Here is a 108729-nt window from a genome sequence, read left to right on the forward strand (position 1 = left end):
GTTGCAATAAATTTATAAATAGAATTATTAATCTCTTTAAATTGTTTTCCTTTTATTGATGGATATGAACCACTTAATTGAAGATTATGGTTTGGAATAATATCATTACTCATTAAGTCGTTATTTGTTTTTGCATTTCCTATAGTTATGTATGAAAAAAACATAAATATTAAACTGAATACTTTAAACTTCATGCTGCTTTCCAAAAGATAGTATGGCCTGCTGTTACTTTGGCAGTTAGTGATTTGCTAACGTTGCTACCCGTGTTGTATTCAAAATTACCAGTCGTCCAGTTTGTATTATCTTTAAAAACTTTTGCAGGAATTTCATAGAAAATACCACTATATTTAACTCGTCCTTTAGGATATTCCTTCAATGAGCCGACTAGGAATTCATCATATATCGCTTTAGAGATTGTGATTTTCTTATATTCTCTAAACTTAGCATGTGGCTTATTTGTATTATCTTTATATTTATACGGACTTTCTAATCCCCACGCTAAGAAATCTGTTCCATCCCAATGTGTTGCACCATCTGTAGGATCCTCCTCTCCTAGACAAACTTTTAAAACACCCTTGCGAGCAAGTCCATATTTAGGGTCTTCTGCTTTTCCATTGTTTGGCTTATCTGGTAAGGGTGTCTTTGTTCCTGTGGGCATAGTGGAATAGCCCGACATTAATAATGAATGTAGATCCCTTTTCACTTGTTTTGCGTAATTGTTAGCAGTGAAAGCAATATATATACATTCTATGGTTGCTGTTCCTGATTCGTGTGAAACAACCCTTGAACATTCTTGGAATTTTTTATGAGTAATATTTGCATATTGAGGGGAGATAAAATCGCTATCTGATTTCTTTCCATTACAACCATATACATTTTCAAGATCACCTGTCCCATTGGAAATTCTTCCTTCATATAACCCAGTATCTATATTGTAGTAATAACCATTCAAAAGCTCATTTTTGCTCTCAGTTAAATTGTTATTGAAATTTTTTTGAGAGCTAATAGATTGAAACAGAGGGGGATATGAACCTAAACTAGAACTGCGTCTATCTCCAACAACATGAAATTGTTTAGGCAAAATTTTAGCACCACAAGTAAGCTGATCACCGACATAAGCAACGGCTTTGCCATCAAGAATAATATGATCATGACTTTTAATAATCTTTGACCAACATTTACATTTAGGGCAGAAATGCCCATCACCAGCCACTAAGAATAAATTTCCCATTTGGGATATTCTTGATTGAGTTGCAGGGATGATACCACCATGATTTGTCACCGAGTTATGAATTGCAAAACCTACGGCCACGATTGTCTCCTAAGAAATTAGTCATGACTAAGAAAACCTTGAGGAATTTCTCGATCAGCATATAAACGATACTCAAAAACAGATTGTAGGCTTTCGATGATTTCATCACCATTTTCTAAACGACTACCAACAAGTGCAATGTCATATCCTTCAATTGACCCTACTTCGCCAGCACCCGATATAATTTTAGAGGTTGTCCCGTCCTCATAAATAGCTTCATCACCAACGACAGCAAGAAGATGTCCCTGTGCTTTTATTTTTTGGTTAATCGTCGCTCTGACTAAACCACCATTTTTTGTTTTAGAACCATGTGTCGCAAAAAAGAACTTTTTATGTTTTTGCTTATTCATAAACTCTTGTTCAGCAGCAATACGTTCTTGAATCTCCTCTATAGATAAATTGAACACCTCATCTTGAGATAAAAAATTTTTTGGACTCACTTATATACCCTCATTCTTATTTAATTGAATCATTAACATTAAATACATTATTATTTTTTATTTAGCTAACGAAATTAAATATGACCTTTATAGTTGGCATATAATATCAATAAATAGCAAAAAATAAGTTTATATATTTATATTTTCATTATAAAAAGAAAAGTACAGTATTAACTTTTTATTTCATAAGCAATAAAAAAGCGCATCTTTCGATACGCTTTTAGCAGAATTTCTTTTATTTAATCAAGCATTAAAGATCAAATAATTTACCTGGATTCATAATCCCTTTCGGATCGAATGCCAACTTCAATGCTTTCATATATTCAATTTCTTCAGGCGAACGTGAATACTCTAAATATGGCTTCTTGGTCATGCCCACACCGTGCTCGGCAGAGATTGAACCATCATATTTTTTCACGGTATCAAATACATATTTATTCACTACCTGACACTTCGCAAAGAACTCATCTTTGGTCAAGTTTTCAGGTTTTAGAATATTTAAGTGCAAGTTACCATCACCGATATGACCAAACCAGCAGATTTCAAAGTCAGGATAGTTATCTTGAACAATTGTATCAATCTCACGAATAAATGCAGGTACGTGGGTAATTAATACTGAAATGTCATTTTTGTATGGAATAAACGGCGCGATTGATTCAGAAATATCTTCGCGTAAACGCCATAAGCTTTCGACCTGATCAAGGCTCTGGCTCATAACGCCATCAAGTACCCAACCTTGCTCCATACAATGCTCAAAGATTTCCATTGCCTTGTCGACAATCGGCTCATAAGGCGCTTCAAACTCAAGCAATACGTAGAATGGGCATTGTGTCTCAAATGGACGTTGTACATGACCGCGGTCGAGTACCTTTTGCATTGCAAGTTCACCAAAGAACTCAAATGCTGTTAAGTCGATATCTTTCTGGAAAGCATGTAATACAGGCATTACTGCATCAAAATCAGGCACACCGAGAACCAGTACCTGTAAGTTCTGTGGCTGACGCTCAAGCTTGATTTCAGCTTCAGTGACTAAACCCAATGTGCCTTCGCCACCGATAAATAAATGCTGAAGCGAATAACCCGTCGCATTCTTAATCATGCCTTTGTTTAAACGCAGCACATCACCTTTACCTGTAACGACTGTCAAGCCAAGTACCCAGTTACGGGTCATGCCGTATTTAATAACTTTAATACCGCCCGCATTGGTCCCGATATTACCGCCAATCTGGCTTGAGCCCGCTGATGCAAAGTCCACTGGATAGTACATGCCTTGTTCTTCGGCATAATTCTGTAATTGCTCAGTCACCACACCTGCTTGTACTCGTACCATACGATCCGCTGGGTAGAATTCAAGAATCTGGTTCATCTTGTCAAAGCTAATTACGATCTCGCCATTGGTTGCGACCGCGCCTGCTGAAAGGCCTGTACGACCGCCTGATGGAGTAATTGCAACATTAAACTGGTTGGCAAGTTTGACAATGGCCTGCACTTGTTCAGTGCTTGAAGGGAAAACGATGACTGATGGGTTCGGATCAAAATGTTTAGTGTGATCACGTCCCCAATTTTCCAAACTGTCGGCATCGGTTTTAATACGGTTTTCACCCACAATTGCCGTTAATTGGGTCAATAACTCAGGTGTTAAAGCGACTGAAGCATTCATCGTTTACAGGCCTAGCAAGAAGTAAAGATAGAGCGTCTGGATAACAATATAATATTTTTCAATATTTTAAATTGTAGTATCCAACATATAGAAACTCGGCAGAACAGCGCAAACCTGATGGTTTCAGGTTTGACTATCAGATACCTGCATTTTACATAGAAGCAGGCATGGGATAAAGCGTAGGTTAAAGATACTGTAATAACAAAATGTGTTTAACCAATAAAATTCAGTCTTAACTGAAAAATTATCATCAATTCTGATGCGGTAATTTTAAACGAAATATTTATATCTCAAAGCTGTATGCTATAGTACTGCAACTAAATTTTGGCCTTTGTAGCGGAGCCGTAATGAGCCAACATCTATCACTACCTAAAGACAAAATCCGTTTCCTTCTGTTAGAAGGTGTGCATCAAAATGCCATCGATACCTTAAATGCAGCGGGTTATACCAACATCGATTACCACAAAACTGCGCTTGAAGGCGAAGCTTTGAAAGAAGCGGTTAAAGACGCTCACTTCATTGGTATTCGTTCCCGTACACAATTGACTGAAGAAATCTTTGCAGCCGCGAATAAACTGATCGCGGTTGGCTGTTTCTGTATTGGTACAAACCAAGTCGATTTAAAAGCGGCAATGTCTCGTGGTATCCCAGTTTTCAATGCACCGTATTCAAATACGCGTTCGGTTGCAGAATTGGTTCTTGCTGAAACGATTCTGTTGCTTCGTCGTGTACCTGAAAAATCGAAAGATACACATGCGGGCGGTTGGAATAAAGCTGCGGTGGGTTCGTTTGAAACTCGTGGTAAGACTTTGGGTATCGTCGGTTACGGCTCGATCGGTTCACAACTTTCTGTATTGGCAGAAAGCTTAGGCATGAAAGTCATCTACTTTGATGCTGTGACTAAATTACCATTAGGTAATGCACGTCAAGTTGGCTCTTTAGATGAACTTTTAGAAACTGCGGATGTGGTGACTTTACACGTTCCAGATGTTCCATCTACGCGTAACTTCTTCAAGAAAGAACAGTTCGCGAAAATGAAAAAAGGCTCAATCTTCTTGAACGCAGCACGTGGTACATGTGTTGTGATCGAAGACTTGGCTGATGCAATCAAATCAGGCCACATCGCTGGTGCAGCGGTTGACGTATTCCCGAAAGAACCAAAAGCAAATGGCGAAGAATTCCTGTCTCCACTCCGTGGCTTAGACAATGTGATCTTAACTCCGCACGTGGGTGGTTCAACGATGGAAGCGCAAGCAAACATCGGTTTAGAAGTTGCTGAAAAATTCGTTGCTTATTCAGACAAAGGTATGACCCTTTCTGCGGTGAACTTCCCAGAAATCGCATTACCACTTTCTGATGGTCAGCACCGTTTGCTGCACATCCACAAAAACGTTCCGGGTGTGTTATCGAAAATCAATACATTGTTCGCTGAACAAGGCATCAACATCTCTGGTCAGTCGTTAATGACAAAAGGTGATATCGGTTACTTGGTGATGGATGTTGACGCATCTGCATCTCAAGAAGCGCTTGATACTTTGAACCACGTTGAAGGCACCATCCGCGTTCGGGTATTGTTCTAAGCAATATTTAGAATAATGTCGAAAAAGCCACAGTTGATGCTGTGGCTTTTTTATGGGCGTTTGACTTATTATGTGAATATTATACCAACTGTTAAATAATAAAATGTCGACCCCAATGCTGAAAACACCACTACATGCTTTATTGCTGTTGATGATTGCCATGTTGTGTGTGCAAGGCAGTGGTTCTTTAGCCAAAGTCCTGTTTCAAAGCTTTCCTGTACTAACCGTCTCTGCCATGCGCCTGTTTTTTGGTGCAATCATTCTGGCCATTATTTTTAAGATCTGGACCATTAATTTCAAAGTGGTTCGCTGGAAAGCCATTCTGACTTATGGCGTCGCCCTTGCAGGGATGAATGCCTTGTTCTACTTATCGCTTGAACGCTTACCTCTAGGTTTAGCTGTTGCCTTTGAATTTATCGGTCCCTTAAGTGTGGCGCTCTATCATGCCCGCCAAAAATACGATTTTATTTGGGTCGGCTGTGCCATTTTAGGTCTGGTCTTATTGTTTCCATTACAGCAAGCGCAACAAGGTCTGGACCTCGTCGGGGTATTCTTTGCTGTGAGTGCGGGTGCGTGTTGGGCTCTGTATATTATTGCGGGGCAAAAACCGTCAGGCATCTCGGGTAATCACACCGTCTGCTTAGGCATGTCAATTGGTATGCTCTGCTTACTGCCTTTTGCTCTCTTTTCAGGGGCAATCGATCGGGTCTTTGAACTGCCAAATTTATATTATTTTATTGGGCTTGCGATTTTAGCAAGTGCCTTACCCTTTACCTTAGAAATGATCGCCTTGCGCAGTTTAACTCCTCTTAGCTTTGGTACATTGATGAGTCTGGAACCCGCAGTGGCTGCACTCTCAGGCTTTATCTTTCTGGGTGAAATGTTACTTTGGAATCAGTGGCTTGCCTTGGGTACAATTATCATTGCTTCGATTGGCTGTACCTTTACCACGCAACAAGCTCGACAACAAAAAGAGGTGAAATAGAAAATGTTATTCCATCTCAAAAATGGCAGTAGCGAGCGTCTCGGATATCTCCCATGAAAAATCTTCAGTTAGTCGCTGTGTTGTATATGGTTTTGTCCATGTTGTCTTATCAAATCAGTGCTTCATTCGCCAAGCAATTGATTGCCACACTCGATCCACTCACAGTGACGATTTTAAGACTGTGTTTTGCCACCATTCTGGTGGCAGTCATGTTTCGTTCATGGAAAATCATTTCCAAATTAAAGGAACTCAAATGGCGTGATTTACTGTGTTATAGCGCTGCCTTGTGCTGTATGAATATTCTGTTCTATACCTCTTTAGGCAAGCTTCCTCAAGGAATTGCTGTAGGTCTGGAATTTATTGGCCCGCTTGGTTTGGCACTGCTCTCGATTAAACAGCGCAGTGACTATATTTGGGTCGCATTTGCGATTTTAGGTATTGCTTTAATGGTGCCGTGGCATGATGCCAATGCGCAACATTTTTCCTATATCGGTGCGGCCTGTGCATTGAGTGCAGGTTTCTTCTGGGCACTGTATATTTATTATGGACATCGTGTGGTACAGCAAAATATCGGCATGCATGCGCTGACCATTGCGATTGGTTTATCCGCCATGACCTTACTGCCTTTTGGTCTATGGAATAATGCCCCTGTACTTCTGGACACGCAATATTGGGGCAAAGCACTGGTTATTGCACTGCTAGCAACTGCGATACCTTATGCACTGGATTTAATGGCACTGAAACGTCTCAGCAAACTCAGTTATGGGACGCTTTCCAGTCTTGCGCCTGCACTTGCAGCTTTAGCAGGTCTGGTATTGTTACATGAGCGAATTAGCCTGATTCAATGGGTAGCTTTGGCTTGTATTATGGTCGCGTCGATTGGTGTCACGTTGCGCGGAGGGAAGACATAATTTTTTAAGGAAAGGCATTAGGAACTGGAGATTGATATGGAAATTGATGAAGAGCTCACCCTTAAAAAAATACAAATCTTCCTCGCTTTTATGCGTTGTGGAAATCTTTCCAAAACAGCAACTGAAATGCAGCTCAGCAATGTCAGTGTTCATAAAGCCTTACACTCATTGGAAAGTGCCCTACGTTGTCCACTTTTTAAAAATGAAGGTCGTAATTTAATTCCATTAAAGAGCGCTTATGTATTTGAAGAACGTGCGCAAAAAATCGTACAGGACATTTTTATTACGGTAAATAAAACCAGAGAAGCTGCGGGCTTTGCAGCCAAAGTTCTACATTTAGGTTCTCTTTATTCTTTAACCGTAAAGACGATTCCCAATGTGATTAGCGGACTCAAATTAAGACGTAGTGAACTCGATATTCAATTACTTCTTAGTTCCAATCAAGATCTGGTGAAAAAGCTTAAAACGACGGAACTTGATGCCATTATTGTGGCACTTAATGAAACAACACAAGATGATGACTTTGAAATTTTGCCGATGTTCTGTGATGATATTTATTTAGCGGTAAATAAAGACTCTAAATATGCTGTTTTTGATGAAATTGATCTCAGTCTACTCAAAGAAGAGACCTTTTTGACTTTAACTCAAGGCTTTGCCACCCATAATGACAGTGATTTCATTTTTAAAAAAGCTGGTTTTTCGCCTAAAGTCGCCTTACAGCTCAATGATATTTTTACTTTGATCAGTATGGTTAGCTCAGGTGTTGGTTTTGCACTTTTGCCTGGTCGTATTTCTGCGGTATATGAAAGCTCGGTTAAGCTCATTCCTTTAAAACAGCAATACCATCTGCAACAGGAAATTGGGCTGGTATTTCTAAAAAGTAAGGAACGTGATCCCAATTTACTGGCATTAATTGCAGAGTGCCGTATGTTTGCTTCTCATGTGCAGAAATGAATGATAAGCAACTTATAACAAATGAATAAGTTGCAAATATTCATGATTTATCAGTTATCCAAAAATTGCATTTACCGTCAGAAAAAATACAGACGGGCCAAGTAAACAGCCTAGACCTGTATAAAAGGTTGCCACCAATGCACCATAAGGAACTAACCGGACATCTGTACCTGCCAATCCTGCGGCTGTGCCACTGGTTGTACCAGCCAGACCACCAAAGACCATGGCCGAGCGTGGACTTTTTAGATACATGAATTTTGCAAGGAGTGGTGTACCGACCATAAAGAACACCGATTTGATCAGGCCAATTGCAATAGAAAGCGCAATCACATCGGAACTTGCACCAATGGCTGTTCCTGTAATTGGACCCACAATATAAGTCATAGCGCCTGCCCCAATCGTGGTCATGGAAATCGGATCTCGATATCCCATAACCCATGCAACCATTGCACCAATTACAAAAGGAACAATACAGCCAAGCGTGAGAGCAATCAGGCCAATTTTTCCTGCTTTTTTGACTTCTTTAACATCCACTTCAAATGCAGTCGATGCAATTGCCAGATCACGGATCATTGCACCGCCCAACAGTGCAAAGCCAGAGAAAATAGCAATATCAGAAATCCCTTTTGTACCTTGTGTATAGACCCCAGCAAAATAAGCCACCACAAGCCCTAAAGTAATGGCGATTGCCGAGCTTTGCAGTTTTCCTTTGGTCAAATATTTTGACAGCAGATGAGATACAAACATCATCAAACCTGTGACCGCAAGTGCAGTCACCAAAGCATTTTTTGTAAATACCGTAATTAACTCGTCCATTGTTTAAGTCCTTTTGTTATTCATTATCGTGAGGATTATTTATGCTGCTTTTTCAGTGCCTTCTATTGTCCATTCATAGGTTTCATAATCACCACTTAAGCGATTTAAATAACGAATAACCAGCACCGTCCCAATCAGAGAAGCAATAGAAACGATCAGCCCCAACATACCGCCAGATAACGCTGCAACCACATTTTGCCCTGCAGACATCGCCACCACGATTGGAATATACATACCAGACCAATATAAGATTCCAAACTGTGTCACCTGTGGTAAATAACCTTTTTTTGCTAATAATTCTTTAGCGAGAATCAAAAGAATCATAGAGATGGCGACACCACCCACATTGGCTTTTACCCCGATAAGGACACCTAAGGTATTGCCAAGATAATCACCGAGTAAATGACAAATCGCTAAAATTGCTGTTCCATATATAATCATTGTAAATCCCTCATATCCTTGGATTACTTACATTTTTTAAATCATATTCCCATAGAAATCTGATTTTCCTGTTCTTTTTGCATTGCCATTCGAATGCTATCTATGCGCGTTCCCTGAAATGACAATACGGTTCCTTCTTTAAATGTTCGACGTGCAAGTGTCGTCAGTACCGTTCCTGGTAAAGCTTCAATCTGTAATCTGACACCTCGTTCCCATGCCGCCTGAATAGTGCTTTCCCAATCTACAGTGCGACTCATATTAAAAGCCAAGTCATCACCAATCTGTTCTGGCCTGCCAAGTGTACGCGCCGTTGTACCACTTAAATAACGTATTTTAGGCTGCTTTAAAGTCACTCCCTCCATAGACGCTGCAAGCTGCTCAGCTTGCTGACTTAATAATTCACAGTGCGATGGCACCGATACATCTAATTTTTTTGCCACTACGCCTTGTTGCTTCGCCAAAACTGCAACTTGGTTCATGGCTTCAAAGCGACCTGAAATAACGATCTGGTTATGTGCATTAATATTGGCGACAAAAACCTGTGGCGTTATTTCATAAACTTGTTTCACCCACTTCTCAACAGATGTGCGATCTGTACCTATTAATGCGGTCATGCCATATCCCGAAGGATAGGCGTTTTGCATAAGTTCACCACGATAGGCAACCAAACGAACAGCATCTTCATAGGCTAAAACGCCTGCTACAACTGCAGCTGACCAAGCACCAATCGATAGACCCGCGACATAATCAGGCATTAATTTTTCAGCAGTTAATAGGGCTGAACTCACCACACCTGAAATCAGTAAACATAGCTGTACTGAACGTGTCGATTGCAATGCAGCCGAGCTGTCCAACAACAAGACATCTTCTTTAAGTGCATCCGATGCACGCTCAAGGTATTCTTTAACCAGAGCCGTTTGTGGCAGGTCGTGCAGCATATTGCTTCTTTGCACTCCCTGTCCTGGATACACCCAAATCGAAGCCATGATACCTACTCCCTAATTCCATGGGTTTTCTACTAAAACAGCACCATCAGGACGCTTCAATAAAACTTTTCCATGATTCCCAGCCCAGTCTTTTAACGCCAGACCACCTTTTGGCAGTTGTAGCTGTATATCTACATTCAGCCCTGCTTGCTTAAAATTTTCGAGTAACGCAATTGCCTGCTTTTTGGCAAAAGGCTGTTCGGCTCGAATCAACAAATCGATATCGCTGTGCTGAGTGACGGTTTCAATGCCTGTTGCCAGTTCAAAACCGAAACTTCCTGTATATCCCCAATACCCTGAAAAACTTTTCATGATGTTGGAAATGCTCTGTAGACGTCCTGCCAAGTGTTTAAAGTGACTGGTATTTACTTGAGTCAGTACTTCGGGTTTAAGCTGTCTAGTAATGGCAGATCGTGGCATTTGCGTTGCATATCTTTGATGACGAAATTGCCCTCTTACACCCACCGCCACCTGATCTACAGAGGTCATTGCCCGTCGAACGACAACGGGATCGCCTCGTAGCAAAACATCTTTCACCCAAAGCGGAGCATCATCAGCCAAACAACTGACCGTCATGCCCCACAGTAAATCATGGGCTTCCAGCTCAAGTTTCATGACCATTGCTCACGCAATAATTCACGGACTTTTTTAGACATCTGACGATTTTGTCCGTGAAGTCTTTGTTCCAGCCCTCTGGACGGCTCAGCATGAATCTCTTTAAACGCTTGTTCTACAGCCAGCTTTGCCAATGAAAGATCATTCACTGTTGGTTGCTCTGGATTCTCAACCGATAAAAGTTGAGACAACAAACCAAGCGTTGCATAGCTCTCAATGTCATAGGCCATTGGAGGAATGCTTGATGCCAATTGCTCTAACTCATCAACCGACCGCAAAGTAACGCGTGCAGCAGATTCCTTACCCATTGCATGCACCATAACACCTGAATCTTTTAAGGCAATAATACGATTGGCTTGGTATCCATGTGCCAAGAAAGCACCCGACATTGACTTTCCAACCAATAAACTGACAATAGGATGCCCTGCTAATCTGGCTCTGGCATAGCGATCTACTGCACCTGCTAATGCTTGATGGATACCCAGCAATTCTTCACGGCGTCCATAAGCCTGACTAGGCACATCCACCAGACATAAAATGCCGCGTTTCATTTCAGTATTTGCATCGGCTTGAATCACGTCATCGACCGCTTTTGCCAAACTCCAACCTTCCAGCAATCCAACTTCACCTTGTCTTGCACGCGGGAACAGATTATTACTATCTGGAACAACAGCAATTACCCGTAGTGCTTGTTGACCGATCTGACCATCCGCAACCAAAACAGAAGCTGGAAAGCCTTCAACTACCTTAAAACCTTGCGTAAAAGCCTTAAACCAATCTGCACCTCGAGTAGATGCTTTTAATGTATCAACGGCGATATTCATGCTTGCTCTCCTTGATACAAAGCCTGAACCTGTGCTGGAGTAATTTGCTCGGCAGTATCGACTTGTTGTAGCTGCGCTAAATAGAATGCGTAATTTGAACTGCGATGTTGATGAGGCAAACCTTGTTGCAAATAATCAATCACTTGTTGACGGATTATATTGCGGTCATCATCCACATAAGCATCGGCCAAACCACTGGCGAAGCGCTGATTACCACCTGTAATACTCCAAATAAATGGACGATCTTTGGCGTTATATTCTTGTATGCCTGCTTCCTGCTCAATCACTTGTGGGCCATTCAGCCCCAATCTACCTTCTTGCGTCATCACAATATAACTGCATAATCCAGCAGCAATTGACATACCACCAAAGCACCCGACACTCCCAGCAACCACAGCAATCACTGGTTGATACTGACGTAAATTCACAATTGCGGCCTGAATTTCAGCAATTGCAGCCAAACCCAGATTTGCCTCTTGTAAACGAACGCCACCCGTCTCTAACAGTAAAATTGCAGCAGTAGGAATACCCTTAAGATTATCTTCAACCGCAAGCTCTAAAGCGCCCGCAATTTTGGCACCACCGACTTCACCCAAGCTTCCACCTTGGAATAAACCTTCAATTGAAATTAAAACCACTGGCTGTTCTTGAATAGAACCTTTTGCAATCACCACGCCATCATCGGCTTGCGGGACAATATTCTGCCGAATCAACCAAGGTGACATGATGCGTGCAAATGGATCAAGCAACTCTCGGAATGTGTCCTCATCTAACAATGCTTTGGCACGTTCCCTTGCGCTGAGTTCAATAAAATCCTGTTTATTTAACAAGCTCTCGATATCAGTCATGCGCAATCTCCTCTAATGCTTGTTCCAGACGTAAGCGAACCACGCCGGGGGTTGCACCAAAGTCATGAATATCAATTTTGACCGCTGGCGGTGTCTGTGCAGTAAAAATTCGTTCAAATAGATTGTGCCAACGTGCCGCACTACCATCTACCGAAGTGACGACATGAATAGAAGCTTTCCCTTTCTCGCCAGGTTCCATCAGAATTTCTAAATCACCCGAGCCCACACATCCTACTAACGCTTTTTTTACAGGTGGCTCTGTCGCCACAAACTCAAAATGAAGAGTTTCCATCATCAAAATCCCTCTTTATTTTTTAAAGTTGACTGCTCAACACGATCTATAAACAAGGTTGCTGCCAACAAATCTGCAGCACCGCCGGCAGAAGCTTTCATACGAAGCAGATCAATCTCTAAAAGATGCAAAGCACGTCGACCTTCCAAGCTGGAGCTTCCGCCCAAATCCAGTACTTGCTGTGCCCCTTCCTGCATACGCTTTAAACCCGATATTCCCGAGCGATAAAGCACGCAGGTATCGGTCAGGTCAGTCATCATGGCAAGCAAGGCATCTAGACGAGCGAACGCTTCTTTCATAGGTTTACTGCGACTTTGATAAAGCTGCTTTAAACCAAAATTCACAATCGTTGGAAAACCTTGTTGAGCCTGTTCTTTGGCGCCTAAGATGCCTAATTTCTTTTGTACCTGCTGACCATGACTTAAAGCCTGCTCAGGAATAAAACGATCTTCAAGCTGGGCAATCTGACCTGCTAACTGACATAGCTCAACAGCCGATAAATATTGTTGATTGGTACGTGCCAATGCTGCCGCCGTCACCATTAAACCCAAGGCCCAAATTGCACCGCGATGCGTATTGACGCCACCTGTTGCCAACATCATGACTTTTTCACCTTGGCGACCAATTTCACCAATGTCTTCACGCAAAGCTAAACAAACTTTTCCGTGATGCACTGCGGCTTGAGCCATCGTCTCGAACATCGGCTTTAAGCTTTTTGCAGAGCGCTCCATTAATTCCAAAGTCAGGTCATCATGGGCACCACTGCCACGGCGATCAACCAAGGCTGGTTTTGGTGTCAGATTCACTTCATCAATCAGAGCATCTACCGCCATCTCTGCCAGAAGCTGACTATCGCTGAGTGTTTGATATTGAACTTGTGCCATCATTACCAACTCCTGAATTTTGCAGGGGGTTGATATAGACCATCTGACCATGTCACCAAGTCGGCAATATTTTTCGCAGCTAACAGCTCACGTGTTGCATCGGTGCGGCGAATACCTAAATCTTCAGGGAATACCACTAGACCTTCACGCCTTAAACGCGCTGTCGTTTTAGGGTCTTGGCTTAAACCAATACTAGTCACGCCTGCCACCGCAGCAATCATGGCTTGACGTTCTTCTTGGCTACTTGCTTTATATAGATAAGCAATGCCTTCTTCAGTCAGTAAATGGGTGACATCATCGCCATAAATCATGATCGGTGCTAAAGGTAGACCTGCCGTTTTAGCCACATCAATCGCATCAAGACGCTCTACAAAAGTCGGCTTACCGCCCTCTTGGAAAGTTTCCACCATTTGAACAACCAACTTTTTACCACGTGCCAAATAGGTTTCTGTTTCATTGGTACCTTGCAAACGCATATCAAGCCATGCTGGCGTATCGTGACGACGTCCACGCGGATCATGCCCCATGTTTGGTGCACCACCGAAACCCGCCAAACGCCCTTTGGTAACAGTCGAAGAATGGCCCATGCTATCAACCTGCAACGTTGCACCGATAAATAAATCAACCGCGTATTGACCTGCCAGCTGACACATCATGCGGTTGGAACGTAATGCACCATCACGGCCTGTAAAGAAAACATCGGGACGAGCTGCAACATATTTTTCCATACCGAGTTCGGTACCAAAACAATGCACGCTTTCAACCCAACCTGTTTCAATCGCTGGAATTAGGGTTGGATGTGGGTTCAGAGTCCAGTTTCGGCAGATTTTTCCTTTTAAACCTAAAGACTCACCATAGGTTGGCAAAATCAGTTCAATCGCCGCAGTGTTAAAACCAATACCATGGTTTAAGGATTGCACATTATGCTTTTCATAAATTCCGCGAATTGCCATCATCGCCATGAGCACATGCACAGGCTTGATATGTTTCGGGTCACGAGTAAATAACGGTTCGATATAAAAAGGCTGGTCTGCCACAACCACATAATCCACCCAAGAAGCAGGAATATCGACGCGGGGTAACTCTGAGACGTCGTCAACCAGTTCATTCACCTGAACAATCACAATACCGTCGCTAAAGGCTGCTGGTTCAATCAGCGCAGGAGAATCTTCAGTACTTGGGCCAGTATAGATATTGCCATGACGGTCTGCCATAAAGCCCGCCGACAGCACCACATTTGGAATTAGATCGACCACCAAACGCGAATACAGTTCGATATAGGTATGAATCGCACCGACTTCCAATAAACCATCTTCAATGAGCTGGCTAATGCGCAAACTCTGTGGGCCAGCAAAAGAAAAGTCCAGTTTTCGAGCAATGCCTTTTTCAAATAGATCGAGATGTTCAGAACGACCAACGCTTGGCATGATCATATGCAGATCATGCAAAACATCTGGATTGGTTTGTGCTAAAGAACGCGAGAGAAAATCTGCCTGTTTTTGATTATTGCCTTCGAGTACAACTCTGTCGCCTGGTATAATCAATGTTTCCAAGACTTTAATAATGTCTTGAGTTGGAATGACCACACCATCGGTATATTGGTTTGCCATATCCAGCTTTAGCTGTTTAGCATGACGCCGCTTTGTCCATAACCGTTCTTTATTCTGAACTGAGCCTTCCATGTGTGCTTACCTATAGATCACAGTTTTATTCTGAATCTATAAAAGCGCTTTATGAAATTTTGATCAATCAACCTACAGTGCTGGTTATTAACCTGAGGTTAATGGTTGTTCAGCAATCGCTGTAATTACAGGATTAAGCCATTATTTATTAAAATATTTATGATGTTCCACTCAGAATCTGATATCCCAATCGGCAAATCAAGATACTCACCAGTATCAAGAATAAAATACGGATAAAGCCACTACCGTATTTTAGAGCCAAACGGACACCCAATAACGAGCCTGCAATATTGGCAACCGCCATCATCATTCCCAAGGCAAAAAGCACATGACCTGTCGGAATAAAGAAGCTGAGTGCTGCCAGATTGGTCATGAAGTTGCCGATCTTTGATAATGCCGAAGCATGTAAGAAATCGACCTGTAAAAAGCGAATGAAAAAGAAAATAAAGAAACTGCCCGTACCTGGACCAAAAATACCATCATAGAAACCAATCGCTAGACTACCCATCGCAGCCAGCACCAGTAACTTTGGCGTGATTTTTTGATCGACGTGCACTTGCCCGAATTGCTTTTTCATAAAGGTGTAAATCGCAATCACGATCAGCATGACCAAAACAATCGGCCTTAGGATATGGGTTGGCACCAAAGATACACAGGCCGCCCCAATGAATGAGCTGATAAAGGCAAATAGTGCAATCACACCGAGTAATGACCATTGCAATTTGACACGACGTACAAATGAAAAAGCCGCAGAACCAGTTCCGCAAATGGAGGCCAGTTTATTGGTTCCAAATAAGGTCGCAGGTGCTGTTTGTGGTAAGGCTCCCATCAATGCAGGAATCTGAATCAAACCGCCACCACCTACGGCAGCATCAATGGTTCCTGCACAAAAAGCAAAGAACACTAAGGTTAGAATCAGTTCCCATTCCATTGACGATACTCTTATAAATTTAACAAGCGTTTTGGTACTAGACGTTTTTTATCGGTGATTTCAGCCAAGCCTAAGCAGCGCTCTCCATCGAACACCAACACTTCAGCTGCGGCTTCATGATCGATATTACTTTCCTGACCATTGCCGAAATACTTTTCACGCCCTTCAGGCAATTGCACCCGAGGAAAATGCTCAACTGGTGAATAGACTGACAGTAATAATGCATCCCGCTCTTCCAAAGAAAGGCTTTCGAGATATTCAATGGTGTAACTTGGATTAATCTCAAAGTGCCCTGTTTGAGTACGATGCAATTTAGTTAAATGCCCACCACAACCCAAAGCCTCACCAATATCTTCACCTAATACACGGATATAAGTGCCTTTTGAGCAAGTCACATCCAATGTCAAACTATCTTCAGTAAAGCCAAGCAAAGTTAAGTTATAAATGGTGACTGGGCGTGCCTCACGCTCAATTTCGACCCCTTTACGCGCCAACTCATAGAGTGGACGACCATCACGTTTCAAGGCGGAATACATCGGTGGCACTTGCTGAATATCACCACGAAATTGTGCCAGAACTTGCTCAATATCTGCTTCTGTTAAAGCGGGCACTTCTCTCTGCTGGAGAATTTCGCCTTCAACATCACCTGTCGCTGTGGTTTGTCCTAATTTGACCGTGGTTTGATAACGTTTGGTTGAATCCAATAAATAATGCGAAAACTTGGTCGCTTCACCCAAACAAATTGGCAATAGCCCTGTTGCCAATGGATCGAGCGCACCTGTATGTCCCGCTTTTTGCGCATTAAAAAGTCGACGCACTTTTTGCAGCGCAGTATTAGAACTTAAACCTAAAGGCTTATTTAATAGGAAAACACCGCTCAAATGACGATAAGAACTTTTTTTCATAAAAGAAAAGTCAAAGCATAAAGGCCTATTTTAGCAAAACTCGGCCTAGGATTTAAAAAAGGATTGGCTTTTAGCCGCAAACAGACATAAAAAAATGCGCCAAAGGCGCATTTTTTTGCTTTACAACAAAGTTAAAATTAACCTTGTTTACGAGCTGGTAACTTTTCACGAATACGTGCAGCTTTACCAGACAACTCGCGTAGGTAGTAAAGTTTAGCACGACGAACGTCACCACGACGTTTCACTTCGATTTTAGCAACGATTGGAGAGTGAGTTTGGAAAACACGCTCAACACCAACACCGCTAGAGATTTTACGAACTGTGAAAGCAGAGTTCAAACCACGATTTTTCTTCGCGATTACAACACCTTCAAATGCTTGAAGACGTTCACGTTCACCCTCTTTTACTTTAACTTGAACGATAACTGTATCGCCCGGTGCAAAAGCAGGGATGTCTGATTTTAACTGTGCATTTTCAACAGCTTGAACTAAAGGATGTTTACCACTCATGTGGAATCTCCAATATGTGCGGGAGAGAAGAGGTCTCTGACACCGCTGGGAATAGAGGCTAAAGCGCATATCTCCCGTTTAACTTTCCCTTTAGAGCAAAATTGCCTTAAAGAGCCTATTTTTAACTTAAACCAAGTTTAAGTAAAACTCGAAGCAACGCTTCTCGTTGGGTGCGAAGACAAACTGATACCAGTTTAACCTTTCGAATTTTTTAGCCATTTAATTTGCTGTTTGCTCAACTCTACTTTTTCCACCAATTCTGGTCGACGGTCTAAAGTACGTTGATAACGCTGCAAAAAACGCCATTTCTCAATATTGGCATGATGTCCTGATTTAAGTACCTCAGGCACATCTAACCCTTCGAAACAATCAGGCTTTGTATATTGCGGACAATCCAATAAACCATCCACAAAAGAATCTTGTATCGCAGATTGCTCATCAGACATGACATTTGGCAATCGACGAATAATACTGTCGAGCAATACCATGGCAGGAAGTTCACCACCCGATAATACGTAATCCCCAATTGACCATTCTTGATCAACATAATGCTGGATTAAACGCTCATCGACCCCTTCATAACGCCCACACAATACAATCAAACCATCATAATCAACGAATTGTTGTACTGCCTGTTCATTTAAGGTTTTGCCTTGCGGTGACATATACACCACTGGCGCATGGACACAGCCTACTTGCATTGCAAGTTGTTTAGCATGGGTAATTGCTTGTGCCAAAGGCTCAGCCATCATCACCATACCAGGACCACCACCGAACGGACGTTCATCCACTCGTTTATAGTTGCCCTCAGCAAAATCTCGTGGGTTAATGCAAGTCACTTGCACGATGTCACGCTTTGCTGCACGCCCGCTAATCCCGTGCGCTGTAATCGCTTCAAACATTTCAGGAAACAATGTGATGACTGCAAAAAACACCGCAGACTCCTTTATTTTCCTGCTGCGCTACTTTCCCCGAAAGGATTAGTAGTCTACGCCCCAATTGACGTAAATACGACCAGCTTCAAGATCAACGCGTTGTACCACATCTTTATGCCAAGGAATCATTCTCTCTTCAGCATCAATGCTATCAGGCGTCGCTTTTACGACCATGACATCATTGGCACCTGTTTCAAACAGTTCATAGATTTGACCGAGATTGACTTCTTGTTCTTCATCATCAAGACCTAACACCGTTAGACCTTTAAGATCAGACCAGTAATACTCGTCTACATCTGCTTTTGGAAGCTGAGATTTGGCAATCCAGATATTCGCGCCAACCAGATTTTCTGCACCAGTACGATCATTCACGTCCTTTAATGCAACAACCAAGCCTTTGCCATGTGGTTTCCAACGTTTTACATCAATAGTTTGCCAACCTGCCTTGGTCTCAATGTACCAAGGAAGGTAGTCAAACATATTGCTCATAGGTTCTGTATTAGAGTAAACCCAGAGCCACCCATTCAATCCATAAGCTGAACGTAACTGTCCAATCTGAATACGATCTTCTGGCACATTCTGTGTCGATGTCATGGGCTACCTACTACAATTATGCAGTAGTTGCAGCTTTTTTAGCTTGAGCAGCTAAAGAAGCAACGCGATCTGAAGGTTGAGCACCTTGAGCAACCCAGTGAGCAAAACGGTCAGCATCTAAACGAACTTTTTCAGCTTTACCTTGTGCAGTTGGGTTAAAGAAACCAATACGCTCGATGAAACGACCATCACGTGCATTGCGGCTATCAGTTACAATGATTTGATAGAATGGACGTTTTTTTGCACCACCGCGCGCTAAACGAATAACAACCATGAGAACAACCTTATAATTTTTACGGATTATCCCTGCGCCGACCATCGGCAACACTTCAAACCCCTTTCATAGAGGGCGATATTCTACGTTATATTTGCCTTGAAAGAAAGATTAAATTTTGGGTTATCCACAGCTCTGAATTTAATTTATAAAATCTGCTGAGTTACCAGTCTTCTGTCTCATTACCGCAGCTTGATGCTGTCATGTTTGCAGCCGTTTTAGTCTTACATTTAAGACCTGTGCTGGTTAATAACAAGGAATAATTCCTCGGACTTTGACTCACGGCTTTTAATGACCATGCCTGAGTATTGACCGTTAATGTTAACGTGAATTTTTGGTTAGCACTCGTTGCTGTCAAAGGTAGAAGCAAGGTGGTGTTGGTTGCGCTAGGTACGGTGTAGTAAGCACCTTGATTCGTCGCGGTTCCTTTCAGCACAAAACCATCATAACTAAAATTGCGTGCCCGATGTTTTTCCAAGAGCTCTGCAACTTTAAGCATTTCTTGTTGTGCTGTAGATAAGTCTGCACGGCGGATATAGGTGTCATAACTTGGAATCGAAATCGCAGCAATAATTGCCACGATTGCCACCGTAATCATCAGCTCAATTAGAGTAAAACCTGTACAAGGTTTCCTCGTTGCACAAGCACAAATGCTCGGTTGGAAGTGGTAAGAAACACGAGGTCTTACCACTTCCGAAGCCACACATCGACATAACTGCATTTTATTCATTACGTTCATACCAAGTGAGTGGCACTAATTGACGACGCATGGTATTCATTGGAAGTTTACTATTCCCAATTTTATCTTTTGCATTTGGATTCAGTAGCTGACGTGTCAGACCATTTTTGTCACTTAAACCAATTCCAGCACCTACCATCGAATCCACAATCCCATGCCCTGCGCCAAAGCTCATAGTCACGTCTTTGATATCTTTTTCACAGACACCAAACGGTAAGCAGAAGCGCTGAACTGTAGTCGCACCATTGGCCTGAATTTTACAACCATTGCCTATAGTGGTATTTGGATTATAGACACTGGCATAAAGGCTCTTATTCATCACCACCATCTCGCTTAAAACCTTACTACCTGTTTGATTGGTGAGACTCACTTCATTACCTTGTGCATCAAGCTCTTTTCCAACCACAGTATTGGCCTGTGCATACCAACCATTAGGCAACATCGCTTTGACTTGTACTAGATTTTTCCCTTTCAAATCACTCGCAGTCAGCATCGCTTTAAGATCAGTTGGTAAGAGTTTAGGCGTGCTATTCCCCGTAGCTGTGAAATTTCTACGTACAACATCCTGATCAAAGAGGTTGTAAATTGTACTGCTTGAGCTTTTATCACTAAATGGAAGACTACGATTTCCCGACGCAATACTCACCACTGCAAGCGGTTGTTCATAACCATACACACTAAAGTTTGGAGCTTCATAGAAACGGCTTGTACTATCTTTAAACAGCACAGTATAAGCACCACAACTCCCTGCTTTTGTAGCAAAGTCTTTGCTTAGATCAATCCGCCATATCTGGCCACCCAGGTCACCAAAATAAAGATGGTCTGCCATACCGTCCCCATCACGATCTACCGCATTGATACGACTTACCACACTAAACAGATCTTTCGCTTTCAATCCATAACTTGTGCTATCTGGGTTACATGAGGTGCTTTGGCTATCTCCTCCGGCATACCAGATCAAATCGCCATTATCGGCATCAAACATATAGACCATACGCCCCTTGGTCGCATCCGTAATTGTAGGTACTGCTTTTTCATATTCCATGTCATAGCCACCACCTACCAACATCACACGTTTTGCAGCACCTTTATACATAATGGTGGTGATCGTCGGTTTAGACCAACTTTGTCCCATGGATGCCAAGGCAGTATTGATGGTGGTTTTATAGCTTCCGTTCGCTTGTAGACTGATAATACGGTTGTTATCAGGATCAATGTGAAATTTGAGTTTTGGTTGGCTGATATCACTCAAATCCAATGCATAGTAACTACGTCCACCCATGCGTAAACCGCCATAGGCAATTTGCTTACCTTTCGCGAGAACTTTACCATCTTTTTTAATTTCACCGACCGTTGCAACCACTTCACTACTGGTACTACCACTACTCATCGCTTTCATACCATATGCATATTCACTATAGGTTGTCCAAGCACCATCGATACCATAGGCCATATTTGCTTTCACACCAGACGGCTTATCCAAGAACGCTTTGCTCTGTTGCGAATTTTCTAGCATCTCATTAGGTACAAAAGCAAAAGTTTCCTCGCCAGTTTTGGCATCGACCACATGTAATAAACCTTGGGTTGTACCAAACAACATATAATCTTTGCGCTCTTTAATACTGTTATCCGCATTAAAAGTCGCTTCCTGAGTCAATTTAATCGGTGTCGAGTGCAGATTCATTCCCACCTGCCAGTTTGTACGATTTGCTTCAGTCAAATCAGCAGTTGTTGCAGCATTACCCACGTTGTAGCCCAATAAATTCATCAGTAAATAGCCTTTAGCATCTGTCTGAGTAGTCGTTCCAGAGCCACATTTCACATCTAGATATTTATTATCAATCGTTTTTAAACCACCCACTTCTGTAAATTGATAAGTTGTCGTATTTGCAATTTGTTGGCAATCACGGTTTATCAATACTTTACGCTCGGTAATAATCGGTTTAGTTGGATCCGAGTTATTCGTTTTATTCTTTAAATTTTTAAGTTTGGCGAGCACACCACCTTTATTCCAGTCTTGTACATCATAACTCGTTGACGCTGCGTCCCAGGCATCTTTGAGTTTATTCACCGAATTATCGCTTTCTACATAATATTTTTTAAAGTTACCTATCCAACTGGCTTTCTCAGTCGGTTCAAACATGCTTTTATAGACTTCATTCGTCATACGATAAGGTGTCAGTGGATCTTCTGGAAGCGTTTGCAAACCAATTGGGTCGCCATCTGTCACACCTAAGTCATCATGAAAATCCTTGATACTTTGTGCAATATTTTGGCTATTCGCAGCGTTATACCAACCACCACCACCTATTACTCCCCAGCGTGCCATATTTTTAATATCTTCTGGATTTCTTGGTAATAAACGGTCTAACAGACTAGTAATCCCTGTGGTTAAACCACTGCCGATCAAACTATTCGGCAATAAACCATCTAAAAGTGCACCCGTAGCACCCAATAAATCTCGTACTGCTTTCGGTACAATACCTGTTAACAGTTGATCTTGTGCCACATTGGTACTTGAGATTTGAGTTAGACCTTTGGTATCAGTACTATTTTCCTGCCCAGCAATATACGCTGGCAGTTGTAAAAATGAGCGATCCAAACCGATCACCGCGGTTTTAATTGGGTTGGCTTTTAATGCCCGAATATCGCGTGCATAAGCACCAATACACTGCCATGTTGCAAAATCAGTATTGTCATTTGAGTTCTTATTATTACCTAGCGTGGTCGACTTCAAATCTGTTGAATTACATCTAAAACTCCAACTATCATTCAAACGGCCATCTTTATATTGGACATTTAAGCTCTGATTATTATCCAATGAACGAGCCATCAAGCGTTCCATCGCAACTTTAGTCGCATCAGATTGACTGCCTTGAGGTTGCAATAAGGAGTCTGTCAAAGTTGGTGCAATCGTTGGCACCCCACCTGCGATCACCATTAAACCATTCGCATCACATTGTGGGGCTGTCGATGGAGGCTGATAAAAGTTGCCATTACTTTTAATCAGTGGGTTAATGCTACTGTTATTTTTTTGGCTGTCTTTAAAACCGCTATATTTGGCATCAACATCGGCACGATATTCATAAAAAATCTCTTGCCTCCCGACTTGTAAAATACCCAACAGATTCAATAGGTTCCCATCGACTTTTTTATAACCAGTGGTATTTACACCCAACAAACCTGCATATTTCCAATCAGCACAGGTCATGCCATCGGCTTTCCAAGCATTACACTCATAATCAGTCCATAGCAGTGATATACCCCCAAGCCCTAACAAAGCATTACGTTTAGCATATTGTCTTGCACCTGTCCCCTTGGTGGTGTTCCCCAATAGGTAGGCACCTGTTTCTGCATAGGTACTCGCCATTGGATTATTACCACCAAGCCCGAGCATGGTAAGCACATCATTTAAGGCATTATTGGTATTTTCCAGATTCAATAATTCACTAACTGCATCAAGTGGGTTACTTAAAATTTTCCCTAGTGTTGCAACTACATCATTGAGTAAACCACTCACCAACTTCGGTACAATCAAAAGTAGACTTTGTAAATTAAATTCACCTTTTGAATCCATATTTGCGCTAGCAATATAGTCAATCATATGTTGACGATGCGTCTGGGTTTTCCCGTTATAGAGATAAGTATCACTAAGTAATTTAGGTTCAAATACAATTGCACCAGCACGATCATTCACGGTTTGGTTATAAGGTGAGACCGATAAGCCGACCATAGTACTATCTGGGATTTGGTCGATATTAGGTAGACCACCCTCACCTTTTTTACCTTTCAGAACATCAGTGAGTGCCATTCGGACACGCGAATTCTTGTCATAGCAACGATAAATCCCTACGGTAGAGGAATTGGTAATTGATTTAAGTAAACTAATATCAATCAGCGGATCACAAGTGTCACGGATATATTGTTCAGCAGATAAACCCGTTTTCACCCCCAATAAGCCATTGAGTAAGTTATCTAATAACTTAACCGTTGCATCCGTAGTCACCACTGTACAAGATTGACGAGGGAAAGGATAAGCTGTACTTGGTTGTTCCGTTTTAATCTCTGCAATTGAATCGAGAATTCCTTGACCTTGACCATTGCCAAGCAAACCTTTCAAGATCGCTTTGTTGACGAGATCGGTCGCCTCTTTAGTCACATCGATTAGATCGGTCTGACCCGCAACTTTAATCCCCAAATTCAAGCCATTTTTACCTAGTACATCGGTAACACCCTGATCGATACACAATGGGTAATCCTTCACTAAATCTAAAAGACCAGCGCCCCCCATACTCCGAGATTGATCAACCATCAACATTAAACGCTTTTTATTCCCTGCTGCTGGCTGATAAATTTCGATATCGCTTGCAGATGCAACCGAAGAAAGTACAAAGAAACTGGACAATACCGTGCAGCTAAACAATAAACCTTTGATTTTTCTTCTTGGTTGATGCTCATTTCGGGTAATTTTTCTTATCTTATTATTCATGGCATTTCTCCCTTATGAACTCGAAGGTTCAAAGTCAGACAAGAAACGATATTCTGCGACTTGTATGTTATATATCGGTTTTTCTGTATTTTGTTTTAAACAAGTGGCAACATCGTTGGCGCCGTTATTGTCGATACTCTTGGTTAAACAACCTTTTTTAATATCATTATCTGCGGTAAATAAAGCATCAGAAGTAAGTAAACCCTGCATGACCGATACAACATAAACTCTTAAGCGAATATTGTTTTCAGTTTTAGCGCCAAGTACTTCCGTGCCACGAGAAAGATCAGCAAAAGGTGCTGTGGCAGAGGCCTCTCTTTTGATATAAACCTGAGTAACGACCTGTTTTCGACCACTTGACTGGGATGCTGTATCATTTGCTGCATTATTTGGATCAGCTTTACACGCACCGCCATTGGTTGCTATGGGTTCAAATGTTGAACTATTTAAACGATAACCTGCTTTGCCAAGCGCAAATGGATCTGTGCCTGAGAAACAAAAGACCAGTTCCGCATTTTTGTTATTTTCATTTTTAAAGAACCCGACAACACCATTGGCAGAGGCCAAATTCTGCTGAGTATTTGGATCTTGAAAATACATCAATGCTGTATCCGCATTTTGTGCCAATAATATTTGCATTTGATGGTTACTCACCAATTTAAGCGAGCTAATACTTTGCCGAATCGCCAGTGTGCCGACGATCGTAATCATCAGTACAATCATCAGCACTACAACCAACGTAGAACCGCGTTGAGTATCCATCATGTCCCAGCCCCCCCATTTGTACAGGTTGTGGTTTTACTACTATCACAACCTTCTGAAACCCAGCCCATTGCGTTTCTTAAAGAAATGGTTTGATCAACCGCTTGCCGTAAATAATTATCCTGAGAAGCTGGTGTAAGATTTACTTTGCTGCCAAGCACCTGAAATGGTTCTGTATTTCTTTGTTTAATCACAGACTGGTTGCCCGTCTTATCATCTGAACGGACCAACACACCAATTTGAATCGCATGAACATAAGGTCGAAAGGTCTGCACGACCCCATCAATATTTTTTTTAGTTGCAGTCAGTGCCATATAATTTTTAACGTCGGTATAAGCCAACGTACTATTTGCACTGTTTAAATCACCGTCCATGTAACCTAATCTGATCTGAAAAAAATCTACATTGGGTAAAATGACCTGACTTGTTCCCCATGCTAATTTCAAACGATCAGTTGGTGTCTTGCTATCAAGCGTCGCCTGTGTATATTGTGCAGCTTGACAGCGTAAAGATTGCCGCGTATCGGTTGATGTCGAACCAACATAATAACGCTGTATGACAAAGGTCCCATTCGCAACATCTGCACCAGAACAATCAAGACCACCTTGTGGTGCCTGATAACGAATAAGCAATTGATCGTTGGTTAAACCCGTTACATTGGCATTACCAAAACTAGTGACTTGGTTATTGGCAAAACAAGCTGCACAATTAAGGTCTATTTTTTCACCCACATTATTCGAGCTGAGTAAAATACCCGCATAAGCTGTTTGGTCATTAATCGCGGGAACTGGAGAGCTTAAGTTTGCTTTGCGAATATCATCAACAATAAAGTTCAACCCCAAACTCGCATTATCTTGAATATGCGCCATCGCTTTTTGCAGCTTATAACTGGTAATACCCGTAATAAAAAGCTGAATAGCAGCTGCCACAATCAGCAAACCCAATGTCAGTGAAATCATTAGCTCAATCAGCGTAAATCCAGCCTGAGCCTTACCATGTTTTAGATTTAAGAGGCCTGTTTTCATTTCAATATGCCTCCAAGAACAAACAATGTGATCCTGAAACATAAGCACCATCTTTAATACATGCTGAGATGCCTTGATCACCTGCTAAATTGGTCTGATCCCAAGCGACATAAATACATTGCCGGTTATTTCCTGTTGGACATTGATCGACAGCAATATTCATCCCATTATTTTTTGCTTCCAGTGCGGCATTCTGTAAATCTTGTAAGGCAATTTTTTCAGGTTTATCTGCTACAGTTGAAACATCAGTTTTAGGGACTTCAACCGCTTTCACCTTATATTTTCCAGCACGAGTGGCTTGCGGATTCGCTCGCATACGTTCTGCAAGATCACGTGCGATGGTTGTGGCCAAGACCTGTTTATTCGCCTCGAAGCTGGAATCGATTGCCCTTAACTGCAGAGCCGCAAAACCCAATACGCTGATTGCCAATAAAACCAGAGCAACCATTACTTCTACCAGCCCAACACCTTGTTGTTTTTGAATATTCATGTGCAGGCTCCTTCTTTGATTGTCGTATCTCCAATCACTCCAACCCGAATACAATAAGAAAGATTTTGTCTCTGTAAAATAAAGTCTTTTTGTGCTGCAAGGCTACCATTTCGTCTAAAGCTCAGACTGGTCGAGGAACTATTTGAATTGGTCACACCATTATCTAAACGTGCAATAAATATCCGCTGCGTTTCCACTTTTGGAATTGCAAGTGCAGTTGCACAATCATCTTCTGATAAAGACGCGAGACAGACTCCTGTACTTTGTCTCAACAAAACAGCCTGACTACGAGCTTCTGAAATTTTCATAACAAGTTCACGTGCTGAAGACTCAAGCTTTTGTTTGCTATACATCATCGCAAATGAAGGTGCCGCCATCACAGCGATAATCGCAACAATAGCGATCGTTACAATGAGCTCAACCAGAGTGAATCCTGAGCGAAGATGAACAAAGCTATGCTTTGTCTGAGCGCAAGATGGAGAACAATGTTCGAAGTTGGAAGGACGATGAGTTGCGCTTAACCCTACCGCAAATCGAGCAACCATGCTTCGAGCAGAAGACTGAACAAAATAAAGTTTTGTCCTAAGAAGTATAACTTCACAAGAATATGGAGCGCTTGGCTCTGCAGAGTGTGCTTGTTGCATATAGTCCTCCATATGCACAAATCTTTTTGTTTTAACGAGCATTTCAATTATTCTTAATAAGTTTTGATTCTACGTATTATTTTCACTTTACCTTGACAGGTATCTCATTCTTAAATCAGTAAAATCAAATCGTTATATTAATGAAATGAACGTTATTTTCGTGATTGTTTTCATGTTTAATACCAATTTCCATCTAAAATGCACTTAAATCCACCTTTAAGAGATAAAAGGTAGGTAACAGCAGACAAATGATAAATAAGTCACATTCATTAATTATTATTGTTAAAGATGTTAAATAATACATATGGATGAGTATAAAAAAAGCAAACATTCAGAATGTTTGCTTTTTAAAGTGTTCATAAAGGTGTTAAAGAGTTAGCGACCGTCCCAGTTACTGGTTGCTGATGGAACACATGCCGTACCACTATTTTTATCACTTCCTTTGGTCCAGCAGCGCTGCCCGCGATGGTTTAAAACCAGATGTCCATCCCCTATCTGTGCACCAGTTGGAGTGGCAGTCAATGTCCACGTGCCTGCAGTAACATTGGATAATGCCAAAGTATATAACGCTGCCCCACCCGAAGTTGGCAGTGTACCCGTGTGCCCAACATCAGCAATTGTGATCGGTGTACTACCATCGGATTTTAAAAAAGTAAAATTTGCTATTCTGTAGCGTTGCAACCGTCCAGCAAGTTCGATCATATCTGCCTGCGCATCAACACGCTTGGTTCTCCGTACATATTCTTGATATGAAGGGTAAGCAATCCCAGCTAAAATCCCAATAATCGCCACGACTATCATTAACTCAATTAGTGTAAAACCCCGGTTTTGCTTTACCATGTTGATTCAACTCCAGATCCTGAACAGTCCAAGGCAATCGTGGTATCCTGTCTTTTACAGCGTAAACCATTACTGTTCAGAACAAAACTCCAGTTTTTTGCATCAGCAGCTTGTGCTCGAATAATCCAACTTTGTCCATTAACGCCACTCGCGAAGAGCGTTTTTGTCGAATCATCACCATCTTGCACAGTAATTGTATATTTGATTGCTGTGCCTGTCGCGCCAGCAGGTAACACCACTTGATTCGTCGCTGGAGAAGCATTGGCTATGGTCGAAAAGTTAATATAATTAAAATTACGGCTTTTGTGCTTTTCCAGCTCTGTTGCTAAGCGCTGTATTTCTTGCTGCGCTTGAGAAGCCTGAGCACGGCGGGCATAGACCTGATAACTTGGTATCGCTATTGCCGCCAAAATAGCGACAATAACCACCACAATCATCAGTTCAACTAAAGTAAAACCCCTCAGTGGAGTGAATCTATTCTTTAACATGACTCATTCCTATCTTGAACGTTCATACCAACGCTGAGGGATCAGACACATTTTACTACTGCCTGCCGAGATAACGCCATTATTCGTCATCGCTCCACGGTTACCGGTTGAAACACAGTAATTTTTATTGTTTTTCCCATCTCCTGGCCCAGGCCCACCGTTTCCACCCCCACCACCGCATTCTTGTTTGGTCGGATCACAATCAGCAGTATCATCCACAACCGCAGTATATTGAATGCCTGCACCTAATGAACAGCCATCACCTGTACTACAAGCAATACCTGAACCTGATGCCACAGTCTTGTCACATTGACCATATGGCATACAGAACTGATTTAAGAAACTTTCACCTTTGACACCAGCGCCACAGTCTCCCGATAAACCAGGCTTACTTCCATCAAACGTCGAGACAAACAGGCGATTATTTATAGCAATGGGTGTGGCAAAAACTTTAGCACTTTGTAGTTTGTTGGATTGAAAACGATAAAACCATCCTTTCTTCGCATAAGGCGCAACCAATGTTGTATTGTCATTTCGATTGCTTGCTTTAACTTCGCCTAAATTGCCATTGTCTAAATCTGCTGTCGTCACTGTCATCGTTGTATAACTATAACCAGAATTATATAAATTACGGGCAGCTACATCTTTATCATAAACATTATAAACAGCATCATAATCATAACTGGTAGTGCCAACCGTATAATCCTTCAAAGGTGTACTTCTGTTTCCGCTACCAATTGAAACGACTGCAAAAGTCGTTCCTGCATAATCATAAATTGAAAAAGCTGGCATTTCATAGAAGCGAGGACTTGTACCTGTAGTTCCAGAAGCTTTATGTAAGTTCAACAATAAACGTGGTGCCTTTGCAAAACTTGTAACTGAACTGGCTTTATTATCTAAATCGATACGGAATAATTGTCCACCTAAATCACCAAAATAGAGGTGATCAGCTAAACCGTCACCATCACGATCTTCGGTGCGAATTTCACTGACTACACTATATTTCAGATCATCTGATTTTAAACCAATTACCCCAGTTGTTGTATTGGTAGCATTGGCACTCGCCCACCACAACGGCGTACCATCATCAGCATCAAACATATAGACACCACCACCAATCTGATTGGTTTGATTATATGTATCACTTTCATAACCGCCATTATTGGCATTACCATCGGTGCCACCAGCATCGTATCCTCCGCCTACAAACATTACACGTTTACGCTTGCCGGCCCAGTTTACCCAGGCAATAGTCGGTTTTGACCAACTCTGCCCCATTTTTGCCAGTTCAGAATATGCCTTACCTGTTGGATTAGTATTGTTATAGACTTTTCCTTCTGCAGGAGAAATCTGGAACTTTAATTTAGGATCATCTATATTTTGCAGATCTAAAGCATAGTAACTTCGACCGCCCATACGTAAGCCACCATACACAATTTGTTTACCTTTCTGGTTGATTCCTTTACCAGAACCAACAGTTAGGTTACCAGAACCATCTATCACATACTCGGTATAGGCAGTCCAAGGCCCATCAATCCCATAATAAAGATTTGCCATGCCGCCGGTTGTCGTATCATATTTTTGGAAAGCTTGTTTTTGTTTCTCAATCATTTCATTCGGGACGAAAGAGAATTTTTCTTCACCTGTTTTAGCATCTACGACATGCAATAAACCCTGTGTCGTACCAAATAGCACATAATCTTCACGATTTTCTGAGCCTACAACACCCTTGGTATAAGTCACCTTGCCTTTATTGGTTACCAGCAGTGGGGATGAATGCATGACTGCACCAATCTGGCGTAACTCAGGTGCAGAGCTAAGTGAGGTGGCTGTAATTGTATTCGGATTTGCCGCATCAACCCCATAACCTAAAAGTAACATCAGATAACCACGATTTGCATCATTTCGATAAGTGGTATCAGTTAAATCACCACTCGTCACACGTCGTAAACTTGAACCAGTAACAAATGTTGCAGAAGTGCCTGTTCCACTTGCAATACGATTGGTTAATAATTTACGGCTTTCTGTCGCCTCCCCTGCAGCAATTTTTAATTTTAGTTGAGACCAGGCTCCTCCTCTAAGCGCAAACTTGGTACTTCCTGAGGTATTTTCATCCGCATCTTTAATTGCTTGTTCAGTACTTACCGCCTTAGACCACAAGTCATAGTTATCGACGATTCGTCCGGTAGTATCCGTAATTTTATTACCGCTTTTATCTTTTAAAACGCCACTAATAACATTGTATTTTTTCAGGTTTCCAGCCCAAAGTTGATAAGGTTTATCCGGTGTGGGTTGAAACTGGGGGAAATAAGCCTGTTTTTGTAACACAGCAGGATTCAAACTATCTTTAGGAATAGTAGGTGAACCCGTCGTGACTGCAGGAATATCTGTGCCGAGCTCGCCCAAGAATGCATTTACACTATCGACAACGTCTTGAGAACTATTACCAGAATACCAGCCACCTTCGCCAATAATCCCCCAATAAGCTGCTCTCTTTACATTGGTATTAATGGTTCCTAAAGCATCAATATTTTGCTGTTGAGTTTTGGCTTTGTCGTAAGATGAAATACCATTAAAGTCACTACCAAATCCAACAACTGCAGTTTTAAACTTTAATCCAGCAGGATTCTTAGCAGGATCAAGTAAAGAGGCTGAAAGCTTATTTAAACAATCATAACTAGTATTATCACAAGTAAAACTCTGCCCATTTAAACCTAAGGCGCCTTGCATAAGAGGCAAAGAATCAGAATCCTGCGAAGGTTCACCATCAGTTAAAACATATACGCCTTGGCCACTACATTTTTTTATGTCATCGGTCTGAGTTAATGAAGCAGGCATTTGGTATAGGGTTTTATCAGTATTTTTTGTATCGCTTGCAGAATAAGCAAATCCGGAGTTGCTGTTGGTAATATTGATGATACCTGTATAGTCATAACAGGTTTGATTTTGATAGCTACTGCTATTCAACGAAACGCCAGTCTCCGAGCATTGTGTACGGCTACTGATTGAACTTCCTGAAGGTAAACTCAAAGACGTACTCCAAGAGTTCCATGAAGTACATTTTGAATAATCTGAATTATAAGTCTTGCAATCTCTTACATACAAAGTCCATGGGTAAGAGCTTCTTGAACGATATTCATAAGACTGATAATACGGCATATCAGAAACCGTTCTTTGCCTTGCCTGCGTCGTTCTACCCATTAAATAGGCAACGGTTTCTGCATAAGAACGGGCTGTAGGTGTATTGGTCCACGTATCAAATCCAGCAATAGTATCAATTAATACCTGTCTTTGAGTTTTCGATCCAACCAGCGCGCCTAACTTTCTAGCTGGAACTAATACAGCACCTGAGTTTTGATAATTTTTATTACTGTCTACCGCTCCAAGCGTAGATAGCCCCAATACTTTGTCATCAGTAATACGTGTTATTCCCTTTCCACTATTGCCATAAAGTAAATCCATCATCCCATCTTTTAAGCGAGTAATCCGATCATAATATTTTGTACCATTACTCCCCAAACACCAGGATCTGACATATTTAGGTCCACCAGAAATCGGTTGCTCTGTGGCCTGACTACGACCTCGATCCGAAACTCCGCTCGGCAAATCACATCCATAGCCACTAGTGGTACTATTATATCGGCTCATACTTCCCGAAATATCTAGCATAAACATCAAGGAAATCTCACCCGACTTGGCTTCCTGATAGATGTCAATATCACTGGCTTGAGTAACACTGGTACTCACCACTCCTGTAAACAACCCTGCAATACTCATGGCGAGTAATTTTTGACGATAAAATGTGGTTTTACGATTCTGTTTCATATTTTTATTCATCTCGTTTTACTCCCCCATTTAAGAGAAATTCTGAGTTATGTTGTATTCACTTACTTGCGTTGTGAAAGGCACATTTAAACTGGTTAGACATTCCGTAACGTTTTTCAAAGGATTATCTTTTACCGCCACAGCATTCTCATCAATTACAGGCGCAGTCGTCCCATCTGGAATAGTGAGCTCACTCATATGTTCCTGTAAGCATGTATTAATCTCTGAACGGTCAACATTGGTTAAACTGGGCATAAGCGAAACAGCAAAAACTTTGACTATTTTTGCATCTTCAATTTGTCCTGTTTTGTGATCCACGCCTTTTGGACGACCATAAAAAGGAATATTCTGAGTTACTGTTGAAAACTTTACTGCAACCTGAGTCATGACTGTTTTACGGCCACTAGTAAACCAGTTCCCACTCGTATTGGCCGCATCACAATAGCCATCTGATCCCAAACTGTTATTGGTAGGCTTCTTCGCTCCATCTTCCCAAATCATCAAACTGGCACGATTCAAATCAAAGAAACTGGTTTGATCACCACGGAAACAAAATACAAGCTCTTTATTCTTATCATTTGCACCGCTGATATAACCAAACATCCCATTGGCACCCAAACTTTGAATCAGCTGATCCGCTTCTTCAATATTAAAAAAAGTGGCATCCGAGTTCTGCATGACTAGCTGCGAGACTTGGCTATTGGTTGCAATATTCAGTCCCACCATACTTTGCCGGATCGCAAGTGTTCCGATCACGGTTATGGCCAATAAAAAGATCAACACAACAATCAAGGTTGCGCCAGTTTGATGCTGCCTCATTGTCCACGCTCCCCAATAACGTTACGTAAAGCAATCGTTTGCGCTACGACCTGTCTTATATACTTAGGACTACCTGCTTTCGGTTTTTTAACTATGACCTCTTGGTCCAACACCCTAAAAACCTGGTCATCATTAATACTGTTTTCTTTATTAACCGCTTGAGCCGAGCGCGCCAATATACCGATTTGTACCGCCACAATACGAGGACGCGGAGAAGGCAAAGCCATATAATCTTTAAAGGTAATATAGCGACGGCTAGCTCCTGGTGCAGTTACACTATCATCTTGAATGTTGAGTAAAACTCTAAAATGATCAACGCGTTTCATGATGATTTCACCTGCATCCCCATAGCCTGTAACCGCCATGGCAGGTAATGGATCTGTAGCGTTTACTGCTTTAGCTGGCTCAACCGGATAGCGTCCAGCATCACAAGCCAATGCCAATGGCTGGTTAGGTTCATTTTCGTTTTTATTATTATCAGCTCTTAAAAAATAACGCTGAACGATAACTTGTTGTCCAAACTCTCCCCCTTTAGCAGGTTGAGTCACAGGGAAATTGAGTGCGTTCCCTTCACAATCGTATCCCCCACTCCAGATTGTTCCTGCCGAATTGAGCACATATTGCGGTACATACTGGATCACCAATTGATCACTTAAAATATCGCTGCCAGATAGCTGAACATTAGAAGGTGCTATAGCACTTCCAGACAGAAATTTAGCAGCGACATTACTGCCGGTAACTTGCCAGAAAATATTACTTAATGGCGTATCTTGAGCATCCTTCTGGGCATTTGTTGAGGAAGTTAGGACGATTCCGCCATAAGCAGTCTGGTCATTAATCACTGCTTTAAAATTGTTTAGATTTGCCAAACGGATATCTTGCGTTAAATAGTTCAAACCAAAGTTGGCATTATCCTGTATGTCTGCCACCCCCTGCTGCATCGATAAACTTTTTTGTCCCGCTAAAAATAACAGGATGGCAGCAGCAGTGATAATCAAGCCCAATGTTAAAGAGAGCATTAATTCGATTAATGTGAAACCTGCTTGTTTTATCATTTTAATAGGTCTCCATAATCACACAGGTGGAAACCGGGTTATATGCATTACCATTGGTACAGTCCCCGCTCCCTGTGCCATCAGTCGCACTTGAGTCCCCCCAAGCCACATAAATACATTGGCGATTATTGGTATTTTGACAGTTCATAATATTCATGGTCATACCTAAAGAAGCGGCTCTAGTAGCGACCTGCGCAATGTCAAAATCCGCCAATTCTTTATCTGTACAGATGTTTGCTCCTACACAGTTTTTAGTTGATGTTTTTTGCTTATCCGGTGTTGAAAGCTCAGTTTTGTACACACTAAATGAATTACGATTTACCCTGATCCGCTCAGCTAAATCTCGGGCGAGCGTTATCGCCTGTACACGGGAAGTACTTTCAGCACTGGCTTCTAATGAACGATACTGCAATGTCACAAAACCCAAAACTCCAATAGCAAGTACTAATAGAGCAACCAAGATTTCAACAAGACCAACACCACGTTGATGCTTTAAGCCTTTCATTAACATGCCCCATCTGTTGTTTGTTGAATGGTTCCCATACGTGAAATACTGACTGTTTTCGATTTATCGCCAGAGCTTTTATTGCAGATTTCAATACTGGTATCACTATTTACAGGAATACATTTTGCAGGTGTATTTCCATCTAAAGCACAGACCCCGCCCGTTAAATTAAAATAGATAGAAGTCGTAGAACCGGACTTTAAAACTGCTTTACCTACTGGCATCCAATTAAGTTGAGACTCTGTATTTGCCCTTGGTGCGTATGTAGAGTTTGATTTTAATAAAACTTCTACCTCTCTTCTTTCTTGTACGGCTTTTGCTCTTGCCTGATTTAAGGTCAGGATTAGTTCTTGTGTACTTTTATTAAAGTTCTGGGCAAGCATGATATTGTTAAATGCTGGCACCGCCATCATCGCAATCACAGCCAGCACCGCAACCGTCACCATCAATTCAATTAAGGTGAATCCCCGAGTTTTCCCCATTTCCCCAGCACCCAATTTTTAAAAATTCACTACTCTATCTTAAATTTTATTTTTACATAACCAATACAAAGCAGATAAGCACTAAAAAAAAACGGATGGAGTGTCATCCATCCGTTTCCAGTTCACATTTTTCTAATAAAATTAGGCTTGTATCACCTGTATACGCAACTCTTTTGGTAGACTAAAAGTGATATTTTCCTCTCGTCCTTGTAATTCTTTGGGTGGTGTTGCACCCCAATCTTGTAAACGCTGAATCACTTGTTTAATGAGAATTTCAGGTGCTGATGCACCCGCAGTGACACCAATTTTACTCTCAGCTTTAAACCAATCTTTTTCGAGCTGATCTGCATTATCGACAAGGTAGGCCGACTTACCCATACGCTCAGCTAATTCACGCAACCGGTTTGAGTTTGATGAATTCGGTGAACCCACCACCAAAACCACATCACACTGCTCAGCTAAGTCACGCACCGCATCTTGGCGGTTTTGTGTTGCGTAGCAAATATCATCTTTACGTGGACCTTGAATCATTGGGAATTTGGCTCTCAAAGCATCAATTACTTTGGCCGTATCATCAATAGAAAGCGTTGTTTGGGTAACAAAAGCTACTTTATCAGGATGGTTCACCATCAATGCATCGACATCGTCTTCGTCTTCAACTAGATAAATTGCCCCACCTTTGGTTTTATCATACTGTCCCATGGTGCCTTCAACTTCTGGGTGACCTTCATGTCCAATCAGAATGGCTTCGGTTCCTTCACGGGCATACTTGGTCACTTCAATATGCACTTTGGTCACCAACGGACAAGTTGCATCAAATACTTTTAAACCACGACGATCTGCTTCTTGCTGTACTGCCTTTGATACGCCATGCGCACTAAAAATCACAATGGAATCATCAGGGACTTGATCCAGTTCATCCACAAAAACAGCACCACGCTGGCGTAAGTCATCCACCACAAATTTGTTATGTACCACTTCATGGCGTACATAAATAGGTGGGTTAAAACATTCCAGTGCCCGATTGACGATTGCTATAGCACGGTCAACACCAGCACAAAAGCCTCGTGGATTGGCCAACACGATTTCCATAACATCCTCTCTCATCAACTGAATTTTTACACCAAACTATTTCGTTTAATGGCACGCTACACTACAATAGCCAAGATATTTTATCATATTCAGGAAAAATATCATGTCGGGTCTCTTGTTTGTCGTTTCTGCAGCCTCAGGAACAGGCAAAACATCTTTGGTCAAAGCCCTACTCGATCGAGTCAGCAACCTCCACGTTTCTGTCTCACATACTACACGTGGTCAACGTCCTGGTGAACTTGATGGTGTTCACTATCATTTTACCAATAAAGAAACCTTTTTAGCACAAGTTGAAGAAGGTGGTTTCATCGAGTACGCAGAAGTATTCGGAAACTATTACGGTACTTCACAAGCTAAAGTAAAAGAACAACTGCAGCAAGGTCATGATGTTTTACTTGAAATTGACTGGCAAGGTGCTGAACAGGTACGTCGACTATTTCCTGAATCAAAACAAATTTTTATCCTTCCACCAACACAATATGATTTAAGACAGCGCCTTTCAAATCGAGGCACGGATTCTGTTGATGTGATTGAACATCGCCTAGGATGTGCCGTTGAAGATATGCGTCATTTTGCCAGTTTTGACTACGTTATTATTAATGATGATTTCAATAAAGCGGTACATGATTTAGAAGCGATCATCACTGCAAACCGTTTGGTCACCTTGCAACAAAGCAATCGTCATCAACAATTAATTGAAAACTTAATTACCCTTAATCGCGAATAACTTGAGTCTTGTATAAAAGCCTTTTATAATACTCAGTCTTTCAAATGTAATGTTCAAACGAGACAACTTATGGCACGTGTAACCGTTGAAGATTGTTTAGACCACGTAGATAACCGCTTTGAGTTAGTACTGGTAGCGAGTAAACGTGCACGTCAATTAGCACGTCAAGGTATGGAACCAACTGTAGAATGGGATAATGATAAACCAACGGTTGTTGCATTACGCGAAATTGCGGTTGGTCATGTGACTAAAGAAATTTTAAAACAGCGCGATCAAGACTACCAAACATCAAATCTTGATATGGTACTGTCTACAAATTCATTAAACTTAGAAGGTTTCACTTTCTAAATCGAATTTGTTCTGTGTAAAAGCCCATTGTGAAGACTCTGGGCTTTTTTCTTTCTTGCAAAATTCGGTGCATATTGATAAAAGCAATATCCTTCATTGAAAAAATTTACGAGTTTTTATAATGAACAAATTGACAAGTTTAGCAATATGCTTTTCATTAGAGGCTAGGGACAAGGTTTATGTTTCACGCCTAGTTTTGCAGAGCCCTAATCGCTCCCGATGTATTCGCGATAACGCAATGCAAGGTTGAAATATCAACTAGCCCGATCATTACTGAATTCATGTTATAAAAGGTGTTATATGCCAGGCGAAGAGGTCAGCCAAGCCAAGCAACAGCTCAAAGCAATTATTGAAGCCTATCTCCAAGATAGCGATGTTCAACGTGTGCTTGCTGCCTGCGATTTTGCTGATTTAGCGCATAGCGGTATTACGCGTAAAAGTGGTGAGCCCTATGTACTACACCCGATTGCAGTGAGTTGCATTTTGGCGCACATGCGTCTTGATGCTGATACACTCATGGCTGCCTTATTGCATGATGTGATTGAAGATACTGAATTTACCAAAGATGAAATTGGACAAAAATACGGTTTAGTTGTTGCTGAACTCGTGGATGGTGTCACCAAACTAAGCCATTCCAGTGATAAAGAATATAACAAAGCAGCATCATTCCGAAAAATTTTACAAGCGACTCTACAAGACCCGCGTGTCATTATTATTAAACTGGCTGACCGCTATCATAATATGACCACCTTGGGTGCTCTTCGTCCTGACAAACGAGCGCGTATTGCGCAGGAAACACTTGATGTTTTCGTCCCGATGGCACGTCTTGTCGGTATGAATGAGATGGCAGATAACCTTGAACATCTGTGCTATCAAAATCTTGATTTAGATATGTTTAATGATGTGCAAACTGCATTATTAGAAACCAAGCCTAGACGTTGTGAATATCAGGCAATTTGGGAACAAAAACTCTCTGACTTATTAAAAACCCATGAGCTAAAAGGCCGAATTAAAAAGAAAAATAACAATATCGAATTACTTCGCCATTTCGTAAAAAATGAAATTGATCTCAATGAACTCAGTCATAGCCATGCTTTTGAAATTATTTTACAAAGCATCGCCGATTGTGACCGTTTAGTTGAAGCACTCAAGGATAATTTCCAAGTTTTACAATATCGAGATCATATTCGCCGCCCTCTACCAGGTGGTAACCAATCGCTCATGATCAAGCTGAAAGGCGAAAAAACAACACTGTCTCTGACCATTCAAACTGAGCTAATGCGTAAAGCAGCTCGCTTTGGTGTTGTACTTGGAGAGAATGCCCCCCAAGCCTGCCGTTCAGCAATTCAAGCCTCGATGCAAAACTTGAACACATTGATTGATAGTGGTTGTGCTAAAACCACATTTAGCGATTTACTCGATTATTTACACCAAGAAAAAATCTGGGTGTATACACCACATGGTCAACTGCATGAATTACCGCAGGGTGCAACCGTGGTTGATTTTGCTTATTCTGCCAGTCTATTTTTAGGCAACCATGCAGTTGGGGCCAAAGTTGATGGTGAGATTCGCCCTTTGTCGACACCGCTACATAGCGGACAAGTGGTCGAGATTATCACTGATGTACTCGCTACCCCAAATCCAGATTGGCTCAGCTTCATCAATACACAAAAAGCACGCCGTGCACTGCAAAATATACTCCGTGAACAAGACATTGAAGAGCAGCGCTTAGTTGGACAACAGGCACTGAATCGTGCATTGAAACTGTTCCAGCGTTCCATCAATGATCTTTCCCCAACTGATTGGGTTAACGTCCTCGAGTGGCGACACTTAAGCAGTAAGGATACGTTGTTCGAGCAGATTGCTGTGGGAGATCTATTACCACAGTTGGTCGCAAATCATCTATTTGCTCAGGACTACCATTCACAACATCAAGAAGTATCTGATCGTTTGATTATTGGTACAGAAGGCGTTGATGTAAAATATGCGCATTGCTGTAATCCTGTACTGGGTGATCCAATTCAGGGCCATCTGTCACGACGAGGCTTGATCGTACATCGTTCCCGTTGTCGCAACTTATTACATGAACAACATCTACATCCTGAAAATATCATGCCTCTACATTGGCAATCTGAAGAAATTGACGATGTTCGCTTCAGTGCTTATCTTTGTATTCATATGGCCATGAATGATGAACAAATTTCTGATTTGATCTATCAATGTCGAAAAGCAAAGACTGGCGTAGAAATGGTTCACTCTCAAGACCAAAAAACCTATGTGAATATTGTGGTGAGTAACCGTAATCAAATCGCACAGATCATTCGCGACTTAAGAATGCATTTTGGTTTTCCGCGTATTGAGCGCTTAAATATGCCAATCGTCCAGCCTGAGGTTGCAAAATTAGCGACAGCTAACTAAATCTCACTGCAGATATTCAGTGAATAAGCTACAGCATTTAGAGATATAAAAATCCTAACAATCAATCGATGCAACAGCGACTACACAGTATTCAGCACTTTCGCGCCTACACTTTTGTGTTAAAGTCACATGGTTTAAGATAGAAAAACCACTTAGGAGAGCTAAATGTCACGCCAAGTTATTCATACTGAACACGCCCCTGCTGCTATCGGAACATATTCTCAAGCAATTCTTGTTGGCAATACGCTCTATCTTTCAGGCCAGATTGGTTTAGATCCGTACAGTATGGAACTTGTAGAAGGCATTGAAGCTCAAATCCGCCGCGTATTTGATAACCTGAAAGCAGTTTGTACTGCTGCAGGCGGTAGTTTGGCTGACATTGCAAAACTCAATATCTTCCTTACAGATCTGTCTCACTTTCAGTTGGTGAATCAAATCATGGGCGAATACTTTGCTCAACCTTATCCTGCACGTGCTGCGCTGGGTGTTGCAAGCTTGCCTAAAAATGCGCTAGTTGAGATGGATGGGATTGTCACAATTCCATAAATTTTAAATATAATTCAAAAACTTAACCTCAAATATATTTCTAGACTATAAACCACCCTTGCGCAGAAATCCGAGCAGCACTCGGATTTCCGCTCATGTGGTATTTTTTTATTCAAATTCTCAATAAGAATATACGCATTGTTAGAATGAAATTCATTGACAAACGATAATAATTATCAATAATATCAATTATCGCATTTATATTTGTGGCTCATTCCCATGTATGTTTGTTTATGTCGTGGAATTACAGATCAGGATATCAAAGACGCCGTTGCAAATGGCGCTGAAAGCTATCGTGAAATCCGTGACCTACTCGACCTAGGTACATGTTGTGGTCGTTGTGCTCCTGAAGCTCGTACAATTATCAGTGATGAACTGGCTGAAATCGCTGCACGCATCTCTATAGCTGCTTAATTTATTTTTTAAATAATTTCACACAATTTCAACTCGTTTTTACGACTCCACCGCTTTTTGTAGAACTTTAAAAGTTCCTCATTAAAGCGGTTTTTTTATAAAAATCATAACAATATTAGGATGTTTTTGATTGTGATTTTCATTTGCCGTTCTATAAACTACTCGCCAGATGATTTTTTGTTGACTAAAATAATAAAAATTGCCTGAGTCAGGTTCTGTTGAGATTTTTCAGATGCTTGCAACAAAGGCTATTCTTTAGATGCCACTTGGCATCACTTAGTGTTTTTGGAGTAAGCGCAATGAAAGGCAATCGTGAAGTTATTAACCAGCTTAATCAGGTGCTTTACCACCATTTAACAGCGATCAATCAATATTTTCTACACTCGCGCATGTTTAATGATTGGGGAATCGAACAACTCGGTTCGGCCGAATATAAAGAATCTATTCGCCAAATGAAACATGCAGACAAAATCATCGAACGTATTTTGTTTTTAGAAGGTTTACCGAACTTACAGCATCTAGGTAAGTTGTATATCGGTCAACATACTGAAGAAGTGCTCAACTGCGACATTCGTAAAGTTAAAGAGAATATTGAGGCAATCAAGCAAACGGTTGAACTTGCTGAAGCGGAACAAGATTATGTAACCCGTGACTTAGTTCAAGAGATCCTAGAGAAAGAAGAAGAGTATTGGGACTGGCTCGATACCCAGCTTGATTTGGTTGAAAATGTAGGCATTGAAAACTATATTCAAAGCCAGATTTAAAAAACATTCCAAATAAAAAACCAAAGCATTGCTTTGGTTTTTTATTTGGAAAGGTCAAGTTCAAGATTTTTTTGCTTGCGCCTTTTTATTTAATTCAATGATCTCTGCCAGACTCACCTTCTGTTTATACAACTGTCTCAAGACTACCAACTGTTGCTCAGCTTCAGTCAACTTCTGGTTATAAACCAGTAACTGCGCATACTTCTTCAAGTTATAAGGTGTTGCTTTATTCTTGACCATTTCCCCAAACAGCCTTAAATCTGCCTCTGACATCATTGTTTTGGGATTTAACGCAATCCAGTCCAGGCGCTGCTGAAACTGGGTCAGTAGTAAAATTTTTGAACTGCCTAATATCTCAGCTGTGGGCTGTTTATTTTTAAAGAGCAAACGGCTATTGTCCTGAAACAGCTTGTAATCACGCCAAATCAGTAATACCACGATAAGTGAGAGTATCCCAATACAGCGAATGACATTCTTATTAACCATCACGCCTTTTAATTTTGGTGTCTGCGCCTGAATCAATCCCAACAAGAAACCCATTGGAAGCAAGAAATAGGCGTAACGTTGCGGGAATTCCAACATGGCATGAATGAGAATTGCAACCACCATTAGAATTGCAATAATTGAGGTAGTGTCTTTGGCATTTTTATTTAGCCAGAAGAGCCATAAGCTTATATACCCAATAATAAGAAGTCCAAGTGGTACACCATTCCAGACCAGAATATCGAGTAGAACATTATGTGCGCTGTTAAACCAAATCTGCACAGTATTGAAATCAATACTTTCAAAAACAGCAATACTGGTCTGGTTCCAACCATAGCCAAGCCAGGGTCTCTCAGCAATTGCATGTAATATCTGCACCCACATCCCAAGACGCTCATGTCCTGATCCTGCACGTTGCATAATCGATGCTGTCTGGGTCACACCTGTATCAATACTTGAAGTTAAGAACTGTGTCAAAACAGGTAATACATAGCCCGCAATGATCAAATACAGTCCTACCCAAAGAAGTAATCTCGGGAAATTAAATCGAGGTGAGTTTTTGTATTGTTTATAAATCCAGTAAAAGAACAAAAAAATACAAACCACCCAAGAGGTTCTTGATTGAGTTAGCGTGATTGCAAATAGCGTGACCAAACTTGTTGGGATTAACAACCACAAGGTTAACCTTCTTTTTTCATATAAATACAAACTCCCCATTAAGCCCATGATCAAGAATGTAGCCAGATTATTCGGTTGCCCGAAATTGGCATAGGGTCGTCTAGTTTTGAGTGCCATTACGCCATCAACATAAGCTTCAAGATTTAACCACTGTATGATCGCCATGATCGCACTGATGAACGAAATACTGAGCAATAGATAGCTCACGCCCAGCATAATCCGTTCGCGTTGCTCTGTTTGCAGGCTTAAGTTATATCCAGCAATGATCATAAACCAGAATATAAAAAGATAAGAGAAGCTGAGGAATGCCGTACTAAAATCCGTAATCAGACCAAAAGCCCACTGACATAGCGGAATAAGAGTAATTCCCAGCATCAGAATTTGAGGTCTGGGGATTTTTACGCTTTTACTAAAGAGCAGACCACCTACAGCTAAGGCTGCGCCAAAGCTCGCCAATTCACTAGAAAAAGTCACCCAAGGATAGGTATGAAATGGAGAGAGCCAAGCAAAGCTGATCAAAATGCTGGCAAGGAAAAAGCATATAAATTGCATACTTCATACATGAAAAAAAGGCCTAGTGAATTATATCGCTAAGCCTTCATACACAAACTAAATATAAGATAAAAACTACAATTTACTTCCAAGGACGTAGGTCTACAATTTTAACCACTTCACCTTTTTCTTTGTTAATGAGAACCGTCATATCAACAGCATTGGCCTTTAAGGGGACAAAGGCAGTTGCTTGGGGAACTTTATGAAGGATATTAGCGACGTCTTTTTTCTCATTATATTTATATAGTTCTTTAAGGCTAATCGCTTTATTTTGCATTTCTAACTTCTGAGTATTTAATGAGATATAAAGGTTTGGACGCTGGGCAATATCAACTCCAGAAAATACAGCCTCAAAAGTTACTTTATTATTTTCTTCTATATTTTTGGGTGCAATTGCGGCAACCCATTTAGGGTATAGCCAAGATGGGTTCTGATACTCTTGCCGTGCTTGCTCAATCTTACGATTATCTAACTCATTCATACGGACTACATCGAAACGATCAACATTGAATACCAACCAAGCTGGACGTCCTTGAGAAATTGTCCAAAGTCCATAACCTAAAGCAGATATTTGCAATATAACGATAATTGTTAAATCAAAAACTAATGTTTTTTTCCCTTGCTTATAAACCAATAATGTTAATAATGGTCCCAAGATAACATCTATAGTTAACATTAATAAAAAAATATGTGTAACACCAACAGCTTTTGCTAAAGGAGCTGGATACCAAATAAAAAATACCAGACCAATTATCAATAAAGCAATGCTAATCGAAATCAATCCATGTATTAAAAATGCTTTAATACGTGCAGACACAATAAACTTTGACATATTATCCTTACGAGAAGTCCCTTTGCTTTTTTTTAAAGAGTATAACGACAATTACTAGGTATATATTTATAGGCTGTTGTTGCTCTTACTCCACACGCCCAAACAATAGGTTGGCCAGGGACAATAGCTGTGCTTGGCCGAGCGGTACCATTAACATTACCTGAGCCAGGCGTCAATACAATATTTGAACCCAATGATGTACTAATTAGACCAGTATATTGAATTTCAATCCTCCCTTCATCCATTACTGGCATTGCCAAATTTGCAATCCCAGCAATGCTGATGCTGCTGACATTCTGTGTTGGCGTAAATCGAAAAAAATAAGAGCCAGCCATATTTGGGCCTGTTCCAGCGTAGCCACTTATACTGCCGCTAATGAAATATCCCAAAGTCTCAACTACTGCTAATTTAGCTTCACCAGCTAAAACAAGACCTTCTGAAACCTTGGTACGTATCGTATAGTTTTGATAAGCAGGAATTGCTATAGCGGCTAAAATTCCAATAATTGCAACTACGAGCATCAGCTCAATCAAAGTAAAACCCTTTACTTCGCTCATAAAATTTTTCCAATAAACACTTCTCTTAACTTCTTAATACAATTTTAATGCCAACTATTTTTAATATATTTATCAAAAATTTAATATAAAATTAAAAATAGCTATAACATTTTTTGTCAAGTTCTCCTTATTTATTTACGATTATTACATTCATAAAAAATCGCCCTAATTAGGGCGATTTTTTATGAATTAAGTATTAGAAGCGGCAGTTTGCAGGAACATATTTAAATGATGCAGGAACACCAATTGTACAACCCCATACTACAGGTGCCGCTTGACTTAAAGCTGATGCTGGAAGACCTGTTGTATCACTTACTGCCCCACTTCCAGGAGTTAATACGATAGGAGCTGTTAAAGTTGATGCTAATTGTCCAGCATAAGTAATAGTAATAGCACCATCACCTGCAGCAGGAGTTAATACATTAGCAACTGCTGCAATTGCAATGCTCGCTACATTTTGGCCGGCAGTATATTCATAACCATAAGAACCAGCTGGTGAGACACCCGTACCAGTATAAGCTGCAATAGCACCCGAGTTACGAGTTGCAAAAGTTTCAGCAACTGCTGTTTTTGCTGCCGCAGCCAAAGTCAAACCTTCGGTTACTTTAGTACGAATAGTATAACTTTGATAAGCTGGAATCGCGATTGCAGCCAAAATACCAATGATCGCTACAACGATCATCAATTCGATAAGAGTAAAACCCTTTTGCATTGATTTCATAACATTTCTCCAATGGATATTTTTTTATAAGCTTTTTTCAGCTATTTAGTAATTAGCATGTTTTATGCCAGTCCTTAGCTTAGCTAATTTTAGCTTAAAAAAACAGAGACTTAAAAGAAATTCACACTGTACAAAAGAAGATCAAATCAGACATTTTCAGAAAAAAAATGACAAATAACGTCATCTTTACTGCTTAATTATTCATTTTTTTAGCTAACGAATTTGACTACTTTCTACTTGTATGTAAATTGAGCGACTCAATTCACAGAAAATTTATTTTTATTTATTGATATTTTTTTTACCATTCATCGGAATGACGATATAAAGTATGCAATAGAAAATTACATACAGATCGTTCTGCACATTAATAGATTTTAGAAAAAACAACAAGCAATTTTTGTAAACAGCTGACGGAGCAAACTTAATTTAAAATAATCGGCTCATTGGGTAATTCATTTTGGTCATCAAACTCAGTTTTCACATAATACTGATCTAACACTTGCCCAATTTCCGTAACCCCATTATTCACTGCGTGTAGATACTGCTTTTGGGCCAATTGCAGCACGATACGCTGACAAATCTCATTCCATGTTTCAGTAGGTGTGGCATTTTTTAAACCACGATCAATCACAATCTCAACTTTGCGCTCACATAGATTGAGATAGAGCAGTACACCACTATTCAATTCCGTATCCCAAACACCCAGTTCAGCAAACAGTTGCTGCGCACGTAAGCGTGTAGTTTGATGGTAGGCTTGTGAACAGGGAATATGCCCTTCGATCACCACCTGTATTTCCCCTACATGACCTTTTTCAGCTTGCTGTACGGCTTTGGCAATCTCGGTACGATCCTGTTTACTAAAATAACGATGTGCTGAAGAGACATAGAGAAAGTGTTTAAACCAGCGCTTTAAACTCGGTTGCACATGCTCATCTAGTTTAGGCTGAGTAATAATCTGTGTTGTATCCGTCTTGGTTACCATGAGCCTGATGCTCCTCCCCCGCCAAAGCTACCACCGCCGCCGCTATAACCACCGCCACTGCCGCCGCCAAAACCACCACCACCGCCTCCGCGGCCGCCACCAGACAAGAACATCTGGAAGATCAGCTGTGCGAGTGAAGTGATCAATAAAAAGAAGATCCCAACGCCAAGCAGCAAGCTCATCACTAGCCCAGCACCATTGACCAAGCCTGCAGCTGTAGCAGCTACTGCCGCAGTCGAAGCACTTAAACGATTACCGACAATAAATGAACCTACGACACCTGCAACCAAGATAAACAGAGCCATAGTTAACGTGTTGTCTTTGGCTTGCTGTGCCTGCAAGGCTTGCTCATGGCGGTCTTTAAGTTCTTGAGCAGCTTGTTGTGCAATCTCAGGGTCTAAATTCACAATACGGGTAATTTCATCTAACCCCGCTGAAATCCCTTGTGCATACTGCCCCTGTTTAAAATAAGGGGTGATCTGATTTCGAATAATCCGACTCAAGACTAAATCTGGAAGCACACCTTCTAAGCCATAACCCGTCAGGATTTGAATATTGCGATCATTCACCGCAATCGCAATCAACAAACCATTATCACGCTTTGCTGAGCCAAGCTGCCATTTTTCACCAGTTCTCAAGGCAAAATCAAAAATCGCTTCTTGACCTGTTGTTGGCACAATAATTACACCAACTTGTGCTTTGCCTTGTTGATAGAGACTGAGAATTTTCTGATCGAGCTGTTGAGTTTCAGCATCACTCAAAATTTTGGCTTGATCAATAATCGGTTGGTTTAAGGTTGGCAAACCTCGGATCGACTCACCCTCAGCCATGTCATTGGCCACTTGTGGTAAGGCAGGTGTTTCAGCATTTGCCGTAGCTGGTACAGTAGTCGCTTTATTCTTTTGCTGTTCTTGAATGATTTTACCCGCAACCACCAAATCACTTTGATCTGTTGCTGTCGCGACTTCAGCCCAAACCGTATGTTGGAACAATAGTGTTGCAAAAACGATGGTTAAAACAGGCAAGATTCTCTGCTTTAAGCTTTGCTTAAACACATTCAACATACGGTGACTCCTCACAGTTCGAAACAATTTCAGATATTAATTAAATGAAACTGTTGGAGCTTGCTGTGCAGACTGTTCCGCTTTAAAGTTTTCTTTGGTTTTCATGCCAATCACTTTCGCAGTCAAGGCTTGAGGGAATTGACGCACATAACCGTTGTAATCTTGAACCGTGGTAATATAACGATTACGCGCAACCGCGATACGGTTTTCAGTACCCTCTAACTGCGCTTGAAGATCACGGAATTGTTCGTTGGCTTTTAAGTCAGGATAATTTTCTGAAACAGCGATTAAACGTGATAAGGCGCCCGTCAGTTGGCTTTGTGCCTGTTGATACTTCTCGAAAAGTGCTGGATCTTCCAACACTTCTTTATCAACTTTTAAACCAGCCACATTTGAACGTGCCTGAGTAACTTCAACCAAGACTTGCTCTTCGTGTTTCGCATAGCCTTTCACCACATTCACCAAGTTTGGAACAAGGTCTGCACGGCGTTGATACTGGTTTTGAACTTCAGACCAAGAAGCATTGACAGCTTCGTCCTTCACTTGCAGCGTGTTATAACCACAGCCCGTGAACAATAAGCTGCTTGCCAATACAGTTGCTAATGCGGTTTGTTTGATGATTTTCATAAAAACGTACCCTCAGGTTTTTCTTTATATTTTTGCGATAATTCATTGTAATGAGATTTTTTGTCAGCTGTGTAACATTTATTAAAGTTAATATATTTGTATTTAAATAAAAAAGGCATTACTCAATCATCATGAAGTAATGCCGTGCTAAGCAAATTTTATTAAAGTGAGTTAGCTATAGATTTTAGATGCAGTCTCTTCTTGAAAGCTCGCCATCCCATATTCATTTGCCATACGGGCTTTCCAGTAATTCACTAACTGCGTGTAATCATGTTTAGCAGGATGGAAATCGGCTTGATAATAAGATAAATATTCAGGAATTAATTGTAGTAGCATTTTACCCAGTAAATAGCCACCGAATAGGTTGCCTCCGAGTTTCGGGATACTTTTCCATTTATCTTGCCAAATCAAACGTGAGGTTGCATATAAGGTTAAGCTCGCAAAACCTGTGGTCACACTCCGCATCAGTAAACGACGAATACGATCATCCCCATAAACCGCTTGATAAACATCAAATGCTACCGAACGATGTTCAATTTCCTCAATCGCATGCCACACCCACAGTTTCATCGCATCATCATCTAAAGTGCTCAGGATTTCTGGGTGTTTTAAAATATAGCCGCCTAACATTGCAGTAAAATGCTCAAAGGCACACGTCAAAGCCAGCTGTAATTTCGGATGAATATTTCGAAGCGCATCATCTCGCTTTGCTAACCATGCTTGAAAACGATCTAAGTTATAGTCTTCTCGTCGCCAAGCATCATTAAATTCAGTATGCGCTTTAGAGTGCATCGCTTCCTGGCCAATAAATGCTGCGATTTGCGCCTGTAGCTGAGGGTCTTGTACTTTATCTCTGACGTTGCGAACACTATTCACAAAATACTGTTCACCAATCGGGAAGGTCGAAGAAAGTGCTGTGAGTAAATGTGACATCACAGGAGAGTTGGCAAAATAATGGCGTTTAATTCTGTTTGGATTAAACTGCAACCGACGCACTGTGATCCCGAGTGCTTTCGGACGATTTAAATAAGTTTTTTCCACACTCGCATTTGCAAGAGTCATGTTGATTACCTGCATTCTTTCCTAGACTGAGTTCGAGTATTACGCTGGGAAAATGGCAAAGACAGGGCAAAAAAGCTTATAAAGTTTGCCAAAACTACCAAAATGATGACTGGTCTAGGCCGATGAAATCGGTGCGGTACATTCTTCTGGTTTAATTTTTCTCAGGCTCAGCATAGCTGCAAGAAACAGTCCGCCCATAATCACAACCACACTATGGAAAGCGAATAACTGGGCTTGCGCCATAGAATAATGCAGTGTTTCAACGCCCCATTGAATAATAAATGCCGTCAAGGTCCCCAATACTGCAATGCCAAAGGTCAGGCCAAGCTGCCTGAGCATATTTAATATTGCCGCGGCAAAGCTTGCATCTGCCTGCGATACCGAATGTAGACTCAAGGTACTGGAGCTCGGGACAATCAAGCCAATACCTGCCCCCATCATGCCACTTAAGCCAATAAATAGCAGATAAGATGAACTGCTTTGGAAGCTGATCATTGCGATTAACGCCGTTCCCGAAATGAGCAATCCCATTCTAAGTAACGGTAACACACCATAGCGTTGCTGTAACCGACCAAAGCAAATGGAAACCACCGCCTGCATCAGAAATTGTGGGGCAATCAGCCAACCCGCTTGGGCCGCACTTAAATGAACTTGTTCCTGATAAAAGAGTGCAAAGACAAATAAGGAACTATAGCCTGCAAATCCCAATAGAAAAGAGATCAGATTGAAATGTAAAAAAATGCGGTTATGGAATAAATGTCGTGGAATCAGTGGATGCAACGTATGGTTTTGATGCCGAATAAAAATCAGCGCAAAAACTATCGAAAGCAGGAAACTAAAAACAATCAAATAACCCATATGCACTTGCTGAACCATGATAATGCTATAGGTCAAGGTAGCAATTGCAATCACACTATAAATCAATCCCAAATAATCAAAACTGATTTTTTGCTGATATTGATCGTTGGCAATGCCTTTGCAACCTAAATATAACGCTAACATTCCAACAGGCAAGTTTAGCCAGAAAATACTTTGCCAACCTAAATAATGCACCATTAAACCACCCATCAATGGCCCGACAATCAAGGCAAAAGCACTGAATGAACTCCAGTTGCCAATTTCCCGTGCTTTACGATCCAGCTGCGTAAAATGATGCACGATGATTGCCAAAGTCAAAGGAATCAGCATCGCGCCTGCAATGCCTTGAACCACTCGACCAACAATCAATAAGTTAAAATCTGGAGCAGCAGCACAGATTACAGAGCCAAAAATAAATATTGCAACACCCATCAACCATAGGCGTTTACGTCCTAAGCTCTGACTTAAAGCACCCACTGCTAGCATTAAACTCGACATACTCAGTGCATAGCTATCAATCACCCACTGTAAATCAGAGAGATGGCTATTGAACTGAGTTTGAATTGCGGTTAAAGCCAAATTCACACTGCTCAGATCGACCAAACAGAGAAAAGTACTGGTATAGAGTGCCGCGATTAATAATCTGTCGTTGAGTTTTGATGTCATAAGTTTCTCTAATTATTTTAACAACTGATAATCATTATCAATAATAGGATAGCAATTTATTGACCATTTGTTAAAGTTTTTCAGTCATCCACAGCATGAAGTGAATGCTGAACATCAATAGAGCTGATGCAAGCGATTTAATTTTATAAAAAAATGCCCAAGCACTTGGCTTGGGCATTTAAAACTTAAATACTGAAAGAGAGCTTACACGCCAAGGTAGTCCAAAATGCCTTCAGCTGCTTGGCGACCTTCCCAGATTGCAGTCACAACCAAGTCAGAACCACGTACCATATCGCCACCTGCAAAGATTTTTGGATTCGAGGTCTGGAATTTGAACTCTTGTTGTTCAGCCGCGACCACACGACCTGAACCATCCAGTCCGACATTTGCAGTGCTAAACCAATCTGCTGGACTTGGACGGAAACCAAATGCAAGTAATACTGCATCTGCTGGCAACACTTCCTCAGAACCTGGGATTGGTTCAGGGCTACGACGACCACGACTGTCAGGTGCACCCATTTGTGTGGTTACAACCTTAACGCCAGTCACTTTGCCATTTTCACCAACGATCTCAATTGGCTGACGGTTGAACAGGAATTTGACACCCTCTTCATAAGCATTCTTCACTTCACGTGCAGAACCAGGCATGTTGCTTTCATCACGGCGGTAAGCACAGGTCACGTCATGCGCACCTTGACGTAATGAAGTACGGTTACAGTCCATCGCGGTATCACCACCACCTAGAACAATGACTTTTTTACCGTCTAGATTGATGTATTCGCTTGGATCTTTTTCCCAACCTTGGCAACGATTCACATTAGCAATCAAGAAATCTAATGCATCATGTACACCATTGAGATCTTCACCCGGGAAACCACCTTTCATATAGGTATAAGTTCCCATCCCCATAAATACGGCATCGTATTCAGTCAGAAGTTGCTCAATGGTGACATCAACACCAATCTCGGTATTTAAACGGAACTCAATACCCATTCCTGTGAAGATTTCGCGACGACGTTTCATCACATCTTTTTCCATTTTAAATTCTGGAATACCAAATGTGAGAAGGCCACCGATTTCAGGACGTTTATCAAACACCACTGGTTTTACGCCACCACGTGCAAGAATATCAGCACAGCCTAAGCCTGCTGGGCCTGCACCAATAATCGCAACTTTTTTGTCAGTCCATTTAACGCCAGACATATCTGGGCGCCAGCCTAATGCAAAAGCCGTATCGTTAATATATTTTTCAGCATTACCAATGGTCACCGCACCAAAACCATCGTTTAAGGTACAAGCACCTTCACACAAACGGTCTTGTGGACAAACGCGACCACATACTTCTGGCAAGGTGTTGGTTTGGTGGCAAAGTTCAGCTGCTTGGAAAATTTGACCTTCTGCAATCAGCTTTAACCAGTTTGGAATGTAGTTATGTACAGGACATTTCCATTCACAATACGGGTTACCACAGCCTAAACAACGGTGGGTCTGATTCGCAGCCACTTCCGCAGTAAAAGGTTTATAAATTTCCACAAACTCTGCCTTGCGGACAGTAATATCTTTTTTCTCTGGATCTTGGCGTGCTACATCCAGAAATTGAAAGTCATTATTCAGGCGCTCTGCCATGTCTCTCTCCGTGGGTAGGCGCAGCGATGTCCCTCATCTCTGCACCTGCCTATGTCTATGCAGTCGTGGAATTATTGTGGATCGGCTTGGGTTGTTTTCAAAAGCGTTTGCAAATTAGCAGCTTTTGGTTTTACCAGCCAGAACTTACGACTATAGAAGTCGAACTCATTACGGATCTTGTAGGCCCAAGCACTACCCGTCTCTTGAATATGTTCATCAAGAATACGCAGTAAGTTTTCTTTGTGGTCTTCCATCGCTTCTGTAGAGATACGATTTAGATCAATAAGTTCGTGGTTATAGTAGTCAACAAAGTCATTATCAAGGTCGAGTACATAAGCAAAACCACCAGTCATGCCTGCACCGAAGTTATGACCGACTTTACCAAGTACTGTCACCACACCGCCTGTCATATATTCACAACAGTGGTCGCCTGCACCTTCAATCACGGCAAATGCGCCAGAGTTACGAACCGCAAAACGCTCGCCCGCAGTTCCCGCCGCAAAGACTTTACCGCCAGTCGCACCATATAAACAGGTGTTACCAATAATCGCTGTATTTTGCGTTTGGAATGGTGAACCCTTTGGTGGGAAAATCGATACTCGACCACCCGCCATACCTTTACCGACATAGTCGTTGGCATCACCTTCCAGTTTGATATGCAAACCACCTGCATTCCAAACACCAAGCGACTGACCTGCTGTACCAACAAGGTTCATTACCACTGGGCTGTTTTCCATACCCAAGTTGCCATAACGACGCGCAATTTCACCTGAGATACGCGCACCAATCGAACGATCACAGTTACCTACTGTGAAGTTGAATGAGCCGCCAGCACCTGCTTCAATTGCCGGTAACATCTCTGCCACCATTTTCTCCGCCAACACACCTTTATCGAATGGTGCATTGCCTTGAACTTGGCAATATTGTGCCTTGCCTTCAGCAGCAGGATGCGAAGTTAATAACGCACTAAGGTCAAGATGCGCGTGCTTGTCTGTTTCACCTGGTAAAACTTCAAGTAGATCGACACGACCAATCAAATCTTTCAATGATGCAACACCAAGTGCAGCTAACCATTCACGTGTCTCTTCAGCAATAAACTTGAAGAAATTGATCAGCATTTCTGGCTCGCCAATATAATGCTCTTGACGTAAATGGTCTTGTTGCGTTGCAACACCGGTCGCACAGTTATTCAAATGGCAAATACGCAGGTATTTACAGCCTAAAGCAATCATTGGTGTTGAACCAAAACCAAAGCTTTCAGCACCTAAAATTGCGGCTTTCACCACGTCTAAACCTGTTTTCAAACCACCATCCGTTTGAACACGGACTTTACCACGCAAATCGTTCACACGAAGCGCCTGATGTGCTTCACTTAAACCGAGTTCCCATGGCGAACCTGCATGGTGAATCGATGAAAGTGGAGATGCTGCTGTACCACCGTCATAACCAGAAATGGTAATGAAGTCTGCATACGCTTTTGCCACACCTGCCGCAATCGTTCCAACACCAGGCTCAGAGACCAATTTCACCGATACCATCGCCTGAGGGTTGACTTGTTTCAAGTCAAAGATCAATTGCGATAAATCTTCGATCGAATAAATATCGTGGTGTGGCGGTGGCGAAATTAGTGTTACACCCGGCACTGAGTAACGTAAACGCGCAATTAAGCCATTCACTTTACCACCTGGTAACTGACCACCCTCACCTGGTTTTGCACCCTGTGCAACTTTAATCTGCAACACTTCAGCAGAGGTTAAGTACGCAGGAGTTACACCAAAGCGACCTGATGCAATCTGTTTGATTTTCGAGTTACGAATTGTGCCATAACGCGCAGGATCTTCACCACCCTCACCCGAGTTTGAACGGCCGCCAATAGTATTCATGGCAATCGCAATTGCTTCATGCGCCTCTGGTGATAATGCACCTAAAGACATGCCCGCAGAGTCAAAGCGTGGAAGAATATCTTCAATCGTTTCAACTTGATCTAATGCAATCGAATTTGTGGTTTTTAACTTAAATAAGTCACGGATCGTTGCAACAGGACGGTTATTCACCAGTTCTGCATATTCTTTAAAGTCAACGTATTGGCCAGAACGCACCGCTTTGTGCAATGAATTGATCACGTCAGGGTTGAACGCGTGATACTCTTTACCAAATACGAATTTAAGCAAACCACCTTGATCAATCGGTTTACGATGCTGCCAAGCCGTGGTTGCTAGTTTTTTCTGATCTTTCTCTAAGTCTGCAAATGTTGCACCTTGAATACGGCTTGGTACACCAAGGAAACATTTATCCACCACTTCAGATGATAGACCCACCGCTTCGAATAACTGACCACCGCGATAAGAAGCAACCGTAGAGATACCCATTTTAGAAAGGACTTTGAGTAAGCCTTTTTCCATCCCTTTACGGAAGTTTGCTTGGGCCTGAATTGGATCACCCAATAGCTCGCCTTTTGCAACCAAATCATTGATCACATCATAAGCAAGATATGGGTAAACTGCTGTCGCACCAAAGCCAAGCAATACTGCAAATTGATGAGGGTCACGTGCAAAGCCAGTTTCAACTAAAATGTTCGCATCGGTACGCAAACCCGTTTTAATCAAATGATGGTGTACCGCACCTGTTGCCAATGCTGCGTTTGCAGGCAAAAAACCTTCGCGGAAATTTTTATCCGTTAATACGATTAAGGTTTTACCATCACGTACAGCCTGTGCTGATTCTTCACAGATACGTGCGATTGCTGCTTGCAACCCTTCAGCTTCGACATAGTTCAAATCAATATCTATAACGCCATAACCTTCACGCTCTTTTTCAACATCGCGAAGCTGCTGCATTTTTGAATTAGACAATACAGGGCTTGAAATGATGATACGGTCTGCATGCTCTGGACCTTGCTCGAACACATTCTGTTCGCGGCCCAAACATGTTTCCAATGACATCACAATCGATTCACGTAATGGATCGATTGGTGGATTGGTCACTTGTGCAAACTGCTGACGGAAGTAGTCAGAAACATGGCGTACTTGACGAGACAATACTGCCATTGGCGTATCATCACCCATCGAGCCGACTGCTTCTTGGCCACTTTCTGCGATTGGACGTAACAGTTGATCGCGCTCTTCAAATGTCACCATAAACATTTTCTGAGCTGCTTTTAATGCATCGCCAGTTAAGCCTTGATCAACCAGTTGTTCTTCAAGCTGTGGATTAGCTTGTAAACGAATCGCATGATCACGTAACCATTCACGATATGGACGCATATTTTTTAAGTGATTGCTGACATCTTTAGTCTCAAGCACTTTGCCTGTTAAAGTATCAATCACTAAAATTTGACCTGGACCAACGCGGCCTTTAGACACCACATCTTCAGGTTCATAGCCCCATACACCAATCTCAGATGCAAGCGTGATGTAATCATTCTTGGTGATCACCCAACGTGCTGGACGTAAACCATTACGGTCAAGCATACAGATCGCATGACGACCATCTTGAATCACGAGTCCTGCTGGACCATCCCACGCTTCCATATGCTTAGAGTTAAACTCGTAGAAAGCACGTAAGTCAGCATCTAAAGTCTCAACGTTTTGCCATGCTGGTGGAACCAACATACGTAGTGCACGGAACAGGTCCATACCACCACCAACCAAGATCTCAAGCATGTTATCCAAGCTTGATGAATCCGAACCAGTACGGTTCACAATTGGATTTAACTCCGTTAAACCTGGTAGTAATGGGTTTTCAAATTTTGGTGTACGTGCCAAAGCCCAGTTACGGTTTGCAGTAATGGTGTTGATTTCACCATTGTGTGCAAGATAACGGAATGGCTGTGCCAATGGCCAACGTGGCAAGGTATTGGTTGAGAAGCGTTGATGGAAGACCACGATATGTGATTTTAAACGCTCATCAGCCAAATCGGTATAGAAGTCAGCAATGGCCGCTGGCATCATCAAACCTTTATAGGTGATAACAGTCGTTGCTAAAGTCGTCACATAAAAAAGTGGATCATTTTGTAATAATTGTTCCGCACGACGGCGTGCCAAGAAGAGTTTACGGTTAAACTCAACCTCAGTTAGACCCATTGGGCAGTTGACAAGAATTTGTTCAAATGCAGGCAATGATTGCAGCGCAATTTCACCTAAAGCATCATTATTGGTTGGAACAACACGCCATGCTGCAACAGTCAGACCTGCAGCTTCAACTTCTTTATTTAGAATGTTTTTTGCATTTTGAGCTAAAGCAGGATCAATATTTAGAAATACCGTACCAGCAGCAAAAATCTCGGTCAGATTCGTACCTAACTTTTGAGCTTCATCACGGAAAAATTGTTTTGGCATCGCCAATAACAATCCGCACCCATCTCCCGTTTTACCATCCGCGGCAATACCACCACGGTGCGTCATGCAACTTAAACTGTGAATCGCAGTTTCGACCAGATGATGGCTTGATTCACCCTTCATATGGGCAATCAGACCAAAACCACAGTTATCCTTAAACTCATCAGGCTGATATAGACCTTGAGCGGGAGCTACAGTATTAGGCGATGGCATGTGCATAGCGTACCCTTCTTTCAACATGGCTCTTTCGAGCAACAAACAATCAATTCACTTTCTGCGATATTGCCGATCAACTCATATAAAGTTCAATGCTTCGCAAAAACATTTTTCATGGCGAATTTGCAATATACGTCTTTCCTTAACAAGAATCAGCGCATTTCACCATATAAAGTGTTTTCAGTTATTACACCTTCACCAATGTTTGTAAAGCACGAAAACTTTCCATTTCACCCAATTAATGAATCATTTAGTACAAAAAAGGGCAATGAGCAGATAAATTAGCACCACAAAAAAGCAAAAAACATGCCATAAAGATAAAAAATTACTAAATCATTAAAAAAGTTAAAATAACGTGGAATTCCAGGGAGAGGAGAGCACATTTTTGCGCATAAAAATGCACCAAAAAACATCATGGTGCTATAAAAAGAATCAAACACGCACAACAATAGTGCATTATTAGTTAAATGGGTCGCTTACTTCTCGTTTCGAAACATCTGAATTTTCTTTTATTTTTTCAACATTTGTAGGCGGTTTTGGGGCAGATTGGCTTTGTTTTACATTCACCACATTGCCTTGCGCATCACGCTGTGTGACTGTGGTCTTCACTGTCGATGGTTCCGCGGCACGTACAGCAGTACTTTGTGATGCGCTGCTTCCTATAAGCAAGCTCTCATCTACCCTCGGTAATGCTGCTGGCCTTAACTGTACTGCATAAAGCTGATTGGTTGCCGACTTCATTTCATCAGAGCCCAAATCATTGACCAATCCAGCATAGCTCGACAATTGAGTTGCCTTTGGTTGAACAGATGCTGGCAGGGCTAAATTTAATTGTGCAAATTGACGCGTCGCGTCTTCTGCACTCGAAAACATACCATAAGCCAGAACATATTGCTCAACTTGGTCTTCGCCACTCAAGCGAAAATAAACAAACTTTTTACGATCTGCACGATTCAGCAGAAAGTTTTTTACAATCGCTTCATCTGAACTACGGAAAATTTCTACAGTCCACTGGCGTTGATTTTCATTAATAAACTTAGTGCCGCGGAACTCAGGTGCGTGCTCATTAGAAACCACCACACGCGTAGTTAAATCCAATGGCTTCACTTCATCCGAAAGTGCCCCAAGATGAGCAGTTGCGGCAACCTTTTCTGGCTGAATTTGCACTTGAGTTTCGGTTTGCGATGGCTGTTGTTCTTCTACCAATGCTTTACTATCGGTAACACCCCAAAATATCAATGCAGCAATTAAACAAGCCACAGCAAAGACGAGCCAGCTATATTGTTGAATATTTTGCCAAATTGATCGTGATACAGCCATGCTTTTCCCAAATGATTAATTATGCAGATTGATTTGCAAGAATAGATTGTTTCATTAGCTCAACATCAAAATCTTTGGTAATCACTGCTTGTCCTAATTTTTTCAATAAAACCAAGCGCAGTTGACCATTTAAGACTTTTTTATCATGCGACATATAAGCCAAGAATTCATCTAATGGAATTTTGGGACATGATATCGGTAATTGAGCACGCTGAATGATATTTTTTGTACGTTGCAGGTCCTCAGCAGAGATCCAACATAAACGATGCGACAAATCAGCAGCCATAACCATACCCGTGGCAACCGCTTCACCATGTAGCCATGTGCCATAACCCAAATAGGATTCAATCGCATGACCAAAAGTATGTCCAAGGTTGAGTAATGCACGTTCACCTTGTTCTTTCTCGTCATTGGCGACAATTCGCGCTTTATGTGCACATGAACGATAAACGGCTTCTGCCAACAAGTTTGCATCACGGGCAACCAGAGCATCGATGTTGTGCTCTAACCAGACGAGGAAATCAACATCGCCCAATAGAGCATATTTAATCACTTCAGATAAGCCAGCAGAAAGCTCACGGTCAGGTAATGTCTCAAGTTGTGCCATATCAGCGAGCACGACCTGTGGTTGTTGGAAAGCTCCCAACATATTCTTACCTAAAGGATGATTAATCCCAGTCTTGCCACCAACGCTTGAATCTACTTGGGATAATAGCGTCGTAGGTACCTGTACAAAGTAGACACCACGTTGGAAACAAGCAGATGCAAACCCGGCCATATCGCCAATCACACCACCACCCAACGCTAAAACAGTACAATCACGGTTAAAACCAGCTTCCAATAAAGCATCAAAAATTAAATTCAGATGCTGAATATCTTTATACTTTTCGCCATCTGGCAAAATGCATTGTGCAACTTGCTTATCCAACTGGGTTAACGCATTCACATAATGTTCGAGATACAAGGGTGCAACGGTGGTATTGGACACCAACATTATTTGTCGGCCATGTAAATACGGTTCGAGCAATGCTTTGGGATCTAAATGACTACCAATAAAGATTGGATAACGACGATCACCTAACTCAACATGTAACGTTTGCATAAACTTAAACCAACCAGAAACTACTTAACTTGTTTAGATAAAATAACGTTCAAAATACGTTGTGCTAAATCCCGCGCTGCACCTTGATTTGTTTCAATTATATAGTGTGCAACCTCACGATATAAAGGATCTCGCATCGCCAATAAATCTCGTAATTTTTGTTCTGGATTTTCGACTTGTAATAATGGGCGATTTTTATCGCGATAGGTTCGCTGTAATTGTAGCTCTACAGGCGTATAAAGATAGATCACAATACCACGTTGTTTTAAGAATTCACGATTTTGGGGTTGCGTCACCACACCTCCACCTGTCGCCAATACCAAGAGTGAGCGAGACGTTAAGTCGTTCAATACATTGGTTTCACGCAATCGAAATCCGACTTCCCCTTCTTTTTCAAAAATCCATGGAATTGTCGCACCTGTTTTACGCTCGATTTCATGGTCGCTATCAATAAAATCTCGACCTAACAATTCTGCTAAATGCCGACCAACTGTTGTTTTCCCTGCCCCCATTGGCCCTACCAAATAGATATTTGGTAGGGTTTCAAACGCTTTGCTTGGCAACGCGCCACCTATATTCATTGCAATTATTGAAAATATATTAATGATTTCTCGTCAAAGTGTCATTAACAATTCTCGGCGTAATAAAAATAAGCAGTTCACGTTTATTATCTGTTTTCAGATCTCGACGGAATAAGCGGCCAACATAAGGCAGGTCACCTAAGAACGGCACTTTTACTTGGGAACTAATATTTTCTTGTTCAAAAATACCACCGAGAACCACGGTTTCACCATTATCCACCAAGACATTGGTGTCGATTTGGTTCTTATTGATCGTCAACTGACCTGTTGGTGTCGGTGTACTTTGTGAGTCTTTGGTAATGTTCAACTTCATCATCACCTTACCATCAGGTGTAATACTTGGGGTAACATCCAGACTTAAAGTTGCATCAATAAATTCTGTTTTAGGTACAGCATTTGCACCACCACCCGTTGAAGATGTATACGGAATTTTCTTACCTGATTCAATTTTTGCCGGTTGCTTATCCGCAGTCATCACTTTTGGTGTAGAAATCACTTCACCATAACCATCCGCTTGTACTGCAGACAGCTCTAAGTCCAACATAAAATCAGACAGGCTAATCAAACCAAAAGCGATACGACTTGCGCCAGGCGTCACTGCACCAAGGTCGACATTCAAATTATCAGGGCGCTCAATCTCGTATTTCCAGCCACCCGTATCACTATCTTTCTCAGGTTTCCGTAAATTCCACAAAGTGGTATCACTACCGCCCACCAATAAATCATTATTATTGGTAATTCCTTGCGATAAAATGCCCCATTTCACCCCCATCTCTCGGGTAAAATCAGTACTGGCACTGACAATACGTGCTTCAATCATGACTTGCTTAACAGAAACATCAAGTAGATCGACCATCTTACGAATCTGATCAATTTTTTGTGAGGTATCATTTATAATCAAAGTATTAGTTCGTGGGTCTGTTGATACAGTACCTCTGGGACTCAATAAACCTCCAGTTAAGGTATCATTACTAACACTACTAGAACCAGAGCTACCACCATTATTGGTATTTGCGTTTTTACCTTGTGTAATTAACTTCTCGATATCAGCAGCTTTTGCATAGCTTAATTGGATATATTCCGTTTGAAGTGGCGCTAGCTTCACACTCTGTGCGATTGCTTTGGCTTCTTCTTCTTCAGCCTTAATCAACTCAGAAACAGGTGCAATCCAAATCACACTGCCATTACGGCGTTTATCCAAATTTTTGGTTTTTAATACAATATCTAAGGCCTGATCCCATGGCACATCTTTTAAACGCAAAGTAATATTACCTTGCACCGTATCTGCCGCCACCATATTGATGCCAGTAAAGTCGGCAAGTAACTGTAATACGCGACGAACTTCAATATCTTGGAAATCTAAAGAGATTTTGTTACCCGTATAGGTTTGTGCCTTGGCTTTGGCTGGAGAGTTATCTATAGGGCGTTTCAGACTAATAGTGAGCTTATTCTCTGCCTGATAAGCCATATATTCATAGCTACCCGCAGATTGAATGGTAATCACGCCATTGCCTTTATCATTATAGGCATCGATGCTTGCAACAGGTGTTGCAAAATCATTGGTATTTAAGCGACGTGCTAAATGCATAGGAATTTTATTTCCCGCAGTACGCACCACAATTTTACTGCCTTGTTGTTGCACATCGACTGGTGTGTTATTGCCCAACAAATCGATCACAACCAATCCTTCACCCTGATTTCCTCTTTGGAAACCAATATTGGAAACGCCTTGTTGTACTTGACGAGTAGCTACAGATGGACTGTTAATCGCCGTTGGTTTTGCTGAATTAATTTTCAGTACAAAAGTATTCCCTTCAACACGCGTGGTAAATGCACCCGCATCTTTTAAATTTACGATGACTCGAGAGCGCTGATCATCTGATGCCACCTCGACTGAACTGGCTTCAGCAGTCGATACAGGAATCGAGTTTTTTGTTAACGTCTGCTGCGCTTTGTCAAAGTCCAAAATCAAACGAGAAGGTTGTTCTAGCTGGTAGGCCTGTGGTTGTGGTGGAAGACCATTAAACATGACACGAATCTCCGTGCCCTGATCTGCCAAACTCATTGGTACAATATTGGTCATACTCACTTGTGCCGATGCAACTTGCATCACTGCAATAGCGATTGCACCCATAGAAAATTGACGGAATGCATGATTCATGGTCTTCGCTTCCCCAAATAAAGAATCTTTAAACTGTTTTTTCATTGTTATTCCCTTAATCTTACGGTGCTGGCCCAATTAAAACGAGTGTACGAGGTCTTTCGACATAGCCTTCACGACCATCAGGTACAATCTCCACCAAATCTATTTGGGTTGGACTAATTTTAATAATACGTCCTTGGTTCATTCCCAAATAACTGCCGACTTGCACACGTTCAATTTGACCATCTGGTGTTTGAATGAGAGCTATCGTATTGCTGGTTTTACCCCGCATACTGCCCTTCATATTCAACGATTCCAGCGCATAACTTTCTAAAGGCTGCGGCTGGCGATTAAAATTCGGATAAACACGCTTACCCGCCATAATTTTTAACTCAGCCGCCAAAGAACTTGGCATAAACGGGCTTTTCAGCTGATGTGCTGAATAGTTAAACAATGGCACAGGGGTAAAGATCGGTGCTGGTTCAATCGGCAAAGGCGGTTGATTCCGAATTTCTGCCATTTTTTGATTCACGGCATCAATCCTTGAATCACACCCCACTAAACTTAACCCAACCAATAAACCAAGTAATAATTTATAGTTATTCACTACTATTTTCCTCCTTGCGCAGGTGGAGTAGTCGCTGCTTGAGTTGTTGGTGCACCCGCAGCATTATTTGTTTGTTCATCCGCACCCACATAACGATATGTTTTTGCTTTGACGGTATAATTCACCACAGGAATATCCGATTTTTTCTGCGTATCTTCTTTTGCTTCAACGGTAAAATCGTGCAAGGTTACAATACGAGGCAACGCTGCGATACCTGTAACAAAAGCACCAAAAGCATGATAATCACCAGTGGCATCAATACTGATCGGTTGCTCAATAAAGAACTCTTGCTTTACTTCATTTTCCAGACGGATATTCTTAAATTTCAGACCAGAATTGACACCCGTTAAGTTAATGTCCTCAACCAAGCTTGGAATTTCTGTTTCTTTAGGCAACTGCTCTAATTGTTGATTAAAGTTCGCTTCCATTTCTTGAAGTTGCGCTTGATATTGCTGCAAATTACGCAATTTTGAGTCTTTTTCCCGAAACTCATTCAGCAAGCTTTGCTCTTGTGCTTGTGCATTTGCAATCGATTCAAGTTGGGATTTAATCACCACAAAATAACCCAATGCAGCAACCGCCAAGAAGACGAAAATCCAGCAGGTAATTTTAACCGACAGCGGCCAACTACCGTAGTTATTCATATCCAAGGTATTAAATTGCTGGAAGAATTGCTCGACGGACATCTTCTTTTTCTTCGCAGCAACGGTGTCTTGATTCAATTCATCTTGGTTCATTTCGCCACTCCCGCTGCCACTGCTCCTGAAGCCACCTGTTCTGATGTCGGTGCAGCCTCAGCAGTTGTGCCAATCTCACCCAAATCGACAGTAACAACAAAACTTCCATAATTTTCCTCAACCCGAGGAACCAGTGAGCTTGCTGTTTTATCTTTATTTTTGTTTTCATCCACTGCCAAGAAAGAGTTCATAAAAGCGTTACGATACCAAGGCGATGCCTCTAAGTTACGTAATAGTTCAGCCACAGTGTTCGGGCTTTCAGCCTTCCCTTCAATCGTGAACTTATCGCCTGTCCGGCTAAACTTGGTTAAATACATGGTGGGTGGAGTCACTCGTACCAGCTCATCAACCAAACGTACTGTAACTGGACGTTGTCCCTGCAAGCCTTGAATCAGCTTCATTCGTTCAATGATGGCATTGCGACGTTCTTGCAGACCATCTAATGCTTTTAGTTGCGTATCTAAATTTTGGTTGGTACTGACGATCAGTTGATTGGCTTGTTCTTGATCATTCAATTTATGATCAAAATACATCCATCCAGAAAAAACCGATGCAACCCCTAATGCAGCAACCCCAACACAAAATGCGACAAACTGTTTCTTTCTTTGTTCTCTTAGCTCATCACGCCAAGGGAGTAAGTTAATCTTTGCCATTAATCAAAACTCCTCAATGCCAAACCACATGCAACCATTAAAGAGGAAGCATCATTTTCAATTTTTTTAATATCAATTTGCGGAGAAAAACCCATTTGTAGAAATGGATTGGCAATGGTGACGCGATAACCTAGTTTTTGTTGTAATAACTTGGCAAGGCCTGGAATATTGGCATTCCCGCCAGCCAACAGAATATGATCAATTTCGTTAAACTGAGAAGATGAAAAAAAGAACTGAAGTGAACGTGCAGCTTGTTGTACCACTGCATCTAAAAAGGGTTCAAGGACTTCGGTATCGTAATCATCAGGCAAGCTTCTTTCTTTTTTAGCACGCCCAGCTTCCTCAAAAGACAAGCCATAACGGCTTTGTACATCTTGGGTCAATTGGCGTCCACCAAACACTTGCTCACGTGTATAGATAATCTTACCTTTTTGCATCACAGATAAGGTGGTCATGGTATGACCTATATCCAAAATGCCAACGGTATTTGCCCCCATTGGCAGGGTATCGGCAAATACTTGGAATGCGCGTTCCATTGCATAGCTTTCAACTTCTGCAATCTTTGCGGTCAAGCCAGCAAGTTCCAGTACCTCTACACGTGTATCGACATTCTCAGTACGCGTAGCGACCAAGAGTACATTCACCCGATTGGCATTAGCCAAACGATCAGGCAAAACCTCAAAATCAAGACTTACTTCATCTAATGGGAACGGAATGTATTGCTCGGCATCCATACGAATTTGAACTTCTCGTTCTTCATCCGTCATGTCGGCATCCATTTCTATGATCTTGTTAATGACCATAGACGTCGGCACCGCAATAGCAACATTGGTGGTGTGAGGATTTGCAAGGTTAATGACTCTCTCAAGCGCATCACCCACCGCCTCTGGATTCAGTATGCTTTTTTCAACCACACTGCTTTCAGGCAATGGCATCACTGCATAGCTTTCAACCCAATATCTACCGTTCTTTACAGAGAGCTCCAATAATTTAACAGTTGTCGAACTAATATCGACACCCACTAACCCCTTATTTGGTTTACGATATAACCTGAGCACAGTACTTTCCTATTTATTTTTTTATCCCCAAAAATACAACACACTAATTTGTTTTGGTCTTTAATTGCTACGGATACAATAACTCATCTAACAATCCGCATTTCTAAAGGATATACTGACCACAATTAGTTTGCCATTCGCTCTTATTAAAACTTACTTATTATGAAAAAGCTATCCAGTTCTGGTATTGTTCGGCCATTTTTTTTGATCGTTATTATTATCTTAGTCTCACTTCCAATGGGATTTTATGGCATGTATCTCTATCTCGCACCTTCGCTGCCAGATATGAGTTCACTCAAAAAAGCGCCTTTGCAAAAACCATTGCAAGTCTATACGACAGATAATCAGCTGATTGCGGAATATGGCGGGAAATTATCGATTCCTGTTAAGTATGAACAGATCCCACCAACTTTCATTCATGGCTTCTTAGCAGCCGAAGATTCGTCCTTTTTTGAGCATAATGGCATTAGCTTTAAAGGACTCGGACGAGCGCTAACCGAATCTGTGACTGGTTCTGATGTCCAAACTGGGGGCTCAACCATTACCATGCAGGTGGCAAAGAACTATTATTTAAGTCCAGACCGAACACTTAGACGCAAACTAACTGAAGTTTTTCTGGCACGTAAAATCGAGCAGAACTTAACAAAACAAGAAATTCTGACAGCTTATGTCAATAAAATTTTCTTAGGTAAAAATGCCTATGGTATTGCAGCTGCTGCACGGGTCTATTACAACAAAAACCTGAATGAACTGACCACTGCGCAAATGGCAATGATTGCAGGTCTACCCAAAGCACCGTCCAAATACAATCCTGTTGTCAATCCAGAGCGTGCTCTTGAACGTCGTAACTGGATTTTAGGACGCATGTTACAACTGGGTTATCTCAACCAAAACCAATATCAACAAGCCGTCGCAGAACCGATCAATCTAAATATGATGGACCGATCAGTGAGCAATGTATTTCCCTATGTAGGGGAAATGGTTCGCTCAGAACTGGTCGAACACTTTGGCGAGCAAGCTGTTGACTCTGGCTATAAGGTATACACCACCATTGATAGCAACCGTCAACGTTATGCAGAGCAAGCTATTCAAGATGGTTTGGAAGCTTATGACCGTCGTCATGGCTGGCGTGGTCCTGAGGCACATGACAAACCTCTTAAGCAGTTCATCGCTTATGCCAATACTTATCCAGCACAAGTCATCAAGGTCAACAACAATTCTTTTGATGCTTTAATGCAAGATGGTTCAACAGTCACTGTTAATTGGTCTGGCATGTCATGGGTTCGCCCTTATCGCAATGCCAATAGTGTTGGCGGTGCACCATCCAATGCTTCACAAATTGTCAAAGTCAAAGATATTATCCGCCTACGTCCGAATGAAGGTAAAACGGTTTGGTCTTTGGTGCAAGTACCTAAAGTCCAAGGGCAACTGATTGCGATCAACCCAAATGATGGTGCGATCGAAGCAGTTGTAGGTGGATATAACTTCTACCAATCTAAATTCAACCGCGCAATACAAGGTTGGAGACAACCGGGTTCAACCATTAAACCCTTTGTTTATGCATTGGCGCTAGAACGTGGCATGACTCCGTATAGTATGGTCAATGATAGTCCAATCACTATTGGTAAATGGTCTCCAAGAAACTCGGATGGCCGCTACCTTGGCATGATTCCTCTACGCCGTGCGCTTTATTTATCTCGAAATACGGTGTCTGTACGTTTATTACAGAACGTTGGGATTGAACGTACTCGTCAATTGTTTATGGATTTTGGTTTACAAGAAGACCAAATCCCGCGTAACTATACCATTGCCTTAGGTACACCACAGGTACTGCCTGTACAAATGGCAACAGGTTATGCCACTTTTGCCAATGGCGGATATCGCGTGCAACCGCACTTCATTAAACGAATCGAAGATGCTTCTGGCAAAGTGATTTATGAAGCAAAACCTGACTATGCATGTATCCCATGTATTAGTAATCCAAATGCAAGCACAAAACAACAAACTGCTGAAGCAGAAAAAGATAAATCTAAAGAGCAAGTAACCGAAGTTACCAATCAGACTTTAGATGACGCGACAGCTGCTTCTGAAACGCCAATCTTGACTGCTGATGCAACACAGACAGCAAAAACAAACAGTGACTATCGCCAAGCGCAACGTATTCTAAAATCAAGTTCTGCTTACGATATGGCGAATATCCTCCGTGATGTAATTCAACATGGTACCGGTCGAGCTGCACTTAAAATTGGTCGTGATGATTTAGGCGGCAAAACAGGAACCACCAATGATGCCAAAGATGCTTGGTTCGCAGGTTTCAATGGTAACTTGGTTGCGATTGCATGGGTTGGTTTTGACCAACCGCGCACACTAGGTCGTCGTGAATATGGTGGCGTTGCCGCACTTCCGATCTGGACCAACTTTATGGGCAAATCTTTAAAAGATACGCCATCTGCTTGGGTGCGTCTGGATAAAGATGCGAAAGATCCAATCTCTCGTGACAAATTACAAATCCAGCAAAGCGAAGATAAAAAAGAATATCGTGCCTCTCCACCATTGGCACGTCCACTTTATCGCCCTGCACCTCCTGCACCTGTTCGCTCAACACAAAATGATTTTTCAGATTTACCTGGAACCACGCCAGTAACAGATGAACAACCGATTGTCCCAGCGAAAAAGCAACCACCTGCAATGGGTTCAAACTCACAGAACCCGCCACCAAAAGAAAAGGATGGGATTGAACATCTGATCAATCAAATTCAGTAAATAAAAAAGAAGCCATCACATTGATGGCTTCTTTCTTTTTTGGAACAGATAAATCTGAAAGGCGGCAGTCACTGCAAATTGCTGCGTTTGCTCAAGCACCTTACGTCGTTCAGGATTCGCTTTATACGCATAAGGCGTCATTGCAATTAAATTCCTCAAGGCAGCTTGATCCAATTGCAGTGGCGCTTCAACAATATGCGCTTGCTTTAACTCAAACTGGGCATCTAGCTGTTCTACAAATTTTTGCGGTTCATGCAAATTTACTTGCTCAAATAATGCTTCACGTAAGTCATAAAGATGTTTAGGTGCAGGTGTTGCCACAATTAAATAACCGTCATCACGCAAGACTCTAACGATTTCATCTTGTGGAATTGGACTAAATAGACTGGTACAAATGTCAATGGAATGATCTTGCACGGGTAAGGTTGCACCTGTTCCAACCACCCATATAACCTCTGCATTTAATTTTGCTGCACGCTGTACTGCTGTTTTGGCAATATCTACCCCGATACACTGCTGAGTATAAGCTTGCATGGCACTGGTGTAATAACCTTCACCACAACCAATATCTAAAATGGCTTGCGGTTTAAGTTGCTGTAGAATTTCAACCACAGCGTGCTGCAAGGGCTGATAAAAACCTGCTTGCAAAAATTCACGACGTGCCAGCACCGACTCAGGGGTATCCCCTGGACTTTTACTGTGCTTATGCTGTACCACGTGTAAATTCACATAGCCTTGTTTGGCTACATCATAGTGATGTCCTTTTTCACAACGCCAAGAATTCTCAACCAAATTCAAGGATTGGCGACAAACAGGACACATCAACAAACTCATCTATTTTCTCCAAACATAAAAAAAGCTGGTCAATACCAGCTTCTTTCTTGAATCTTGGTTTAACGTAATTTTAAGGTCATTAAGCCTAACACGACGAGGAAAATCGTGATAATCCAGAAACGAATCACAACCTGAGTTTCTTTCCAGCCTTGTTTTTCATAATGATGATGCAAAGGCGCCATCAAGAAAACACGCTTATTACGCATGCGCAATGAACCGATTTGCAGGAATACAGAAATCGCTTCCATCACAAATACACCGCCCATAATGGCAAATACGATTTCTTGACGAACCATGACCGCAATAGTACCGAGCATCGCGCCAAGTGCCAACGCACCGACATCACCCATAAAGACTTGGGCTGGATGAGCATTGTACCAAAGGAAGGCCAAACCAGCACCAACCATGGCAGAACAGATCACTACCAATTCAGAGGTATATTTTACATAAGGAATATGCAAATAATTGGCAAAACGAATATCACCAGACAAATAGGCGAACACACCTAGACCCGCCGCAACCATAACGATCGGCATAATTGCCAAACCGTCTAAGCCATCGGTAAGATTCACCGCATTCGATGCGCCATTGATCACCAGATAAGTAAACACAATAAATGCTAGACCCAATGGCACAGCAGATAGAGGAATAGAAAGATTCTTGAAGAATGGGATCAGCAAATCTAGCATATTCTCAGTATGCACGACGCTATCTTGTTGTTTTGCAATGACATATAAAGCAATACCTGCTCCTAGAGACGCTACCGAAGTCCAGAAGAACTTCTTCCGTGCTGGCAAACCTGCATTGTCTTTGTAACGAACTTTAATCCAGTCATCCGCCCACCCAACAGCACCAAACACCACCATGACACCCAGTACAATCCAAACATATGGGTTAGATAAGTCAGCCCACAACAGGGTACTAATCCCAATAGAAAGCAAAATGAGAATCCCGCCCATGGTTGGCGTTCCCATTTTTTTGGCATGGTTTTCAGGTGCAAAAGAGCTCACTGCCTGACCATATTTTAATGCCTGTAATTTACGAATCATCACTGGTCCTAAAACCAATCCAATCGTCAAGGCCGTCAGCAAGCTCAACAAAGAGCGCAATGTTAAATAACGAACAACCTGAAACGAACTGTTATAGTCCGCCAATTGCTCAAATAACCATAACAACATTTAAATTTTCTCCATCAAGTCAGCCATCAACGTTTCCATGTGGGTATAACGAGACCCTTTGAATAGGAAACTCATTGACTGGGGTTGATGTGTTTGGACTAAATTAATTAAAAACGGTAATGCTTCTGCCTGTGTTGCAAAGGCATGTAACTTTTCTGAATGAGATGAACCTTGTTGCGCTGCTTCAGCGAATTCACCGACGACAACCAGATGCTCTAATGGTAACGATGCCAAGTCTCGGCCGAGATCATGATGCTCTTGCCAGCTACTGTCACCCAGCTCACCAATATCTCCCATCACCATGACTTTTAGGCCCTGCTGCTGCAAGAGCACCTGTGCTGCTGCACGCATGGAAGTCGGGTTAGCATTATAAGTATCATCAATAAACAGGTGATTCTGCTGCTGAATAAAGTTCAGACGACCTTTGGCACCTTGTGCTTGCTCTAAGCCTTGCACAATATCATCAAGCGCAATACCAAGCGCTAAAGCAAATGCAGTCGCTGCTGCGGCATTCTGTACATTGTGCGCACCTGCGAATGGTAGATTTACCGAACGATTGCCTTGTGGAGTATGCAAGTTAAATTGTGCTGATTGAGGATGAAGCTGAATATCTGTCGCAAAAATATCACCGCCTTCACCGAAACTGAGAATCGGATGTGCCTGTGCATTTTCACGAATCGTAGCTGCAAAATCATCTTGTGCAGGAACGATCGCAGTACCTTGAGGCAAAATATGCGCATAGATTTCTGATTTAGCGCGGCAAATACCTTCACGTCCACCAAACTCACCTAAGTGCGCTGTACCAATATTTAAAATCCCAGCCACATGCGGCTGAACCAGATTCGAAGTGTAATCAATTTCACCTTGATGACTGGCACCCAGTTCCATTACGGCATACTGATGCTCAGGGCGTAGCTCAAGTAACATCATCGGAACACCGAGATCGTTATTCAGGTTGCCACGGGTAATCAAGGTCGGCGCCAAGCGAGATAAAATACTGCCCAACATTTCTTTGGTGGTGGTTTTACCACTACTGCCTGTTAAAGCAATCACTTTTAATTGCGGGTTGTGTTGGCGACGATATGCTCCAAGATACCCTAATGCCAAACGCGTATCCTTGACAACCAACTGAGCGATATCAGCATCGACAGGATGATCAACAATCGCAATTTGGCACCCTTGTGCTGCTACTTGTGCCACAAAATTATGTGCATCAAAACGTTCACCCTTTAATGCAAGGAAAGCATCACCTGCTTCTGCATGACGTGAATCAGTTAAAATACGTTTAATTTCACCTTGCGGAAGCTTCTGTTGAAACCACTCGCCTTGTGTGGCCTGTTGTAATTGTTCTGCGGTCCAAGGTTGTAATGGAACAGTACTGGTCGTTGAAGTATGCATACGCTTTATTTACCTTTTAACCTTATTGCGCAGGATAGGCTGAATCGACAGGATGTGGCTGTGCATCAATCGCAGACTGCACCTCAACCACATCATCAAACCAATGGCGAACCCCATCAATCTCCTGATAGTTTTCATGTCCTTTGCCCGCGATCACCACAATATCACCTGCTTGGGCTTGCGCCACCACAAATTTAATCGCTTCACGACGATCATGAATTTCATGCATCTCATGTTCTGAGAAATTGATGCTTTGCTTCATATCCGCAAAAATCTGTTCAGGATTCTCAGTTCGCGGATTATCCGAAGTCAGCACAACAGGATTGGCATGATCAAGTGCAGCTTGAGTCATGAGTGGACGTTTGCCACGATCACGATCGCCACCACAACCAAATACCGCCCATAATTGTCCAGTCAAATGACGCTTCAAGGTCGTCAGCACTTGGATCAAAGCATCAGGTGTATGCGCATAATCCACTACGAATAGACGCTCAGCATCTTGAATGACCTGCATACGGCCTGGTGCGCCTTTCAGTTGCGGCACAAACTGGACCAAATCAGCCAAGGCAAAACCAGCAGACTCTGCTGCAATCAGGCTGGCTAATAAATTCTCAACATTAAACTGCCCAAGTAATGGACTTTGCACCACATAATGACCTGTCGGAGCAATTAATGTAAAACTTGCTCCACTCAAACGATATTGCAAATCCGCAATATAATAATCCGCTGTCGTCTGAGTTAAAGAATAAGTCAGAATTTTCGGCTGTGCTGGATTCGTCTTCGCAGCTTCCAACATCAGCTGTGCATGTGCATCATCCAAGTTGATCACTACAGCTTTTAAGGTCGTAAATTTAAACAATAAGGCTTTGGCTTCAGCATAAGCCTCCAAAGTACCGTGATAATCCAGATGGTCACGACTTAAATTACTGTACACCGCAATTTCAAGCTCACAACCATTAAGACGCCCTTGCTCCAAACCATGTGAACTGGCTTCCAGTGCAACAAAACTTGCGCCTTGCTTGGCATAGCCATGTAACGCATGCTGTAATTGTAGTGCATCCAAGGTGGTATGTGTGGATGGTGTTAAATTTGGCAGAATCCCATTACCCGTGGTCCCCATCACAGCACAGCCTTTACCTTGTGAACTAATCAGCTCCGCAATGAGGCGTGAAATCGTGGTTTTGCCATTGGTTCCTGTCACCGCAATACCACGTAAAGGCTGAACAGGATCAGTCGCTTGTAAATACTGCTTCTGCCATTCGCCCATTTGATAACGGACATCAGCACAAACCCATTCGTTTGCGAGACCCAATGGTGCCTCACTGATTACGGCCAATGCACCTGCATCCAAAGCATTTTGTGCAAACTGGCGTGTTTTTTCAGGTTGGCTATAGCTATTTAAAGCAATAAAAATTTGCCCTTTCTCAACCTTACGACTATCCAAAGAAAAACCCTGAAAAGGTTGGGTGTACCAAGCCGCATCTATGCTGATCGGGTGTATCTGTTGAAAACGAATCGACATAATTTACCTACGGATTGGATTTTATAGAAGTATCAAGTGGTTTATCTAAAGGCACATTCAAAAGGCGTAAAGACTCTTGCATAATGCGCGCAAATACAGGCGCAGCAACCAAACCACCATAGTAACGGCCTTGTGGATTTTCAACCACGACAATCATGGCTAAACGCGGATCACTGATCGGCGCAACACCTGCAAATAAAGCACGATATTCACTGTTTGAGTAACCTTTACGGTCTGCACGTAATTTATGCGCTGTCCCTGTCTTACCCCCAACGCGATAGCCAGGAATCACCGCTTGCTTAGCCGTACCACCAGGCATGGTGACTTGTTCTAGCATGGTCAGTACTTGATCGGCAATTTTAGGACTCAATACCTGTGTGCCTTCTGGAGCCTTATCCAATTTTCGCAAACTCAATGGCATTTGTACGCCATGATTTGCCAACATGGCATAACCTTGTGCAACTTGTAAAATTGTCGCATTCAAACCATAACCATACGCCATGGTCCCCAACTGCGATGGATTGAGCTTATCGCCTGAATAGAGCAAACCAGAACTTTCACCTGGAAATTTCACCGCTGAACGATGGCCGAAACCTGCACGTCTAAAGAAAGACGGGACGGTATCTTTTGGTAAAGACAAGGCAATTTTAGCCGAACCCACGTTCGAAGATTTAATAATCACCCCAGAAACGGTTAAAGCACCATAGTTATGGGTATCACGAATGGTATGCCAACCTAAACGCATCGATCCTGGTGAAGTATTAACAATCGTATTCGGCGTGTATTTACCGCTTTCCAAGGCAGCAGCCACTGTAAACGGCTTCATGGTTGAACCTGGTTCAAACATATCAATCGCGCCACGGTTACGCATCGCATCTTTATTGCTGAGACCATTCTTATCGTTCGGGTTATACGACGGCCAACTGGTCATCGCCAAAATTTCACCCGTTTTAACATCGACTGCAATCGCAGTTGCTGAGCGTGCATTATTGGCCACACCTGCAGCCGTCAGTTCACGGTACATAATATATTGCAAACGTGAATCAATACTCAGGGTGACATTTTCACCTGATTCAACTTCTTTAATGACTTCTGAAACTTTCAGACGATTACCCTTTTTATCGCGGATAATTTTCTGCTCGCCATCCATGCCTGACAACTGTTTATTCAGTTGCATTTCCAAACCTTCAATCCCCACCCCTTCACTATTGGTCAAACCAATAATTTGTGCATTTGGCTGCGGTTGTGGATAGTAGCGTTTATAGCTTTTCTCTGCATAAACGCCTTGGAAATTACGCTTGGTAATCAAGTCAGCTTGTTGTGGTGGAATTTCTTTTTGCAAAACTAAATAACGTGAACGTGGACGTGCCTGCATTTGTTTCTTTAAATCTGCACGATCTACACCAACTGCATCTGCCAATTCATCTAGGTTCAAGTTTTTATCGGGCAATTGACGTTTTAATTTACGATTATTCGGATCTTTTTTGAGTTCTGCCGTGATGTCATCAAATTGCTGTTTGGTTTCCCAATAATCTCTTGGGTCCATCACAATTTTCATGATCGGGGTACTAATCGCCAAAGGTACGCCATGGCGATCACTAATCACACCACGCATCGCCTCTAAACGCTCAGTCCTTAAAATATTGGCATTGGCCTTATTTTGCAAAAAGTCTTTATTGACCACTTGCACGTAGAACGCACGTGCAATCAACACAACAAAACAAAGAAGCACCGTTCCCCAAAGCAGATAAAATCGCCACATATCCAAAGCAAGGGTCGGTCTTTCAGAAATAGACTGCTGTTTTTTTCGTATTGGTTTACTTCGCTTATCTGCCATACAGCATGCCTTATTTATCTTGCTTTGAAGTCATAGGTAAAGAAATCACAACCGTCTGCGTTGCAGGAGGTGAGAACATACGTAGTTGAGTGACTGCGCGAGAACCAATCTGTGCGGTTGCACCAAAGGTTTGCTGTTCAATCAATAAACGCCCCCATTCAGCGTTCAAATCATCTCTTTCACGCATATATGCACTCAAGTCACGATAATCATGACGGTATTCAAATACTTGAAACACCACCATCATCGCACTTGTAAACACCAATGCAACGAGTACAGCATACACAACAACCTTTTTCAGTCCTTTTCTGCTGCTTGGTTTAACGTCGTCATCATTCTTGTTGTTCATTCTCAGCCTTTTTGCTCTAAACGCTCAGCCACGCGTAGCCATGCACTACGCGAACGAGGATTTGCTTTTACTTCTGCTTCACTCGCACGAATACGAGAAACTTTCTTTAAACGTCGAGTATCGACCTGTGCTTGAGGCATACCCCAGCCCGTGTCTTCAGCCAAACTCGATTCTTTTTGAATAAACTGCTTGATTAAACGATCTTCCAAAGAATGAAAGCTAATCACTGCCAGCTGCGCAGTTGGTTTTAATAATGTGACAGCTTGCGGTAAAAATGTCTCGATATCATCTAGTTCTTTGTTAATGGCAATACGAATCGCCTGAAAAGTACGCGTTGCAGGATGCTTATGCTTTTCCCATTTTGGATGTGCAGTTTTAACCACTTCTGCCAGTTGGGCAGTCGTTGTCATTTCACCTGCCAATTTAATCGCTTTGGCAATGCGGCGGCTATAACGCTCTTCGCCATATTGATAGATAATGTTTGCGAGTTTTTCTTCTTCAATTTCAAGTAACCACTCAGCTGCTGTTAAACCTTGCGAATTATCCATCCGCATATCCAACGGCCCATTTTGCATGAAGCTAAAACCACGTTCAGCTTGGTCCAATTGTGGTGATGACACACCTAAGTCAGCCATAATGCCATCAACCTCAGTCAGTCCAATTTGAGCTAACTCGGATTGAATATCTGCAAAACTGGCATGAATAATTTTAAAACGTGGATCTTCTTGTTCTAATTGTGCTGCAACTTCAAGTGCTTGAGGGTCTTTATCGAAGGCATAAACACGTGCATTTTGGTCTAGTTTTGAAAGTAATAACTTGGTATGTCCACCACGACCAAAGGTCGCATCGACAAAAATACCAGTATCGCGACCTGCCAATACGCCATCAACGGTTTCATGAAGTAAGACAGAAATATGCGACATAAGAAATGGATCAACAGCTGAAAATGTAACTGCACATTATCACCTTGTTTTATGCCAGCACCAAACGACTTTTTGTAGAGAATTCTTAACTTTTCATAGATAAAACCGTTTTCTTATCATTTTTCACTCAATAAAAAAGCAAACACCTTCGGTATTTGCTTTTTGATCATTCACTTTAATCTCAGTAGAAACTGAATTTATGGTTTTTCCGCATAAATCTGGTCAAAAATCGCACCATTCACAAAATGTGTTTTTTGTGCTTTTGCCCAGCCACCAAACACATCATCAATCTTGAAGAGTTTAATCTTTGGAAATTGCTGAGCATATTTGGCAGCAACCTGTGGATTACGCGGACGGAAATAATATTTCGCAGCCAGCTCTTGCCCTAAAGGTGAATAAAGGAAATTTAAGTAACCACGCGCTAACTGACGGTTGCCATTTTTATCGACAGTTTTATCAACGATTGCCACAGAAGGTTCAGCCAAAATCGAAATTGAAGGATACACAATTTCAAATTTATCTTTTCCTAAGCCTTGAGTTGCCAATAATGCTTCATTTTCCCAAGACAACAATACATCGCCAATGCCACGTTCAGCAAAAGTGGTGAGTGAACCACGTGCACCCGAGTCTAAGACTTTGACATTTTGATAAAGCTTTTTCACTAATTCACGTGCCTTGGCATCATTACCACCCGGCTGTTTCAATGCATAACCCCAAGCTGATAAATAAATCCAACGCGGCGCGCCACCAGTTTTAGGGTTTGGAGTGATAATTTCTACACCTGACTTGGTCAAGTCATTCCAGTCACGAATATTCTTTGGATTGCCCTTACGCACTAAAAACACCACGGTTGAGGTATAAGGCGCAGAGTTATCTTTAAATTGTTTTTGCCAATCTTTACGAATTAAACCTGCATTGGCAATTTCATCAATATCATTGGCCAATGCGAGCGTTACAACATCTGCCTGTAAGCCATCTATGACTGAACGCGCCTGTTTACCCGAGCCACCATGCGACTGTTTGAAATCAACATCCTGCCCTGTTCTTTTTTTCCAGTACTGACCAAATGCTTGATTGTATTCTTGATAAAACTCACGTGTTGGATCATAAGACACGTTTAAAAAAGTAGTTGCCGCTTGTGCTACGCCATTTAAGCCCCACGCCAACAATGCTGCTGCGATGACAGTTTTCATTTATTGTTTACTCATTTCGCCCCGTTTGTCACCACTATATTTCTTTAAAAATAATTTACAATCATATAGTTATATCAATAAATTTATTGCTATTCTGTTTTTGAGATATAGCCCTAGTCCGTATTTTTTGTATTAAAACAATACTCAGCCTGTTATTTTTATGGCAAAATGAGAAAAGTTATCATTCTCCACTTTTTCTACACATTTGCTTGCTAAATTCTAGTTGTATACAAAGTAGCCACATTGCTATAAATAAACACTAGGATGTGTCAAATTTTTATATTTTTGTAAAAAGTGTGACATATATCAACTTTTTTATTAAGATTTATGTTTAAATCGTATTATTAAAGCAATACTATAGTTGTTTGGTTAGTCTTGTAGACTCAAAATCATATAAGGGGATGTGAGCAATGCGAGCATTAAATTTGAAAAAAACACTAAGCTTAAGCTTATTTTTAGTATGTTCTATTCAATTTGGACATGCAGCAGCAATTAAAGAAAGCAATAACATAAAAACAATTGATAAATCTTCTTCGAGCTTAATTGTTAAAGCACTTGATCAGCAAAAACGTAATACTGGTTTATTACCCTCATCAGACGATGAGTTAAAGATGTTGAATACGATTCGAACCACACCAACACAGACCTTCTTTGCCAGCCAGCATGAACGTTTTTCTCGTTTCGTCCAAACCATATTTCAACCGCATACCTCTTAATATTTCTTAAATATGTGCCCCTTCACATGTTTAAATGAAGCCTAGTCATGCCGTGACTAGGCTTTTTCGTTATAATAGTTTCAATTTAAATTTAAGCTCCGATAATTTATGAAAGTCCGTACCCGTATTGCGCCTTCTCCTACAGGTTTTCCCCATGTAGGTACTGCTTATATTGCGTTATTTAATTTATGTTTTGCCAAACAACATGGCGGTGAATTTATTTTACGTATTGAAGATACGGATCAACTTCGTTCAACGCCAGAATCTGAAAAAATGATTTTAGACTCTTTGCGCTGGTTAGGGTTGAATTGGTCTGAAGGTCCGGATGTTGGCGGCCCACATGCCCCTTATCGCCAATCAGAGCGCATGGGCATTTATAAGCAATACGCGCTTGAATTAGTTGAAAAAGGACATGCTTTCTACTGCTTTGCAACCGCAGAAGAGCTTGACCAAATGCGTGCTGAACAGCAAGCACGTGGCGAAACACCTAAATACGATGGCCGCGGCTTAAAATTATCTCAAGAAGAAGTACAACGTCGTCTTGCTGCGGGTGAGCCACATGTTATCCGTATGAAAGTACCAGAAGAAGGCATTTGTAAAATTAATGACTTACTCCGTGGTGAAGTTGAGATTCCATGGGCGCAGGTCGACATGCAAGTGCTGTTAAAAACAGATGGTTTACCAACTTACCACCTTGCCAATGTAGTGGATGACCACTTAATGGAAATCACTCACGTGTTACGTGGTGAGGAGTGGCTACCATCAGCACCGAAGCATCAATTGCTGTATCAATATTTCGGTTGGGACATGCCAACATTGTGTCATATGCCATTGTTACGTAATCCAGATAAGTCAAAACTATCTAAACGTAAAAATCCGACCTCAATCAACTATTATCGCGACATCGGTGTATTACCAGAAGCGTTGTTGAATTATTTAGGCCGTATGGGTTGGTCAATGCCGGATGAGCGTGAAGTATTTACCCTACAGGACATGATTGAAAACTTTGATGTACAACGTGTTTCTCTAGGTGGTCCAATCTTTGATGTCGAGAAACTCAACTGGCTCAATGGTCAGTGGATCAAAGCATTAACCCCAGGACAGCTTTTAGACCGCTTATTGGCATGGAAAAGTGACCGTCAAACGCTTGAGGATATTGCTGCTGCAATTCAACCACGTATCAATTTACTCTCTGAAGCAGTGAATTGGGCAGGTTTCTATTTCAATCACATGCCACAAATCAGCAAAGAGCAGTTTGAAAGCAAAAAATTGACCGAAGAGCAAGTTCGTCAAAGCTTACAATTTGCCATTTGGCGTTTAGAAAGCCAGTTCACGTGGAACAATGACACAGTCAGCCAAACCTTGATGGACTTGGCCAATCAGATGGAGGTTAAGCTTCGTGATTTCATGCCAGCTTTCTTTATCGCAATCGCAGGTTCAACCAGCTCTACTCCTGTGATGCAATCTATGGTGACATTAGGTCCAGATTTGACCTTTGCACGCTTGCGTCATGCTTTAGAGATCGTGGGAGCACCAAGCAAGAAAGAACTGAAAATTTGGGAAAAGCTAAATGAATCACTAAAACTGCCGAAAAATGATGCAAATAGTGAGACTTAATTCAGTTTAATGATTGACGTGTGAGCGCATTCCCCCTAATATTGCGCTCACACATTCTGGGGTCATAGCTCAGTTGGTAGAGCGCTACAATGGCATTGTAGAGGTCAGCAGTTCGATCCTGCTTGGCTCCACCAGATTCTCGAAATCGCACTGCTTTTCCGAGATGAAGTTAGACTTTCAGTCATGTATGTGTTGCCTCATCTGTCCCTATCGTCTAGAGGCCTAGGACATCGCCCTTTCACGGCGGTAACCGGGGTTCGAATCCCCGTAGGGACGCCATATTCTCAAATAGAATAATTATATTTTTCTAATAATCTTTCTCAAGCAGATTGCACATTTTCGAATTTTCCATAAAATAGCCGCTTCTCTATGCTTGGACAAATTGTCGTATGCAATCTTCCAACTCAAATGCGAATTCAGAACCAACAACGCTAAAGCGTGCCATGAGCACTCGCCATTTAGTCATGCTTTCTTTAGGTGGCGCGATTGGTACAGGTTTGTTTTTAGGTTCTGGCGAAGTTATCGCTCAAACCGGCCCTGTGGGTGCAATTATTGCCTATGTTTTAGGTGGTTTAATTGCTTATATGGTCATGCTCTGCTTAGGTGAGCTTGCAGTACACATGCCTGTTGCTGGATCTTTTGGTGCATACGCTCAAAAATATATTGGTCCAGGCACAGGTTATATGATTTCTTGGGTCTACTGGCTCACATGGACCGCAACTTTAGGTACAGAATTTACCGCTGCCGCCTTACTGATGCAGGAATGGTTTCCGCACATTTCCATGTGGATTTGGACCATTATTTTTGCTGTCACCATTTTGGGTTTAAATCTCACCTCAACCCGAATGTTCGCCGAATCCGAATTCTGGTTGGCCTTAGTTAAAGTAGTCACCGTCATTGCCTTTATCATTCTAGGCTTGATGGCTATTTTTGGTTTCATTCCATTCCAAGGTTATGAATCAGCACCACTATTTCATAATTTGACTGCACACGGTTGGTTCCCACAAGGACTTATTCCAATATTTACCACCATGTTGATTGTTAACTTTGCCTTTTCTGGCACAGAATTGATTGGTGTTGCTGCAGGTGAAACCAAAGACCCTGCTGAGAATGTTCCAAAGGCAATCAATGCCGCGATCTGGCGTTTATTGATTTTCTTTGTCGGCACAATCGTGGTGATCAGTGCTTTACTTCCATTCCAAGTCGCTGGCTTAGGCGGTGAAGGGGTGAGTAGCAGTCCTTTCGTAACAGTATTTAACTACATTGGTATTCCTTATGCCGATGATATTATCCGTTTCGTAATTATTACTGCACTCCTCTCTGCTGCAAACTCGGGTCTTTATGCTGCATCACGTATGATGTGGTCTTTATCAGATCAGCGTCAGTTACCAAGTGTATTCTCGCGCTTATCAAAAAGTGGCACCCCGATTATTGCGCTTGTCGTGACCATGTTTGGTGCGATTCCAGGTCTGTTATCAGAACACTTTGCCCCTGAGACGATTTTTAAGAATTTATTAGGTGTTGCAGCATTTACCATGGTCATCGTCTGGATGAGTATTTGCTGGAGTCAATTTAACTTTAGACGCCAATGGTACAAAGCGGGACATAGCGCAAAAGACTTAAAATTTGCTGCACCGCTTTATCCTATCGTACCCATCTTAGGTTTTATCTTCTGTTTTATTACTGGCTTAAGTATGGCGGCAGATCCTGAGATGCAAGCAGGCTTTATTGGTTGTTTGCTGTTTATTGCAGCATGTTACCTAAGTCATTATGTTTTCTATCGAAACCGTAAATAATCAAATCTCATAAAAAATGCAGCTTAAGCTGCATTTTTTATATCTACTAATAAACCATTTATTTGATGATTTTTTCGCTTAACTACTTATTTTTGATTATTTATCCTGCGATATGTTTTATTTTTAGACACTTATTCACTTTTTTTAAATTTTATTCAGAAAAGTGTTTGACACCCTATCTAATTCACCCTAATATACGCCCACCTCTGAAACGTCCCTATCGTCTAGAGGCCTAGGACATCGCCCTTTCACGGCGGTAACCGGGGTTCGAATCCCCGTAGGGACGCCACTAAATTCGAGGAAAGGCAAAGATAAATCATCTTGCTGAGAATTTAGGCTTACAAGCGATATGTTTCATATTCTGTAAGTAAATCTCCTCCGATAAGTCCCTATCGTCTAGAGGCCTAGGACATCGCCCTTTCACGGCGGTAACCGGGGTTCGAATCCCCGTAGGGACGCCAAATTCTGAAAAAAGCCACTGCATTGACAGTGGCTTTTTTATTGCCTATTCGCTGCCAATACCGACCTGAACTTCTAGACGGCCTGATTGTACACGTAAACCTCGAATCTCAAATTGGTCCACCAATTGTTGTACCAAATCACGACTTTCTTGCAAAATATTCAAACCAGGTAAAATACTAAAATCAGTCAGACTTAACAGTTTATCAACCATCCAAGAACGGTTATTAATGAAATCAATAAAACCCGCTTCTTCAAGATCGATATACCAAAGACGATGCCCTTCCTTCTGAATGCCAGGCACATCACGAATCAAATGATTAATCAGGAATGGAATCGGTAAAGAGTTAATCACCTCAAAACTGACATTACCCACCCGACGCGCTGCCCAGTTGGTTAAAGTTCCGCCATGACGAATCTGTAAATCAAGATGCTCATCAACTTGGCGCAGACGCAAATATTTTTCCTGCCCGATACGGCATTCCAGCACATTAAATTCTAGCGAAAGGCGATACAGAAAACGACGATAATGTCCATCTAGCTCAATGTGGAAGCGATCATTGCCACATTCAATTTTAATATCATCGATTTCAGAGCGATCCATACGTTTTCGGATCTGATTATTAAGCAGCATTTCAGGTAAATATAAGGTGAGACTACTTTTTCCTAGCGATGCTCTTGCCATCGTTAATGCAACTTGACGTGCCGCTTCACTGGTTTCTGAAACCATGTCACGAACGGTATTGCGTACCCCTTCAACACCCCGCTTGGTATGATGTGTTACATGATCTAAAGCATCTAATGCTGCATCTGCCACCCCAGCGATATTACGTGAGGTATCACTGGCAAATTCAACCGCATCTTGTGCATGTTGCAATGTTTTATTGATCAGTCGACGTGATAATGATGGTTTATCATCAGATGATGATTCATCTGCTGGCATAATATCGAACATCGCCTTTTTATCATCTTGTCGATTCAAGATGTTCTCCCTCTTCCCTTTCTTGCTGACTCATTTCTTATGAGCGTCGATCTGCTTTATGAACTTATTAGACGTTTTTCTGTAGATTAGCATGCCCTGCACAGCAATTTGCGTATTTTTGTTGCGCGATACTAAATTATTTACGTCATCAAATCATCGCTTCCATTCCGAAATTTCCATCCTTCATCTACTCGTTATTCTCTGCTTGCACAAATTGAATCTGGCTCAAACGAATTGCTTTGTACTGCTCCAATGCGGACTCAAGCCGTTGTATCTTTTCTTGGCCAATACCAAAATTCGACAATTCACGCAGTGCCACCCAAGCTGCTTGCATCTGATCCAATTCATTGCCTTTTTCTAACTTTGTCTGCATCCACGCCACTAAGTCTTGAGCACGTTTTTGCATTTCAAACTGCAAGGCGAATAATCCACTACTAAGTGCAACTTCATTCCACTGTTTAAGCAAATGATCAACCTGTCTAAACTGTTTCATTTGCTGTTGTAAATATGGATTCAGGGCCTCTTGGTAGAACCACACAGCAAAGGTTTTCATTTCCTGAACCACAATGTCTCGCTGCGCATACAATGCTGCTCGCTCTGGATGTTGTTTATTCAAACGCACATCCCCCAGATAAGCCATAAGACCTTGTTCTAAGATGATCCGAATTTGACCGAGACTTAGCTCGACGATATGTGTCGATTCAATCTCAGCAAGTAAAGTAGCCAGTTCAATTTTTTGTTCAGGTTGCAGCAATACTTCCAAACGATTTGCATCTTGTTGCAACACTCGCCATAACTGAGCAAGCAAATGTGCGCTATCTGATGATGAACTTTCTTCAACCTGCAGCAAGCGTTGTAACGCTTTTTGCAAACTTGCTGACTGTGCCAGACCTTCTACTATACGAGCTTCACTTAATAATTGTGGTGCATGTGCAATTACGGCCTGACTAAAAGGAATATGCGACTCCTTAGCACCCAGCATTCCATTGAGAGATTTTCCCAATGAATTTAAGCCACGTCCAACATCTGCCAAGATATTGCTTTCAGTGGCTCGCGTTTTTAAGATGGACTCAGGCAATAACTGACTCACCGCGCGTTGCAAGGACTTGTCATAATTTTTCTGGTCAATTGGCTTTTGATAGTGAATCAGCAGATGCATGGCATATTCAGCATCACTTACTTGCAGTTTATATTCAGGCTGATTTCGACTTAATAAACAGTCAATATATGCATAAAATGCAATTTCGTTACGCTGAGTAGATTGCTGGGCTGCCCATTCATACCATTCAATTGCTTGGTCATATTTTGCTGCACCCGCATAGGCTTTCGCTAAAGCAATAGCGTGTTGAGCAGTTGGATAGTGCTGTTGGAAATAGTTGAGTAATTCAATTTTAGGTTGTTGGTCTAAACAACGATCAAGTTGACGTAGGTAGCCATTGATTTGCTGCTGTGTGGGTTGCGTCACGATGAAATTAAGTCGATACATCAAGCATTGTTCATACCAAGCGCATTTACGCGCATGAAATTCATAAGCAGCAAGCAGCTCATCTTCAATCAGTTGAATCAATTCTGTGGAATAGAGAATATCTTCATCATTCTCATGTTTAAATTTCCAGTGCTTGGGTAAGGAAACTTTAAATAATCGCAATAGGAAATGAGCACTCAGATCAGGACTTTCCATGCTCACCAGCATCAACTTATCTTGAGTTGAAAGATGCTCTTTTCCTTTCTGTATGCGTGACAAACGCAATTTTAGAATCTTGGTGGGTAACATGCGTTTCCTTTCGCACTATTCAGCCAGTTCATCTCGCAACTTAGCAGACTGAACATCCTTTTGCGAACAGCTTTAGACGAGCTGTAGCGTGACCTTCTAGGCAACCATATACGCAGCACGCTATATCCGTACATTGGAAAAAATAAGTAAATTTATGTATTTGAAACGCTCAGGATTTTTGCTTTTACATAAATTTCGCTAAAATAGACAAAACAGAATAGGAATCCTCTATGCAATACCGCTGCCCGAAATGTCAAAGTGTGAAGATTATGCCTGCGAGTCAGGGTGCCAACAGCCCGCGCCCGAATGTGCCAAAAAGTTTAGTACTTCTCGTCCCAGCTATTTTCATTTTATTGATCTTGGTCTTGATTAGTGTTGCGATGTGGATTTTTGGCAATGGCGCAGGTCAAGGTCTACAAATCGCAACCGTGGTCGTCTTTGTCATCTGTGTGATTGCAGGCGTTTTATTTTGGCGTGATTTGCCTGATTTTAAAATTTCAATGCAATCCTTTATGCAGGCACAAAAGCATTGGAAATGCCGTGACTGCAACAATGAATGGCAAAATTAAGATCACATTAAAAGTGTTACACCTCACATCAGCTTAATGCTGATGTGACGGATCATGTTCTAATTCTTCATCATGTTGATGCGTATGCTGACAATTCATTTCTGCATCATCTTCAATTTGCAAGGTAACCTCACCAATCTCATGCTTATGCGCCAGCATATCAATTGCCGCACGATGTAGCTGATTACGATCTGCATTCGGAGCAAACAGATGCACTGTAAGATGAATATTCTTTGATGTGATCGCCCATACCTTCAATTGATGGATACTTTCCACCCCATCGAGTGCAAGTAAATCATTGCGTAGTTTTTCAATATCGACTTCTTCAGGCACGCCTTCCAATAAAATATTGATACTCTGTCTGAGCAGAATCCATGTTCTCGGTAATACCCAAAAACCGATGGCAACCGCGAGAATGGTATCGACCCAATACCAATTGGTGTAATAAATTACAATCGCACCAATAATCACACCCACCGAACCCAGTGCATCACTCAACACTTCGAGATAAGCACCTTTCATATTCAGGCTTTCCGCCGCACTCGACATCAAAATCTTCATCGAAATCAAATTAATGATCAAACCCAATGATGCCACGATCAGCATGCCAACACTTTGAATCTCAGGTGGTTGAGTAAAACGTTGGTAGGCTTCATAAAGAATATAGATTGCCACAAAGAATAGCATCGACGCGTTAAATAATGCCGCCAGAATTTCAAAACGTTGATAGCCAAAAGTACGTTTATTATCCGCAGGCCGTTTCGCGATTTTAATTGCAGCTAGAGCGATCGCTAAAGCAGCAGCATCGGTAAACATATGCGCAGCATCGGACAATAAAGCCAAACTTTGTGTAATTAAACCCGCGACTACTTCAACGATTAAGAATGTTGAGGTTAATACCAACGCGATCGTAAGTTTTTTTGCATTGCCTTCAGTAACGACTGCATGACTATGATCATGCCCTTGATGTCCACTCATGTTGGACTCCTTATCATTATCAAAATAAGACCCATCTGTTTCAGGTCTTATAGTCAGCCAAAGCTGGGATAGCTCTGGCTGGTTCAGATTCTTCTTAATAAAATGTTTAATTAAGAAGATAGCATAAATGGATTAAGTTGCGGTTTCCTGACTTTTTCGCTCTTTAACCTCATTCATCCAACGATAAACCACAGGCAAGATCAACAAGGTCAGTAAGGTAGATGAAATAATCCCGCCAATCACCACGGTTGCCAACGGGCGTTGCACTTCAGCACCCGTACCCGTGGCAATCGCCATCGGAATAAAGCCCAGCGATGCGACAAAAGCCGTCATGAGCACAGGTCGTAGACGCAATACGGCGCCATGCCATGTTGCATAATGGACATCGTATTGTTCTCTCAACTCTTTGATAAAGCTCAGCATCACCAGACCATTCAATACGGCCACGCCAGATAGCGCAATAAAGCCAACGCCCGCAGACATCGACAATGGAATATCGCGTAACCACAGCGCCACCAAACCGCCTGACAAGGCAAATGGCACGCCACTAAACACCAGCAAGCTTTCTTTAAAGTTATTAAAGACTGCCATTAACAGAACAAAGATCATCAGCAATGCCAATGGCACCACAATTTGCATTCTGGCTTTAGCAGAGGCTAGATTTTCAAACTGACCGCCATAACCGAGCCAATAACCGCTTGGTAATTTTTGCTGTGCAAGTTTCTGCTGCATCTCACCCACGAATGAACCCAAATCACGATCTCGAACATTGGTCGTCACGACAACACGACGCTTACCGTTCTCACGACTAAGCTGTGCCAAACCTAAGATATTTTCAACTTTAGCCACATCTTGCAATTTGATCAGGCCACCATTGGGTAGCTGAATCGGCAACATGGCCAATTGCTGCGGTGTCCGCATCACATCATCCAAACGCACCACAAAATCAAAACGACGGTCACCCTGCAAAATCTGTCCAACACTTTGTCCACCAATACTGGCAGCGACCAAGTCCTGAATGGATTTCACTGATAAACCATATTGCGCAGCCAGTGCATGATCAATATCAACATTGAGCAAAGGTAAACCGTCCGTTTGCTCGACCTTCACTTCACTTGAGCCTGTGATGGTTCTTAAGGTTTGAGCGACTTTTTCTGCCTCTTGGTTCAATACCTGCATATCATCACCAAAAATTTTCACCCCGATATCACTACGTACCCCTGAGATCAGTTCGTTGAAACGTAATTCAATCGGCTGAGAAAACTCACTGTTATTGCCAGGAATTTTCTCAACATAGGCCAACATTTTGGTACGCAACTCATCGATGGTTTCCGACTTATCGGGCCATTGATCACGCGGTTTTAACAGAACGATTGCATCAGAAATATTCGGAGGCATTACATCTGTTGCTACTTCGGCCGTTCCTGTACGCGCAAAAATTGCTTTGATTTCAGGAAATTCTGCAAGCAACTGCTTTTCAACACTTTCCTGAATTTTGAGCGACTCTTCAATCCCAGTACTCGGTGCACGCATCAATTGTAAAGCAAAGTCTCCTTCACTCAGTTGTGGTGCAAACTCACTCCCGACACGCGAACCAATCGCAGCAGTGAGTATCAAAATAGTCACTGCACCTGCCACCACCACATAACGAAAGGCATAGGCTTTATCCAACAAGGCCTCATAATTGCGTTTTAATGCAGCCATCCAGCGGCTTTCTTTTTCTTTTACCTCACCCGTGACAAATAAAGCCACCGCTGCAGGAACAAAAGTCACAGATAAAATGATTGCTCCGATTAATGCCAATACCACCGTCATCGCCATAGGATGGAACATTTTTGCTTCCACACCTGCTAGCGCAAAGATTGGCAAATACACCACCATAATGATGATTTGTCCAAAAATCAGCGGACGTCGAGCTTGTTTTGCTGCCAAGAATACTTCGGTAAAACGTTCTGAACGGGTTAGGAGTCGACCTTTATGATGTTGTGCTTCTGCCAATCGTCGAATACAGTTTTCGACAATTACCACCGCACCATCGACAATAATCCCGAAATCCAATGCCCCCAAACTCATCAGGTTGGCACTGATCTTTTGCTCTGCCATTCCTGTCAGCGTAAATAACATCGACAGCGGAATAATACAGGCGGTAATCAGTGCAGCACGGAAGTTCCCCAAAAACACAAATAGGATCACAATCACAAGGATTGCACCTTCAATCAGGTTCTTGGCCACCGTTTTAATGGCTTTATCAACTAGATGACTACGGTTGTATACGGTTTCAATCACCACACCTTCAGGTAATGAGCGTTTGATTTCCTGCATCTTGCTATCTAAGGCTTGGGCGATAGATTTACTGTTCTCGCCCATCATCATCATGGCAATACCGAGTACGGTTTCTTCACCGTTGTACGTTGCACCACCTGTTCTTAGATCATGCCCAATCGAAACCGTTGCAACATCGGCAACACGAATCGGTAAACCATTTTTGGTACTGACCGTGACATTCTCAATGTCCTGTACGGTCTTTAACATGCCCGGAATACGTACGGTAAGCTGTTGACCATTTTCTTCAATAAAACCGGCACCACGGTTTTCATTATTTTCAGTGAGTACAGTTTGCAAATCGCTTAAGGGAATTTGCAGCTGTTGTAAGCGTTTTAAATCTGGAGAAACCACATAGGTCTTGTTGTATCCACCAATCGTATTGATTTCAGCAACACCCGGCACACGTTGTAATTGAGGGCGAACAATCCAGTCCTGAATTTCACGCAGATCCATAGCCTGATAAGGTGTACCATCGGCCTTTTTGGCATTCGGTTCAGCCTTGATCACCCATTGATAGATCTCCCCTAGACCCGTTGAAATCGGTGACATCTGTGGATCAATATCATCAGGCAAAGCACTTTTGGCTTCCTGTAAGCGTTGGTTAATCAGCTGACGTGCCCAATAGATATCAGTACCATCTTTAAAGATCACCGTGACTTGGGATAAGCCGTAACGGGAGATCGAACGGGTTTGTTCCAAATTAGGAATACCCGACATGGCATTTTCAATCGGATAAGTAATTCGCTGTTCAACCTCAGGGGCAGTGAATCCACCTGCTTGGCTGTTAATTTGTACCTGTACGTTAGTAATGTCAGGCACGGCATCAATCGACAGTTTTTGGTAGCTATAAATACCAACTCCGATCCACGCCACCACAAACAGCATGACCCAAATCGCATTACGGATTGAAAACTGAATAATCCGATCAAACAAGCCTTCCGCGGGAGGAAGCTGTAACTTATCTTTAATGTCCATGCTCAGCCTCTCCCTTCTCGATCTCAGATTTCAAAAGGAAACTGCCTTGACTGACATATTGTTGCTTTTCAGTCAGACCCGATTGGATTTCCACCCACTGTCCATCACTTGAATAATTACCCAGTTGTACTGGGGTTGGGGTGAAATGCATCTGGTCTTTCTCTTGCCTAGCAACAAAAACCGTGGCTTTGCCTTCAATCTGCTGAATCGCCGCTTTGGCAACACGAAGTACAGGCTTCTTGTCTGTGCCATCTAACAACACGTTCACCATCAGATTAGGGCGTAATTCTTTGGCTGGGGTTAACACTTTGGCACGCACCTGCAAACGACCTGTCTGGGTATCTGCCGCAGTAGTCAAAGTCTGAATTTGTGCTTTAAAGCTATTATTGGTTTGCAGCGACTTAAACTCGATCTGCTGATCTGGTTGGACATTGATGTTATTCACACTTGGTAAAATAAACTCAATCCAGAGTTGGTCCAGCTGATCAATCACAAATAACTGCTTATCGGCGGTAATTTGCTCACCCACCACAATATCTTTCAAACTCACCACACCACTTAAAGGCGCGGTTAAAACATAACGCCCCTGACTGCCGCTCGATGCACCTAGAGCTGATAAGCGGCTACGTGCAGCTTGTACCTGAATCTGTGCCTGACGATAAGCATTATAAGCACGTTGATAATCCTGACGTGCAGAAACACCTTGTTCCCAAAGTTGTTTTTCACGTTGATAATCTTGCTGGGCAAGGGTTAAAGCTTCTTGGGCAATACTTAAATTGGCTTGTTGATCTACCAAATCAGGAATAAATAGAGTGGCTAAAACTTGCCCTTTTTTGACTTGTTGACCCAGTACCGCATTGACGCTTTCCACACGTCCAGCAAAGGTCGCTGAAACATGTGCTTGTTGATCAGTATTGGTCACCAGTTTTGCAGGGTAAGCAAATTGCTGCCCAACTTCACCTACACCAACCTGAGCCAGTTTAACGCCATACTCAGTCATCTGTTTTGGGGTCAGATTCAGACTGCCCTCCTCACTTTCTTGACCATGACCTGCTTCACCTTCTGTATGACCTTCTTCGCCTTCGGCATGACTATCACCCGCTGCCTCCGCTTCACCACTGGCTTTGTTCTTGCCAGTAAAAAATAATAAAGCGCTGAGGATTAAGCCAACCACGACAACCAGAATGACCCAAAACCACTGTTTTTTAGATTTATTTGTCGACATTATTCTGCTCCTATTACAGTGGGAAGGTTATTGGTATCTTTCCAAAGGGTCTGATTAATTTGATTTAATGCATCACTTGAACTCACCATACTCGGTTCAATTCCCAGTGCTAAACTCTCTGCCTCAATCTGTTTTTGCCATGCACTTTTAAGTAACTGCACCTTATTTAAACGTTGATCCTGCAATTGCATGGTGGCTTGCTGCACATCAGTAATGGCATATTTACCGACTTTGAAACCGAGCAGCATTTTCTCTTGCACCGTTTCAGACAATGGAATTTGTCGCTGATTGACCAGATCAAACTGTTGTTTTAGACCAGTCAACTCTGCGCTTAAAGTCTGAATTGCATTTAAGTTTTGTTGCTTATAAAACTGTTGCTGCTTAACCAGTAGATCTTGCTTGGCATTGGCAATACGCAATGAATATTGCTGGCGATTAAAAATATTCAACGGAATATCAATGCCTAATCTGAACTTGTTATCCGTCGAATTTGTTTCTGCACTTTTACTTTGCACCATCCCCAAATTCAGGGTTGGATTCGGTCGATTGAATACTTTTAAATAATCAATATTGGCTTTTTGTCGCACAATATCGAGTTGAATTGCTCGCTCAAATAAATTGTTCTGCAAATAACTTTGCAAATCTTTTTGTTGCGGCCATACATTGCTTGCCTGAGCGGAGAATCGACCGTCCGTACTGCCCCATAAATTCGCCAGTTGGCGCTTTGCAGTAGCTAAAGCCAGTTCGGTTTGTTGAAATAAACGTTGATTTTCAATATGTGCCATCAGGGTACGATCTAAATCGACCTGTGCAATGCTCCCAGCTTGCAGTCTTAAACGCGTGGCATCTAAAGTAGCCTGACTGGTTTTTAACTGTGCCTGAACCACGTCATGTTCCAGCTCTAACACCACCACTTGCGACCACAGATATTTGACTGCCAACTCAAGTTGAGCATCGTATAACTCTTGATTAAGACCCACTTGGGAAGCTTGCACATCAGCGAGTTTCACAGCTGCACGGCGTTCGCCAAAAACGTCCAGTTTTTGCGAAAGACCAAATTCTAATTCCTTGTCTTTACCAGATCTGAAATCAGTTTGTTGAATCGAAATACTTGGGTTTGTCCATAAACGCGCTTGTTTAACATTGGCCTCGGCGATCCCTTGCTGAGTTTGCCAAACGCCCATACTTGCCTGATGCTGTTTAACATCTTGCAGGATTTGTTCAAAATTCAGGTTTCGCTGTGCCGCCTGAGTCGAAGCATGATTTACATCAAGCAAAGCCTCTGCTGCTGCAGATTGACTATGAATCACAGTCGCTAAAGCAATCGCTAAGACTGGCCATTTGAATGCCAATGAAGGCGTACGATGTTCTACTGCATTTTTCTTAAACGCATAGGTACGCTGATTTAAATTTAAAGACATATAAAGCCCCGCAAATAATAAGGTTGCGGTGGGCTATTTTTCGGCTACCCCACCTATAGCGGGGTCAATACAGGGGGAGGATTTAGTTCTGATAAATGCGGGGACTGGTAGGAATTGGACCAGTAGTATTTTGGTTGTGCTTCATGAGTCCGCAAAATGGGTTCATTTAACTGTTGCTGTGCTTCCGTCACGACCACATGGAAACAAGAAGGCAAATGATCATGGTGATCCTGCAAACTTAATGGCATCGGTAAATCCGAAGCGTATTGATCCACCAGTTTTGAATACTTCTCAGAAACCTGTACATTTTCAGGAACGTGATGCCCGAAATGATTCGAAGTACTGTATTCACCCGACTTTTCATGCGCGCAATAAGCTGCAGCCACATTCCAGAAACTTTGGAACATGAACAAACTCAGCAAGACGGTCACAAAAATCGTTGAGCGTTGCAACAGCACACCCTTACAGTAAATTGCACAAACGCACTATAGCAGGCTATGCCAATGTAATAAAATTACAAAACTTTTTTGTACAAATTTCCTTCTGATTTAAAACAGTTTTTTATTCTAAAGAGAAAGAACTTTCCTAACTTTTGAGCCATCCATATGTATAAAATCTTATCACTTTTCCTCGTCACAAGCTGTCTTGGTCTCAGCGGTTGTACAACCACCCTTTTAGACCAAACTTTTCCAAAAGAAAGCACACAGACGACATCCATTACCTTAAAGCAAGATCAGATTATTGCATTAGGTCAAGCCGTCCAAAATCAAACCGAACAGGGATTAGTGTTTATAGGAAAGGATTTTAATTATTTAATGACTGACGGCAGTGCCCAGCTCTTAACACTGCTCAATGCGATTCCAGCAGAACAACGCAGTTTAACCAGTCCCTCGCCTCTGGTACTGACGATGGAAGATCCAAATCATTTCAGTGGAGTACTACAAATTCGCTATAACACGCGAATGGTAGATCTCGATCAAAAGCAAAAAGTCTTATTAAAATCTTTAGGTTTTCGCCAAAACTTTGATTTGATCCAAAATCAGCAAACTGCACCCTATCCTTATATCAATGTATTTTTCAAAGGACAGCTTTATCAAGGATTAGATCACAAAAAAATTCAGCAGAAATTAGCACAACCTTATCCAATTCTTCTCCAGCAACAGATAACGACCACCACCAAGCATCCAGTTAAACGTGCGACCCACATGGTGCTTTATCCTTTAGCTATGGCCTTCGATGTCATTACCGTTACACCAATCTTAATATGGTCTGATATACGGGGTGATTTTAATAAATAAATACCGAATTCAGCCAAGTCTATTGATATCGCAGCTTCTGTTAACTCAACTTTTCATAAGCATAAAAAAACCAGCTCGAAAGCTGGTTTTTTTATTGGCAGGAATTAACCTGTAATCTTTTTATATTTAGAACGTTTTGCTACTGCTGCATCACCTAAACGCGACTGACGGTATGCTTCATATTCGGCATAGTTACCTTCGTAGAACTCAGGCTGTTCATTTTCAAATGACAAGATATGCGTTGCAATACGGTCAAGGAACCAACGGTCATGCGATACCACCATCACTGTACCTGGGAATACCAAGATTGCATCCTCAAGTGCACGTAAGGTTTCGATATCCAAGTCGTTCGATGGTTCATCCAGTAAGATAACGTTTGCACCCAACTGTAAAATTTTCGCAAGTTGTAAACGGTTACGCTCACCACCTGATAATTCGCCTACACGTTTTTGCTGATCTTGGCCTTTAAAGTTAAAGCGACCAATATAAGCACGCGATGCAATTTCATACTCACCGATTTTTAGGATATCTAAACCACCAGAAACTTCTTCCCAGACGGTTTTATTATTATCCAAAGTATCACGGATCTGACCCACGTAAGCCACTTTAACTGACTCACCTAAAGTCACAGTACCCGTATCTGGTTGCTGTTCACCAGTCATCATACGGAATAGCGTTGTCTTACCTGCACCATTCGGACCAACAATACCGACAATCGCTGTAGGCGGGATAGTAAAAGTTAAATCCTTATAAAGCAGACGACCATCAAATGATTTACTGATGCCTTCAACTTCTACAACTTTATTGCCTAGGCGCGGGCCAGGTGGAATATAAATTTCAGAAGTTTCGTTACGCTGTTGGAACTCACGTGAGTTAAGTTCTTCAAAACGCTCCATACGCGCTTTGTTTTTCTTTTGCTGACCTTTGGCATTTGAACGAACCCATTCCAGTTCTTTTTTCAATGCCTTCGCAAAAGATTCTTCTTGCTTGTTTTCTTGCTCTAAACGTGCATTCTTTTGTTCTAACCAAGAAGAATAGTTACCTTGGTAAGGAATACCCATGCCACGGTCAAGTTCAAGAATCCACTCAGCGACGTTATCTAAGAAATAACGGTCATGCGTAATCGCAACGATTGTGCCTGGGAAGTCTTTCAAGAAACGCTCTAACCAAGACACTGACTCAGCATCTAAATGGTTCGTCGGTTCGTCAAGAAGCAACATATCTGGCTTAGAAAGCAATAAACGACATAATGCAACACGACGGCGCTCACCACCTGAAAGCAATGATACATCTGCATCCCAAGCTGGAAGATTCAATGCATCAGCAGCAATTTCAAGCTGGTTATTCAGGTTATGCGCATCCCAAGCATGGATAATTGATTCTAATTTTTCCTGCTCTTTTGCAAGCGCATCAAAATCTGCATCAGGCTCAGCATATTCAGCAAAAACTTGATCAAGACGAGCTAAAGCATCAAGTGCTTCACGCACACCATCTTCAACGTTACCACGAACGTCTTTAGTTGGGTCGAGTGGCGGTTCTTGTTCTAAGTAGCCGATCTTGATTCCTGGTTGTGCACGAGCTTCACCTGAGAAATCTTTATCTACGCCAGCCATAATACGGAGTAAGGTTGACTTACCAGCACCGTTCAAACCAAGCACACCAATTTTTGCGCCTGGGAAAAATGATAAAGAGATGTCTTTCAAGATTTCGCGCTTAGGCGGAACCATTTTCGACACTCGATTCATCGTATAAATATATTGGGCCACGCAGGACTCCTCAAGAAAAACGAATACATCGCAAAATAGCGAATAAAATAATCGGCGTATTATACGCTGAAAACCCAATTGACTTGAAGTTAAGATGACATTTGTTTGTCTGGATCAAAGGATTTTCTTTTGCAAGACATTACAGGTTTGAATTATTTCGTCATTTTCAAAAATAATTGCAACGGCTAAAGGCAGGCTATATCACTAAAATCACTATCAAGCGCAAAAATTATGCACCATTTTGGATAAAATATACGCTAGACTCGATCAATATTTAACACACGTAGATGATGTAATCATGACCTATAAAGATGAAACTTTAGCCATTCATGCGGGATATTCACCAGAAGCAACCACCAAAGCAGTGGCGGTGCCGATTTATCAAACCACCTCTTATGCCTTTGATAATACACAACATGGGGCAGATTTATTTGATCTTAAAGTTCAAGGAAATATCTATACCCGCATTATGAACCCAACCACAGCCGTACTTGAACAACGTATTGCGGCACTTGAAGGTGGCATTGGGGCATTGGCTTTAGCCTCTGGTATGGCAGCAATTACTTACGCGATTCAGACCATTGCCGAAGCAGGTGACAATATCGCGTCCGTATCGACCTTATATGGTGGGACTTATAATTTATTTGCCCATACACTGCCAAAGCAAGGCATTGAAGTGCGTTTCTTCGATTATCAAAATCCTGAAGCATTACGCCAAATTATTGATGAAAAGACCAAACTGGTCTTTGTTGAATCGATTGGTAATCCCCTCGGCAATATTATCGACCTTGAAGCGATTGCCAAGATTGCCCATGAGTATGGCGTGCCTGTTATTGTTGATAATACCGTAGCGACACCTGCCTTATTAAAGCCATTTGAATTTGGTGCGGATATTGTTGTGCATTCGCTGACCAAGTATATCGGCGGACACGGCAATAGCATCGGTGGCGTGATTGTCGATAGCGGCAAGTTTCCTTGGAGCAAATATCCTGAACGCTTTAAAGCTTTAAATACACCTGACCCAAGCTATCACGGTGTGAATTATGTCGAGGTATTGGGTGAAGCCGCTTTTATTGCGCGTGCGCGCGTGGTGCCATTACGTAATACTGGTGCAGCAATTAGTCCATTAAGCGTATTCTTAATCCTACAAGGACTGGAAACCTTAAATCTGCGGATGGAACGTCATACTGAAAATGCCATCAAAATTGCCGAATATTTAAAACAACATGCAAAAGTGAAGTGGGTAAATTATGCTGGTCTAAAAGACCATCCACAGCACCATTTGGCACAAAAGTATGTGAAAGGTAAACCTTCTGCAATCCTTTCTTTCGGTGTTCAGGATGGTCTGGCAGGCGGCACCCGCTTTATTGATGCATTACAGCTATTTACGCGTCTGGTGAATATCGGAGATGCCAAAAGTCTAGCTTGCCATCCAGCCACGACAACCCACCGCCAACTCAATGCAGAAGAGCTCAAATCAGCAGGCGTCAGTGAAGACTTAGTGCGTTTATCTATTGGGATTGAGCATGTCGATGATCTGATTGCAGACCTAGAACAGGCCCTTGCACAAGTTTAATTTTAATGAAATCAATAAGCCCCTCTTCAGGGGCTTATTTTTTGTGCAAAAGTTAAAAAATATAATTGCTTTTTCAACTATTACAAGATCTTGTTTTAGAGCTTTTACTCTAAAAAACACATTATTTTTCAAAGATTTACACTAGACAAACAAAAAATATCGGTTAATATTACATCAAAATAAAGTGTAGTGTTTAATCGTAATAAGAAGGCATTGCAAACAACAGCGTGATTAATGTAGGTAACTTACATGAATGCAAAACTCAAAAAACTTTTTCAGCAAAAAGTCGACGGTAAAACAATCATTGTCACAGGAGCATCAAGTGGTATTGGTTTAACGGTTTCAAAATACCTTGCTCAAGCAGGTGCCCATGTCTTATTGCTCGCTCGTACCAAAGAGAAGTTAGATGAGGTCAAAGCTGAGATCGAGGCTGAAGGTGGAAAAGCGACCGTATTTCCATGTGATCTCAATGATATGGAATCTATTGATGCGGTTTCAAAAGAAATCTTAGCAGCAGTAGATCACATTGATATTCTTGTAAATAACGCAGGACGTTCAATCCGTCGTGCGGTACATGAGTCGGTTGATCGTTTCCATGACTTCGAACGTACCATGCAGTTAAATTACTTTGGTGCAGTACGTTTAGTGTTGAATGTTTTACCGCACATGATGCAGCGTAAAGACGGCCAAATCATTAACATCAGCTCGATTGGTGTTCTTGCCAACGCAACGCGCTTTTCTGCTTACGTTGCGTCTAAAGCTGCATTGGATGCATTTAGTCGTTGTTTATCTGCGGAAGTTCACTCACACAAAATTGCGATTACCTCTATCTATATGCCTTTGGTCCGCACGCCAATGATCGCGCCAACTAAAATTTATAAATATGTACCAACGCTTTCACCTGAAGAAGCAGCTGATTTAATTGCCTATGCGATCGTGAAGCGTCCGAAAAAGATCGCAACCAATTTAGGCCGACTTGCATCGATTACCTATGCAATTGCACCAGACATTAACAACATTTTAATGTCGATTGGTTTCAACTTATTCCCAAGCTCTACCGCGTCTGTTGGTGAGCAAGAAAAGTTGAATTTAATTCAGCGTGCTTATGCGCGTTTGTTCCCAGGTGAACATTGGTAATCCATTTTAAAAATTCAAAAACAGCCGATCTTTTGATTGGCTGTTTTTTTAGAAAAAATATCTATGAAGGGGTGATTTGATTCATCCAATCAGTTGTTTTACGGATCGCTAGTTCTAAATTTCCCATCGAAATCTGCCAATGCTGTTGAAACTGCGTCAATCGTTCTCGATCCAGCTGTTCTGTTCTTAGAAAACTTAGCATTTCCGGAGACATTTCTAATGTTTTCGCCAACCATTGCCATTTTAAAATAAGCCTTAGCAGTCCAACTGGTACATGTCTGGTTGGTGCACTCACCTGTAATTGATCTGCAATCATTCGAGTGAGTTGATGCAAAGCCAGATTATTTTCACTGACAGCCAACATCGCTTGATTCGACAAAGTCATATCCACAGAAGCACTGACCATTATCCGACATAGGTCATCGACCCGAACCAAAGGTAGATAATGCTGAGCCGTTGCAGGGATGGCACTCATTTTTCCCCGTTTGAGCAAATCAATCATTTGCGCGATCGGCTGATTCGTGGGAATTTCACCAGACACATCATCGCCAACCACTGTTGCTGGGTGGATAATCGTCCAATCTACCGATAGCTGTTCTGCTTGCTGTATCCATGCAAAATGGGCTTCTATCTTGGATGCTTCATAAGCCCCCAGATGCTGATACACAGATTGCCACTCTGTACGCTCAGGTTGTTCAAGAAAAACTCCTGCTTGCTGTAAATGACCCGTGATCGTCAACATATAACCCGAAACATGTACTGCGCGCTTCAAAGCACAATATTGCTGAACACAAGTTAATAAATTCAATGCACCTTCGACATTTACGGCCCGCGCTTGTTGCATACTCAGGTTCCACGCAAACAACGCACTACTATTATATAAAGTATCCACTGCACTTAGTTTTTGCCAATCTTGCTCGCTGATGGCAAGCTTAGCCTGTGTCACATCACCTTGAATAAAGCTCAATTGATTCAAGGACACACCTTTTTGACTGAGCCAATTTGTGAGCACGGATTGTTGTTTAGCTTGATTCCGGATTAAGGCAAAAACCCTATGCCCTTGTTTTAATAATTCTAAAATTAAATAGCGACCAATAAATCCTGTCGCACCTGCGACCAATGCGACTTGTTGATCTTGCTGAGTTTTTAAGTTGTTATGCGCCATCTCATATGCTCTTTTGATTGAATGTAGGCATAAGCTAAAGTATGGAGTACACTCTATGGTCAAGTCATTTTTTAGACATATTCAAGAATAATAAGGATGATCACCATGTTAATTGGACAATTGGCAAAACAGACGGATTTAAGTCGGGATACCATTCGCTTTTATGAAAAAATGCAGTTGATCCAGTCCATCACCTGTAATAATGGCTATAAAGATTATTCAGAACAAACGCTGCAACAGTTACAACTGATTCGTACCGCAAAAAATCTTGGATTCTCGCTCAATGAAATTAAGCAGATTTTAGCGATGACAGCCCAAGATGAAATCCCTGCCTCACAAGTACAAAATATTTTCCAAGACAAGTTAGATTTGATAGATGAGAAGATTGCACAGCTTCATCAAATCAGAACGATGTTAAGTCGATTTACTCAGGGTGAAGCGTGTCCATTGAGAAAAGATTGTCCGATTCCAGACCTCAATCAATTGCTTTAAGAACTTTCTAGAATGACCGCAACTGCCCATGTGTATAAACTAAAACTTATCCACAGCCTTGCTGCATTAATCATCAGTAGCGTCTGTTAATTTTGTTTCTAGCATATTTTCTGGATCACTTATTTCCAATCCGATTGCCACACTCACCTTCCAAGACAAGCACTCCATGTCTTGAATTGAAAATAAAAAGATAAAAATCCTAAAAATGTCTTCATTACAATCCATTTACATAACATTAGCTTGTTCTTGTTCCTAGATTGTCTCCTGATACAGCTCAATTAATTGCTTTTAAAAACATTAAATTTTCAATATTGGCCATTCTGACATTCTTTATCCGTCAATGATTTAGCTAAAAAACCAGCCTTATTCTCCCTATCTAAAAATACATTCATAAAAAGCATACAAAATAGTGTCATTTTCATGCTTCTTTAGCGGTATATAACATTCTGTAAAGATTCAGTTACAGAATCTTGCTTGGTTGAAAAGGAACATATATGAGTCAGACATATAGCAAGGAAGAAAAAAGAAGTCGTATCAAAGGTATCGTCGGTGCGGCATCAGGGAATTTAGTTGAGTGGTTCGATTTCTATATTTATGCCGTTTTTGCTGCCTATTTTACCCATGCATTGACCGCTCCAGATATGGAACCAACCACCAAAGCCATTTATGTGTGGGGGGTGTTTGGTGCCAGCTTTTTCATGCGCCCAATCGGCAGTTGGTTATTCGGACGTATTGCTGACCGTCAAGGCCGTAAGCAGTCTATGGTCATTTCCATTTGCTTAATGGCACTCAGTTCATTTCTGTTTGCAGCCTTACCCACTTATGATCAAGTCGGAATGTGGGCACCCTTTTTACTGCTCATGGTTCGATTACTGCAAGGCCTCTCTGTCGGTGGTGAGTATGGTGCTGTTGCGACCTATATGAGTGAACTCGGCTTAAAAGGGCAACGAGGCTTCTTTGCATCATTCCAGTACGTCACTCTTTCAGGTGGTCAGTTACTTGCAAGTTTACTCGGGGTGATCTTGCTGGGCTTTATGACTGAACAGCAATTGAATGATGGTGGCTGGCGTATTCCTTTCGTCATCGGCGGTATTGCTGCATTATTGTCTTTACTTGCGCGTAGTCGTTTAGAAGAAACCTTGTCACATGAAGATGCTGACCGTGAAGAATCAGGTAGCTTAGTTGCCCTGCTTAAACAGCATTGGAAAACTTTCCTATTGGTTGTCGGCTATACATCAGCTGGTTCACTCACCTTCTATGTGGTCACGGTTTATTCAAAAACCTACCTCACCAATATTGGTATGGATGGCAAAACCGTTGGCTTTATCATGACCACGGCGCTATTTGTATTCATGTTGGCACAACCATTGTTCGGCATGTTGTCAGATCGCATTGGCCGTCGTGCTTCCATGTTGGCATTCAGTTTACTCAGCGCAATCTTTATTTATCCTGTCATGGTCACAGGTATGCGCAGCTTTGCTGACTCCCCTGTGATTATCACCCTGTTACTGATTTTCTTGATGATGTTGCTGAGCTTCTATACCTCTATCAGTGGTCTAGTCAAAGCTGAAATGTTCCCGCCGCATGTTCGTGCGTTAGGTGTAGGTTTCTCCTATGCGGTGGGTAATGCGCTCTTTGGCGGTTCCGCGCCATCGGTAGCGTTATTATTTAAAGATGCAGGCATTGAAAATACCTTCTTCGTATACGTTATTATCATGTTATTGATCTGTTTCATATGTAGCTGGGCATTACCGAAAAAGCCTGAATATCTTGAACATGACCACTAAATAAATTGTGTCCTAAATCTAAACCACCTTTGTAAAAAGCAAAGGTGGTTTTTTATTTTGAGCGTTATTGCAAATAAGGATTTAAATTCACAAGCTGCTTAAACCCACTCTGTACCAGCATAGCAGTACGAGATCGAGGCCGTTGCTGTGCTTCCTGTTGAGTAAATTTAATCATAATCTGATTATAATCAAGACGCGGGTATCTTTGCTGTAATTGCTGTCTAAACAGTTCTGAAAACTCAAAACCACGACTGCCGATGACGTCACAACTGGCCGCTTGTTGCAGCAAATGCGCTTCTATCCCCTCATCGAGCCCAACATAAGGATTCATATGCATACTGATCACCTCAAAAAGTTGATCCGCGCGTGCAGGTCGCCACCCCTGTTCAAGAGACCAATCTCTTGCAGCATAAGCGCCCTGTCCTGCAAAACAACGACAATGTTGATGATGCTGATAATGTTGTTCTGTCATACCTAAATCATGCAATAAGCACGACACTGCTAATAATTCATCATCATGTTGCATGTTTTGCATTTTGGCAAAAGCAATGGCATAACACCATGTACGAAGACAATGATTTTGCAGAGACGTTGAGCTACAGGACTGCATCTCCTCTAAAGCTCGTTGCACATCTACGCTATCAGGCAAAATAAGATCATCCAGACGCAATTCGTGCTGAACAGTCGGTCTGCTGCGATTCGCTAAACTATACATTTTTATACTCTGTTTCAACACAGGAAAGAGGCTATGCCTCAACAGCAACATACGATCTTTTAAGGATAAATCACCTGAGGTTTGCATCATCCAAGCTTGTCGGCCAATTTGCATTTTTGTCTCTTTTTAAAATTAGAGCAATTACTCTAATTTTTACTCAAAAGAATTACGAAAGTCAAAAGTATAGCGATCAGTTTTATAGTTTCTTACGACTACATCTATATTTAAAAGACCATTTTTCTCACACTTATCACATAATTTAAAAAGCAACTTAAACCGCATTATTGGCTAAAATTAAACATTTTGTTCATTTAATCCGCTTTTTGCGTAGTTTTTATTCTTATTTTTAAGAATTAATTAAGTTTTTATGCATAATGGACGGCGCTTTATTTTTTATTTTTGGTGTATTTTTTAACACTTTTCCAATGACAAGAGGTTACAACTTAAGGGAGTAAATAATGCTGACGCTGATCGGTATTCTAATTATTGTGACGATTGTCGTGCTGCTGATGTCTGGAAAAACCAGTCCTATTGTAGCCATGTCGATTGTTCCTCTTATTGGCGCCCTCATTGCTGGTTTTTCGATTAGCGAGATTTCTGGCTTCTTTGAAGCTGGTCTAGCCAAAGTGACCAAAGTAGCGACCATGTTTTTATTCGCTATTTTATTTTTCAGTATATTAAAAGAATTACATGTCTTTGACCCCATGATTAAACGTATGGTTCAAATGACGCGTGGCAATATGGTGATTGTTGCCGTGATGACTACTGTGATTGCCGCAATTGTGCATCTGGATGGTTCTGGTGCTGCAACCTTCCTGATTATTATTCCTGCCTTACTTCCCCTGTACCGAAAACTCGGCATGAGCCCCTATCTGATGCTATTGCTGATGGCGGGTAGTATGGGTGTGATGAATATGGTGCCATGGGGCGGACCTTTAGGACGTGCTTCAGCCGCGACAGGTTTAGATGCTGCCACACTCTGGCATAGCCTGATTCCCGTTCAAGTGGCGGGTGTTGCAGGGATGATGGTATTTGCCGTATTTATGGGCTTACGTGAGAAAAAACGCATTCTCGCAGCCCAAGCTCTCGGTACCACGCCATTTGAACAAGACTGCATGGCCAAAGACCTTGCCGAAGATATTCAGGAAGATGCCAAACCAAAGAATCTATGGTTTAACCTCAGTCTGATTGTTGCTGCCATTATCTGTCTAGCTTTTGGACTATTCTCTGCACCTTATGTGTTTATGATTGCCCTTGCATTGGTCTTGATCGTCAATTTCCCGCAGCCGAAAACACAGATTGAAGTGATTGGTCGCCATGCACCTCAAGCATTGAGCATGGTTGCCATTATTTTTGCTGCAGGTGCATTCCTCGGAATTTTGTCTGAGTCAGGTATGTTGCAATCGATTGCCTTGGATTTAATTAAAATTCTACCAAGCACATGGATCGGTAGTTTGCATATTCTAGTCGGGATCTTAGGTGTCCCGATGGACATCTTTACCAGTACCGATGCCTATTACTTTGCGCTATTACCGATTGTGCAAGAAGTTACCGCTACCGCTGGAGTGAATGCTGACTCGGTCGTGTACGCCATGGCGATTGGTAACAACGCAGGAACATTTGTGAGTCCATTCTCACCTGCAACTTGGCTTGCAGTTGGACTGACAGGCACCGATATGGGACGTCATTTACGCTATTCATTTGGATGGATCTGGTTATTCAGCTTCTTTACCTTAGGCGCTGGCTTCTTACTTGGTCTTTATTAATCCTTGCCAAAATAAAAAAGCATACTCGGGTATGCTTTTTTATTGCCTGCATGCTTCACCCATCTAAATCGAGCATCCGCTTTCCAATTATAGTTTGGTTTTTAACAACTCATCTAACCAGTCGATAAAGTCCTGAAAATATTTAGGGCGGTATTGGCGATCGGTTAACAACAGGCTGACAGGTGACTGTAAGCTTGGAATATCGGTAAATAATTGCTGTAACTGTCCTTGCTGTACATAAGGCGCTGCATCAAATTCAGGAATTTGAATCATGCCAATGCCTGCTAAACCTGCCTGAATATAGGCCTCAGTATTCTCAACCAATAAACGATAAGGCATTTTGACTCGATGCGCTTGGAATAAAAGCTCACTCCACTCTCGATAATGTTTAGCGACATGGTAATCCACGGCGAAGTGCTGTTGTAGTTCTTCAAAACGTTGAGGTTCGCCAAACTCTGCCAAATATTGCGGTGCTGCCACAGTCCATATTTCGGTTTGGGCAATGGGGCGAATCAGCAAATATTCATCCTGAACTTGTCCGACGCGTACCACACAATCCAGCTGTTGCTCGATTAAATTAGAAAAATCATCACTGCCATTCACTAACACCTTTACTTTGGGATAACGTTGATAAAACGCAGATAAATGAGGAATCAGAACTTGTGTGGCTAAGCGTTTCGGCATACCAATACTGATCTTACCTTCCTGACTACGCACATGTGTTTTAAAACGATTCAGCTCTTTTAACTGTGTCACCAAACGCACGGCTTCATCGTAAAACAAACTACCTTCATGGGTTAATGCCACTTTACGCGTGGTGCGATAAAACAGTAATACCTCATATTCTTTTTCCAGTGTTTGAATCGCATAAGTGACATTGGAACGCGGTAATCCCAATTGCAGCGCTGCTTGTGCAAAAGACTGCTTCTCTGCCACCAAACAAAAGATTTTTAAACGATCAATCTTATCCATTTTTATTGTTCAACTTTTTTGCACAATCAGTTCAATACTAACAACTATTTCAAACAAATAAATTCAATTAGCATGTTTTTTATGCAAAACAACATCAGGACAAACACATGTCACAACATCATTTAAATGGAAAAACCGTATTGATCACAGGCGGCGCAAAAAACTTAGGCGGCTTGATTTCACGTAAGTTTGCTGAACAAGGTGCAAATTTATTGATTCATTACAACAGTGCTGCCACCCAAGCCGATGCCGAACAAACTTTAAAAGATGTACAGGCACTCGGCGCAAAAGCCGTTTTGGTACAAGCTGATTTATCCGATATTCAAAATATTGAGCAATTGTTTATCACCGCTAAAGAAAACTTCGGTGGCGTGGATATTGCGATTAATACGGTAGGTCGTGTGCTGAAAAAACCATATTTAGACACCACCGAACAAGAGTTTGATGGCATGAATGACATCAACAATAAAATTGCCTATTTCTTTATTCAATCGGCAGGTCGTCATCTCAATGACAATGGAAAGATCTGTACCATCGTGACCAGTTTACTTGCAGCGTATACTGGGCTTTATTCAACTTATGAAGGCTTAAAAGCACCCGTCGAACATTATACTCGTGCGGCATCCAAAGAGTTTGGTGAACGTGGTATCTCCGTTACTGCTGTTGCGCCAGGTCCAATGGATACGCCATTTTTCTACGGTCAAGAAGCACCAGAAGCCGTGGCCTATCATAAATCAGCATCTGCTTTAGGTGGCTTAACCAAGATCGAAGATATTGAACCGTTGGTTCGCTTTCTAGTGACAGATGGCTGGTGGATTACTGGACAAACCATTTTTGCCAATGGTGGTTATACCACCCGTTAAGTCGGATACTGACAACGATTTGGGCATTCAACCGCAATGCCCAAACACACTAAGGCAAGAAAAATACCAAAGCATAGAAACACGTCAAACTGAGAATAATGGTCAATAGAGTATGTTTCACCTTATACGCAATGATGACGGTTAAAATCGTCGCCAAAAAATATGGATTCAATAAAGTCGAACGAAATGCGCCATGTTCATCCATAAACACAATCGGCGTTGCAATCGCAGTCAATAAACACGGTGCAGAATACTGTAAGGATTGTTGAAACCATTTCGGTAATCGCAACGGAATATTCGGTTCCAGCAAAATATAGCGGTTCATAAACACCACCACAGCCAGAATAATCAAAAGGAACCAAGTCATGCCACACGCTCGCGTAAATTCTGTAAACAAGTCGCGGTTAGCATCCCGATTACCCCTGCCAAGATCGCGGCACTCTTAATGCCTAGACTCAGAAAAACCAAGGTTAACAGTACCGATACCAACACACCGACCAACGTATTTATGTTTTTAATAAACGGAATCACAATGGCGATAAAGGTCGCAACAATCGAAAAGTCTAAGTGATATTGATCAAGATTCGGTACCGATGAGGCAAGCAGCACCCCACAAATGCTAAACAAGACCCAGCACAGATAAAAACAGCTTCCAGCACCCAATAAATAGTAAATATAGTGTTGCTGCTTTTTAATACTCACCGCAAATAATTCATCAGTCAGCAAAAAGCCCAATAGCAAGCGATGTTTTAAAGGCTGTTTGGAAATGTCTTCACGCAGATACAGTGCATATAGATAATGCTGTGTGGTAATCAGAAATACTGAAATGATGATGGTGAATGCGGGCGTTCCTGCCATCACTAAACCTAAGGTCATCAACTGCGCTGCACCTGCAAAAACCAAAGCCGACATGCCAATCGCTTGTGCAGTACTCAGCCCTGCCTGAATCGCCATCGAGCCTGCCAATAGCCCCCACGGCAATACTGCAAAACACAGCGGCAGGATTTTAATTACTCCATTGAGAAATGCCCGTGATACCGTCATTGGCCTATCATCGGTTATGCTTTCACTTAACATCAAAATCACAATTGCTCATAAAAGACCTTATGACTATGCCAAAATTTGATAAGAGAGAATTGTATAAAATTGCTGTTTTATTTGAGATAAGAAATATAACCACCAGGGGTAATACCAAATGTCTGACGAAAATGACGACTGAAATGACTCTGATCTGAAAAACCACATTGCTGTGAAACTTCAGATAAATTTAGTCCTTGTCTTAACAATCTTTGCGACTTCTGCAAACGCGCCTGTACCAACCATGCATGCGGTGACAATCCGACATGTTTTTTAAATTGGCGTAAGAAATGCCATTGGCTGAGATTAGCCATTTCTGCAAGTGTAGCCAATGAAAACTCTTGCTCAGGCATACTTGCCATAAAATCCTTGATATTGAGGATGCGCTGTTTGGCACTGCTTAAATCGGTTGCTTGCGGCTTGACCTGACTGTATTTAGATACGAGCCAAGCAATGGTGGATAAAAATAGGGTTTGTTTAAGCAAAGTATTGTTGGGCTGCTCTAATAAATCGAATAAGAGACGAAATTGTTGGGCTAAGCCTTCGTCATGCAATACCGCTTCTCTAAACCACGGTGCTGTGCCATGTATGGTCGTGAGGTCTCGTGTCAATTCATAAAACACTTCAGGCGTTGGATAAATGGCACGATAGCGCCATCCCGTTTCTACAGCAGAAGAACCTGTATGAACCTCATCGGCATTGACCAAAATAATATCGCCCTGTGGTGCAACATGATTGCCCCCTGTGCGATAGAAACGTTGTGCCCCTTCTTCAATTACACCAATACAAAATCCTTCATGAACATGTCGTGAGAATTCCTGCTGATAGTAACTAGCTTTCAGCATTTCCAGACCACCTAGTTCTTCTAGATGTAAGTAATCGACTTGTTCACGAGGTCTTCGCGACATCAAGACCTCCTTTGAATTCTTTGCATTGTGTCAGGTTAACGCGATTTAGATAGATTTATAGAACAAAATTGCTGTTTTCATAAAAATCAGTAGATAATTTATCTTTATGCAAAACATAACGTTATAATTAAAACAATTGATAATTTATATTCGACTTATGCCTGTACACGCTCAGCCCTCTCCAAACACAGTGTTAATGTGTGATTTTAATGGTTATATTGATCCAGAAATTAATAAGAAACGCCCTGTAGTAATTGTTTCTAGGCACCCTCATAACCGTAGACTTGTAACGATTGTTCCTTTAAGCACAACTCAACCTACAATATTGTCTGATTACCATCATGAAATAATTAGTCCACTAAATCACACACAATGCTGGGCTAAGTGTGATCTAATTTATACAATCTCAATTGATAGATTAGATCGATGTAAAATTATCGAAAATGGTCAAAAGAAATGGACTGGAAAACTAAGCTTGGAAGAAGACGATTATAATAAAATTCGCCAAAGCGTTGCAAAATACCTAGGAATGAAACTATAATTTAACTGTTCCTTTTAAGGACCTAGGAGACTCTGGTAACAGAGCCAGTATATACATTGGCGATGACAAGCCCGTTTATACTGCTTTTAAGGGCACGAAAGTGCCCTTTGTCATTTTATTGTTTCTCCATTTTTGCTAAGTCCATCGTTTTCCCAACGTTTATCCCTAATTGAATTATTGGGTACAAATTTCCAAATCGCGATTTTATAAAAAAATCTATTGCTTTTATTGCCATGAGTACTTGTAGTTTCAAACCAATTAAATGCCTTACTCCCTCTAAAAATAGCATCTATCCTTCGCAGCTCATCATATACAAATTTTGAAAGTTCTTTTCGCGTCTTCTGTATTTTACTAATTCGAGATTGTCCTGCTTGTCGATCTTCATACATTTTATTTCCATAGTAACCCGCTGATCCCATTAATAAATCACAACATTGTAGACTACGGGAAACCCTACTATTTAAAAATTTGATTTCAATAGTCAAATCAATTCTATTTAAATAAATTGGTAGTTCTTTGC

Annotated in this window: 95 protein-coding genes, 4 tRNA genes and 3 pseudogenes (1 of these 102 running past the window's edge); 27 read left to right on the forward strand and 75 right to left on the reverse strand. The window is 41.8% G+C overall.

Annotated elements, in window-relative coordinates; all coding sequences use genetic code 11:
- From GBI66_RS07625 to GBI66_RS07640, 4 genes and pseudogenes are all read right to left on the reverse strand, one after another.
- A protein-coding gene (locus GBI66_RS07625; RefSeq protein WP_151715667.1) for a hypothetical protein crosses the window boundary here: on the reverse strand, positions 1–194 show its beginning. It extends 451 nt beyond the left edge of the window; only the first 194 of its 645 coding nucleotides appear in the window; its start codon is at positions 192–194; its stop codon lies off the left edge, out of view.
- Positions 195–1039: 845 nt separating this feature from the next.
- Positions 1040–1312, reverse strand: a pseudogene (locus GBI66_RS07630) (PAAR domain-containing protein); the annotation flags it as partial.
- Between the two features lie 17 nt (positions 1313–1329).
- Entirely contained in the window at positions 1330–1752 is a 423-nt protein-coding gene (locus tag GBI66_RS07635) for a PAAR domain-containing protein (RefSeq protein WP_151715668.1), read from the reverse strand.
- A gap of 250 nt (positions 1753–2002) precedes the next feature.
- A complete protein-coding gene (locus GBI66_RS07640) occupies positions 2003–3412 on the reverse strand; it encodes an FAD-binding oxidoreductase (RefSeq protein WP_004775981.1) in 1410 nt (469 codons plus the stop codon).
- A gap of 347 nt (positions 3413–3759) precedes the next feature.
- On the opposite strand from GBI66_RS07640, the gene serA reads away from it, so the two are divergent.
- From serA to GBI66_RS07660, 4 genes are all read left to right on the forward strand, one after another.
- Positions 3760–4992 (forward strand): phosphoglycerate dehydrogenase, encoded by a 1233-nt coding sequence (serA, locus tag GBI66_RS07645; protein WP_004775983.1) that lies wholly within the window; start codon positions 3760–3762, stop codon positions 4990–4992.
- 103 nt (positions 4993–5095) lie between these two features.
- Positions 5096–5977, forward strand: coding sequence for a DMT family transporter (locus tag GBI66_RS07650; RefSeq protein WP_151715669.1), 882 nt, complete (start codon positions 5096–5098; stop codon positions 5975–5977).
- A gap of 53 nt (positions 5978–6030) precedes the next feature.
- Positions 6031–6888 (forward strand): DMT family transporter, encoded by an 858-nt coding sequence (locus GBI66_RS07655; protein ID WP_047430672.1) that lies wholly within the window; start codon positions 6031–6033, stop codon positions 6886–6888.
- A 36-nt stretch (positions 6889–6924) separates the two neighbouring features.
- Positions 6925–7842, forward strand: coding sequence for a LysR family transcriptional regulator (locus tag GBI66_RS07660; RefSeq protein WP_151715670.1), 918 nt, complete (start codon positions 6925–6927; stop codon positions 7840–7842).
- Between the two features lie 54 nt (positions 7843–7896).
- On the opposite strand, the gene madM is transcribed toward GBI66_RS07660, so the two are convergent.
- The 29 genes from madM to ispH all read right to left on the reverse strand — a co-directional run bounded on the left by madM (position 7897) and on the right by ispH (position 36633).
- Positions 7897–8658, reverse strand: coding sequence for a malonate transporter subunit MadM (gene madM / locus GBI66_RS07665; protein ID WP_101235384.1), 762 nt, complete (start codon positions 8656–8658; stop codon positions 7897–7899).
- A 39-nt stretch (positions 8659–8697) separates the two neighbouring features.
- Positions 8698–9099: a malonate transporter subunit MadL gene (gene madL, locus GBI66_RS07670; RefSeq protein WP_151715671.1), complete on the reverse strand. Its 402-nt coding sequence runs from the start codon at positions 9097–9099 to the stop codon at positions 8698–8700.
- A 41-nt stretch (positions 9100–9140) separates the two neighbouring features.
- Positions 9141–10085: a malonate decarboxylase subunit epsilon gene (gene mdcH / locus GBI66_RS07675; RefSeq protein ID WP_151715672.1), complete on the reverse strand. Its 945-nt coding sequence runs from the start codon at positions 10083–10085 to the stop codon at positions 9141–9143.
- A 12-nt stretch (positions 10086–10097) separates the two neighbouring features.
- Positions 10098–10706, reverse strand: a complete 609-nt coding sequence (locus GBI66_RS07680; RefSeq protein WP_151715673.1) for a malonate decarboxylase holo-ACP synthase — start codon at positions 10704–10706, stop codon at positions 10098–10100.
- Positions 10697–11524, reverse strand: coding sequence for a biotin-independent malonate decarboxylase subunit gamma (gene mdcE / locus GBI66_RS07685; RefSeq protein WP_151715674.1), 828 nt, complete (start codon positions 11522–11524; stop codon positions 10697–10699). The genes GBI66_RS07680 and mdcE overlap by 10 nt, the downstream gene beginning before the upstream one ends.
- Positions 11521–12372, reverse strand: a complete 852-nt coding sequence (locus tag GBI66_RS07690; protein WP_151715675.1) for a biotin-independent malonate decarboxylase subunit beta — start codon at positions 12370–12372, stop codon at positions 11521–11523. Before GBI66_RS07690 ends, mdcE begins: the two co-directional genes overlap by 4 nt.
- A complete protein-coding gene (locus GBI66_RS07695; RefSeq protein WP_047430667.1) occupies positions 12365–12664 on the reverse strand; it encodes a malonate decarboxylase subunit delta in 300 nt (99 codons plus the stop codon). Before GBI66_RS07695 ends, GBI66_RS07690 begins: the two co-directional genes overlap by 8 nt.
- Before the next feature lie 2 nt (positions 12665–12666).
- Positions 12667–13551, reverse strand: a complete 885-nt coding sequence (locus GBI66_RS07700) for a triphosphoribosyl-dephospho-CoA synthase (protein ID WP_151715676.1) — start codon at positions 13549–13551, stop codon at positions 12667–12669.
- Entirely contained in the window at positions 13551–15230 is a 1680-nt protein-coding gene (mdcA, locus tag GBI66_RS07705) for a malonate decarboxylase subunit alpha (RefSeq protein ID WP_151715677.1), read from the reverse strand. The genes GBI66_RS07700 and mdcA overlap by 1 nt, the downstream gene beginning before the upstream one ends.
- 157 nt (positions 15231–15387) lie before the next feature.
- A complete protein-coding gene (locus GBI66_RS07710; RefSeq protein ID WP_151715678.1) occupies positions 15388–16161 on the reverse strand; it encodes a TSUP family transporter in 774 nt (257 codons plus the stop codon).
- A gap of 11 nt (positions 16162–16172) precedes the next feature.
- The gene (truB, locus tag GBI66_RS07715) at positions 16173–17066 is read right to left on the reverse strand and encodes a tRNA pseudouridine(55) synthase TruB (RefSeq protein WP_151715679.1); all 894 of its coding nucleotides are present in this window, start codon (positions 17064–17066) and stop codon (positions 16173–16175) included.
- Between the two features lie 137 nt (positions 17067–17203).
- Positions 17204–17575 carry a 50S ribosomal protein L19 gene (gene rplS / locus GBI66_RS07720; RefSeq protein WP_004803988.1) on the reverse strand — a complete coding sequence of 124 codons (372 nt, stop codon included), beginning with the start codon at positions 17573–17575 and terminating at the stop codon, positions 17204–17206.
- A 194-nt stretch (positions 17576–17769) separates the two neighbouring features.
- Entirely contained in the window at positions 17770–18510 is a 741-nt protein-coding gene (gene trmD, locus GBI66_RS07725) for a tRNA (guanosine(37)-N1)-methyltransferase TrmD (protein WP_151715680.1), read from the reverse strand.
- Between the two features lie 45 nt (positions 18511–18555).
- Positions 18556–19104 carry a ribosome maturation factor RimM gene (gene rimM, locus GBI66_RS07730; RefSeq protein WP_004803983.1) on the reverse strand — a complete coding sequence of 183 codons (549 nt, stop codon included), beginning with the start codon at positions 19102–19104 and terminating at the stop codon, positions 18556–18558.
- A 16-nt stretch (positions 19105–19120) separates the two neighbouring features.
- Positions 19121–19378, reverse strand: coding sequence for a 30S ribosomal protein S16 (rpsP, locus tag GBI66_RS07735; RefSeq protein ID WP_004660208.1), 258 nt, complete (start codon positions 19376–19378; stop codon positions 19121–19123).
- A gap of 163 nt (positions 19379–19541) precedes the next feature.
- Entirely contained in the window at positions 19542–20117 is a 576-nt protein-coding gene (locus tag GBI66_RS07740) for a type IV pilin protein (RefSeq protein WP_151715681.1), read from the reverse strand.
- Positions 20101–24606 carry a PilC/PilY family type IV pilus protein gene (locus tag GBI66_RS07745; protein WP_151715682.1) on the reverse strand — a complete coding sequence of 1502 codons (4506 nt, stop codon included), beginning with the start codon at positions 24604–24606 and terminating at the stop codon, positions 20101–20103. Before GBI66_RS07745 ends, GBI66_RS07740 begins: the two co-directional genes overlap by 17 nt.
- Before the next feature lie 12 nt (positions 24607–24618).
- Positions 24619–25371 (reverse strand): PilX N-terminal domain-containing pilus assembly protein, encoded by a 753-nt coding sequence (locus GBI66_RS07750; protein WP_151715683.1) that lies wholly within the window; start codon positions 25369–25371, stop codon positions 24619–24621.
- Positions 25368–26393, reverse strand: coding sequence for a PilW family protein (locus tag GBI66_RS07755; RefSeq protein WP_151715684.1), 1026 nt, complete (start codon positions 26391–26393; stop codon positions 25368–25370). The genes GBI66_RS07750 and GBI66_RS07755 overlap by 4 nt, the downstream gene beginning before the upstream one ends.
- A gap of 1 nt (position 26394) precedes the next feature.
- Positions 26395–26883 (reverse strand): type IV pilus modification protein PilV, encoded by a 489-nt coding sequence (gene pilV, locus GBI66_RS07760; protein ID WP_151715685.1) that lies wholly within the window; start codon positions 26881–26883, stop codon positions 26395–26397.
- Positions 26880–27428 (reverse strand): Tfp pilus assembly protein FimT/FimU, encoded by a 549-nt coding sequence (locus GBI66_RS07765; protein WP_373885780.1) that lies wholly within the window; start codon positions 27426–27428, stop codon positions 26880–26882. Before GBI66_RS07765 ends, pilV (GBI66_RS07760) begins: the two co-directional genes overlap by 4 nt.
- Positions 27429–27902: 474 nt before the next feature.
- Complete coding sequence (locus tag GBI66_RS07770; RefSeq protein WP_151715687.1) at positions 27903–28367, reverse strand: type IV pilin protein; 465 nt, start codon at positions 28365–28367, stop codon at positions 27903–27905.
- Positions 28361–28855 carry a type IV pilin protein gene (locus GBI66_RS07775; RefSeq protein ID WP_151715688.1) on the reverse strand — a complete coding sequence of 165 codons (495 nt, stop codon included), beginning with the start codon at positions 28853–28855 and terminating at the stop codon, positions 28361–28363. Before GBI66_RS07775 ends, GBI66_RS07770 begins: the two co-directional genes overlap by 7 nt.
- A 9-nt stretch (positions 28856–28864) precedes the next feature.
- Positions 28865–32692: a pilus assembly protein gene (locus GBI66_RS07780; RefSeq protein ID WP_151715689.1), complete on the reverse strand. Its 3828-nt coding sequence runs from the start codon at positions 32690–32692 to the stop codon at positions 28865–28867.
- Positions 32693–32710: 18 nt separating this feature from the next.
- Complete coding sequence (locus GBI66_RS07785; RefSeq protein ID WP_032873679.1) at positions 32711–33499, reverse strand: pilus assembly PilX N-terminal domain-containing protein; 789 nt, start codon at positions 33497–33499, stop codon at positions 32711–32713.
- Entirely contained in the window at positions 33496–34554 is a 1059-nt protein-coding gene (locus GBI66_RS07790) for a PilW family protein (RefSeq protein ID WP_151715690.1), read from the reverse strand. Before GBI66_RS07790 ends, GBI66_RS07785 begins: the two co-directional genes overlap by 4 nt.
- A gap of 1 nt (position 34555) precedes the next feature.
- Positions 34556–35059 (reverse strand): type IV pilus modification protein PilV, encoded by a 504-nt coding sequence (gene pilV, locus GBI66_RS07795; protein WP_171494277.1) that lies wholly within the window; start codon positions 35057–35059, stop codon positions 34556–34558.
- Positions 35059–35541 (reverse strand): Tfp pilus assembly protein FimT/FimU, encoded by a 483-nt coding sequence (locus tag GBI66_RS07800; RefSeq protein WP_151715692.1) that lies wholly within the window; start codon positions 35539–35541, stop codon positions 35059–35061. The genes pilV (GBI66_RS07795) and GBI66_RS07800 overlap by 1 nt, the downstream gene beginning before the upstream one ends.
- Before the next feature lie 141 nt (positions 35542–35682).
- Positions 35683–36633: a 4-hydroxy-3-methylbut-2-enyl diphosphate reductase gene (gene ispH / locus GBI66_RS07805; RefSeq protein WP_151715693.1), complete on the reverse strand. Its 951-nt coding sequence runs from the start codon at positions 36631–36633 to the stop codon at positions 35683–35685.
- Between the two features lie 103 nt (positions 36634–36736).
- Here ispH and gmk point away from each other — a divergent pair, with 103 nt between their 5' ends.
- From gmk to bfr, 6 genes are all read left to right on the forward strand, one after another.
- A complete protein-coding gene (gene gmk / locus GBI66_RS07810; protein WP_005185484.1) occupies positions 36737–37360 on the forward strand; it encodes a guanylate kinase in 624 nt (207 codons plus the stop codon).
- Between the two features lie 69 nt (positions 37361–37429).
- A complete protein-coding gene (gene rpoZ / locus GBI66_RS07815) occupies positions 37430–37708 on the forward strand; it encodes a DNA-directed RNA polymerase subunit omega (RefSeq protein ID WP_004657467.1) in 279 nt (92 codons plus the stop codon).
- A 300-nt stretch (positions 37709–38008) separates the two neighbouring features.
- Complete coding sequence (locus GBI66_RS07820; protein WP_151715694.1) at positions 38009–40126, forward strand: bifunctional (p)ppGpp synthetase/guanosine-3',5'-bis(diphosphate) 3'-pyrophosphohydrolase; 2118 nt, start codon at positions 38009–38011, stop codon at positions 40124–40126.
- A gap of 165 nt (positions 40127–40291) precedes the next feature.
- Positions 40292–40672 (forward strand): RidA family protein, encoded by a 381-nt coding sequence (locus GBI66_RS07825; RefSeq protein WP_151715695.1) that lies wholly within the window; start codon positions 40292–40294, stop codon positions 40670–40672.
- 219 nt (positions 40673–40891) lie between these two features.
- Positions 40892–41086 carry a bacterioferritin-associated ferredoxin gene (locus GBI66_RS07830; RefSeq protein WP_005185488.1) on the forward strand — a complete coding sequence of 65 codons (195 nt, stop codon included), beginning with the start codon at positions 40892–40894 and terminating at the stop codon, positions 41084–41086.
- Positions 41087–41385: 299 nt separating this feature from the next.
- Positions 41386–41850, forward strand: a complete 465-nt coding sequence (bfr, locus tag GBI66_RS07835) for a bacterioferritin (protein WP_005185491.1) — start codon at positions 41386–41388, stop codon at positions 41848–41850.
- Positions 41851–41910: 60 nt separating this feature from the next.
- On the opposite strand, the gene GBI66_RS07840 is transcribed toward bfr, so the two are convergent.
- The 19 genes from GBI66_RS07840 to GBI66_RS07930 all read right to left on the reverse strand — a co-directional run bounded on the left by GBI66_RS07840 (position 41911) and on the right by GBI66_RS07930 (position 65312).
- Positions 41911–43563 (reverse strand): PglL family O-oligosaccharyltransferase, encoded by a 1653-nt coding sequence (locus tag GBI66_RS07840; RefSeq protein WP_151715696.1) that lies wholly within the window; start codon positions 43561–43563, stop codon positions 41911–41913.
- Positions 43564–43645: 82 nt separating this feature from the next.
- The gene (tfpZ, locus tag GBI66_RS07845; RefSeq protein WP_151715735.1) at positions 43646–44380 is read right to left on the reverse strand and encodes a TfpX/TfpZ family type IV pilin accessory protein; all 735 of its coding nucleotides are present in this window, start codon (positions 44378–44380) and stop codon (positions 43646–43648) included.
- 47 nt (positions 44381–44427) lie between these two features.
- Positions 44428–44952 carry a prepilin-type N-terminal cleavage/methylation domain-containing protein gene (locus GBI66_RS07850; protein WP_151715697.1) on the reverse strand — a complete coding sequence of 175 codons (525 nt, stop codon included), beginning with the start codon at positions 44950–44952 and terminating at the stop codon, positions 44428–44430.
- 196 nt (positions 44953–45148) lie between these two features.
- A complete protein-coding gene (locus GBI66_RS07855) occupies positions 45149–45673 on the reverse strand; it encodes a pilin (RefSeq protein ID WP_151715698.1) in 525 nt (174 codons plus the stop codon).
- A gap of 421 nt (positions 45674–46094) precedes the next feature.
- A complete protein-coding gene (locus GBI66_RS07860; protein WP_151715699.1) occupies positions 46095–46655 on the reverse strand; it encodes a TPM domain-containing protein in 561 nt (186 codons plus the stop codon).
- Positions 46649–47719, reverse strand: coding sequence for a YgcG family protein (locus GBI66_RS07865; protein WP_151715700.1), 1071 nt, complete (start codon positions 47717–47719; stop codon positions 46649–46651). The genes GBI66_RS07860 and GBI66_RS07865 overlap by 7 nt, the downstream gene beginning before the upstream one ends.
- A 36-nt stretch (positions 47720–47755) precedes the next feature.
- Complete coding sequence (locus GBI66_RS07870) at positions 47756–48346, reverse strand: LemA family protein (protein WP_005147322.1); 591 nt, start codon at positions 48344–48346, stop codon at positions 47756–47758.
- Positions 48347–48517: 171 nt separating this feature from the next.
- Positions 48518–49408, reverse strand: coding sequence for a metal-dependent hydrolase (locus GBI66_RS07875; RefSeq protein WP_151715701.1), 891 nt, complete (start codon positions 49406–49408; stop codon positions 48518–48520).
- A gap of 114 nt (positions 49409–49522) precedes the next feature.
- Positions 49523–50932 carry an MFS transporter gene (locus GBI66_RS07880; RefSeq protein WP_151715702.1) on the reverse strand — a complete coding sequence of 470 codons (1410 nt, stop codon included), beginning with the start codon at positions 50930–50932 and terminating at the stop codon, positions 49523–49525.
- Between the two features lie 204 nt (positions 50933–51136).
- Complete coding sequence (locus GBI66_RS07885; RefSeq protein ID WP_005185515.1) at positions 51137–52558, reverse strand: glutamate synthase subunit beta; 1422 nt, start codon at positions 52556–52558, stop codon at positions 51137–51139.
- A gap of 71 nt (positions 52559–52629) precedes the next feature.
- Entirely contained in the window at positions 52630–57108 is a 4479-nt protein-coding gene (gene gltB / locus GBI66_RS07890) for a glutamate synthase large subunit (RefSeq protein WP_171494278.1), read from the reverse strand.
- A 462-nt stretch (positions 57109–57570) separates the two neighbouring features.
- Positions 57571–58431, reverse strand: a complete 861-nt coding sequence (locus GBI66_RS07895) for a hypothetical protein (protein WP_151715704.1) — start codon at positions 58429–58431, stop codon at positions 57571–57573.
- A gap of 19 nt (positions 58432–58450) precedes the next feature.
- Positions 58451–59533 carry a 3-dehydroquinate synthase gene (gene aroB / locus GBI66_RS07900; protein WP_151715705.1) on the reverse strand — a complete coding sequence of 361 codons (1083 nt, stop codon included), beginning with the start codon at positions 59531–59533 and terminating at the stop codon, positions 58451–58453.
- Positions 59534–59553: 20 nt separating this feature from the next.
- Positions 59554–60114, reverse strand: a complete 561-nt coding sequence (gene aroK, locus GBI66_RS07905) for a shikimate kinase AroK (RefSeq protein WP_005185528.1) — start codon at positions 60112–60114, stop codon at positions 59554–59556.
- 19 nt (positions 60115–60133) lie between these two features.
- Complete coding sequence (gene pilQ, locus GBI66_RS07910) at positions 60134–62275, reverse strand: type IV pilus secretin PilQ (protein ID WP_171494281.1); 2142 nt, start codon at positions 62273–62275, stop codon at positions 60134–60136.
- Between the two features lie 61 nt (positions 62276–62336).
- Complete coding sequence (locus tag GBI66_RS07915; protein ID WP_151715707.1) at positions 62337–62864, reverse strand: pilus assembly protein PilP; 528 nt, start codon at positions 62862–62864, stop codon at positions 62337–62339.
- A 2-nt stretch (positions 62865–62866) separates the two neighbouring features.
- A complete protein-coding gene (locus GBI66_RS07920; protein ID WP_005185536.1) occupies positions 62867–63601 on the reverse strand; it encodes a type 4a pilus biogenesis protein PilO in 735 nt (244 codons plus the stop codon).
- A complete protein-coding gene (locus GBI66_RS07925) occupies positions 63598–64254 on the reverse strand; it encodes a PilN domain-containing protein (protein ID WP_005185537.1) in 657 nt (218 codons plus the stop codon). The genes GBI66_RS07920 and GBI66_RS07925 overlap by 4 nt, the downstream gene beginning before the upstream one ends.
- Complete coding sequence (locus GBI66_RS07930) at positions 64254–65312, reverse strand: pilus assembly protein PilM (protein WP_005185539.1); 1059 nt, start codon at positions 65310–65312, stop codon at positions 64254–64256. The genes GBI66_RS07925 and GBI66_RS07930 overlap by 1 nt, the downstream gene beginning before the upstream one ends.
- A gap of 162 nt (positions 65313–65474) precedes the next feature.
- Here GBI66_RS07930 and ponA point away from each other — a divergent pair, with 162 nt between their 5' ends.
- Complete coding sequence (gene ponA, locus GBI66_RS07935; RefSeq protein WP_151715708.1) at positions 65475–68075, forward strand: penicillin-binding protein PBP1a; 2601 nt, start codon at positions 65475–65477, stop codon at positions 68073–68075.
- Positions 68076–68090: 15 nt separating this feature from the next.
- On the opposite strand, the gene GBI66_RS07940 is transcribed toward ponA, so the two are convergent.
- The 8 genes and pseudogenes from GBI66_RS07940 to GBI66_RS07975 all read right to left on the reverse strand — a co-directional run bounded on the left by GBI66_RS07940 (position 68091) and on the right by GBI66_RS07975 (position 77309).
- Positions 68091–68909: a putative RNA methyltransferase gene (locus tag GBI66_RS07940; protein WP_151715709.1), complete on the reverse strand. Its 819-nt coding sequence runs from the start codon at positions 68907–68909 to the stop codon at positions 68091–68093.
- A 59-nt stretch (positions 68910–68968) separates the two neighbouring features.
- Positions 68969–70087: a phospho-N-acetylmuramoyl-pentapeptide-transferase gene (mraY, locus tag GBI66_RS07945; RefSeq protein ID WP_005185546.1), complete on the reverse strand. Its 1119-nt coding sequence runs from the start codon at positions 70085–70087 to the stop codon at positions 68969–68971.
- On the reverse strand, positions 70088–71485 hold the full coding sequence (murF, locus tag GBI66_RS07950; protein ID WP_151715710.1) for a UDP-N-acetylmuramoyl-tripeptide--D-alanyl-D-alanine ligase: 1398 nt from the start codon (positions 71483–71485) through the stop codon (positions 70088–70090).
- A 22-nt stretch (positions 71486–71507) separates the two neighbouring features.
- On the reverse strand, positions 71508–73007 hold the full coding sequence (locus GBI66_RS07955) for a UDP-N-acetylmuramoyl-L-alanyl-D-glutamate--2,6-diaminopimelate ligase (protein ID WP_151715711.1): 1500 nt from the start codon (positions 73005–73007) through the stop codon (positions 71508–71510).
- A gap of 3 nt (positions 73008–73010) precedes the next feature.
- Positions 73011–74844, reverse strand: a pseudogene (gene ftsI, locus GBI66_RS07960) (penicillin-binding protein PBP3).
- Positions 74845–74854: 10 nt separating this feature from the next.
- Positions 74855–75193 (reverse strand): cell division protein FtsL, encoded by a 339-nt coding sequence (locus GBI66_RS07965; RefSeq protein ID WP_004803889.1) that lies wholly within the window; start codon positions 75191–75193, stop codon positions 74855–74857.
- 2 nt (positions 75194–75195) lie between these two features.
- Entirely contained in the window at positions 75196–76116 is a 921-nt protein-coding gene (gene rsmH, locus GBI66_RS07970) for a 16S rRNA (cytosine(1402)-N(4))-methyltransferase RsmH (RefSeq protein WP_005185559.1), read from the reverse strand.
- Between the two features lie 197 nt (positions 76117–76313).
- Positions 76314–77309, reverse strand: a complete 996-nt coding sequence (locus GBI66_RS07975; protein ID WP_151715712.1) for a sulfate ABC transporter substrate-binding protein — start codon at positions 77307–77309, stop codon at positions 76314–76316.
- A 410-nt stretch (positions 77310–77719) separates the two neighbouring features.
- Here GBI66_RS07975 and GBI66_RS07980 point away from each other — a divergent pair, with 410 nt between their 5' ends.
- The 7 genes from GBI66_RS07980 to GBI66_RS08010 all read left to right on the forward strand — a co-directional run bounded on the left by GBI66_RS07980 (position 77720) and on the right by GBI66_RS08010 (position 81899).
- Positions 77720–78025 (forward strand): hypothetical protein, encoded by a 306-nt coding sequence (locus GBI66_RS07980; protein ID WP_005185566.1) that lies wholly within the window; start codon positions 77720–77722, stop codon positions 78023–78025.
- A gap of 108 nt (positions 78026–78133) precedes the next feature.
- Entirely contained in the window at positions 78134–79642 is a 1509-nt protein-coding gene (gltX, locus tag GBI66_RS07985) for a glutamate--tRNA ligase (protein WP_151715713.1), read from the forward strand.
- A 58-nt stretch (positions 79643–79700) separates the two neighbouring features.
- Positions 79701–79776, forward strand: a tRNA-Ala gene (locus tag GBI66_RS07990).
- A gap of 69 nt (positions 79777–79845) precedes the next feature.
- Positions 79846–79921, forward strand: a tRNA-Glu gene (locus GBI66_RS07995).
- A gap of 110 nt (positions 79922–80031) precedes the next feature.
- Positions 80032–81438: an amino acid permease gene (locus GBI66_RS08000; RefSeq protein ID WP_005185572.1), complete on the forward strand. Its 1407-nt coding sequence runs from the start codon at positions 80032–80034 to the stop codon at positions 81436–81438.
- A gap of 213 nt (positions 81439–81651) precedes the next feature.
- Positions 81652–81727 (forward strand) — tRNA-Glu (locus GBI66_RS08005).
- A gap of 96 nt (positions 81728–81823) precedes the next feature.
- Positions 81824–81899, forward strand: a tRNA-Glu gene (locus GBI66_RS08010).
- Between the two features lie 44 nt (positions 81900–81943).
- On the opposite strand, the gene GBI66_RS08015 is transcribed toward GBI66_RS08010, so the two are convergent.
- Together GBI66_RS08015 and GBI66_RS08020 are read right to left on the reverse strand one after the other, a co-directional pair.
- The gene (locus GBI66_RS08015; protein ID WP_005185574.1) at positions 81944–82879 is read right to left on the reverse strand and encodes a hypothetical protein; all 936 of its coding nucleotides are present in this window, start codon (positions 82877–82879) and stop codon (positions 81944–81946) included.
- 187 nt (positions 82880–83066) lie between these two features.
- Positions 83067–84653 carry a hypothetical protein gene (locus GBI66_RS08020; protein WP_151715714.1) on the reverse strand — a complete coding sequence of 529 codons (1587 nt, stop codon included), beginning with the start codon at positions 84651–84653 and terminating at the stop codon, positions 83067–83069.
- Between the two features lie 230 nt (positions 84654–84883).
- Between GBI66_RS08020 and GBI66_RS08025 the strand changes: the two genes are divergently transcribed.
- A complete protein-coding gene (locus GBI66_RS08025; protein ID WP_005185581.1) occupies positions 84884–85222 on the forward strand; it encodes a hypothetical protein in 339 nt (112 codons plus the stop codon).
- A gap of 33 nt (positions 85223–85255) precedes the next feature.
- Here GBI66_RS08025 and GBI66_RS08030 read toward each other — a convergent pair whose 3' ends face one another.
- From GBI66_RS08030 to GBI66_RS08050, 5 genes are all read right to left on the reverse strand, one after another.
- Positions 85256–86200: a cation diffusion facilitator family transporter gene (locus GBI66_RS08030; protein WP_151715715.1), complete on the reverse strand. Its 945-nt coding sequence runs from the start codon at positions 86198–86200 to the stop codon at positions 85256–85258.
- A gap of 132 nt (positions 86201–86332) precedes the next feature.
- Positions 86333–89500 (reverse strand): efflux RND transporter permease subunit, encoded by a 3168-nt coding sequence (locus GBI66_RS08035; protein WP_151715716.1) that lies wholly within the window; start codon positions 89498–89500, stop codon positions 86333–86335.
- Positions 89490–90725 (reverse strand): efflux RND transporter periplasmic adaptor subunit, encoded by a 1236-nt coding sequence (locus GBI66_RS08040; RefSeq protein ID WP_151715717.1) that lies wholly within the window; start codon positions 90723–90725, stop codon positions 89490–89492. Before GBI66_RS08040 ends, GBI66_RS08035 begins: the two co-directional genes overlap by 11 nt.
- Complete coding sequence (locus tag GBI66_RS08045) at positions 90725–92146, reverse strand: TolC family protein (protein WP_151715718.1); 1422 nt, start codon at positions 92144–92146, stop codon at positions 90725–90727. Before GBI66_RS08045 ends, GBI66_RS08040 begins: the two co-directional genes overlap by 1 nt.
- Positions 92147–92199: 53 nt before the next feature.
- Positions 92200–92598 (reverse strand): cation efflux protein, CzcI-like, encoded by a 399-nt coding sequence (locus GBI66_RS08050; RefSeq protein WP_212749401.1) that lies wholly within the window; start codon positions 92596–92598, stop codon positions 92200–92202.
- A gap of 153 nt (positions 92599–92751) precedes the next feature.
- Between GBI66_RS08050 and GBI66_RS08055 the strand changes: the two genes are divergently transcribed.
- A complete protein-coding gene (locus GBI66_RS08055) occupies positions 92752–93444 on the forward strand; it encodes a hypothetical protein (protein ID WP_151715719.1) in 693 nt (230 codons plus the stop codon).
- 104 nt (positions 93445–93548) lie between these two features.
- Here the strand turns inward: GBI66_RS08055 and ettA are convergent, their stop codons facing one another.
- Positions 93549–95210 carry an energy-dependent translational throttle protein EttA gene (ettA, locus tag GBI66_RS08060; protein WP_005185595.1) on the reverse strand — a complete coding sequence of 554 codons (1662 nt, stop codon included), beginning with the start codon at positions 95208–95210 and terminating at the stop codon, positions 93549–93551.
- A gap of 298 nt (positions 95211–95508) precedes the next feature.
- Between ettA and GBI66_RS08065 the strand changes: the two genes are divergently transcribed.
- Both GBI66_RS08065 and GBI66_RS08070 read left to right on the forward strand, forming a co-directional pair.
- A complete protein-coding gene (locus GBI66_RS08065; RefSeq protein ID WP_151715720.1) occupies positions 95509–96786 on the forward strand; it encodes an O-acetylhomoserine aminocarboxypropyltransferase/cysteine synthase family protein in 1278 nt (425 codons plus the stop codon).
- Between the two features lie 249 nt (positions 96787–97035).
- Positions 97036–97923, forward strand: coding sequence for an SDR family NAD(P)-dependent oxidoreductase (locus tag GBI66_RS08070; protein ID WP_004803857.1), 888 nt, complete (start codon positions 97036–97038; stop codon positions 97921–97923).
- Between the two features lie 61 nt (positions 97924–97984).
- Here the strand turns inward: GBI66_RS08070 and GBI66_RS08075 are convergent, their stop codons facing one another.
- Positions 97985–99088: an SDR family NAD(P)-dependent oxidoreductase gene (locus tag GBI66_RS08075; protein ID WP_151715721.1), complete on the reverse strand. Its 1104-nt coding sequence runs from the start codon at positions 99086–99088 to the stop codon at positions 97985–97987.
- Positions 99089–99193: 105 nt separating this feature from the next.
- On the opposite strand from GBI66_RS08075, the gene GBI66_RS08080 reads away from it, so the two are divergent.
- A complete protein-coding gene (locus tag GBI66_RS08080; RefSeq protein WP_151715722.1) occupies positions 99194–99580 on the forward strand; it encodes a MerR family DNA-binding protein in 387 nt (128 codons plus the stop codon).
- 494 nt (positions 99581–100074) lie between these two features.
- The gene (locus GBI66_RS08085) at positions 100075–101367 is read left to right on the forward strand and encodes an MFS transporter (RefSeq protein ID WP_151715723.1); all 1293 of its coding nucleotides are present in this window, start codon (positions 100075–100077) and stop codon (positions 101365–101367) included.
- Positions 101368–101431: 64 nt separating this feature from the next.
- Here GBI66_RS08085 and GBI66_RS08090 read toward each other — a convergent pair whose 3' ends face one another.
- Complete coding sequence (locus GBI66_RS08090; protein WP_151715724.1) at positions 101432–102196, reverse strand: HD domain-containing protein; 765 nt, start codon at positions 102194–102196, stop codon at positions 101432–101434.
- A gap of 344 nt (positions 102197–102540) precedes the next feature.
- On the opposite strand from GBI66_RS08090, the gene GBI66_RS08095 reads away from it, so the two are divergent.
- A complete protein-coding gene (locus GBI66_RS08095) occupies positions 102541–103848 on the forward strand; it encodes a CitMHS family transporter (protein ID WP_151715725.1) in 1308 nt (435 codons plus the stop codon).
- Between the two features lie 87 nt (positions 103849–103935).
- Here the strand turns inward: GBI66_RS08095 and GBI66_RS08100 are convergent, their stop codons facing one another.
- Complete coding sequence (locus GBI66_RS08100; protein WP_151715726.1) at positions 103936–104820, reverse strand: LysR family transcriptional regulator; 885 nt, start codon at positions 104818–104820, stop codon at positions 103936–103938.
- 107 nt (positions 104821–104927) lie between these two features.
- On the opposite strand from GBI66_RS08100, the gene GBI66_RS08105 reads away from it, so the two are divergent.
- Positions 104928–105683 carry an SDR family oxidoreductase gene (locus GBI66_RS08105; protein ID WP_151715727.1) on the forward strand — a complete coding sequence of 252 codons (756 nt, stop codon included), beginning with the start codon at positions 104928–104930 and terminating at the stop codon, positions 105681–105683.
- 49 nt (positions 105684–105732) lie between these two features.
- Here the strand turns inward: GBI66_RS08105 and GBI66_RS08110 are convergent, their stop codons facing one another.
- The 3 genes from GBI66_RS08110 to GBI66_RS08120 form a co-directional block, all read right to left on the reverse strand.
- On the reverse strand, positions 105733–106050 hold the full coding sequence (locus tag GBI66_RS08110) for an AzlD domain-containing protein (protein ID WP_151715728.1): 318 nt from the start codon (positions 106048–106050) through the stop codon (positions 105733–105735).
- Positions 106047–106760 carry an AzlC family ABC transporter permease gene (locus GBI66_RS08115; protein WP_151715729.1) on the reverse strand — a complete coding sequence of 238 codons (714 nt, stop codon included), beginning with the start codon at positions 106758–106760 and terminating at the stop codon, positions 106047–106049. The genes GBI66_RS08110 and GBI66_RS08115 overlap by 4 nt, the downstream gene beginning before the upstream one ends.
- Before the next feature lie 77 nt (positions 106761–106837).
- Positions 106838–107668, reverse strand: a complete 831-nt coding sequence (locus GBI66_RS08120) for an AraC family transcriptional regulator (protein WP_151715730.1) — start codon at positions 107666–107668, stop codon at positions 106838–106840.
- A gap of 196 nt (positions 107669–107864) precedes the next feature.
- Between GBI66_RS08120 and GBI66_RS19860 the strand changes: the two genes are divergently transcribed.
- Positions 107865–108209, forward strand: a complete 345-nt coding sequence (locus tag GBI66_RS19860; protein ID WP_151715736.1) for a type II toxin-antitoxin system PemK/MazF family toxin — start codon at positions 107865–107867, stop codon at positions 108207–108209.
- Positions 108210–108319: 110 nt separating this feature from the next.
- On the opposite strand, the pseudogene GBI66_RS19440 reads toward GBI66_RS19860, so the two are convergent.
- Positions 108320–108729: pseudogene (locus GBI66_RS19440) on the reverse strand (hypothetical protein); the annotation flags it as partial.

It is taken from the genome of Acinetobacter sp. TUM15071, from assembly GCF_008980925.1.
GTDB classification, from domain to species: domain Bacteria; phylum Pseudomonadota; class Gammaproteobacteria; order Pseudomonadales; family Moraxellaceae; genus Acinetobacter; species Acinetobacter dispersus.

Coding starts and splice junctions, on each gene's coding strand:
- pilQ (WP_171494281.1), bottom strand. CDS start 62,275: ATGAATCATGCATTCCGTCAATTTTCTATGGGTGCAATCGCTATTGCA.
- GBI66_RS19860 (WP_151715736.1), top strand. CDS start 107,865: ATGTGTGATTTTAATGGTTATATTGATCCAGAAATTAATAAGAAACGC.
- GBI66_RS07755 (WP_151715684.1), bottom strand. CDS start 26,393: ATGAAAACAGGCCTCTTAAATCTAAAACATGGTAAGGCTCAGGCTGGA.
- GBI66_RS08110 (WP_151715728.1), bottom strand. CDS start 106,050: ATGACTTGGTTCCTTTTGATTATTCTGGCTGTGGTGGTGTTTATGAAC.
- rimM (WP_004803983.1), bottom strand. CDS start 19,104: ATGACATCGACACAGAATGTGCCAGAAGATCGTATTCAGATTGGACAG.
- GBI66_RS07775 (WP_151715688.1), bottom strand. CDS start 28,855: ATGTTAAAGAATAGATTCACTCCACTGAGGGGTTTTACTTTAGTTGAA.
- GBI66_RS07830 (WP_005185488.1), top strand. CDS start 40,892: ATGTATGTTTGTTTATGTCGTGGAATTACAGATCAGGATATCAAAGAC.
- GBI66_RS08120 (WP_151715730.1), bottom strand. CDS start 107,668: ATGTCGCGAAGACCTCGTGAACAAGTCGATTACTTACATCTAGAAGAA.
- gltX (WP_151715713.1), top strand. CDS start 78,134: ATGAAAGTCCGTACCCGTATTGCGCCTTCTCCTACAGGTTTTCCCCAT.
- GBI66_RS07925 (WP_005185537.1), bottom strand. CDS start 64,254: ATGGCAAAGATTAACTTACTCCCTTGGCGTGATGAGCTAAGAGAACAA.
- GBI66_RS08065 (WP_151715720.1), top strand. CDS start 95,509: ATGACCTATAAAGATGAAACTTTAGCCATTCATGCGGGATATTCACCA.
- GBI66_RS08105 (WP_151715727.1), top strand. CDS start 104,928: ATGTCACAACATCATTTAAATGGAAAAACCGTATTGATCACAGGCGGC.
- GBI66_RS08070 (WP_004803857.1), top strand. CDS start 97,036: ATGAATGCAAAACTCAAAAAACTTTTTCAGCAAAAAGTCGACGGTAAA.
- GBI66_RS07880 (WP_151715702.1), bottom strand. CDS start 50,932: ATGACATCAAAACTCAACGACAGATTATTAATCGCGGCACTCTATACC.
- GBI66_RS07780 (WP_151715689.1), bottom strand. CDS start 32,692: ATGAATAAAAATATGAAACAGAATCGTAAAACCACATTTTATCGTCAA.
- GBI66_RS08080 (WP_151715722.1), top strand. CDS start 99,194: ATGTTAATTGGACAATTGGCAAAACAGACGGATTTAAGTCGGGATACC.
- GBI66_RS08075 (WP_151715721.1), bottom strand. CDS start 99,088: ATGGCGCATAACAACTTAAAAACTCAGCAAGATCAACAAGTCGCATTG.
- GBI66_RS07865 (WP_151715700.1), bottom strand. CDS start 47,719: ATGTTGAATGTGTTTAAGCAAAGCTTAAAGCAGAGAATCTTGCCTGTT.
- gltB (WP_171494278.1), bottom strand. CDS start 57,108: ATGCCATCGCCTAATACTGTAGCTCCCGCTCAAGGTCTATATCAGCCT.
- pilV (WP_171494277.1), bottom strand. CDS start 35,059: ATGAAAGGCTTAAAGCATCAACGTGGTGTTGGTCTTGTTGAAATCTTG.
- GBI66_RS07895 (WP_151715704.1), bottom strand. CDS start 58,431: ATGGCTGTATCACGATCAATTTGGCAAAATATTCAACAATATAGCTGG.
- GBI66_RS07690 (WP_151715675.1), bottom strand. CDS start 12,372: ATGACTGATATCGAGAGCTTGTTAAATAAACAGGATTTTATTGAACTC.
- aroK (WP_005185528.1), bottom strand. CDS start 60,114: ATGAATATAGGTGGCGCGTTGCCAAGCAAAGCGTTTGAAACCCTACCA.
- mdcA (WP_151715677.1), bottom strand. CDS start 15,230: ATGGAAGGCTCAGTTCAGAATAAAGAACGGTTATGGACAAAGCGGCGT.
- serA (WP_004775983.1), top strand. CDS start 3,760: ATGAGCCAACATCTATCACTACCTAAAGACAAAATCCGTTTCCTTCTG.
- GBI66_RS08030 (WP_151715715.1), bottom strand. CDS start 86,200: ATGAGTGGACATCAAGGGCATGATCATAGTCATGCAGTCGTTACTGAA.
- GBI66_RS08095 (WP_151715725.1), top strand. CDS start 102,541: ATGCTGACGCTGATCGGTATTCTAATTATTGTGACGATTGTCGTGCTG.
- GBI66_RS07650 (WP_151715669.1), top strand. CDS start 5,096: ATGTCGACCCCAATGCTGAAAACACCACTACATGCTTTATTGCTGTTG.
- GBI66_RS08100 (WP_151715726.1), bottom strand. CDS start 104,820: ATGGATAAGATTGATCGTTTAAAAATCTTTTGTTTGGTGGCAGAGAAG.
- GBI66_RS07790 (WP_151715690.1), bottom strand. CDS start 34,554: ATGATAAAACAAGCAGGTTTCACATTAATCGAATTAATGCTCTCTTTA.
- gmk (WP_005185484.1), top strand. CDS start 36,737: ATGTCGGGTCTCTTGTTTGTCGTTTCTGCAGCCTCAGGAACAGGCAAA.
- GBI66_RS07800 (WP_151715692.1), bottom strand. CDS start 35,541: ATGGGGAAAACTCGGGGATTCACCTTAATTGAATTGATGGTGACGGTT.
- aroB (WP_151715705.1), bottom strand. CDS start 59,533: ATGCAAACGTTACATGTTGAGTTAGGTGATCGTCGTTATCCAATCTTT.
- GBI66_RS07980 (WP_005185566.1), top strand. CDS start 77,720: ATGCGAGCATTAAATTTGAAAAAAACACTAAGCTTAAGCTTATTTTTA.
- GBI66_RS07700 (WP_151715676.1), bottom strand. CDS start 13,551: ATGATGGCACAAGTTCAATATCAAACACTCAGCGATAGTCAGCTTCTG.
- mdcH (WP_151715672.1), bottom strand. CDS start 10,085: ATGGCTTCGATTTGGGTGTATCCAGGACAGGGAGTGCAAAGAAGCAAT.
- GBI66_RS07820 (WP_151715694.1), top strand. CDS start 38,009: ATGCCAGGCGAAGAGGTCAGCCAAGCCAAGCAACAGCTCAAAGCAATT.
- GBI66_RS07975 (WP_151715712.1), bottom strand. CDS start 77,309: ATGAAAACTGTCATCGCAGCAGCATTGTTGGCGTGGGGCTTAAATGGC.
- GBI66_RS07855 (WP_151715698.1), bottom strand. CDS start 45,673: ATGAAATCAATGCAAAAGGGTTTTACTCTTATCGAATTGATGATCGTT.
- GBI66_RS08045 (WP_151715718.1), bottom strand. CDS start 92,146: ATGTCTTTAAATTTAAATCAGCGTACCTATGCGTTTAAGAAAAATGCA.
- GBI66_RS07965 (WP_004803889.1), bottom strand. CDS start 75,193: ATGAACAACAAGAATGATGACGACGTTAAACCAAGCAGCAGAAAAGGA.
- GBI66_RS07955 (WP_151715711.1), bottom strand. CDS start 73,007: ATGTCGATTCGTTTTCAACAGATACACCCGATCAGCATAGATGCGGCT.
- rpsP (WP_004660208.1), bottom strand. CDS start 19,378: ATGGTTGTTATTCGTTTAGCGCGCGGTGGTGCAAAAAAACGTCCATTC.
- GBI66_RS07920 (WP_005185536.1), bottom strand. CDS start 63,601: ATGAACCAAGATGAATTGAATCAAGACACCGTTGCTGCGAAGAAAAAG.
- madM (WP_101235384.1), bottom strand. CDS start 8,658: ATGGACGAGTTAATTACGGTATTTACAAAAAATGCTTTGGTGACTGCA.
- rpoZ (WP_004657467.1), top strand. CDS start 37,430: ATGGCACGTGTAACCGTTGAAGATTGTTTAGACCACGTAGATAACCGC.
- GBI66_RS08000 (WP_005185572.1), top strand. CDS start 80,032: ATGCAATCTTCCAACTCAAATGCGAATTCAGAACCAACAACGCTAAAG.
- GBI66_RS07825 (WP_151715695.1), top strand. CDS start 40,292: ATGTCACGCCAAGTTATTCATACTGAACACGCCCCTGCTGCTATCGGA.
- GBI66_RS08020 (WP_151715714.1), bottom strand. CDS start 84,653: ATGTTACCCACCAAGATTCTAAAATTGCGTTTGTCACGCATACAGAAA.
- ispH (WP_151715693.1), bottom strand. CDS start 36,633: ATGGAAATCGTGTTGGCCAATCCACGAGGCTTTTGTGCTGGTGTTGAC.
- GBI66_RS07770 (WP_151715687.1), bottom strand. CDS start 28,367: ATGGTAAAGCAAAACCGGGGTTTTACACTAATTGAGTTAATGATAGTC.
- pilV (WP_151715685.1), bottom strand. CDS start 26,883: ATGAATATTCAAAAACAACAAGGTGTTGGGCTGGTAGAAGTAATGGTT.
- truB (WP_151715679.1), bottom strand. CDS start 17,066: ATGAAAAAAAGTTCTTATCGTCATTTGAGCGGTGTTTTCCTATTAAAT.
- GBI66_RS07850 (WP_151715697.1), bottom strand. CDS start 44,952: ATGAGCGAAGTAAAGGGTTTTACTTTGATTGAGCTGATGCTCGTAGTT.
- GBI66_RS07765 (WP_373885780.1), bottom strand. CDS start 27,428: ATGGTTGCTCGATTTGCGGTAGGGTTAAGCGCAACTCATCGTCCTTCC.
- murF (WP_151715710.1), bottom strand. CDS start 71,485: ATGCATACTTCAACGACCAGTACTGTTCCATTACAACCTTGGACCGCA.
- mdcE (WP_151715674.1), bottom strand. CDS start 11,524: ATGAATATCGCCGTTGATACATTAAAAGCATCTACTCGAGGTGCAGAT.
- GBI66_RS08025 (WP_005185581.1), top strand. CDS start 84,884: ATGCAATACCGCTGCCCGAAATGTCAAAGTGTGAAGATTATGCCTGCG.
- GBI66_RS08085 (WP_151715723.1), top strand. CDS start 100,075: ATGAGTCAGACATATAGCAAGGAAGAAAAAAGAAGTCGTATCAAAGGT.
- GBI66_RS07740 (WP_151715681.1), bottom strand. CDS start 20,117: ATGAACGTAATGAATAAAATGCAGTTATGTCGATGTGTGGCTTCGGAA.
- GBI66_RS07660 (WP_151715670.1), top strand. CDS start 6,925: ATGGAAATTGATGAAGAGCTCACCCTTAAAAAAATACAAATCTTCCTC.
- mraY (WP_005185546.1), bottom strand. CDS start 70,087: ATGTTGTTATGGTTATTTGAGCAATTGGCGGACTATAACAGTTCGTTT.
- GBI66_RS07695 (WP_047430667.1), bottom strand. CDS start 12,664: ATGGAAACTCTTCATTTTGAGTTTGTGGCGACAGAGCCACCTGTAAAA.
- GBI66_RS08090 (WP_151715724.1), bottom strand. CDS start 102,196: ATGCAAATTGGCCGACAAGCTTGGATGATGCAAACCTCAGGTGATTTA.
- GBI66_RS07750 (WP_151715683.1), bottom strand. CDS start 25,371: ATGATGGATACTCAACGCGGTTCTACGTTGGTTGTAGTGCTGATGATT.
- GBI66_RS07745 (WP_151715682.1), bottom strand. CDS start 24,606: ATGAATAATAAGATAAGAAAAATTACCCGAAATGAGCATCAACCAAGA.
- GBI66_RS07840 (WP_151715696.1), bottom strand. CDS start 43,563: ATGCAATTTATATGCTTTTTCCTTGCCAGCATTTTGATCAGCTTTGCT.
- GBI66_RS08055 (WP_151715719.1), top strand. CDS start 92,752: ATGTATAAAATCTTATCACTTTTCCTCGTCACAAGCTGTCTTGGTCTC.
- GBI66_RS08035 (WP_151715716.1), bottom strand. CDS start 89,500: ATGGACATTAAAGATAAGTTACAGCTTCCTCCCGCGGAAGGCTTGTTT.
- bfr (WP_005185491.1), top strand. CDS start 41,386: ATGAAAGGCAATCGTGAAGTTATTAACCAGCTTAATCAGGTGCTTTAC.
- ponA (WP_151715708.1), top strand. CDS start 65,475: ATGAAAAAGCTATCCAGTTCTGGTATTGTTCGGCCATTTTTTTTGATC.
- GBI66_RS07885 (WP_005185515.1), bottom strand. CDS start 52,558: ATGGCAGAGCGCCTGAATAATGACTTTCAATTTCTGGATGTAGCACGC.
- GBI66_RS07680 (WP_151715673.1), bottom strand. CDS start 10,706: ATGGTCATGAAACTTGAGCTGGAAGCCCATGATTTACTGTGGGGCATG.
- GBI66_RS07870 (WP_005147322.1), bottom strand. CDS start 48,346: ATGAAAATCATCAAACAAACCGCATTAGCAACTGTATTGGCAAGCAGC.
- GBI66_RS08115 (WP_151715729.1), bottom strand. CDS start 106,760: ATGTTAAGTGAAAGCATAACCGATGATAGGCCAATGACGGTATCACGG.
- GBI66_RS07940 (WP_151715709.1), bottom strand. CDS start 68,909: ATGAGTTTGTTGATGTGTCCTGTTTGTCGCCAATCCTTGAATTTGGTT.
- GBI66_RS08040 (WP_151715717.1), bottom strand. CDS start 90,725: ATGTCGACAAATAAATCTAAAAAACAGTGGTTTTGGGTCATTCTGGTT.
- rplS (WP_004803988.1), bottom strand. CDS start 17,575: ATGAGTGGTAAACATCCTTTAGTTCAAGCTGTTGAAAATGCACAGTTA.
- rsmH (WP_005185559.1), bottom strand. CDS start 76,116: ATGTCGCATATTTCTGTCTTACTTCATGAAACCGTTGATGGCGTATTG.
- GBI66_RS07710 (WP_151715678.1), bottom strand. CDS start 16,161: ATGGAATGGGAACTGATTCTAACCTTAGTGTTCTTTGCTTTTTGTGCA.
- GBI66_RS07860 (WP_151715699.1), bottom strand. CDS start 46,655: ATGGTAACCAAGACGGATACAACACAGATTATTACTCAGCCTAAACTA.
- madL (WP_151715671.1), bottom strand. CDS start 9,099: ATGATTATATATGGAACAGCAATTTTAGCGATTTGTCATTTACTCGGT.
- GBI66_RS07785 (WP_032873679.1), bottom strand. CDS start 33,499: ATGAGGCAGCATCAAACTGGCGCAACCTTGATTGTTGTGTTGATCTTT.
- GBI66_RS07875 (WP_151715701.1), bottom strand. CDS start 49,408: ATGACTCTTGCAAATGCGAGTGTGGAAAAAACTTATTTAAATCGTCCG.
- GBI66_RS07640 (WP_004775981.1), bottom strand. CDS start 3,412: ATGAATGCTTCAGTCGCTTTAACACCTGAGTTATTGACCCAATTAACG.
- GBI66_RS07655 (WP_047430672.1), top strand. CDS start 6,031: ATGAAAAATCTTCAGTTAGTCGCTGTGTTGTATATGGTTTTGTCCATG.